We start from the raw sequence: 113,845 nt of genomic DNA on the forward strand, positions 1-113,845 counted from the left end.
CGTTCAGAAACGGTGGGCGCATTCTGTTGACACGTGCAGGAATGAAAACTGGGGTTTTCCCAGGGCGCAATCGAATCGACCTAAAATGCGCGACTTCCCAAGGAGCGTTGCAGCGGTTCGCCACAGAGGCGAATCGTCAGGCTTGGGGCGACAACGACGCTCGCCTGTCCGACTCTTCCGCAGGTGAGGCCATGTCCCAGATTCCCGCATCCGTTTCCGCTCCCGTTGCTCCCCCTTCCATGAAGCTGTCCGGCCTCGAACCGGTCGCCATCGGCGAGGGCACGCTGTTCGTCAACATCGGCGAGCGCACCAACGTCACCGGCTCCAAGGCCTTCGCGCGCATGATCCTCAACGGCCAGTTCGAGGACGCCCTGGCCGTCGCGCGCCAGCAGGTGGAGAACGGCGCGCAGGTGATCGACATCAACATGGACGAGGCCATGCTCGACAGCAAGGCCGCCATGGTGCGCTTCCTGAACCTCATTGCCAGCGAGCCCGACATCGCGCGCGTGCCGGTGATGGTCGACAGCTCCAAGTGGGAGGTCATCGAGGCCGGCCTGCGCTGCATCCAGGGCAAGGGCATCGTCAACTCGATCTCCATGAAGGAGGGCGTGGACAAGTTCAAGCACGAGGCCAAGCTGGTCAAGCGCTACGGCGCTGCCGCCGTGGTCATGGCCTTCGACGAGAAGGGCCAGGCCGACACCTACGCACGCAAGATCGAGATCTGCGAGCGCGCCTACCGCGTGCTGGTCGACGAGGTGGGCTTTCCGCCCGAAGACATCATCTTCGACCCGAACATCTTCGCCATCGCCACCGGCATCGAGGAGCACGACAACTACGCGGTCGACTTCATCAACGCCGTGCGCTGGATCAAGCAGAACCTGCCCGGCGCCAAGGTGTCGGGCGGCGTGAGCAACGTGAGCTTCAGCTTCCGCGGCAACGACCCGGTGCGCGAGGCCATCCACACCGTGTTCCTGTACCACGCCATCCAGGCGGGCATGGACATGGGCATCGTCAACGCCGGCATGGTCGGCGTGTACGACGACCTCGAACCCACGCTGCGCGAGCGCGTGGAAGACGTGGTGCTCAACCGCCGCCCCGACGCCGGCGAGCGCCTGGTCGAAGTGGCCGAGACCGCCAAGAGCGGCGCCAAGGACGACAGCAAGAAGCTCGAATGGCGCGGCACGCCCGAGCACCCGGTGCACGTCAACCAGCGCCTGTCGCACGCGATGGTGCACGGCATCACCGACTTCATCGTCGAAGACACGGAGGAGGCCTACCAGCAGATCCTCGCCAAGGGCGGGCGTCCGCTGCACGTGATCGAAGGCCCGCTCATGGACGGCATGAACATCGTGGGCGACCTGTTCGGCCAGGGCAAGATGTTCCTGCCGCAGGTGGTGAAGTCGGCGCGCGTGATGAAGTCGGCCGTGGCCCACCTCATTCCGTACATCGAGGAAGAAAAGCGCCAGGACGAGGCCGCGGGCCGCGACGTGCGCACCAAGGGCAAGATCATCATCGCCACCGTGAAGGGCGACGTGCACGACATCGGCAAGAACATCGTCACCGTCGTGCTCCAGTGCAACAACTTCGAAGTGGTGAACATGGGCGTGATGGTCCCGTGCCACGAAATTCTGGCGAAGGCCAAGGTCGAGGGCGCGGACATCGTCGGCCTGTCGGGCCTCATCACGCCCAGCCTCGAAGAGATGCAGTACGTGGCCGGCGAAATGCAGAAGGACGACCACTTCCGCATCAAGAAGATCCCGCTGCTCATCGGCGGCGCCACCACCAGCCGCGTGCACACCGCCGTGAAGATCGCGCCGCACTACGAAGGCCCCGTGGTCTACGTGCCCGACGCCTCGCGCAGCGTGAGCGTGGCGCAGAGCCTGCTCTCGGACCAGGCCACCGCGTACATCGACGAGATCAACGCCGACTACGAGAAGGTGCGCACGCAGCACGCCAACAAGAAGCAGGTGCCGATGTGGCCGCTGGCCAAGGCGCGCGCCAACAAGACGCCGGTCGATTTCGCCAACTTCGTGCCCACCGTGCCCAAGTTCATCGGCCGGCGCGTGTTCAAGAACTTCGACCTCACCGAGTTGGCCAAGTACATCGACTGGGGCCCGTTCTTCCAGACCTGGGACCTGGCCGGCCCGTTCCCCGCCATCCTGAAGGACGAGATCGTCGGCACCGAGGCCGTGCGCGTGTACGCCGACGGCCAGCGCATGCTCAAGCGCCTCATCGAAGGGCGCTGGCTCAGCGCCAGCGGCGTGGTCGGCTTCTGGCCCGCCAACACGGTGAACGACGACGACATCGAGCTGTACACCGACGAGACGCGCAGCGAAGTCGCGCTCACCTGGTACGGCATGCGCCAGCAGACCGAGAAGCAGATGATCGACGGCGTGATGCGCCCCAGCCGCTGCCTGGCCGACTTCGTCGCCCCCAAGGACAGCGGCGTGAAGGACTACGTCGGCGTGTTCGCCGTCACGGCCGGCCTGGGCGTCGAGAAGAAAGAGAAGTTCTTCATCGACGACCTCGACGACTACTCGGCCATCATGCTCAAGGCCCTGGCCGACCGGCTGGCCGAGGCTTTTGCCGAAGCCATGCACCACCGCGTGCGCACCGACCTGTGGGGCTACGCGCCCCACGAGGGCCTGAGCAACGACGACATGATTGCCGAGAAGTACCGCGGCATCCGCCCCGCGCCCGGCTACCCGGCCTGCCCCGACCACAGCGTGAAGGGCCCGATGTTCGACCTTCTGAACTGCGCGGACATTGGCATGACCCTGACGGAGAGCCTCGCTATGATGCCCGCCGCCAGCGTGAGCGGCTTCTACCTCGGGCACCCCGACGCGACGTACTTCAACGTCGGCAAGATCGGGCACGACCAGTTGCAGGACCAGGCCGCGCGGCGCCGCACGAGCGAAGCGGAGCTCGAGCGCCTGCTGGCGCCGAACCTTTGAACCTGCCGGCCGGTCGGCGCGACCGGAGTGACCGGCCACGGGAGTTGATATTCAGAAGCTGATCTTTGCCGCCGCGCACTACGCCCAGTTCGCGATCTTCGTGATTGCCTGCTGGGGTGCCGGCCGCGCGGTGCTCGCGCGCCTGCGCCCGCCCTCGCGCCGCGACGCCTGGCTCGAGGCGGCCATGTCGGCTGCACTCGGCGTCGGCCTTTACATCTGTGCTTTCCAGGCGCTGGCGATCTTCGGGCTCTTCCGCCGCGAGGCCACGCTCGGGCTGATCGGCGCGGGCGTCGTGGCTGCCGCATGGCAGTGGCGCGGCTGGCGCGCCGAGGTGCGTGGGCTGCGCGCGGCCGCGCCCGCCACGCCGCCGTGGACCCGCTTCGAACGCATCGCCGCCATCGCGCTGGCGCTGGTCGCGCTGCCCGCGCTGGTGGCGCCGCTCGCGCCGCCGGCCGCCTTCGACGAGCTGATGTACCACCTGCCCTACGCGCGCCTCGTGGCGCAGCAGGGCACGCTGGGCATCCACGACTGGCTGCGCTACCCCTGGTTCCCGTACAACTACAACCTGCTGTACGCCGCCGCGCTGCAGGTGGGCGACGACGTGCTGCCGCACTTCCTCAACGCCCTGGCGGGCGCGCTGTCGGTGCTGATGATCTTCCGCCTGGGCATCCTGCACGCCAACCGGCTCACCGCCTGCATCGGCGCGGCCATCTGGCTGGGCATGGGCGACTACGCCAACGCGCTGATCGACATGGGCGTGGCGCTGTTCGTGCTGTCGGCCTTCGTGGCGCTGTGGTGGTGGCGCGAATCCGAACCGCTGCGCGACGGCACGCGCTGGCTCTGCCTGGCGGCGTTCTGCCTCGGCGTGGCGGCGGGCTCCAAGTACCAGGCGCTGATCTTCCTGCCGCTGGTGGCGCTGTTCGTGGTGCGCCACGAGCGCCGCCTGCTGCAGGCCTGGGCGCCGGCGCTGCTGTGCTTCCTGATTCCGTGCATCTACTGGTACGCGCGCAACGCCATCATGACGGGCGACCCCTTCAACCCGATCGGCGCACGCGTGTTCGGGTTCACCGAATGGGTGCCGGCCGACTACGTGCAGCAGGTGGCCGACGTGCGCGACCACGCCGAGATGCCCAACGCGCTCATCTGGTCGGTGTTCCTCGCGCCCTTCAGCGTGTGGTGGAAGCGCTCCGCCGCCGTGCGCGCGGCGGGCTGGTTCTGCCTGTACTCGGTGGCCGTGTGGGTCGTGACCTCGCGCTACCCGCGCTACCTCATGGCCTCGTTCCCGCTGCTCGCGATGACGGCCGCCGTGGGCTGGCAGGTGCTGTTCGGCTGGATCGCGGCGGGTGTGCGCGGACTGCGCGCAGCGCCCGCTGCGGTCGCTGCCGACGGCCCGCGCAGCGGCGCCGGCGTCGGCGACTGGGTCGTGGTGCTGCTGCTGGCCGTGCTGGCTGCCGTGTCGGTGGGCCAGACGGCCACCAAGGTGTCGATGATCTCGCTCACGCCCGAGGCGCGCGAAGCCTTCCTGCGCAAGCACGTGCCGGGCTACGGCGTGATGGACTACGTGCGCCGCAACGTGACCGGCCGCGTCTACCAGATCGCGCTGAACGAGGCGATCTACTACGGCCCCAACCCGATCTGGGGCGACACGCTGGGGCGCTGGCGCTACCGCGACTACCTGCTGATGTCGCCCGGCGACACGGCGCGCAAGCTGGCGGCCGAGGGCTTCACCACCGTCGTCATGTCGCCCGAGATGGTGAAAGTGCTCAGCGTGCGGCCCGGCTTCGACCAGTACTATGGCCTGCTGCACGACCAAGACGGCAGCCGCGCCTACCGACTCCTTCCGACGACCGCCCCATGACGACCGACCACCGACCCGCCCCCGTGTCCGCCATGCCGCGCATTGCCGCCGTCATTCCCTGCTTCAACGAGGCCCTGGCCATCACCCAGGTGATCGAGGGCTTCCGTGCGGCCCTGCCCGGCGCCGAGATCCACGTCTTCGACAACAACTCCACCGACGACACGGCCGCCGTGGCCCGCGCGGCCGGCGCGATCGTCACGCACGTGGCCGCGCGCGGCAAGGGCAACGTGGTGCGGCGCATGTTCGCCGACGTCGAGGCCGACATCTACGTGATGGTCGACGGCGACGCCACCTACGACACCACCGCCGCGCCGCGCCTCATCGCGCGGCTGGTCGAGGGCAACCTCGACATGGTGGTCGGCAGCCGCGTGGACGACGGCCAGGACGCGCTCACCTACCGCGCCGGCCACCGCTTCGGCAACTGGCTGCTCACGGGCACCGTGGCGCAGCTCTTCGGCGGCGGCCTCACCGACATGCTCTCGGGCTACCGCGTGTTCTCGCGCCGCTACGCCAAGTCGTTCCCGGCCCTGTCGCAGGGCTTCGAGATCGAGACCGAGCTGACCGTGCACGCGCTCGAGCTGCGCATGCCCTACGCCGAGGAAGCCACCGCCTACAGCACGCGCCCCGAAGGCTCGCACAGCAAGCTCTCGACCTACCGCGACGGCTGGCGCATCCTGAAGACCATCGGCAAGCTGTTCGTCAGCGAGCGGCCGCTGCAGTTCTTCTCGATCGTCGCGGCCGTGCTCGCGATCGCTGCGCTCGCGCTGGCCCTGCCGCTGTTCATGACCTACGCCCACACCGGCCTGGTGCCGCGGCTGCCCACGGCGGTGCTCGCCACCGGCGCGATGCTGGCAGCGCTGCTGTCCTTCGTCTGCGGCGTGGTGATGCACACCGTCACGCTCGGCCGGCAGGAGGCCAAGCGGCTGCGCTACCTGGCGCAGCCCTGCGTGCGCGAGAGCTTGCGCAAGAGCCTGCGCGCGCACTGACGGCGGCGCGATGAAGATCGGGCGCGAGTTCCTCTCGTTCGCCGTGGCCGGCGTGATCGGCTTCGTGGTGGACGTGACGGTGCTCTACCTGCTGGCACCGCTCCTGGGGTGGTACGGCGCGCGCGTCGTGTCGTTCCTGGCCGCCGCCACCACCACCTGGCTCTACAACCGCCGCTACACCTTCGCGGCGAGCGCGGCCGGCGCCGCCACGGGGCGTTCGGTCTGGCGCGAATACCTGGGCTACCTCACGACCATGCTGGCCGGTGCCGTGCTGAACTACGGCACCTACGTGCTCACGCTGCACTGGGTGGAGGGGCGCTGGGCCGCCGCGCTCGGCGTGGCACTGGGCAGCATCGCGGGCCTGGGCGCCAACTTTCTCTCGGCGCGCTACCTGGTCTTCCGCTCGCATCGCAGCGGCGGCTGAGGCCGCCGCCGGGCGCGTTCACTCAGGTTCAGTGCCCGCCCGACACCACCACCGGGATCTCGGTGGCCGGCGGCGTGTTGCGGCTGCGGCCGCAGCGCACGAGGCCGTCGATCATCACCATGCCCACGCCCGGGATGTCGCCCAGCTGCACGCTTTCGAGCAGGCCCGGCGCGGGCGAATGCTGGGCGCGGTCCATGAACACGAAGTCGGCCGCGCGGCCCACTTCGATCAGGCCGCAGTTGAGCTTGCGGATCTTCGCCGTGTTGCCGGTCGCGAAGCAGAACACCAACTCGGCCGGGATGTTCGCGATCGACGACAGCATCGCCACCATGCGCAGGATGCCCAGCGGCTGCACGCCCGAGCCCGCGGGCCCGTCGGTACCCAGGATCACGCGGTGCGGGCACTTCAGTTCGAGGGCAGCCTTGGCCGCCGCAATCGCGACCTTCTCGTTGCCGTTGTGCACGATCTCGATGGCGCGCGTGCTCTTCTCGCACAGCTCGCACACATGTGCCTCGGGCAGCGAGGTGTGGCCGCCGTTGATGTGGCCGATGATGTCGGCATCGGCCTCGAGCACCACGTCCTTGTCGATCAGGCCCGAGCCCGGGATCGACGGGCCGCCCGTGTGGATCGTGCTCTGGATGCCGTACTTGCGTGCCCAGGCCACCATTTCCTTGGCCTCGTAGCCGGCCTTCACCGAGCCCAGGCCCACTTCGCCCAGCAGGCCCACGCCGGCTTCGGCGAGTTCCTTGAAGTCGCTCTCGACCATGCCCTTCTCGATGACGGGCGCGCCCGCCAGCACCTTCACGCCGCCAGGGCGGAAGTTGTCGAAGGCGCGCTGCGCGGTGATGGCCAGCGCCTTCAGGCCGACGATGTCCTTGGGGCGGCCGGGCAGGTGCACCTCGCCAGCGGAAATCATGGTGGTCACGCCGCCGTGCATGGTGGAGTCGATCCAGCCGATCTGGCCTTGGCGCGGCGTCCAGTCGCCGAACACCGGGTGCACGTGGCTGTCGATGAGGCCGGGGGCGACGCAGGTCTTGCGCGCGTCGATGACGGTGACGGCGCCTTCGAGGTCGCAGTCTTTCTCCTTGCCGACCGCCACGATCAGGCCGTCGTTCACCACCAGGGTGTCGGCGTCGAGGATGGGCTTGTCGATGTCGCCCGAGAGCAGCAGCCCGATGTTCTTTATGACGACCTTGCCCGACTTTGCGCCGGCTGCGATTTCTGCCATTTCGTTGTGTCCTCGTCGTGGGGTGGGGAAGGGGTGCGGTTGTCCGATACCTCGTCCGCGCGCACGGTGCGCAGCAGGGTCTCGATGACGAAATCTTCCCAGTGCGCGACGGCTTCCGGCGACTCCAGCGGCTCGCCGAGGAAGGCCGTGAGCGTGTGCCGGTTCGAGGTGTAGAAATAGCCGGTGGACGCGATCAGCAGGTAGATGTCGCGCGCCACGAGGTCGGTGCGGAACAGGCCCTGGGCCGCGCCGCTGGCAAGGATTTCCGAAATGATGGCCACCGCCCGCGACGAGTACTCGCGCGCCCGCAGCGACTTCGAGATGTGCCGGCCCTTGTGCAGGTTCTCGGTGTTCAGCAGCGTGACGAACTCGGGGTTCTTGCGGTAGTAGCCGAGCACGAAGCGGATGACTTCGGTGAGCGCTTCCACGGGCCGCGAGGCGTCGAGCGCAATGGCGGCCTCGGCATCGTCCATGCGCTGGTAGATGCCCTCGAGCACCGCGATGAACAGGCCCTCTTTGCTGCCGAAGTAGTAGTAGATCATCCGGTCGTACGACTTGGCGGCCTTGGAGATCTTCTCCACGCTGCCGCCGTCGTAGCCGTACTTGGCGAACACCTTGGTCGCCGCCTTGAGGATGCTGTCGCGCGTGGCCTGGGCCGCGGCCTCGCGCACGCCGGTGCGGCGCTGGGGCTTGGGCTTGCTGACGGAGCGGGAGTCGGCCATCGTGCGCGCAGCGCCTCTTCTATTGCTTACTTCTCGGCGAAGGCGCGTTCGACCACGAAGTCGCCGGGCGTCGAGGTGTTGCCTTCCTTGAAGCCGCGCTTTTCCAGGATGTGCTTCAGGTCGACCAGCAGGCCGGGGCTGCCGCACAGCATCACGCGGTCTTCCTCGACGTTCAGCGGGGGCAGGCCCAGGTCGTCGGTGAGCTTGTTGCTCTCGATCAGGTCGGTGACGCGGCCCTGGTTGCGGAACTCCTCGCGCGTGACCGTGGGGTAGTACAGCAGCTGCTTGGCGATCATCTCGCCCAGGATCTCGTGCTTGGGCAGGTGGTCGGTCACGAGGTCGTGGTAGGCCAGCTCGTCGACCTGGCGCACGCCGTGCACCAGGATGACCTGCTCGAACTTCTCGTAGGTGTCGGGGTCGCGGATGATGCTCATGAACGGCGCCAGGCCGGTGCCCGTGCCGAACAGGTACAGGCGCTTGGCCGGCAGCGTGTAGTCGATGAGCAGCGTGCCCGTGGGCTTGCGGCCCACGATCACGGTGTCGCCCACCTGGATGTGCTGCAGCTTCGAGGTGAGCGGGCCGTCTTCCACCTTGATGCTCAGGAACTCCAGGTGCTCCTCGTAGTTGGGGCTCACGATGCTGTAGGCGCGCAGCAGGGGCTTGTTGTTGACCTTCAGGCCGATCATCGTGAAATGACCGTTCGAGAAGCGCAGCGCCGGGTCGCGCGTGGTGGTGAAGGTGAACAGGCGGTCGGTCCAGTGGTGGACGCTCAGGACGCGTTCTTCGCTGAATGCACTCATACAGAACTCAAGTGTTGGTTGAAGACAGAAAAGGGTGGCTGAGCCGAAATGCACGCCTTTGGGGCGTCCGCCATCGGCCGGCTAGCAACCCTCCATTGTCGTTGGTCGGAAAAACCCCGATGAACACCGCGAGAAAACACCATTGCAAGCATCGGGCCTGTTTGCTACATTGACCTTTGATGTAGTGAACGCAACATGAAAGTGTAGGGGATGCTACACAAACGAAAGCCGCCGCACAAGCACCTGCACGGCACGTTTGTTGCAAACCTCCGGAGCCTGAAGACCCGCTCCGACAGCACCACACCACGAGATCGCCCCGATGACTGAACACACCAAGACAGACGGATTGCCCGGCATCGACATGCCCCTGGTCGCGCAGGCCGGCGGCGCCGCCTTCGGCAAGGCGCCGCCGCGCAACGAGAAGATGAGCACCGCCAAGGTCGAGTGCAACGCCTGCCCGGTGCTGTGCCAGATCTCCGACGGCCGCACCGGTGCCTGCGACCGCTACGCCAACCGCCAGGGCGTGCTGGTGCGCGTCGACCCGGTGGTGCTGCTGCGCCGCACGCTCGCCAGCGAACAGCCGGCGCTCGTGCCCTTCGACCGGCCCGGTGCCGACGCGGCAGAGGCCCATGCTGCGCCCGACTGGAACGGCGACCTGCTGCACGCCGACGAGGTTTTCGTCACCGGCGTGGGCTCGTCCACCACGTATCCCGACTACAAGCCCGCGCCCTTCATCGTGGCTTCGAAAGCCCAGGGCGTCGACATGGTCACCGTCGTCACCGAAGGCATCTTCAGCTACTGCAGCTTCAAGGTGAAGATCGACACCGACCGCTTCCTGGGCGCCGAGCAGGCCAACGTGCGCTACAAGGGCGAGGTCGTGGGCCATGTCACCACGGCCGAGTACGGCTCGCAGATGCTGTCGCTGGGCGGCGTGCACCACCTCACGGGCGGCAGCAAGAAGGAAGGCCGCATGACGGCCGAGCTCATGCAGCTGCTGGGCAACAAGCAGGCGGTCGAATGCACCATCGACGGCGGCGTCAGCCTCGTCATCCAGGCCGGCAAGGCGCCCATCGTCAACGGCGTGGAAGAGCAGCGCATGCGCGTGGGCTGCGGCTCGGCGGCCGTGGGTATCTTCGCGCGCCAGTTCGCCGGCGTGGCCGACGAGGTGGTGGTGGTCGACGACCACATCACCGGCGTGCTCACCGAGCACCAGGCCGGCCGCTGCCTCGACATGACGCCCTCGGGCATCCAGATGCTGGGTCGCAAGTCGACACCCGGGCGCTACTTCCAGGTCGCGAACCCGGGCAACGGCTGGGGCGGCACCGACATCGCCGACCCGCTGGCGATCATCGAGGGCTGGGAAGAGGGCGTGGCCCGCCCCGGCCTGCGCCTGCTCATGACCTCCACCACCGGCGAACACGCGCAGTGGTACGTGCTCGACGACGCGCTGAAGCCCGTCGAAAAGGAGATGCCGCCCGAAGTGCGCCGCATCGTCGATCGCATCGGCGAGAACTGCGAGCCTTCGCTGTGCACCGTGCTGTTCCTCGGCGGCGCCGGCGGCAGCCTGCGCGCGGGCGTCACCGAAAACCCCGTGCTGCTCACGCGGGCCATCAAGCGTGCGCTGGTCAACGTCACCTGCGGCGGCGCGCCGGCCTATGTATGGCCCGGCGGCGGCATCACCGTGATGGCCGACGTCATGCGCATGCCCGACAACAGCTTCGGCACCGTGCCCACGCCGGCCATCGTCGCGCCCATCGAGTTCAGCATGCGGCGCGCCGACTACGAGGCGCTCGGCGGGCACGTCGAACACATCTTCCCGCTCGAACAGGCGCTCGCGCGCGGTGCGTGGCAGGAAGACGGCGCACCGCTGGCGCGCCAATGGCTCGTCATCGACGATGCCAATCCGTGGCCGCTCGGCCATGCCCCGATGCTGGGCTGACACCATGTCCGCCCAACGCACGGCGCTCGACGCGGGCCGCTGGCATTTCAACCACGGCCCGATCGACATCGTGGCCGAAGCGCACGGCGACCCGTACGCCGTCGCCGCCGCGCACGACGCGGCCTGGGCGCGCTTCGGCCATGTGCTCGACGAACTCGTGCGCGAGCTGCCGCAGCTGCGCCTGCCCGTGGCCGCGCGCCAGCGCCCGCGCGGCGTGGTGGCGCGCCGCATGTGGGACGCCTGCGATGCCTTCTCGCCGCTGTTCCTCACGCCCATGGCGGCCGTGGCCGGCAGCGTGGCGCAGGAACTCATCGCCTTCTACGACCGGCCCGGCATCGAGCGCGCCTGGGTCAACAACGGCGGCGACATCGCACTGCACCTCGCGCCCGGCCACACGGCGCGCGTGGGCTTGTTTGCCGATCTCGCGCGCTTCGACTGGCGCGACAGCGGCATGCTGACCACCGACGGCCAGTTCGAGCTGCACGCTGACCAGCCCGTGCGCGGCGTCGCCACCAGCGGCTGGCGCGGGCGCAGTTTCTCGCTGGGCATCGCCGACAGCGTGACGGTGTTGGCCGCCACCGCGGCGCAGGCCGACGCCGCCGCCACCGTGATCGCCAACGCCGTCGACGTGGCCGACGCCGCCATCCAACGCCTGCCCGCCAGCGCCTGCAAGGACGACAGCGACCTCGGCGACACCCTCGTCACCGTCGACGTGCCGCCGCTGGCGCCCGCGCAGGTGCACCATGCACTCGATGCGGGCGCGGCGTGCGCCCGCGTGCTGCAGAAAAGGGGGCTCGTGTGGGCCGTTCTGCTCGTTTGCCAGGGGCAGTGGCGGCGGGTGGAACCCTTATGCTCGAAGTCGCTGGACATCGCGCTGCCCGAAGCAGTTGGTTCAGTATTTGCTTAACGAAAAGCAAGGTTCTTTTTCATGATCGAAATCCGTCGCGTCTTCACCCATGTCGAGCACATCCACCACGAGTTCGGCCCGCGTGCCGAAACCCCGCTGGTGCGCGGTGCCATCGGCGCGGTGCTGACCAATCCTTTCGCGGGCCGCTACGAGCCCGACATCCTGCCGATGATGGCGCTGCTCGACCCCGTGGGCGTCGACATGGCGCACCAGCTGCACGCTGCCATGGACGTGCCGCTGGAGCAGATCGCCACCTACGGCAAGGGCGCCATCGTCGGCGCCGACGGCGAGCTGGAGCACGGCGCGCTGTGGCATGTGCCCGGCGGCTACGCGATGCGCGAGCTGCTCGGCTGGAAGGGCAGCCGCGCCGCCTACACCGCGGGCAAGGCCGAGGAGAAAACCGGCCAGCCCGGCAACGCGCTGTCGATCGTGCCCTCGACCAAGAAGGTCGGTCCGCCCGGCGCCGCGCTCGACGTGCCGCTCACCAACATCAACGCCAGCTACGTGCGTGGCCAGTTCGACGCCATCGAGGTGCGCGTGCCCGGCGCGCCGATGGCCGACGAGATCGTCTTCATCCTCGCGATGAGCACCGGCTACCGCGTGCATGCGCGCGTCGGCGGCCTGCTTGCCAAGGACATCAGCAAGTGGGACGGCCTGCGCTGACCGCACAAGACAAGAGACAAGACAACAAGGAACACACAGACATGACCGCCAACATCCGCAAGCTCGTCATTCAAGTGGACGAAACCCGCAAGGAAATGGGGCAAGACGTGACGCCGCCCACGCGCCGCGCCGTCGCCATCGCCGTCATCGAGAACCCCTACGCCGGCCGCTACAGCGAGAACCTCGACGAACTCATCGCCATCGGCGAAGAGCTCGGCGCGCTGCTGGGCCAGAAGGCCGTGAAGGCGCTGGGCATCGAGCCTGGCCAGGCGCAGAGCTACGGCAAGGCTGCCATCGTCGGCGAGCGCGGCGAGCTGGAGCATGCTGCCGCCATCCTGCATCCCAAGCTGGGCGCGCCGCTGCGCCTGGCGGTCGAGAAGGGTGCGGCGCTCGTGCCCTCGGCCAAGAAGCAGGGCACGCTGGGCACGGCCATCGACGTGCCGCTGGGCCACAAGGACGCCGCCTTCGTGCGCAGCCACTTCGACGCCGTCGAGGCCCGCGTGGCCGACGCGCCGCGCGCCAACGAGATCGTTGTGGCCGTGGCCGTCACCGACAGCGGCCGCCCGCTGCCGCGCGTCGGCGGCCTGCAGGTCAGTGAAATCAAGGGCGAAGACGGTCTTCGCTGACCTGTCATTGCATCGTCACCCGCATCGTGTTTTCTGTTCGAACTTCTAGGAGCTTCCCGATGAATCCATTGCGCCTTGCCTTCTGCGCCGCTTCCGTCGTCACGCTGGCCACCGCCCTCGTCCCCGCGCATGCGCAGGGCGTGATCAAGATCGGCGAAATCAACAGCTACAAGGCGCAGCCCGCCTTCCTCGAGCCCTACAAGAAGGGCATGGAACTGGCGGTCGACGAGATCAACGCCAAGGGCGGCGTCAACGGCAAGAAGCTGGAGCTCATCAGCCGCGACGACAACGCCAACCCCGGCGACGCCGTGCGCGTGGCCGAAGAGCTCATCTCGCGCGAGAAGGTCGACGTGCTGGCCGGGGCCTTCCTGTCGAACACCGGCCTGGCGCTGACCGACTTCGCCAAGCAGAAGAAGTTCTTCTACCTCGCCGCCGAGCCGCTCACCGACAAGATCGTCTGGAGCAACGGCAACAAGTACACCTACCGCCTGCGCCCCTCGACCTACATGCAGGTCGCGATGCTGGTGCCCGAGGCCGCCAAGCTCAAGAAGAAGCGCTGGGCCATCGTGTACCCCAACTACGAGTACGGCCAGTCGTCGGTCGCCACCTTCAAGACGCTGCTCAAGGCGATCCAGCCCGACGTCGAGTTCGTCGCCGAGCAGGCGCCGCCGCTGGGCAAGGTCGATGCGGGCAGCGTGGTGCAGGCCCTGGCCGATGCCAAGCCCGACGCCATCTTCAACGTGCTGTTCGGCGCCGACCTGTCCAAGTTCGTGCGCGAAGGCAACACGCGCGGCCTGTTCAAGGACCGTGAGGTGGTGAGCGTGCTGACCGGCGAGCCCGAGTACCTCGACCCGCTGAAGGACGAGGCGCCCAACGGCTGGGTCGTCACCGGCTACCCCTGGTACGGCGTGAAGACCGCCGAGCACAAGGCCTTCAACGACGCCTACCAGGCCAAGTTCAAGGACTACCCGCGCCTGGGCTCGGTGGTGGGCTACAGCGCCATCTACTCGATCGCCGCCGGCGTGAAGAAGGCCGGCAGCACCGACACCGAGAAGCTCGTGGCCGCCTTCAAGGGCCTGCAGGTCGACACGCCCTTCGGCAAGATCAGCTACCGCGCGCAGGACAACCAGTCCACCATGGGCGCGTACGTCGGCAAGACCAAGAACGACGGCGGCAAGGGCGTGATGGTCGACTACGTGTACCTCGACGGTGCCAAGTTCCAGCCCACCGACGACGAAGTGAAAAAGATGCGCCCTGCGGACTGACCGCACGGCTCCTGCAACGCGTCCGCCGCCGCTTCTTGAGCGCGGCGGGGCGCGGTGTCTCCAGTTTCCTCAGGGTCCCTCATGAGCTTTTCAGGCTTCGTTGTTCAGTTGCTCAACGGGTTGGCCGGCGCGTCTTCGCTGTTTCTGGTGGCGGCCGGCCTCTCGTTGATCTTCGGCGTGACGCGCATCGTCAACTTCGCCCATGGATCTTTTTTCATGGTGGGCATCTACGTCGCGTACACGCTGGTCGAGAAGCTCGGCCCGAGCGTGGGCTTCTGGCCGGCGCTGTTGATCGCCGCGCTCGCGGTGGGCGTGCTGGGTGCGCTCATCGAGGTGCTGCTGCTGCGCCGCATCTACAAGGCGCCCGAGCTGTTCCAGCTCCTGGCCACCTTCGCGCTGGTGCTGGTCATCAAGGACGCGGTGCTGTGGCTCTGGGGGCCTGACGAACTGCTCGGCCCGCGCGCGCCGGGCCTGAAGGGCTCGGTCGAAATCCTCGGTCGCCAGTTTCCTTCCTACGACCTGTTCCTGATCGTCGTCGGCCCGCTGGTGCTCGGCCTCGTGTGGCTGCTGCTCACGCGCACGCGCTTCGGCACGCTGGTGCGCGCCGCCACGCAAGACCGCGAGATGGTCAGCGCGCTGGGCGTCAACCAGGCCTGGCTCTTCACCGCCGTGTTCGCGCTCGGCGCGCTGCTCGCGGGCCTGGGCGGGGCGCTGCAACTGCCGCGCGAACCCGCCACGCTCGAGATGGACCTGAACACCATCGGCGCCGCCTTCGTCGTCGTGGTGGTCGGCGGCATGGGCTCGCTGCCCGGCGCCTACGTGGCCGCGCTGCTCATCGCCGAGATCAAGGCCGTGTGCATCTGGCTGGGCGTGGTGCAGATCTTCGGCATCGACGTGTCGTTCTCCAAGCTCACGCTGATGGTCGACTTCCTCGTGATGGCCATCGTGCTGGTGTGGCGTCCCTGGGGCCTGTTCGGCCGGCCGCAGGCGCCGAGCCGCTACGTCGGCATGCAGGAAGAGCCGCTGCGCCGCCCGAGCACCGCCTACATCGTGGCCGCCGCCGGGCTGGCGCTGGTGCTGGCCGCGCTGCCGCTGCTGACGGCCGGCTCGCCCTACACCACGGTGCTGATGATCGACCTGCTGATCGCCGCGCTGTTCGCCACCAGCCTGCACTTCATCATGGGGCCGGCGGGCATGCACTCCTTCGGCCACGCCGCCTACTTCGGCCTCGGGGCCTACGGCGCGGCGCTGCTGGTGCGCGCGCTGCACCTGCCGATGGAACTGGCGCTGGTGGTCGCGCCGCTGGTGGCCGCGCTCGGCGCCTTCGTCTACGGCTGGTTCGCCGTGCGGCTGTCGGGCGTGTACCTGGCGATGCTCACGCTGGCCTTCGCGCAGATCACGTGGGCCGTCACCTACCAGTGGGACAGCTTCACGGGCGGCAGCAACGGCCTGACCGGCGTGTGGCCCTCGGAGTGGCTGTCGAACAAGCAGGTGTACTACTGGCTCACGCTGGTGCTCGTGGGCGCGGGCGTGTGGTGGCTGCGCCGCGTGCTGTTCTCGCCCTTCGGCTATGCGCTGCGCGCGGGCCGCGACTCGGTGCTGCGCGCCGACGCCATCGGCATCGACGTCAAGCGCATGCAGTGGGCGGCCTTCGTCATCGCCGGCACCGTGGCGGGCCTGGCCGGCGCGCTCTATGCGTTCTCCAAGGGCAGCATCTCGCCGGAAAGCCTGTCGGTCGGCAAGTCGGTCGACGGCCTCGTGATGGTGCTGCTGGGCGGCATCCAGACCCTGGCGGGCCCCGTGGTCGGCGCCGTCACCTTCACCTGGCTGCACGACACCGTGGCACGCAACACCGACTACTGGCGCGCGATGCTCGGCGCCATCATCCTGATCCTGGTGCTCTTGTTCCCGCAGGGCATTGCCGGGTCGATCAAGCAGCTCGTCGATCGCTGGCGTGCACCGAAGCATGATGAAGCAGACGCCAAGCTCAAGGAGGTGAAGGCATGAGCCTCCTCAAAGTCACCAACCTCGGCAAGTCTTTCGGCGGCGTGAAGGCCGTCGACGGCATCAGCTTCGAGCTGCCGCCCGGCGAACTGCTGGCGCTCATCGGCCCCAACGGCGCCGGCAAGTCGACCACCTTCAACATGGTCAACGGCCAGCTCAAGGCCGACCAGGGCTCGATCACGCTCGACGGCCACGAACTCGTGGGCCGCAAGCCGCGCGAGATCTGGCGCAAGGGCGTGGGCCGCACCTTCCAGATCGCCGAAACCTTCGCCTCGCTCACGGTCGTCGAGAACGTGCAGATGGCGCTGCTCTCGCACGACCACAAGCTGTTCTCGATGTGGCGCCGCGCGGCCGACCACAAGCGCGACGAAGCACTGGCGCTGCTCGACCAGGTCGGCATGAAGGCGCAGGCCGACCGGCCCTGCAGCGTGCTGGCCTACGGCGACGTGAAGCGCGTCGAACTCGCCATCGCCATGGCCAACTCGCCCAAGCTGCTGCTCATGGACGAGCCCACCGCCGGCATGGCGCCCCAGGAGCGCAACTCGCTCATGGCGCTCACCAAGGACCTCGTCATCCAGCGCGGCATGGCCGTGCTCTTCACCGAGCACAGCATGGACGTGGTGTTCGCGTATGCCGACCGCATGATCGTGCTGGCGCGCGGGCGCCTCATCGCGCAGGGCAAGCCGCTCGAAATTCGCGACCACCCGAAGGTGCAGGAGGTGTACTTCGGCAGCGGCAAGACCTTCGAGAAGATTGCAGAGAAAGCCGCAGCGCTGGGAGTCACCGCATGAGCACGCACGAACCTCTTCTGGAAGCCAAGGCCTTGTGCGCCTGGTACGGCGCCGCGCAGATCCTCTACGACGTCGACCTCGAAGTGCGGCGCGGTGAAGTCGTCGCGCTCATGGGCCGCAACGGCGCCGGCAAGTCGACCACGCTCAAGACGCTGATCGGCATGCTCACCAAGCGCCGCGGCGCCGTGCGCTTCCTGGGCCACGACATTTCCAAGAGCGAGCCGCACCACGCGGCGCGCCTGGGCCTGGGCTTCGTTCCCGAAGACCGGCGCGTGTTCACCGACCTCACGGTGATGGAGAACCTCGAGGTCGGCAAGCAGCCCGCGCGCCAGTGGGCCGACGGCACGGCCGCGCCGCTGTGGACGCCCGAGCGCCTGTTCCAGCTGTTTCCCAACCTCGGCGAAATGCCCAACCGCCCCGGTGGCCGCATGAGCGGCGGCGAGCAGCAGATGCTCACCGTCGCGCGCACGCTGATGGGCAACCCGTACCTCGTGCTGCTCGACGAACCCTCCGAGGGCGTGGCCCCGGTCATCGTCGAGCAGATGGCCAACATGATCCTCGAGCTCAAGGCGCAGGGCGTGAGCATCCTGCTGTCGGAGCAGAACATGCACTTCGCTGAGCTGGTCTCCGACCGCGCCTACGTGCTCGAGAAGGGGCAGATCCGCTATCACGCGACGATGGCCGAGTTGGCGGCCAACGAAGAAGTGCGCAGGGCCTACCTCAGCGTCTGACCGTTTCCTTTCCTCAACCACCGGAGTCCACACCATGCATCGCAGAACCGTCCTGAAGTCCGCCGCTGCCCTGGGGCTCGCCGGCAGCCTCGGCAGTTTCGGCCTCTCCGCTTTCGCGGCCGGCAAGATCAAGCCCGGTGGCAAGGCCGCGCTGATCGTGGTCGATGTGCAGAACTGTTTTCTCGACGGTGGCACGCTCGCGGTGAAGGGCGGCAACGAGGTGATCCCGGTCATCAACGCGCTGGCGCCCGCGTTCCAGAACATCGTCGTCACGCAGGACTGGCACACGGCGGGCCATGCCTCGTTCGCCAGCACCTACAGCGGCAAGAAGCCTTTCGAGACCACGAAGCTCAACTACGGCACGCAGGTGCTGTGGCCCGACCACTGCGTGCAGGGCACCGACGATGCGGCGCTCGGCAAGGAGCTGAAAGTGCCGACCGCGCAGCTCATCATCCGCAAGGGCTTCCACAAGGACATGGACAGCTACTCGGCCTTCGAAGAGGCCGACCACAAGACGGCCACCGGCCTGGCCGGCTACCTCAAGGCGCGCGGCATCAAGACCGTGTTCGTCACCGGCCTGGCCACCGACTTCTGCGTGGCCTGGACCGCGATGGACGCACGCAAGGCCGGCTTCGAGGCCTACGTGATCGAAGACGCCACGCGCGGCATCGACCTCAACGGCTCGCTGGCCGCCGCCTGGAAGCAGATGACGGCCAAGGGCGTCAAGCGCATCCAGTCCGGCGACATCCAGGCCGGCTGACGACGACGAAGTCCGCGGCGCCGCCGCGGCAACACCCCTCCGACGACAACAACAAAGAGACAGACGACGCATGAAGCTTTCGATTTCAAGGCGCACCCTGGTGGCGGGCGGCGCGGCCCTGGCCCTCGGCCCCGGTCTGCTGCGGCCGGCGCGCGCGGACAACGGCGTGACGGACAGCACCATCCGCATCGGCCAGTCGGCCGTGTTCAGCGGCCCGGCGAAAGACTTCGGCGTCGACTACCGTGCGGGCATCCAGCTGTACTTCGACCGCGTCAACAAGTCGGGCGGCATCCACGGCCGCAAGATCGAACTCGTGACCTACGACGACGCCTACGAACCCGCGAAGACGGCCGTCAACACCGCCAAGCTGATCGACGAGGACAAGGTCTTCGCGCTCACCGGTTATGTCGCCACGGGCAACCTTGCGGCAGCGATGCCGCTGGCCGAGAAGGCCGGCGTGCCGATGTTCGCGCCGCTGGTGGGCACCACGTCGTTTCGCACCAAGACCAACCGCTACCTGTTCCACGTGCGCGCGGGCTACGACCTGGAGCTGCGCAAGATCATCAGCCACCTCTCGACGCTGGGCATCCAGTCGATCGCCGTGGTCTACCAGGACAGTGCCTTCGGCAAGTCGAACCTCGCCACCTGCGAGCAGCTGGCCGCCGAATACAAGGTGAAGGTGGTGCAGACGCTGCCCATGGCCATCGCGGCCGAAGACGCCAAGCAGGTGATCGGCGGGCTCGCCGAAGGCCGCCCCGGCGCCGTCGTGATGATCATGGCCGGGCGCATGACCGAGGTCTTCATCCGCGACTACCGCGCGAGCGGCGCGGCCGCACCGCTGTACACGCTGTCGGTCGGCATCACCGATGCGGCGGGTTCGGCCAAGCGGCTCGAAGGCAAGCTCGCCGGGCTGGTCACGGCCAGCATCGTGCCGCCGCCCGGTGCGCAGCGCGTGCCCATCGTGGCCGACTACCAGCGCGACCGCGCCGAGTTCGGCGGCCAGAAGATCGACAGCTACACCGCGCTGGAGGGCTACATCGTCGCGCGCGTGATGGCCGAGGGCCTGCGCCGCGCGGGCAAGGCGCTCACGCGCGACAGCTTCATCGCCGGGCTCGAGAGCATCGGCAGCACGCGCTTCGGCGACTTCCCCGTCGACTACAGCGCGAAGAACCACAACGGCTCGACCTTCGTGGACCTGGAGATGTACACCCGTGACGGCCAGTTGCGGCGCTGAGCCGCTGCACCTGCAGGTCAACGGCCGGGCCCACGCGCTCGCCGGCGTGCCGCGCGAAGCCACGCTGCTGCACCTGCTGCGCAACGACCTGGGGCTCAACGGGCCGAAGTACGGCTGCGGGCTCGGGCAGTGCGGCGCATGCACGGTGCATGTCGACGGCGTGGCCGCGCGGTCCTGCGTGATTCCGGCGCACGGCGTGGCGGGGCGCAGCATCACCACGCTCGAAGGCCTGGGCATGCGCGGGCGCTGGCATCCGGTGCAGGCCGCCTTCGAAGACGCGCAGGCCGCGCAGTGCGGCTACTGCCTCAACGGCATGGTGATGCAGGCCGCGGCGCTGCTGGCGCGCGACCCCGATGCGAGCGAGGCGCGCATCCGCAGCGAGCTTTCGGGCAACCTGTGCCGCTGCGGCACGCACATCGAGATCCTCGACGCCGTGCAGCGCGCCGCCGTGCGCCTGCGTGCGGCCCCGCCGGACGCCCCCGCCGCATGACGCGCCGCGCCGACCTGCCGCAGACGCGCGCGGAATTCCTCGCCGCCGACGGCGTGCTGCTGGTGGTGCGCGAGGCGCCGCCCCCGCCGCCGCCCGCCAAGGGCCAGCCCGCCTTCATCGCCAGCCACCCCAGCGAAGGCGACGAGGTGCTGCTCGCACTGTGGGACGACGGCAGCGTCTCCGCGCTCAACGGCCACGTCGACCTGGGCACCGGCATCCAGACCGCGCTCGCGCAGATCGTGGCCGAGGAGCTCGACCTCGGCATGCCCTGCGTGCGCATGATGCTCGGCGACACCGCGCGCGTGCCCAACCAGGGCGCGACCATCGCGAGCGCGTCGATCCAGATCCACGCGCAGCCGCTGCGGCTGGCCGCGGCGCAGGCACGCGCCTGGCTGCTGGCGCGCGCGGCCGAACGGCTGGGCGTGGCCGTCGATGCGCTGCAGGTGCGCAACGGCGTGGTGCGCGTGGCCGAGGCGCCGGACCGTCACCTCAACTACGCGGACCTCGTGGCGCACCAGCGCACGGTGCTGCGGCTCGATCTCGACGCGACACCCAAGAACCCGGCCGACTACCGCCTCGTCGGCACGCGCCAGGCGCGCGTCGACATCCCGGCCAAGCTCGCGGGCGACCTCGTGTTCGTGCACGACATGCGCGTGCCCGGCATGCTGCACGGCCGCGTGGTGCGCCCGCCGTATGCGGGCGCGGACCACGGCGAGTTCATCGGCAACACGCTCGAAGCGGTCGACGAAGCGTCGATCGCCCACATCCCCGGCATCCGCGCCGTGGTCGTGGTGCGCGACTTCGTCGGCATCGTCGCCGAGCGCGAGGAGCACGCCGAACAGGCGATGCGCGAGCTGCGCGTGACCTGGAAACCCTGGCCCGGCATGCCCGACCTGCGCGACGTGGCGCAGGCCCTGCGCGACAACCCGTCGACGCAGCGCTTGCTGGTCGACGAAGGCGATGTCGACGGCGCCATGGCCGCCGCCGCGCAGCCGATGCAGCGCACCTACGTGTGGCCCTACCAGATGCATGCGTCCATCGGCCCCTCGTGCGCGCTGGCCGAGTGGCAACCCGCCGACGGCAGCGGCATGCAGCTGCGCTGCTGGGCCGGCTCGCAGAACCCGCACGTGCTGCGCGCCGATCTCGCGAAGCTCATGGGCGTGGACGACGTGCAGGTCGACGTGGTGCGCATGGAGGCCGCGGGCTGCTACGGCCGCAACGGCGCCGACGACGTGGCGGCCGATGCCGCGTTGCTCGCGCGCGCCGTGGGTGCGCCGGTGCGCGTGCAGCTCTCGCGCGAGCAGGAGCATGCGTGGGAGCCCAAGGGCGCCGCGCAGCTCATGGAGATCGACGGCGGGCTCATGGCCGACGGCCGCGTCGCGGCCTACGACTTCGAAACCTCCTATCCGTCGAACGGTGCGCCCACGCTGGCGCTGCTGCTCACGCGCACGGTCGAGCCCGTGGCGCAGGCCTACGAGATGGGCGACCGCACCGCGCGCCCACCGTACAGCTACGACAACCTGCGCGTGAAGGTCAACGACATGGCGCCGATCGTGCGCGCCTCGTGGCTGCGCGGCGTGTCGGCGCTGCCGAGTTCGTTCGCGCACGAGTCGTACATCGACGAGCTGGCCACGGCGGCGGGTGTCGACCCCGTGCAGTTCCGCCTGCGGCACCTGGACGATCCGCGCGCGGTCGAGCTCGTGCAGGCCACCGCGCAGACGGCCGGCTGGCGCATGCGCACCGGGCCGCAGGAGAACGCCGACGGCGGGCTGGGCGAAGGCGGCGACATCCTCTTCGGCCAGGGCTTCGCGTACGCGCGCTACATCCACAGCAAGTGGCCGGGCTTCGGCGCGGCGTGGGCCGCGTGGGTGGCCGATGTCGAGGTCAACCAGAAGACCGGCGAGGTGCATGTGCGCCGCGTGGTGGTGGGGCACGACGCGGGGCTGCTGGTCAACCCGGCGGGCGTCGAGCACCAGGTGCACGGCAACGTGATCCAGACCACGAGCCGCGCGCTCAAGGAGCAGGTGCAGTTCGCGCCGCAGCAGGGTGCTGCTGCTGGCGGTGCGCAGTTGCCGGGCGTGTTGCCTTGGGGCGTGGTCGCGAGCCGCGAGTGGGGCAGCTACCCGATCCTCAATTTCCGCGACGTGCCGGTGATCGAGGTGATGCACATGCCGCGCCCCGGCGAGCCGTCGCTGGGTGCGGGCGAGTCGTCGTCGGTGCCGGGCACGGCGGCGATCGCGAATGCGATCTTCGATGCGACGGGCGTGCGCTTCCGCTCGCCGCCGTTCACGCCGGAGACGGTGCTGGCGGAGTTGAATCGGGGTTCGCTGCCACCGCCGCCGGGCCAGGGCGATGGCCACGCGAAGGGCGATGCCGCCGGACCCTCTCCCGCACCTGCCTCAGGCGCAGGCGTGCGGGACGCCCTGTGGCCGCGTCGCAAGGGCCTGTGGGCCACCGGCGCCGCGCTCTTCATCGGCGGCCTGGGCGTCATCGCCGGCCTGCTCGGCTGGCGTTCCGCCATCGCGCCCGTGTCGCTCAGCGCGCCGGTCTACAGCGAGTCCACCATCGAGCGCGGCCGCGTGCTCGCCGCACTCGGCGATTGCGCCGTGTGCCACACCGCGCCCGGCGGCGAACCCAACGCCGGTGGCCGCGCGATGGACACGCCCTTCGGCACGCTCTACACCACCAACCTCACGCCCGATGCCGAGACGGGCCTGGGCCGCTGGTCGTTCAGCGCCTTCCAGCGCGCGATGCGCGAAGGCGTCTCGCGCGACGGCCACCACCTGTACCCCGCGTTCCCCTACACCGCCTTCGCGAAGGCCAGCGACGACGACCTGCAGGCGCTCTACGCGTACTTCATGGCGATGCCGGCGGTGCGTGCGCCAACGCCCAAGTCCGAACTCAAGTTCCCGTTCAACCTGCGCCCGCTGATGGCCGGCTGGAACGCGCTGTTCCACGACCCCGCGCCGCTTCCGCCCGTGCCCACGCAGAGCGCCGAATGGAACCGCGGCGCCTACCTCGTCAACGGCCTGGGCCATTGCGGCGCCTGCCACACGCCGCGCAACGCGCTCGGCGCGGAGCAGGGCGGCAGCGCGTTCCTCTCGGGCGCGATGGTCGATGGCTGGGAGGCGCCCGCGCTCACGCAGCTGTCGAAGGCCGCCGTGCCGTGGGACACCGACGCGCTCTACCGCTACCTGCGCAACGGCCACTCGCCGCGCCACGGCATCGCGGGCGGCCCGATGGCCGAGGTGGTGCGCGAACTCGCGCAGGTGCCCGACGCCGACGTGCGCGCCATGGCCGTCTACCTCGGCTCGTTCAACCCCGCGCCGGTCGCGCAACCGCAAGCGCTTGCGCAGCAGGCCATCGACAACGCCGCGCGCACGCAAGGCCAGCTGCTCGGCCCCGCGCAGCGCATGTTCGACAGCGCCTGCGCGTCATGCCACCACGACGGCGACGGCCCCACGCTGCTGGGCGTGAACACGCCGCTCGCACTCAACAGCAGCCTCACGAGCACACGGCCCGACAACCTGCTGCGCACCATCCTCGACGGCGTGCGCGCACCCGCGCACCGCGACATCGGCTTCATGCCCGCGTTCCGCGAGGCGCTCGACGACCGCCAGATCGCCGACCTCGCCGGCTACATGCGCGCACGTTTCGCACCGCAGGAAGCGCCGTGGACGAACCTGCCCGCCGAGGTGGCGCGCGTGCGAGCCACGCCGGGCCACTGACCCGCGGCGGGCGTGGCCGCAGGCCCGCGGCTACGATGGCGCGCAGACCTTATTCACGGAGACACCCCACCATGCCTTTGGACCTTTCGATCGCTTCCAGCCTGCCCCGCGACGCCGAGCGCGCCACCCTTGTCGGCCGTCTCTGGCAACCCGGCGTGGGCCCGGTGCTGGTGGCCGTGCAGGGCGATGGCCTGCACGACCTGTCAAAGCTCGCGCCCACCATGAGCGACCTGCTCGAAGGCAAGGGCTCGCCGGCCGAAGCCGTGCGCGCTGCACTGCAGAGTGGCACCGCGCCGCGCATCGCCGCGCTCGATGCCGTGCTCGCCAACAGCGACGAAAGCACGCGCGACAGCAACCAGGCCTGGCTGCTCGCCCCTTGCGACCTGCAGGTCGTGAAGGCCAGCGGCGTGACCTTCGTGGCCAGCCTGCTCGAACGCGTGATCGAAGAGCAGGCGCGCGGCGATGCCTCACGCGCCGAAGCCACGCGCGCGGCCATCGGCGATGTGCTCGGCGACAACCTCGCCGACATCGTGCCGGGCTCGCCCGAAGCCATGAAGGTGAAGGACGTGCTCATCGCGCAAGGCATGTGGTCGCAGTACCTCGAGGTCGGCATCGGCCCCGACGCCGAGGTCTTCACCAAGGCACCGGTGCTTGCGGCCGTGGGCACGGGCGCCGACGTGGGCATCCACGCGGACTCGGCCTGGAACAACCCTGAGCCCGAGGTCGTGCTCGCAGTGAACAGCCGCGGCGAGACGCTCGGCGCCGCGCTCGGCAACGACGTCAACCTGCGCGACTTCGAAGGCCGCAGCGCACTGCTGCTGGGCAAGGCGAAGGACAACAACGCCTCGTGCGCCATCGGGCCGTTCATCCGTCTGTTCGATGCGCACTTCGGCATCGCCGATGTGCGTCGCATCACGGTCGCGTTGAACGTGACGGGCCCTGAAGGCTTCACGCTCGAAGGGTCGAGCTCGCTCGCGAAGATCAGCCGCGATCCACTCGACCTCGTGGCGCAGACACTCAACCGCCACCACGCCTACCCAGACGGTTTCATGTTGTTTCTGGGCACGATGTTCGCGCCGACACAAGACCGTCACGGACCGGGGCAAGGATTCACGCATGTCGTGGGCGACCATGTGCGCATCGCGGCCCCTGAATTGGGTGCGTTGAACAACCGCGTGGTGCATGCAGACCAGGCGCCGCGGTGGTCTTTCGGCCTCGGTGCGTTGATGCGCAACCTCGCGTCGCGTCGGCTGCTGTAGCCCGTACTTCTGCACTTTAAAAGCAGATGTACTCCTTTGGAATTCAGAGGCTGCACTTTGCATTCTGTTGCGGTTGACCATGCCTCTTCTTACCCTCAAGATGACTACCATCGCGAGTGGATAAATCAAGGGAGTCGTGGTTGCTGCCGAATGAGATCGATCTGTTGCAGACGCCCGTCGAGGGCCCGCTTCCCTGTGGTGAAGATCTGGAATACGACGCCGATTTCATGGCGCTCCAACAGGCGGCCACGGGCAAGCGCGAGCAGCAGTTCGGCGACACCATCATCCCCGCCGAGCCGCCCGACTGGGCGCGCGTAGACCGCATCGCACGACAGCTGTGCCTGCGCACGCGCGACCTGCGCGTGCTGGTGCCGCTCACGCTCGCATGGACCGAAAGCCGCGGCTTGCCCGGCTATGTCGACGGGCTGCGGCAGGTCGACGCGGTGCTGCAGGCTTTCTGGAACGACGTGCATCCGCGCGTCGTCGATGGCACGAACGAAGACCCGCTGCCGCGCATGAATGCGCTGGCCGCACTGGCCGAAGCCGAAGGGCTCGGACGCAGCGTGCGCGATGCGCGGCTGCTCGAAGACGGTGGCACGGCGATGAGCCTGCGGCAGGTCGAGGCGCTGCTCGATTCGAGCAAGAGCGACCAGGTGGACTACCCCGGCGGCGTCGGCCGCCTGCGCGAGGCCGCACGCCGCGCACACGACAAGGCGGCGGCGCCGGTCGTGGCCTTGCGTGAGGCTTTGGCACTCCTGCAGCGCATCCGCGAGACCTGCGAGCGCGCGCTGGGTCAGAGCTGGGCGCCCGATTTTTCAAGGCTCGAACGGTCGCTGCGCACCGTGGGCCAGTTGCTGCCGGAGCAGCCGCACAGCGAAGTGCCGCAGGCGTCGGCAACGGGCCGTGCAGAAGACACAAGCGGTGCGGCGCAGGTGCACGCACCCGCAGCGCACGTTGCAGCGGCCACGCAGGCTGCGGTGCGTCCGCTGCGTATTCAAGAGATTGAAATATCGGCTCGTGAAGATGTGCAAGTGTTGTTGGAAAAAGCATGCGAGTTCCTGGAACGAACGGAACCGAGCCATCCGGCACCCATGCTGATCCGCAGGGCCCAGCGGCTGATGGACCTCAACTTCTTCCAGATCATCGAAGAGCTCGTGCCCGAGGGATTGCAAAAGATAGAAAGCCTTGCCGGCCGCCCGTTGAACGGCGACGCCGCATTGCCCTAGCGGCCGTTGCTGCCGGCGAGCAGGAACAACGCGCCGGCACCGGTCGACCGGTACGACCCACGCATTCAGTTTCAAGAGGACGCTTATGGCAGACAACCGTGTCAGGAACAGTGGTCAGAAGTTCATCGCGCGCAACCGGGCGCCGCGCGTGCAGATCGAATACGACGTCGAGATCTACGGCAGCGAACGCAAGATCCAGCTGCCCTTCGTGATGGGCGTCATCGCCGACCTCGCGGGCAAGCAGACCGACCCCATGCCCGACCTCGCGGAGCGCGAGTTCATGGCGGTGGACATCGACAACTTCGACGAGCGCATGAAGTCCATCAAGCCGCGCGTCGCGTTCCAGGTGCCCAACACGCTCACCGGCGAAGGCCAGATGAACGTGGACATCACCTTCGACAGCATGGACGACTTCTCGCCCGCGCGCATCGCGCGCCAGGTCGATGCGCTGCAGCAGCTGCTCGAGGCGCGCACCGAGCTGTCGAACCTGCTCTCGTACATGGACGGCAAGAACGGGGCCGAGCAACTCATCGCGCAGGCGCTGCAGAACCCGGCGCTGCTCAAGTCGCTGGCGTCCGCGCCCAACCCCGTGGTCGCGCAGGCGGCCGCCGATGCCGCAGCAGCCAAGCAAGCCGACGACAGGACCGCACCATGAGCACCGCATCCCAGCAAGGCGCACGCGCCCGCACCGCCACCGTCGAAGCGCTCGAGCCCAACGAGTTCTCCGACCTCTTGCAGCGCGAGTTCAAGCCCAAGACCGAGCAGGCGCGCGAGGCGGTGGAGAACGCCGTCAAGACGCTGGCCGTGCAGGCGCTCGAGAACACCGTCACCATCTCGAACGACGCCTACCGCAGCGTGCAGGCCATCATCACGGAGATCGACCGCAAGCTGTCGGAGCAGATCAACCAGATCCTGCACCACGAAGACTTCCAGCAGCTCGAAGGTGCATGGCGCGGCCTGCACTACCTCGTGAACAACACCGAGACCGACGAGCAGCTGAAGATCCGCGTCATGTGCGCCTCCAAGCGCGAAGTGGCGCGCTCGCTCAAGCGCCACAAGGGCATCGGCTGGGACCAGAGCCCGATGTTCAAGAAGATCTACGAGGCCGAGTACGGCCAGTTCGGCGGCGAGCCCTTCGGTGCGCTGATCGGCGACTTCCACTTCGACCACAGCCCGCCCGACGTCGAGATGCTCGGCGAGATGGCCAAGATCGCCGCCGCCGCGCACTGCCCCTTCATCGCCGGCGCCTCGCCCACCGTGATGCAGATGGACTCGTGGCAGGAGCTGTCGAACCCGCGCGATTTGACCAAGATCTTCCAGAACACCGAGCACACCGCGTGGCGCTCGCTGCGCGATTCGGAAGACGCGCGCTACATCGGCCTGGCCATGCCGCGCTTCCTGGCGCGCCTGCCCTACGGTGCGCGCACCAACCCGGTCGACGAGTTCGAGTTCGAGGAAGAAACCGACTCGGCGCTGCACACGCGCTACACCTGGGCCAACTCGGCCTACGCCATGGGCGTGAACATCAACCGCTCGTTCAAGCAGTTCGGCTGGTGCACCTCGATCCGCGGCGTGGAATCGGGCGGCGCGGTCGAGAACCTGCCCACCCACACCTTCCCCACCGACGACGGCGGCGTGGACATGAAGTGCCCGACCGAGATCGCCATCAGCGACCGGCGCGAAGCGGAGCTCGCCAAGAACGGCTTCATGCCGCTGGTGCACCGCAAGAACTCCGACTTCGCGGCCTTCATCGGCGCGCAGTCGCTGCAGCAACCGGCCGAGTACTACGACGCCGATGCCACGGCCAACGCCAACCTGGCGGCGCGCCTGCCGTACCTGTTCGCGTGCTGCCGCTTCGCGCACTACCTGAAGTGCATCGTGCGCGACAAGATCGGCTCGTTCCGCGAGCGCGAGGACATGGAGCGCTGGCTCAACGACTGGATCATGAATTACGTCGACGGCAGCCCCGGCACCTCGTCGCAGGACACGAAGGCGATGAAGCCGCTGGCGGCGGCCGAGGTCCAGGTGGAAGCCATCGAGGACAACCCCGGCTACTACGCCGCCAAGTTTTTTCTCCGGCCGCACTACCAGCTCGAGGGGCTGACGGTGTCGTTGCGGCTGGTTTCGAAGCTGCCGTCCAACAAGAAGGACAGCAGCTAATTCCACTGTCCCGCTACCGGGCAATTCATCGATAACTTTTGGGGGTCAATCATGGCAGTAGACATGTTCATGCGCGTCGAGGGTGCAAACGGCGAGTCCAAGGACTCCAACCACAAGGACTGGACCGACATCAAGTCGTTTGCATGGGGAGCGACGCAGCCTGGCAACATGGTCAGCGGCGGTGGCGGCGGCGTGGGCAAGGCCAGCTTCAACGACCTGCAGGTGCTCGCGCGCATCGACAAGGCCGCGCCTTCCGTGCTGAAGAACTGCGCGAGCGGCAAGCACCTGAGCAAGGTCGAGGTGGCCGTGTGCAAGGCCGGCGGCTCGCAGATCGAATACACGCGCGTCACGCTCGAAGAGGTGCTCGTCACCTCGGTGCAGTACACGGCCGAGCAGGGCGGCGATGCGGTGCTCGTGCAGTACGCCTTCCAGGCCGCGAAGGTGAAACAGCAGTACTGGGAACAGACCGACAAGGGCGGCAAGGGCGCCGAGACGGTGCTGGGCTGGAACATCAAGGAAAACAAGGAAGCCTGATTTCCTTGTTGCGCGGCGGGGCCGTGGCCTTCAGGGCCATGCAGCCCCCGCTGGCGGTCCACAGCCGTTTGTCTGTCTCCTGCGGCGCCCCTTCGCGGCGCGCCGCCTTTCACCTTTCAGCCAGTCAACGGGGAAGTTTCATGGGCGATGGGTTTGCAGTGCTGGGCGAGCGCTCCGTGGCCGAGCACACCGAATGGGTACAGCGGCAGATCCGCGCCAGTCCCCAGAACGCCGGCCTGCGCCTTGCCCTGTGCCACTTCCTCGCGCTGCGCGGCGAATGGCAGCGGGCCGAAGACCAGCTCAAGCTCGCGACCAAGCTCGACCCCACGTTCACGCCGGCCAGCGTCACCTGCGCGATGGCATTGCGGGGCGAGCGCGAGCGCACCGACTTCTGGGCCGGCGGCGGACGCACGCCGGCCATCGTCTCGGGCAATGCCGACTGGGTCGAGCAACTGCTCGGCGCCGCCGTGTTGCCCGCCGAACGTGCCGACGAAGCCGCCGCGCTGCGCGAGGCCGCGCGCGATGCGGCGCCCGCGCTGCAGGGCACGCTGACCACCGTCGACCGCTCCGACGCGCGCGCCGTGCAGGCGCTCGATGGCGAGCCCGCGGCGCACAGCGACTTCGCCTGGCTGTGCGACGGGGACGCGCGCATCGGCGCCGTGCTCGAACTGTTCACGCCCTCGGGCTATGCGTGGCTGCCGCTGCCGGCGGTGCGCCGCATCAAGTTCTCGCGCCCGCAGCACCTGGTCGACCTGCTGTGGGCGCCGGCCGAGATCGAGCTGCACGACGGGCGCGGCCTCAACGGCCTCGTGCCGGTGCGCTACCCGGGCGCGCTCGCGGACCTGGACGACGAGACCGCGCTGGGCCGCCGCACCGACTGGCAGCCGCTCGCGGGCGACGACCAGTTCGCAGGCGTCGGCCAGCGCACGCTGATCAGCGAAGCCGGCGATCACTCGCTGCTCGACCTGCGGCGCATCGAGTTCGCCGCAGCGACGGAAGGCGTGGCTGCATGACCCCCGCCGTCACCACCGACATCGACGGCGACGCCCAGGAAAGCGTCGCGCGCGACCGCCTGCAGCCCGTGCTGCTCGACCGCCTCACCGACAAGGCGCCGCAGAACGGCCAGGAGCGCGCGGGCGCCTTCCTCATGAGCGGCAAGCTGCTGCGCGACTCGGTGCTGCGCGACCTGCAGTGGCTGCTCAACACCACCAACTTCGGTGCCGACCACCGCATCAACGGCATGCCGCGCGCGCGCGGCTCGGTGGTGAACTACGGCGTGCGCGGCTGGGCCGGCGGGCGCATGTCGGAGGTCGACTTCGCCGACGTGGAGGCGGCGATCCGTGCGGCCATCATCGACTTCGAGCCGCGCATCATGAAGGACAGCATCGACGTGCGCTGCGTGACCGATGCGACCGACCTGGAGCACCACAACCTGCTCGCGCTGGAGATCCGCGGCACGCTGTGGTCGGTGCCGTACCCCATCGAGTTCATCCTGCGTTCGGAGCTGGACCTTGAAAGCGGGCACATGGTGCTGCGGCCGACAGGAGGGCTCTGATGGACGCCAAGCTCCTCGACTACTACAACCGCGAACTCACCTACATGCACGAGCTCGGGGCCGAGTTCGCGCAGCGCTACCCGAAGATCGCGGGCCGCCTGGGCATGCGCGGCATCGAGGTCAGCGACCCGTACGTGGAGCGCCTGCTCGAAGGCTTCAGCTTTCTCACGGCGCGCATCCAGCTCAAGATGGACGCGGAGTTTCCGCGCTTCTCGCAGCGCCTGCTCGAGGTGGTGTACCCCAACTTCCTCGCGCCGCTGCCCGCCATGGCCGTGGTGCAGATCGACGGCAACCTCAACGAGGGCTCGCTGAAGGCGGGCTACGAGCTGCCGCGCCACACGCTCCTGCGCGGACGCATGATCAAGGGCGAGCAGACGGCCTGCGAGTTCCGCACGGGGCACGCCGTCACGCTGTGGCCCATCAAGATTGCCGAGGCGAGCCTGGGGCCCGTGCCGGCCGAGATCGCGCATGCGCTGCCGATGGCGGCGCGTCAGGCCAAGAGCGCCATCACGATCAAGCTCGAGGCGGTGGGCGGCGCGCGCTTTTCGGAGATGCCGCTCGATCGGCTCGAGTTCTTTCTCTCGGGCGCGGAGCTGCACGCGCTGCGCGTGCTCGAACTGGTGGCTCACCACAGCGTGGCCACCGTGTGCCGCGCCGGCCCCGGCAGCACGGCGCGCATCGTGCCGCTGGGCGACGAGGCGATCCGCCACGAGGGCTTCGACCCCGAGCAGTCGCTGCTGCCCTACGACGCACGCTCGTTCCAGGGCTACCGCCTGCTGCACGAGTACTTCGCCTTTCCCGAGCGCTACCTGTTCTTCAGCGTGAAGCACCTGCGCGCGGCGGCCTCGGCCATCGGCGGCACCACGATGGAGATCGTGATCCTGCTCGACCGCGCCGATGCCGACCTGGAGCGGCTGGTCGATGCCAGGCACTTCTCGCTGTTCTGCACGCCCATCATCAACCTCGTGCCGCGCCGCAGCGACCGCATCCCGGTCGGGCCGGGCCAGCACGAGCACCATGCGGTGATCGACCGCACGCGCCCGCGCGACTTCGAGATCTTCACCGTCGAGCGCGTCACGGGCCACATGGCCAACGGCTCCGAAGAGCGCGAGTTCCGGCCCTTCCTGGGCTCGTTCGCTTCCGACGACGGCGACTTCGGCGCCTACTTCTCGCTGCGCCGCGAGCCGCGCCTGGTGTCCGACCGCGCACGCGCGCAGGGCACGCGCACCAGCTATACGGGCAGCGAGGTGTACGTGTCGCTGGTCGACCAGCACGACGCGCCGTTCCCGCACAGCCTGCGCCACATCACCATCGACGCGCTGTGCACCAACCGCGACCTGCCGCTGCTGCTGCCCACGGGGCTGGAGTCGGACTTCACCTTGCGCGTGTCGGCGCCGGTGCGCGGCGTGCGCATCCTGCGCGGCCCGTCGCGGCCGTACCCGGCGCTGGCCGAAGGCGCGCTCACCTGGCGCCTCATCAGTCACCTGGGCCTGAACTACCTGAGCCTGACCGACGTCGATGCCACCCAGGGCGCCGCCGCGCTGCGCGAGATGCTCGACCTGTACGGCAACCTCGCCGACCCGGCCGTGCGCCGCCAGATCCAGGGCGTGCGCTCGATGGCGCTGGCACCGGTGTTCCGCCGCCTGCCCGAGCCGGGTCCGATCGTGTTCGGGCGCGGCGTGGAGGTCGCGCTGCAGATCGACGAGGTCGCCTTCTCTGGCACGAGCCCGTACCTGTTCGGCGCCGTGCTGGAGCAGTTCTTCAGCCGGCACGTGTCGCTCAACGCCTTCACCGAGTTCGCGCTGTCCAGCCTGCAGCGCGGCGAAATTGCGCGCTGGACCCCGCGCGTGGGACGCCGCCCCACCGTATGAGCACGACCGGCCTCACCGACGACGCCATGCTGCAGGTGCTGCCGGCAGAGACCGAGGCGCGCGAAGAAGCGGCCGTCGATGCGCGCAGCCCCACCCACACCAAGGCGAAGTCCGCGCCGCGCCGCGGCGTGCCCGAGGCCGACCCCGCGCTGTGGGCCCGGCTCGTCGAGCAGCCCTTCGAGCACGACCTGTTCATGCTGCTGCGCCGGCTCGACGCGCAGGGCGACCATCCGCTGCTGGGCCGCGCGCCGCGCCCGCGCGACGAGCCGCTGCGGCTGGGGCAGGAGCCCTCGATGGCCTTCGCGCCGTCGAACGTGTCGGGTGTCGAGGTCGACCAAGACGGCGCGCCGCGCATCTCGATCTACGGCTTCGGCCTGTTCGGTCCCAACGGCCCGCTGCCGCTGCACCTGACCGAGTACGCACGCGAGCGCAAACGCCACCACGCCGACAACACGCTCAGCGCGTTCGCCGACCTGTTCCATCACCGGCTGATCCTGCTGTTCTACCGCGCCTGGGCCGATGCACAGTCGGTCAACAGCCTGGACCGCACCGACGGCCACCGTTTCGTCGACTACGTGGCCAGCCTCATGAACATGGGGCAGCCCGGCCTGAAGGCGCGCGACCGCATCGCCGACCACGCGCGCACCCACATGGCAGGGCACCTGGTGCGCCAGACCCGCAACCCCGAAGGACTCATTCAGATTCTTCGCCTGTACTTCGACGTGCCCGTGCGCGTGGTCGAGTTCGTGAGCGACTGGGTGCACATCGACGAGCGCCAGGTCAGCCGCATCGGCCTGCTCGGGCGCAACCACCGGCTCGGCAGCGGCGCCACCATCGGCCTGGCGGTGCGCGATGCGCAGGGCAAGTTCAGGCTCGAACTCGGCCCGTTGTCGCAGCAGCAGTTCCGCGAGTTCCTGCCGGGCAGCCCGCGGCTGCAGCAGGTGGTCGATTGGGTGCGCCAGTACGTCGGCATCGAATTCGCCTGGGAGCTGCGGCTGGTGCTCAAGAAGCCCGAGGCGCGCGGCATGCGGCTGAGCAGCGACCAGCGCCTGGGCTGGGGCAGCTGGCTCGGCACCCGCCTGTCCGACACCGACGCCGGCGACATGGTGTTCCAGCCCGAGGCGCTCTTTTCCCGCAACGCACCGGCTTCCTCATGACCGACATCCGCCGCGTCTCTCTTTTTTCGAAACTGAATCCGATGCTCTACAAGGCATTGGAGACCGCCACCGCCTTCGCCAAGCTGCGCGGCAATGCCTATGTGGAGCTCGTGCATTGGCTGCACCAGATCCTGCAGCTGCAGGACAGCGACCTGCTGCGCATCATCAAGCGCGCCGGGCTCAACCTCGACGCGGTCGAACAGGACCTCGTGCGCGCGCTCGACCGCCTGCCGCACGGCGCCACGTCGATCAGCGACATCTCCGAGCACGTCGACCATGCGGTGGAGCGCGCGTGGGTCTATGCCAGCCTGCGCTTCGAAGCCACCTCGATCCGCGGCGCCTACCTGCTCGCGGGCATCGTGAAGACGCCGGGCCTGCGCCAGGTGCTCTCGGGCATCTCGCGCGAGTTCGACAAGCTCGTGCCCGACGTGCTGGTCGCGCAGCTCGCGGCGTGGACCGAAGGCTCGCCGGAAGACGACTACGACGCCGCGTCGGAGGCGGGCGGTGGCGCATCGGTGGCGCAGCATCAAGGCGATGCCCCCGCCGCCGGCGGCTCGGCCCTGGCCAAGTACGCGAGCGACCTCACGGCCAAGGCGCGCGCCGGCGAGCTCGACCCCGTGTACGGCCGCGACGACGAGATCCGCCAGATCGTCGACATCCTCATGCGCCGCCGCCAGAACAACCCGCTGCTCACCGGCGAGGCCGGCGTCGGCAAGACGGCCGTGGTCGAAGGCCTGGCCTCGCGCCTCGCGGCCGGCGACGTGCCGCCTTCGCTGAAGGACGTGTCGCTGTGGGTGCTCGACCCCACGTTGCTGCAGGCCGGCGCGGGCGTGAAGGGCGAGTTCGAACAGCGCTTGCGGCAGGTGATCGACGAGGTTGAGAAAAGCCCGAAGCCCATCGTGCTGTTCGTCGACGAGGTGCACACGCTGGTCGGCGCGGGCGGCACGGCTGGCACCGGCGACGCGGCCAACCTGCTCAAGCCTGCGCTCGCGCGCGGGCGGCTGCGCACCATCGGTGCCACGACCTGGTCGGAGTACAAGAAGTACATCGAGAAAGACCCGGCGCTCACGCGGCGCTTCCAGACCATCCAGGTGCACGAGCCCACGGAGCCCAAGGCCGTGGTCATGCTGCGCGGCATCTCGGCCGAGCTGGAGAAGCACCACGGCGTGCTCATCCTCGACGCCGCGCTCGAAGCGGCCGTGAGCCTGTCGCACCGCTACATTCCCGCGCGGCAGTTGCCCGACAAGGCCGTGAGCCTGCTCGACACCGCCTGCGCGCGCGTGGCGCTGAGCCAGCATGCGCTGCCTGCGGCGCTCGAAGATTTGAAGCGGCGCATCGAGGTGCTGGGCATCGAGTCGGGCATCGCGGGGCGCGAGGCGGCGATCGGGGTCGGCGAGCACCAGCGCGTGGAAGACATCGCGGCGCAGGTGGCTGCCGCGCAGGCTGAACTCGAACTGCTGGAGCAGCGGCGCGTGGAAGAGGCCGCGCTGGTCGAGCGCATCGTCGCGCTGCGCAAGCTGCTGTCGCCTGCGGCGGTGCCGGCGCAATCTGAAGCGGAAGATGACCGCGAAGAAGAACCGCCGGCCGAGCCCGAGCGAACACCCGAAGCCATCCGCGCCGAACTCAACGAAGCGCAAGACCAGCTCGTGCAGCTGCAAGGCGAGACACCGCTCATCCTCGCGGCGGTGGATGCACAGGCCGTCGCCACCGTGGTCGCCGACTGGACCGGCATCCCCATCGGCCGCATGGTGCGCGACGACGCGCAGTCGGTGCTGCGCCTGGGCGAGATCCTGTCGGCCCGCGTGGTCGCGCAGCCCGATGCGCTGGAGACCATCTCGCGGCGCATCCGCACCGCGCGTGCGCGGCTGGACAACCCCAACAAGCCCGTCGGCGTGTTCCTGCTGTGCGGCCCTTCGGGCGTGGGAAAGACCGAGACCGCGCTCGCGCTGTCGGAGGCGCTGTACGGCGGCGAGCAGAACCTCGTCACCATCAACATGAGCGAGTTCCAGGAGTCGCACACCGTCTCCACGCTCAAGGGCGCGCCGCCCGGCTACGTGGGTTATGGCGAAGGCGGCGTGCTCACCGAGGCCGTGCGCCGCCGGCCCTACAGCGTGGTGCTGCTCGACGAGATCGAGAAGGCGCACCCCGACGTGCACGAGATCTTCTTCCAGGTCTTCGACAAGGGCTGGATGGAAGACGGCGAAGGCCGCCACATCGACTTCCGCAACACCGTGATCATCATGACGTCGAACGTCGGCACCGACCTCGTCATGCAGCTGTGCGAAGACCCGACGTTGCTCCCCGACCCCGAGCCGCTGGCGGCCGCGCTGCGCGAGCCGCTGCTGAAAGTGTTCGCACCCGCGCTGCTCGGGCGCCTGGTGGTCGTGCCCTACTACCCGCTGCAGGCCGATGCGCTGCACCGGATCATTCGCCTGCAGCTGGACCGCATCGCGGCGCGCCTGCAGGCCAACCACGGCATTGCATTGGCTTACAACGACAGCGCCGTCGCGCTTGTCGCACGCCGCTGCACGGCCATAGAGTCGGGTGGCCGGATGATCGACGCGATCCTCACGCACACCATCCTGCCCCGGCTGAGCGAGGAAGTCATCGGCGCCACCGTCAGTGCGCGCAAGCTCGCCGGCGTGCAGCTGGGCGCAGCGGGCGATGACTTCCAGTACGAGTTTTCAGAACGCCCCGCGTAGACCCAAGGGAGAGCCGCATGGACAGAGTCGTCAAAGCCCACACCCCGCTCGGAGAAGAACAGCTGCTGTTCCGCTCGATGCACGGCAGCGAAGGGCTGTCGCAGCTGTTCGAGTTCGAGGTCGACCTGCTGAGCCCGAACACCTCGGTCGACATGAAGGGCCTGCTCGGCAAGCCGCTGGCGCTGGAGATACAGACCCTGAGCGGCACGCCGCGCTACCTCAACGGCCAGATCACGCGCTTCACCATGATCGGGCGCGAGGGCGGCTCCTCGCGCTACACCGTGTACCGCGCTTCGGTGCGGCCGTGGCTCTGGTACCTCACGCGCACCAGCGACTGCAAGATCTTCCAGAACAAGTCGGTGGTCGAGATCCTCGAAGACGTGCTGGGCGAGTACGGCTTCGCCTTCGAGAAGAAGCTCAGCGCCTCGTACCGCCAGTGGGAGTACTGCGTGCAGTACCAGGAGACCGACTTCGCCTTCGTGAGCCGCCTCATGGAGCACGAGGGCATCTACTACTACTTCAAGCATGACAAGAACCAGCACACGCTGGTGCTCGCCGACGACATGAGCGCGCACGAGACGCTGCCCGGCTATCCGAAGATCGGCTACCTCGCGAGCGACCGCGCCACCGACCCCGGCCGCGAAGTGATCGACCAGTGGGAAGTGACCGAAGAGATTCGCCCCGGCACCTACGTGGTCGACGACTTCGACTTCAAGAAGCCCAGGGCCGACCTGCTCAACACGCGCAGCCAGCCGCGCGGCAACGACCACGGCCGCTACGAGATGTACGAGTGGATGGGCGGCTACAGCGATGCGGGGCAGGGCGAGCACTACGCGCGCATCCGCCTGGAGGAAGCGCAGGCCCAGGCCGAGGTCGACACCGGCCACACCAACGTGCGCGGCATGGCACCCGGCTACCGCTTCACCATGCAGAACGCACCGCGCAACGAGGACAACCGCGAGTACCTCGTCGTCTCGGTGATGTACAGCCTGCGCGAAGGCGGCTACGCCAGCGGCGGCATGCCGGGCGAGTACAGCTTTCACTTCGGCGTGCAGCCCACCTCGTTCCCGTTCCGCGCAAGGCGCATCACGCGCGTGCCGAGCACCCAGGGCCCGCAGACTGCCACCGTGGTCGGGCCGCCCGGCGAAGACATCTGGATCGACAAGTACGGCCGCGTGAAGGTGCAGTTCCGCTGGGACCGCTACGGCCAACGCAACGAAGACAGCTCGTGCTGGGTGCGCGTGTCCAGCGCGTGGGCCGGCTCCAACTTCGGCGCTGTGAACCATCCGCGCGTGGGGCAGGAGGTGATCGTCGATTTCATCGCGGGCTGTCCCGACCGGCCGATCATCATCGGGCGCGTCTACAACGCGGACCAGATGCCGCCGCTGGAATTGCCGGCCAAGGCGACGGTCAGCGGGTTCATCAGCCGCACGATCAAGGGCGACGGCGAGCTGGCCAATCACTTCATCATCGACGATGACCCGGGGTGCGAGTCGATCAAGATCCATGCGCAGAAGGATCTGACGATCGAGGTGGAGAACAACGAGACGCACACGGTGGAGGGCGAGCGCACCACCTTCATCGACGGGGCCGACAAGTACACGGGCGACACTTCGCTGGACGAGACCATCAACGGCCCGCACACCCTGACGGTGAACAAGGGCGGGCCGCAGAAGATCACCGTCAACGGGGGTGACCAGTTCATCAAGGTGGACGGCGGCAACCAGCAGGTCGATGTCATCGGCAACCAGACCATCCACGTGACCGGCAAGCGGCACGACACGGTGGACACCGGCGAAGACCGGTTCATCAAACCCCACCTGAATGAAACGGTCACCGGGACGAAGGACCTCACGGTCACCGAAACGCACACCGAGACCGTGGGCCGCAAGATTCTCAAGACCACCAAAGGCCGGTGGGAGGTGGACGTCGCCATGTTCGCGACCCTGAAGACGGGCGGCTTCTACAAGGCGAACATCAAGGGCAACTACACCGTGGAGACCGAAGGCGGGGACATCACCTTCAGGGCGCCGGGGAAGAACTGGCTGGTCGAAGCCGACAAGATCACCCACAGCTCCAACCAGAACGAGGTGAGGTACAAGAAAGGCGTGAACACGGAGGCCGGCGAATACGTCACGACCCACGCCAAGGACCTGATCAAGTCCTCGTCCGACACCAAGGTGCATTCGAAGGCGCCGGAGATTCGGACGGAAGCGACGACCGTGCTGGACATCACCGCGCCTTTCAACATCTCGTCGACCTATGTCCTCGCCTTCAACTACGCCACGGCGCTGGTGGACATCAAGGTCGCCAAGCTCAACATGTCGGGTGTCAACATCGCGCTCGACGTGCTTGCCTTCGGCGGGGCCGTCTGGCGCAACGAGACCTCCTCGCTGTACACGTACTGGTGATGACGGCCCGCCGGATCACGCTGCTGGTGTGCGTCGCGTCGATCGCGGTGCTGCTGCTGGTCGGCCTGATCTTTCCACGCATCGCCGGGACGTCCACGGCGGCGAATCTCACGCTCGGGGCCGTGGTCGGCGGCGGGATCGTGCTGACGATACTGCTGTGCGTGGGCGTGCACTTCTGGGTGTCCCGCAAGCCCGAACCCCATGACACGCGGCCGGCGCGCATCGTCGAAGCCAGCTCGGACAACACGATGGTGCTGAACCAGTACGTCATCCGGCTTGTCGTCGAGTTCGACGGGCCGGGTGGCGAGCGACGCCGCGCACAGGTGGAGCAGGCCGTCGACATGATCGACATGGCGGGCTACGCGCGCGGCCGCGAAGTGCTGCTGCACCGCGGCAGCCGTGGCGGCAAGGAAGTCGCCTGGGTGAGCCAATCCGATCCGCGCATCGACGAAGGAGCCGCCTCTTGAGGACCGTGAAGCCGATCCACCTGAGCATGCTCACGCATCCGTACCGCTGGCAGCGCAGCGACCACCTCGGGGTCGCGGTGATGGCCATGAGCACCCTGGGCGACAACCCGCATCTGGTGCTGGAGCAGGAGCTGTGGAAAAGCACGGCCGAACTCATCGGCCCCGGCGCAGTGCTGGACCTGGGCGTGCCCAAGCTGGTGCCCGAGGTGCTGGTCAGCGGCTACGCCTACACGAGCCACCAGCAGGACAAGACCAGTTGCGCGGTGAAGCTGCAGATCGCCGGGCTGCAGAAAACCCTCACGGTCCACGGCGACCGCTACTGGCTCGACCGCCGGGCCACGGCGCCGCAGCCTTTCGAGAAGATGCCGCTCGATTGGCGGCATGCCTACGGCGGCCCTGGCGTGCCGGAAAACCCGCTGGGCATGGGGACGGTCGAGGAGCTCGTCAACGGCGTGCGCGCCACGCGGCTCGCGCACATCGAGACGCCGGGCCGGCAGCCCACGTCTCCGAAGCAGGCCGTGCCGCCTGCCGGCTTCGGCGCGATCCCGCCCGACTGGCCGCAGCGCGCGTCGCTGATGGGCACGCAGTACGGCCAGACATGGCTGGAGAACGACTACCCGGGTCTCGCCAAGGACGCCGACTGGCGCCACTTCAATGCGGCACCGGCCGATCAGCGCTGGGAAGGCCTGCAGGAAGTGCCCACCGGCGCGGCCTACGAACTCTGGAACATGCATCCGGACATTCCGGTGCTGCGCGGGCAGCTGCCGCGCTGGCAGGCCCGCTGCTTCGTGCAGCACACGCCCAGCGGCCCCGCGCTACGCGAGGTGCCGCTGCGCCTGAGCACGGTCTGGTTCTTTCCGCACCTTGAACGGATGGTGCTGATCTGGCACGGCGTGTTCCCGGTCACGCAGGACGACGCGGCCGACGTGCCGCTGGGCATGGCGGCGCTGGAGCGCATGGACGACACGCCGCGCACCCTGGCGCACTACGAGTCGGTGCTCAAGCTGCGCTCGGAACCCGAACGCGGCGGCCTGCACGCGATGCGCGACAAGGACCTGGCGCCCCCGGAGGTGCTGAGCGACTGGGCCGATACCTTTCCGGCATCGGTCAACGAACCGCTCGTGCGCAACCTGCGCGCGGGGCAGCAGCGCGATCACGAGCGGCGGCGCGAAGAGCTGCGCGCACGCGGCCTGGACCCGGAAGTGCACCTGCCCGCGCTGGCCCCGCCGGACCCCCCGCCGCACGTCGATGACCTGGTCGAGCACCTGGAGCGGATGGAGGCGCAGGGCCGCGACGCCAAGGCGAAGATGGAGGCGTTCGCCAGGCAGGCGGATGCCTCCGGTGTGTTCGCCCTCGATGCGCTGGGCGCAGGGCCGTCCCTGGCTGAGGAAGATGACGGCGACGGGAAGGACGATGCGCTGGTGCTGCCCGTGCCGCCGCCTTCCGACACCGCGTCGGCGTTGCGGCAGCAGGCCGGTCTTTATTCGGCCCACCTGTCGAGTCCCCGGCCACCGGCGCCCTCGTTCCGTTCCGCCAAGTGGCGCCGGCGGCTCGAAGCCGTGGACCCGGCGCAGCGCGACTTCTCGCGGCTCAACCTCACCGGCGTCGACCTGTCCGGCATGGACCTGCGCGGCGCACGCTTCGTGGAGGCCGTGCTGCAGGACACGAACCTGCGCGGCGCGCAGCTCGACGACTGCGATTTCTCGCAGGCCGTGCTGGTGCGGGCCGACCTGAGCCAGGCCTCGATGGCGCGCGCGAAGCTCGTCAAGACAAACCTGGGCAGTGCCCGCTGCGAGCAGACCGTCTTCGACGGGGCCGAGCTGCGGGAAGCCAGTTGCGACAAGACGCGCTTCGACGGTTGCCGCATGGTGGGCATGCGCTTCGAGCTGACGCAACTGGGCGAAGCGACGCTGCAGCGCTGCGACCTCAGTCGCTCGCACTGGCAGCAGATGGTCGTGCTGCGCCTGAAGCTGGAAGACCTGCGCTTTGACGGTGCGAGCTTCGACCAGGTGACCTGGGTCGAATGCCGCCTGCAGAACGTGTCTTTCGTGGGCGCGCGCCTGGAGCGCTGCGGCTTCGTCACCGCCGACTGTTCGAACGGCGTCGATTTCTCGAACGCGCACCTCGAAGGCAGCGGCTTCGCGCACGGCTGCACGCTGGCGCAGGCCCGTTTCAACTCGGCCCTTCTCAAGGAGTGCGGCCTGCGGACCACGCCGATGCGGCAGGCCGACCTGAGCGATGCGCGCATCGACAACAGCGACCTGTCGGAATGCGACCTGAGCCATGCGCGGCTGGACCGCATGGTGGGTGGCGACAGCCTGTTCATCCGCACCAATTTTTCCGGTGCGTCGCTGCGCGAGGCCAACCTGATCGACGCGAACCTTGCCAAGGCCGACCTGCGCGGCGCCGACCTGACGCGCGCCAACCTGTTCCGCGCCGACGTGTCCCAGGTGCTGTTCGACCCCGCGACGCGCATGGATGGCACCTACACCAAGCATGCCAAGGTATGGCCGGCGCGTCGACCCGAGGCGCCGACCGCATGACCCGCGATGAACTGCTCGACCACATCCGCCATGGCGTCCAGGTCCGCACCGCCGACTGCCGGGGGTGGGACATGAGCGGGCTGGACCTGTCCGGCGCGATGCTCGACCACGTCGACTTCAGCGGTGCCCGCTTCACCGGTGCCAACCTAGAGGGCAGCGTGCTGACGCACTGCCGCCTGGACGGCGGGGACCTGTCGCGCAGCACGCTCGACAACGTGCAGTTCTTCAGCTGCCGGCTGCCGCAGGCGACGCTGGACGGTGCGCGGTGCGAAGGCACCCGTTTCTCAGAATCGACGCTGCCGCAGACGAGTTCCCTGGAAGCCCATGTCGACAACGCGCTGTTCTTTCGCTGCGAGCTGACGCAAAGCCGCCTGCGGTCGGACCACTTCAAGCAGGTTTCCTTCACGGAGTGCCGCCTGGAGGGGATCGACTTCTCGGGTTCCACGCTGCACGCGGTCACCTTCCATCGCCAGGACCTGACCACGGCGGTGTTCGCGGGCGCGAGCTTCGACACCACGCTGTTCATCGAGTGCGACCTGACGAAGCAGCGCTTTCCCGCGCAACGGTTCTTGCGCTGCGTGTTCACCGACAGCCGGATGGACCACGTCGATTTCGGCAACGCCGCCCTGGTGCAGTGCATCTTCAAGGGCGCCTCGCTGCGCCAGGCCAACTTCGCGCAGGCGGATGCGCCCAACGCGCTGTTTCCGGCCGCGGACCTGCGCGGCGCCACCCTGCAGCGCGGACGCTTCGATCGCGCCATCTGGGTGGAAGCCCTGCTCGAAGGCGCGGACCTCAGCGAGGCCCACATCCACGAGAGCGTGTTCCATCGGGCGCGCTGCAAGGGCGCCAGCTTCCGGGGGGCCAGCCTGCACGACGCCGATTTTTCCTACGCCGAGCTCGTCGATGCCGACCTGCGCGACGCGCAGTTCCTGCGAACGCGCGTGCATCGCACGGTGGAGGACGGTGCGCGGTTTTCGAGGCGCAAGGGCCTCATCGAGAGCGATCCCGAGCTGCACAAGGCGCAGACGTGGTCCAAGGTTCAGTGACGGCGAATGTAGCAATGCGCCGCATCGCAGGTCTTCCCGCAGATCAGACAAGGAGATTCACCATGACAGTCGTTCCACTGCGCACACCGGTCGAAGTGTCCGGGCCGGTCCAGCACCTGGGCCAGCTGGTGTCCGTCGATGCCGACGGGCTGTTCGAGGTGCACACCGAAGACGGCGCCACCTGGCACTGCCGCCGCGCCGCCAGCTGCCTGCTGCAGCCGCAGCCGGGCGACACCGTGCTGCTGTCGGGGCCGGACTCCCGGCGCGTCTACCTCCTGGCCGTCATCGAGCAGGCTGACGCGTCGGTGAGCCGCATCGAGGCGCCCGGCGATCTGCGCCTGGCGGCGCCCGCGGGGGCGATCTCGATCGAAAGCGCCGCGGACCTGCGCCTTCACAGCGCGGCGACGCTGCAGATGCAGGGCGCGCAATGGGCGCTCGACGCGCAACAGGCGCAGTGCGACGTGCGCGAGATGCGCTACACCGGGCAGGCGCTCGATGCCACGGTCGGCCGGCTGCGCCTGGTCGGCCAGGTGTTCGAGTCGGTGGCCGAGCGCGTGATGCAGATCGCGCGCAATGCACTGCGCTTCGTCGACGGCGTCGAGCAGGTGCGCGTCGGCCACCTCGACCTGCGCGCCCAGGAGACCGCCATCGTCCACGGCAAGCACGTGGTGATCACCGGCAAGGAACTGATGAAGGTCGACGCCGGGCAGATCCACATGGGCTGAAACAGACGCATCCCACCCCACAACAAACCCAAGGAGAAAACACGATGTTGGCGACACACCAATGGATGGGCGGTGCACTGGCGTTCCCGGACGTCTGCAAGATGCCGTTCCCGTTCCCGTTCTTCAACCTCGGCCTGCGGCCGATGACCATTCCGGCGTGCTGGCACATCCTGCTGTACGGCGGTCCGATGCACAACCTCTTCGCCAAGACGCCCATCACACTGCTCGACCAGCCGGGGGTGCTGGGCGGCATCATCTCGCAGGTGTTCATGCAGATGCAGCGGCACATCACGGGCTCGTTCACCCTGCTGCTGCGCGGCGGGCCGGCCACGCGGCTGACCAGCCTGGCGGTTCAGAACCGCATGAACATCATCGGCTTCGAGTGCATCCCCGGCCTGCACTTCAAGTTCTTCAACTTCAAGTTCTGAAGCGCTTCGGTCGCGGCCTGGCGAGGGATCAGGCCGCCGTCCCCGCGAGCGTCACCTGCTGCGGTGACCCCACCCACACCGCCAGCGCCGAGTAGTTGTCGCGCGACTTGTCGGCCTTGGCCTCGGCCGCGCGGCGCAGCAGTGCGAGCCACTCTTCCGCGCTGTCGGCCAGCTGCAGCGATCGCTCCATCACCTGCTGCGAGATCAGCTGCCAGAGCCCGTCGGTGCACAGCAGGAACGCATCGCCATCGGCCAGCCGCTGCGGTGTCGACACCGAGGTCTCCGCCGTCGCGCGCGCACCGAGCGCGCGGTACAGCAGGTTGCTCTTCACCAGGCGCTCGCCACCATTCGCGCCCTGGCCCGCGGCGGCTTCGCCCGAGCGTTCCGACAGGCTGTGGTCTTCGGTGCGCTGCATCAGCGCGCCGCGGCGGAACCAGTAGAGGCGGCTGTCGCCGACGTGGGCCCAGCAGGCCTCGCCGGTGGCGCGGTCGACGAACAGCGAGACGATGGTCGCGCTCATGCGGCTCTGGTCGGCCAGCTCGCGCTGCTTGGCGAGCACGGCGTCGTTGGCTTCTTTCACCGCATGGCGGATGTCGTCGGCCGCGACGGACGGGTGGTCGACAAAAGTGTTGAGCGCGGTGTCGACCACGATGCGCGAGGCCAGCTCGCCGCCCGCGTGGCCGCCGACGCCATCGCTCACGACGAAGCAGGCGTTGCGTTCGTCCAGGTGATAACCGATGGCGTCCTGGTTGCCGCTGCGTTCGCCCACGCACGAGAACTGCGAGGTCGAGATGGGCACGGCGAAGGCGTGAGTGGCTTCAAGCACGGCGCGCCTCCTTCAAGCGTTCCATCTCGCGGTCGTAGGCCTGCTGGAAGGCGCGGCCGAAGACGGCCTGGAAGTCGTCCTCGACGGCGGCGGTGGTGTGGGCGTGCAGCTGCTTCAGCTGGCGCCACAGCCGCGCCTCGCGACCACCGGGCAACAACTTCTCGCCGAGACCGCCGTCGTGCGGCGTGGCCTTGTCGAGACCGCCCGGATCGAAGCGGTGCAAGAGCGTGAGCAGCGCGGCGCGCATGCCGGCCACCATGCCGAGCTGGTGCGACTGCAGGTCGCCCAGCGCATCGTGCACGGCGGCCTCGGGCGTGAGAAAGCCGGGCATGCGTGCGCCGAACATCTGCATCAGCACGGCGCGGCCGTTGGGCAGGATCTTGAAGGGGTTGTTCTCTTCGTCCACGATCATGGTGATCTCGGCGCGCACCTCGCGCTTGAGCATCGCGCGCGACGACAGCAGCTCGATGGTGCCGTCGGTGAAGGCGCGCATCAGCCGGCCCAGGTGGCGCATCGCCTCGGCATCGAGCGGCTGCTGGCCCGCGATCTCTGGCACGCCGGCGCCTTCGAGGAACGCCTTGAACAGGTCGTCGCCGGAGGAGGGGGGGCGTGGTGAGGTCGGCGCTGGTGCAGGGACTGCCGCGATTGGCAAGGCAGGCGGCGCTTCTTCAGGCACGGCCGGTTCGGTCACTGCGACGGGAATCTCTGGCGCTGCGACAACAACGGGCTCCTCTTCAACAGGCGCAGCCTCTTCCACTGGCTCCGGCATGGCGACCGAGGGCGTGATCGCCACCGGCTGCGGCGGATTGAACTGCGAGGTCATCTCGCGCGCATGGTTCGCCAGGCTGTGGCCCGACGGCGCCGCCAGCGGCCGTGCGATCAAGTCCATGGCCGGGTGCACGTCGTCGAGCGGGTTGTCCTGCGTCAGCGCCGTGGGGCGCGGGTCGGACAGCGGCGAGGGCGCATCGCGGTCTTCGGCGAAGAAGGAGAGCGGGTCCATGCTGCGCTTGAGCGCGAGATCGGACAGTCCCTGCGTCGACTGCGGGTCCAGCCCGGCGAGCGGATCGACGGGGTTGCGCTGCGCCTGCGAGGGCAGGGCGAAGGGCTCGTGCGCCAGCGGGTCGGGCATCGGCGCCGCCGCATCGTCGGCGCGGCGCGGCGCGTTCGCGAGGATGGCGTCCCAGTCGGCGGCGGACGGCATCTGCGCGGAGACCTGCGTGGTCGTGGAAGGCGCTGCAGCAGTGGAAGAGAGCGACGGTGGCGGCGGTGCAGGCAAGGGCGCAGGGGCCGGTGCATTCACCGGCGCCGGCGCGAAGGTCGGCATCGCGACCGTCGTTTCGGGTGGCGCATCGCCCAGGGGCAGCGCGCCTTCGCCGAACAGGTCCGCGAAGACATCGGAGGCCGGCGATGCGGTGGGCAGCAGCGCGCTGATCGACGGGGCCGACGCGAGGTTCGATGCCACAGGCGAAGCAGACACCAACTGCGACAGCGACGGCTCGGTGATGGGCGCCTCGGCGATCGCAGGCGGTGGGGCCTGGCTTGCACTCGCGGCCTCGAGCACGTAGCTGCCGATGGTCACGCGGTCGCCCAGCGCGACGCGCGATTCTTCTTCGTGGCGCAGCGTGCGTCCGTTCACGCTGATCGGCAGCACCGCGCTCATGTTGCGCACCACGGCGGCGCCGTCGTCGTCGAAGCGCACGGTGGCCTGCAGGCGCGAGATCTGCCGGTGTTCGTCGGGCAGCACGAGGTGGTTGTCGGGGCTGCGGCCGATGGTGCCGCCCGGGGCGGCGAGCAGCGCCGAGGGCCCCGAGGCCACGGGCATGCCGCCGTGTTCAATCACTGTCCAGCGCATGGCATCTCCATGTTCGTCGCGGTGGGCGCGAGCGTGCCCGGGCGCGGCCGTGGCCGGCCGCGTGTCATCCGCGCTTCATCTTCTTCGCGGCCTCGAACGCGGGGCCCCACACGGGGTGGGTGCGTTCCGCGACATTCAGGTCGAAGCTCGGGAACACATCGAGGAGCTTGCGGAATTGCGTGCGGCATTCCGCGATCTGGTTGTTCACGCAGTAGCTGAAGGCTTCGAGCTTGAGCGCGGCCAGCCGCGTCGCGGGCTCGGCCCCGTCGAACACCGACACGCCGCCGCTCTTCAACGTGGAGATGGCCTTGGCGTAGTCGCCCGCATCGTAGGCCTGCTGCGCGCGTTCGAGCGTGGTGCGTGCCACTTGCTGGCTCAGGCGTTCGGGTTGCTGTGAGGCATCCGGGGTGCTCTGGCAGCCGCTCAACAGCGCAAGCATGAAGGCAAAAGACAGAACAGGCAGGCAAGACTTCAATCTTTTCTCCTACTTCGCGAGAGGCAATGCGTGAGAGAGGGCGTGCTGTTGCATCACGATGCAACAGCACGCAATGCACACCGTGCGCGTGCATGGTTTCGATAATATAGATCGCGAAGCTTTCAGGGAGATCTCATGCATCGACGGACCTTGATTCAAGGCGCATTGGCCACATCGCCGTTGCTCGCAGGCCTCGCTGGTTGCGCATCGACAGCGAAGTCGATGCCCACGCCGTATGCCATCACCGTGCGCATCGACGACGGCGTGAATCCCGATGGTCGCGGCCAGGCCGCACCGATTCTCGTGAAGGTCTTCGAACTGAAATCTTCCGGCAACTTTGAAACGGCAGACTACTTCGCGCTGCAGGACCGCGACCGCGAGACGCTCATGACCGAGCTCGTGAACGCGGACCAGGCCATCCTGCGCAGCGGCGAGGAACGCGTGTTCAAGCGCGAGGCCGGACTCGACTCGCGCGCCATCGGCGTGATCGCCGGCTATCGCAAGCTGGAAGCGGCGCGGTGGCGCATCGTGTTGCCGTTGAAGGAGCCGAAACAAACGAATCTTTACAAGGTGTGGCAGTTTTCTCCGAGCGAGCAGAGCGTGCGCATCGCGGTGCGCAAGAGCGGCCTCGAACTGCTACCAAGTCGTTAAGTTTCAGCACACGCTAATACGAAAGTGCGGCGCATTCGCCTCTGAAAAGGCATGCAAAACGCAAGAGGCGCCGTGTAGCATCAGACGCGAAAGAAGATCGAGCGGGGAGCCGCTGTACAGCGCATTTCCCGCCTCCGTGTGAGCACTCCAGGAGGTTCTTTGGTGACAGTTCGCAACGCGGGCGCAGCCGGTCAGGGCGCCCAATCTCAGGCATTGGCGAATCGCGTGGTGTGGTCCGAAGGCATGTACCTGCGGCCCCAGCACTTCCAGCAGATGGAGCGCTATGTCGAGCAGTACGTCACTCGCCGCACCGCGGGCATGCAGGGTGCCTACTGGGGATGGCTGCACCTGGACATCGACCGCGATGCCTTCGCGCTCGGGCGCGTGTCGCTGCTCGGCGGCGCGGGCGTGCTGCCCGACGGCACGCCGTTCTCGTTCGGTCTCGAAGACGCACCGATGCCCTTCGACGTGCCCACCGACCTCACCGACGAACTCATCGTGCTCGCACTGCCACTGCGCAGGCCCGGCAGCGAAGAAGTGATCTTCTCGGAAGACGAAGGCTCGGCCGCGCGCTTCGGCGTGGTCGAGCGCGAAGTGGCCGACGGCAACGCGGTGGCGCTCGGCCCCGCGGTGCTGCAGCTGGCGAAGCCGCGCCTGCGGCTGGCGCGCGCGTCGTCGCTCACGGCCGAGTGGCAGGCCATCGGTGCGGTGCGCGTGATCGAGCGGCGCACCGACCACAAGCTGGTGGTCGATGCCAACTACATTCCGCCGGTGCTCGATGCCTCGGCGCATCCGATGCTGCGCAGCATGACGGCCGAGCTGCACGGCCTGCTCACGCAGCGCTCCGAGGCATTGGCCTCGCGGCTGTCGCAACCGGGGCGCGGCGGCGTGAGCGAGGTCTCCGACTTCCTGCTGCTGGAGCTGGTCAACCGCTACCTCGCGCTCACCTGGCATGCGCAGCAGGCGGTGCAGGTGCATCCCGAGACGCTGTTCGTCGACTGGCTCAAGCTGGCCTGCGACCTGGCCACGCACACCTCGCCCACGCGCCGTCCGGTGGTGTGGCCGGTGTACGACCACGACAACCTCAACGAGAGCATCCGCCCGTTGATGGAGGAGCTGCGGCGTTCGCTGTCGGCGGTGCTCGAGCAAAGCGCCATCGCCATCGAACTCGAAGAGCGCAGCCACGGCGTGCGCGTGGGCCGCATGCCCGACCCGGTGCTGGTGCGCAACGCGGCCTTCGTGCTCGCGGTGCATGCCGACCTGCCGGCCGATGCCGTGCAGCAGCGCTTTCCGACGCAGGTCAAGATCGGCTCGGTCGAGCGCATCCGCGACCTCGTGCAGCTGCAGCTGCCCGGCGTGGTCGTGCGCTCGCTGCCGGTGGCGCCGCGCCAGATCCCGTACCACGCGGGCTACCACTACTTCGAACTCGACAAGGGCGGCGACATGTGGCGCCAGCTCGAGAAATCGGGCGGCGTCGCCATGCACCTGGCCGGCGACTTTCCGGGGCTCGCCATGGAGTTCTGGGCCATCCGTCCGTGAGGGACCCTATGAACGGTGCCAATGACATGGCCGTCGGCCCGGGTGGTTTCGTGCCTCCCAATCCGGGCGGCGGCGCGACCACGCACAGCGGCCCGGGGCCGCAACCCCAGCAGCAACCCCAGCCCGATGCCTTCACCGCGTGGCACGACGCGCGGCGCCCGCATGCGGGCGACACGGCGCTGGCGGGCAACAACCCGCTGGTGGCGGCGGCCAACCCGCTGCTCGACCTGATCCCGCAGATCCGCGCCACCGGCCACCACCCGTCGCCCGCGCAACTGCGCGAGCACCTCGTCGACGAGGTGCGTCGTTTCGAGACGCGCGCACAGCAGGCCGGCATCGCGCCCGAAGTGATCATCGGCGCGCGCTACTGCCTGTGCACCGCGGTCGACGAGGCCGCGGCGCTCACGCCGTGGGGCGGCAGCATCTGGTCGTCGCAGAGCCTGCTCGTGATGTTCCACAACGAGACCTGGGGCGGCGAGAAGTTCTTCCAGCTGCTGTCGCGCCTGGTGCAAAACCCGCAGCAGCACCTGCACCTCATCGAGCTCATCTACTTCTGCCTGGCGATGGGCTTCGAGGGGCGCTTTCGCGTCATCGACAACGGCCGCTCGCAGCTGGAGACGCTCAAGCAGCGGATGCTGCAGATCATCCGGCAGGCGCGCGGCGAAATCGCGGCGCCGCTGTCGCCGCACTGGCAGGACGCGAGCGCGCCCGTGCGCCGCACGCGCCACTGGCTGCCGGTGTGGGCCGTGGGCGCGGTGGCGGCGGTGCTGCTGGTGCTGGTGTTCGCGGTGCTCACCTTCAACCTCGCGGGCCATTCCGACGGCGCGTTCTCGGCCGTGAACGCGGTGCGCCTGCCGCAGACGCAGCGCGCGGTGGCGGTGCCCGCGGCGCAGCCGCGCCTGCAGCGTTTTCTCGAGCCCGAGATCCGCGACGGCCTGCTCACGGTGCGCGACGAGGCCGACCGCAGCGTGGTGGTGCTGCGCGGCGACGGCCTGTTCGCCTCGGGCTCCGACCGCGTGCTCGACCGCTACGCGCCGGTGCTCGCGCGCGTGGCCGACGCGCTCAACGCGGTGGAAGGCAACGTGCTGGTCAGCGGCTTCAGCGACGACCAGCCGATCCGCAGCGTGCGCTTCCCGTCCAACTGGCAGCTCTCGCAGGCGCGCGCCGATGCGGTGAAGGCCATGATCGCCACGCGCCTGAGCCGGCCCGAACGGCTGCGCGCCGAAGGCCGCGGCGACGCCGATCCGCTGGTGCCCAACGACTCGGCGGCCAACCGCGCGCGCAACCGGCGCGTCGAGGTGACGCTGCTGGTGGCGCCGGTGGCCGGCGTGCCCGTGCCGGGGTCTGCGCCGCAACCCCGGCAGCCACAACCACAAGGAGGAACCCGCTGATGCTGCGCGCGCTCTTCCGTTTTCTCGTCAGCCGCGACCTCTGGGTCTTCTTCGGGCTGGTCGCGCTCGCGTTCCTGATCTGGGTCATCGGCCCGGTGATCGCCGTGGGCCGCTACCGCCCGCTCGAAGGCGAGTTCGTGCGCATCGTGGTCATCGCGCTGATGTTCGGCGTGTGGCTGGTGCGCGTGGCCTACCGCAAGTGGCGCGAGCGTCGCCTCAACGCGCAGCTGCTGCACCAGCTGCGCACGCCGTCGCCCAAGGCGAAGGAAGCCAAGCCCGAAGAGGCGCCCGAGATCAAGGAGCTGCACAGCGGCTTCGCTGACGCGACCGCGGTGCTGAAGAACATGCGCTTCGGCCCGGGCCCCGGCGGCAAGGCGGCGGGGCGCTTCGCGCTGTTCGACCGGCAGTACCTTTATCAGCTGCCCTGGTACATCTTCATCGGCGCACCAGGCTCGGGCAAGACCACGGCGCTGGTCAACTCCGACCTCGACTTTCCGCTCGCCGACCAGCTCGGCAAGGCCGCGGTGCGCGGCATCGGCGGCACGCGCAACTGCGATTGGTGGTTCACCAACGAGGCCGTGCTCATCGACACGGCCGGGCGCTACACCACGCACGAGAGCCACCGCGAGACCGACGAGGGCGAGTGGAAGGGCTTCATCGAGCTGCTCAAGAAGTTCCGGCCGCGCCAGCCGATCAACGGCGCGATCCTCACCATCAGCATCGCCGACCTGCCGCTGGCCGACGACGCGCAGCGCGCGCGCCACGCCATGGCCTTGCGCAAGCGGCTGCTCGAGCTGCGCAACGACCTGGGCATCAACTTCCCGGTGTACGTGCTGGTCACCAAGACCGACCTGCTGGCCGGCTTCAACGAGTACTTCGGCTCGCTGGGCCGCGCCGAGCGCCAGCAGGTGTGGGGCTTCACCTTCCCCATCGAGGGCAACCCCGCCGACCCGGCCAAGGCCGACCTGCGCGAGCGCTTCCACCAGGAATACAAGCTGCTGCACCAGCGCCTGGACGAGCGCCTGCCCGAGCTGATGGCGACCGAGCCCGACCCGATGCGGCGCGCGCAGGCCTACCTGCTGCCGCAGCAGTTCGCGAGCTTCGAGGACATCCTGGGCACCTTCCTGGCCGACGTGTTCAACCCGTCGAAGTTCGAGGTGGCGCCGCTGCTGCGCGGCGTGTACTTCACCAGCGGCACGCAGGAGGGCACGGCCTTCGACCGCGTGATGGGCGCCATCAAGCGCTACCTGCAGGTGAACGCGCCGCCCGCGCCGCCGCCGGGCCCGGGCAAGAGCTACTTCCTGAAAGAGCTGCTGCAGCAGGTGATCTTCCGCGACGCGGGCGTGGCCGGCACCAACCTGCGCTGGTACCGCCGCCGCCGCGCCATCGACCTGGCGGGCTACGCGCTGGTCGGCGTGCTCGCGGTGGTGCTGCTGGGCGCATGGGCCAACAGCTGGCGCCACAACAAGGCCTACGTGGCCGAGGTCGACGGCAACGCCAAGGCCTTCAACAAGGCCGCCGCACGCGGCGAGCTGCCGACGGTGGTCGATTCGAGCGGCGACATCGCGAGCTCGCTGCTCATCCTCGACCGGCTGCGCGACCTGCCGAAGTCGGCCGAGTTCGACATCGGCGATCCGCCCGTGGGCTACCGCTTCGGGCTCTACCAGGGCGAGAAGCTGCAAGCCGCCACCGACGGCGTGTACCAGCGCGCGTTGGAGACGGTGCTGCTGCCGCAGGCCGCGCAGCGCGTCGAACAGTCGCTGCGCGAGGCCGCGAAGCTCGATGCCGAATACAGCTACGAGGCGCTCAAGGCCTACCTCATGCTGTACGACCCCGAGCGCTACGACGCCGACTTCCTGCAGGCCTGGCTGCTGACCGACGTCGACCGCAAGATCGGCGCCTCGCTCACGCGCGAGCAGCGCACGAACCTCGAAGCGCACCTGAAGACGCTGTTCGCCGACCGCGTCGTGAGCTCGCCCTTCACCAAGGACGACAAGCTCATCGCGCAGACGCGCGAGCGCCTGGCGGGCGTGCCGCTGGCGCAGCGCTCGTACGCGCGGCTGCGCCGCATCCTCCTGCAGACCAGCGCGCCCAATGCCTTCACCATCGCCGAGGCGGGCGGCGCGGAGTCGGCGCTGGTGGTCCGGCGCGCCAGCGGCAAGCCGCTGACCGACGGCATTCCCACGCTGTTCACCTACCGCGGCTACTGGGACATCTTCGACAAGCGCATGGCCGAGACCACGCTGGCGCTGGAGCAGGAAGACCGCTGGGTGCTGCAGATCCGCGCGCCGGGCATCGCCGACATCACCTCGCGCGAGCTGCTGCTGCGCGAAGTGCGGCGCCTGTACCTCAGCGACTACATCCGCACCTGGGACGAGTACCTGGCCGACATCCGGCTGGCCGAGAGCAAGTCGCTGTTGCAGAGCATCCAGATGACGCGCGTGCTGTCGACCGGCGAGTCGCCGATGTCGCGCCTCATCCGCGGCGCGGCGCGCGAGACCGACCTGCTGCGCAACCACGACGAGGCCACGCGCAGCCTGCTCGACCAGGCGCAGAACCGCGTGACCAGCACGCGCGAGCGCATCGAGCAGCTCATCGGCCAGCCCGACGGCAGCCAGCGCCGCAACACCGCGCCCGACCGGCCCGAGTCGCTGGTCGACAACCACTTCGCGCCGCTGCGGCGCATGGTGACCGCGCCCAAGGCCGGCGGCCAGACGCCGCTGGACCAGACGGCCGCGCTCATCAACGAGCTGTACACCTTCCTCACCGCCACCGACACCGCGCTGCGCAGCGGCAACATCCCGCCGCCCGGCGATGCCGTGACCAAGCTGCAGGCCGAAGCAGGGCGTTTGCCGGTGCCGTTCCAGGGCATGCTGAACGACCTGTCGGCCACCGCGTCGTCGAAGGCCGCGGCGGTGACGCGGCAGAACATCGGGCAGAACGCGGCCGCGACCATCGGGCAGTTCTGCAGCCAGGCGATCGCGGGGCGCTACCCGTTCGCGCGTGGCTCGAACCGCGACGTGGCGGCCGGCGACTTCGCGCAGCTGTTCGCGCCCGGCGGGATGATGGACGACTTCTTCCAGAAGAACCTCGCCTCGCAGGTCGACACCTCGGTCAACCCGTGGACCTTCAAGCGCGGCGTGGACGGCAGCGCGTCGGGGCGCTCGGCCTACCTCGACGCGTTCCAGAAGGCACAGGCGATCCGCGACGTGTTCTTCACGGGCATGGCGGGCGGGCGCACGCCCTCGTTCACGCTGGACATCCGGCCCGAGGACATGGACGCCACGCTCACGCAGTTCACGCTGGACATCGACGGCCAGACGGTGCGCTACGCCCACGGCCCGCAGGCGCCCAGCAGCATCAAGTGGCCCGGTCCGCGCAACAGCAACCAGGTGCGGCTGCAGGTCACGGTGGCCAACGGCACGCCGGCCGGCGGCATCGTGACCGAGGGGCCGTGGGCGCTGCACCGGCTGTTCGACAAGGCCTCGATCTCGTCGGGGCGCACGCCCGAGTCGTTCAACGCGACCTTCGACCTGCAGGGCAAGAAGGTGGTGCTCGCGGTGACGGCCAACAGCGTCTACAACCCGCTGCGGCTGTCGCAGATGAACAGCTTCTCCTGCCCCGGGAAATCCTAGGATGACGCCTCCCCCGCACGCCTGGTCGCCGCTTGACGAGCAGATCGGCTGGTACGGCAAGCTGCCGTCGGCCGGCGACTTTCTCTACCGCCGCATGCCGCGCGAACTGCAGGCCTGGTGGGACCGCTGGATGCAGAACGGCCTGGGCAGCTTCAAGCGCTGGCCCGACGCCATGACGCGCCACTACGCGGTGGCCCCGGTCTGGAACTTCGCCATCCCCGCCACGCACGGCGTGAACGCGGTGCAGCTGGGCTGCATCGCGCCCAGCTGCGACCGCGTGGGCCGCTACTACCCGGCCTGCGTGGCGCTGCAGGTGGACGCGGCGCGCTACCACCCCGCGCTGCTCGAAGGCTCGGCCGCGTGGTACTGGCAGTGCGGCAGCGCGCTGCTGCAGGCCATCCGCCACGGCGTGGCGCCCGACCTCTTCGACACCCAGGTGCTGGCCGCGGGCCGCACGGGCTTTCGCACCGCCAGCGGCGGCTCGGACGACATCCTCTCGATCCTCGGCGCGGCCGCCGGCCCTGCTGCCAACGGTGCGCGCGGCGCGAGCGCGCAGCAGCGCCTGGGCTGGCCCGAGCTGCCGCTGTGCTTCGACCCCTTCGGCGGCACCAGCTACTGGTGGACCAACCAGGCCGACGGCTCGCCGCTGCGCACCGCGGCGCACGGCGGCGGGCTCAACACGCCGCTGTTTTCCCAGTTGTTTTCGCAAGGCCACGTGCCGTGGGCCTGACGCGCCCGACCCACCCGCAGGAAGAAGAGACACCCCATGACGACGCCCGCCAGCCCTAGCGCGACGCCCGACCCGCAGGAGGAGCGCCCCCATCCCCTCGGCACGGGCCACCGGCTCGACGAGTTCGAGCTGCTCGAAGTCATCGGCGAGGGCGGCTTCGGCATCGTCTACCGTGCCTACGACCACTCGCTGCAGCGCGAGGTGGCGGTCAAGGAATACATGCCCTCGATGCTCGCGCGCCGCGTGGGCGACAACAGCGTGCACGTGCGCTCCGAGCGCCTCACCGCCACCTTCGCGGCGGGGCTGCGCAGCTTCATCAACGAGGCGCGCACGCTGGCGCAGTTCAGCCACCCGGCGCTGGTGCGGGTGCATCGCTTCTGGGAGGCCAACTCCACCGCCTACATGGCGATCCAGCTGTACAAGGGCCGCACGCTGCGCCAGCTGGCCGAGAGCGAGCCGGGCACGCTGACGGAGCCCTGGCTGCTGGGCATGCTGGGGCCGCTCTTGGGCGCGCTCGACACGCTGCACCACAGCCAGTGCTTCCACCGCGACATCGCGCCCGACAACATCTTCATCCAGCAGCAGGACGACCGCCCGGTGCTGCTGGACTTCGGCGCCGCGCGCAAGTCGATCGCCGACCTGGTCGACGAGGTCGCGGTGATGGTGAAGTCGGGCTACTCGCCGATCGAGCAGTACGCCGACGACAACACGCTGCTGCAGGGCGCGTGGACCGACCTCTATGCGCTGGGCGCCGTGCTGTACCGCGCGGTGACAGGCCACCCGCCGCCCTCGGCCGTGGTGCGCAGCGTGCAGGACGCCTACGTGCCGCTGTCGTCGCTGGACCGCGACGACCTGAGCCCGGCCTTCTGCGCCGCGGTGGACCACACGTTGGCCGTGCACAGCAAGGACCGCACGCAGACGGTGGCGGCCTTCGCGGCCGAGCTGGGGTTGGTGAAGCTGGGCGATCTGTACGTGGTGGACCGGGCGGCGCCGCCGGCGGCGGTGGTTGCTGCTGCCGTGCCCGTCGCTGCGCCCGTGCCGCAGGAGCCGCCTGCGCCGGAGCCGGTGGAGGAAGCGCCACCGCCCGCGCCCGAGGTGCAGCCCGTGCCTGTGGAAGCGGCGACCGCGCGCGTGCAGGCACCACCGCCGCCTGCGCCGCCATCGCCTGTCGCACGACCGAAGAAGCCATCGAAGCGCCCGCCGTGGTTCCTTGTCGGTGCGCTGGTGCTGGCGCTGTTTGCGGTCGGCGGCTGGATCGGTTGGCGGCTGACGGCCAAGGCGCCGTCCGATCCGATGATCGCGGCCGCGCCGCCGCCGGGCACGCCGATGTCCGATCCGGGCGCACCCCCGGCCGCGATGCCGCCGGCGGGGGCGACCTCTGATGCGCCGCCGGCGTCCGCGCCCGCTGCATCGGCCAGCGCCCCGCTGAGCCCGCTCGACAACGTGCCGGTCGCCGCCGCGCCCACGCCACCGGCCGAGCCTGAGGCACAGCCCGCACAGCCCGCACAGCCGGCGCCACCCGAAGCGCCGCCGCCCCCCGACCCCGCCGTGGTCGCCGAGGTGGAAGACTGGAACCTGGCCCAGGCCGAGAACACCCGCGAAGGCTACGAGGCCTACCTGCGGCGCCACCGCCGCGGCCTGCATGCGCGCGAGGCGCGCAACGCCATCGCCCAGCTCAACCGGCAGTCACCGCCGCCGCCCGCCGCGGGCAGCACGAACCCCGTGCCGACCGTGATCGCGGGCGCACCGCCGGCCCCGCCACCGGCGCCGGCCGCGGCACCCGGCATGGGCCGTGTGCAGTTCAACATCCGGCCCTGGGGCCAGGTCTTCGTCGATGGCGCCGACCGCGGCGTGAGCCCGCCGCTCAAGTCGCTGCCGCTGCGCCCCGGCATCTACACGATCGAGGTGCGCAACGGCGACCTCACGGCCTACCGCCAGCGCGTGACGGTGCAGGACAGCAAGTCCGCACCGGTGGTGAGCCACGAGTTCAAGTAAGAGGGCAGCGCGTCAGGGCGTGCCGGTGCGCAATGCGCGGCGGTACTGCACCGCCTCTGCCACATGCGCGGCCTGCACCGCGTCCTGCCCCGCGAGGTCGGCGATGGTGCGCGCCACCTTCAGCGCGCGGTGCGTGCTGCGCGCCGACCAGCCCAGCCGCGCGGCCGCCTGCTGCAGCAGCTGGCGGGCGGGGCCATCGAGCACGGCGTGCGTGTCGATCGCGCGGCCCTGCAGCGCCTGGTTCGCATGGCCCTGGCGTTGCAGCGCGCGGTCGCGCGCGCCCACGACGCGCGCGCGGATGCTGTCGGTCGATTCGCCCGCCGGCGCATCGAGCAGCTGCGGCGCCGACACGGCCGCCACCTCGATGTGCAGGTCGATGCGGTCCAGCAGCGGGCCGCTGAGCTTGCCCTGGTAGCGCGCGATGCGCTCGGGCGTGCAGCGGCATGGCTTGAGCGTGGAGCCCAGGTAGCCGCAGGGGCAGGGGTTCATCGCGGCGATGAGCTGGAAGCGGGCCGGAAACTCCGCGCGCCGGGCGGCGCGGGTGATCGTGATGGTGCCGGTCTCCAGCGGCTCGCGCAGGGCTTCGAGGGCGGCGCGTGTGAACTCGGGGAACTCGTCCAAAAACAGAACGCCGTGGTGCGCGCGCGAGATCTCGCCCGGCCGCGGTGGCGAGCCGCCGCCCACCAGCGCCACCGCGCTCGCCGTGTGGTGCGGCGTGGCCGTCGGGCGGCTCATCCAGCGCTCGGGCGCCAGCCGGCCGTCGAGGCTGGCGATGGCTGCGCTCTCCAGTGCCTCGTCCACGTTCATCGGCGGCAGCAGGCCGGCGAAGCGGTGCGCCAGCATCGACTTGCCCGAGCCCGGCTCGCCCACCATGAGCAGGCTGTGGCCACCATGAGCAGGCTGTGGCCACCGGCCGCGGCGATCTCGAGCGCGCGCTTGGCGCCGGTGTGGCCCTTGACGTCGGCCAGGTCGGCATAGCGCGGGGCGCCGTCGCCGGGCGCGGCGCGCACGCGGGTCCAGCCGTCGTCGCTCGCATCGACGGGCCCGCCGCCGCTGGCGACGAACTGGCGCACCACGTCGAGCAGGTGCCGGGCCCCGTACACCTGCGCGCCCGGCACCAGCGCGGCCTCCTGGGCGCTGTCCAGGGGCAGCACCAGCCGCACGGCCGTGCCTTGCGTGTAGGTGGCCACGGCCATCGCGAGCGCGCCACGCACGGGGCGCAGTTCGCCCGACAGCGACAGCTCGCCGGCGAACTCGTGGCCGGCGAGGCGGGCGTTCTCGATCTGCCCGCTGGCCGCGAGGATGCCCAGGGCGATGGGCAGGTCGAAGCGGCCCGAGTCCTTCGGCAGGTCGGCCGGGGCGAGATTCACCACGATCTTCTTGTTGGTCGGAAATTCGAGCCCGGCGTTCTGGATCGCCGAGCGCACGCGCTCGCGCGCCTCCTTGACCTCGGTCTCGGCCAGCCCGACCAGCGTGAAGCTCGGCAGGCCGTTCGCCAGATGCACCTCGACCGTGACGGCGGCGGCCTCCAGGCCGAGCAAGGCGCGGCTTTGCACCAAAGACAGACTCATTTTTCTCCCTCTCCCCAAGTTGGTGCGCCTGCGACGTGCAAGCCCAGGACCGTGCAGCGTGCAAGCGTGTGCAACTGCCGGAAACAGGGCTTGTAACGATTTGGCGCTCATCGCCGGACACCTGCGCCCTCTGGCCGGGGCGGTATTCGTGCAGTTTGGCACGCTCCCTGCTTTGAGGGTGCTCAGGTCCAACAACACACTTGCGAGGAGTTCCCTGATGACGCACCGTACCGCCGCCCAGGCGTTGATCGTTCTGGCCACTGCACTGACCGCCTCGGGCGCCGCCATGGCCCAGGCCGCCGACGCCGCCGCACCGGCGCCCGCGCCCCTGCTCACGGGCAATGTCTCGCTGACCACGAACTACAAGTTCCGCGGCCAGGACCAGGACATGATCGGCAAGAACGACTACGCCAAGACCAAGGGCTTCAAGCCCGCCATCCAGGGCGGCTTCGACTACGCCTTCGGCGACAGCGGCTTCTACATCGGCAACTGGAACTCCAGCGTCAACTGGCTCAAGGGCAACAGCATCGAGAGCGACCTGTACGGCGGCTACAAGTTCAAGGCCGGCCCGGTCGACATGGACGTGGGTGCGCTCACCTACATCTACCCGGGCAACTCGGTGGGCAACACCACCGAGCTGTACGTGGGCGCCACCTACGCCAACGACAGCTTCGGCTCGTTCACGGCCAAGTACTCGCACACGGTGTCCAAGGACTACTTCGGCTACGCCGGTGCCAAGACCGGCTCGGGCCTGAAGGGCCGCAACACCGGCTACCTGAACCTCGCCTACAGCAAGGAGATCGTGCCCAAGGTCACGCTCAAGGCCGCCGTCGGCTTCACCAACATGTCCAGCGACATCCGCAGCCTGGGCTACAAGAGCTACGTGGACTACAACATCGGCGCCACCTACGACTTCGGCAGCGGCCTGACGCTCACGGGCTCGGTGCAGGGCGCCAACAAGAAGTCCAACTACCAGGTCGTGGCCTACCCGGGCATCGAGATCCCCGACTTCGGCACCTTCGGCACCACCTACTACTCGCCCAACAAGGCACGCTTCATCCTCACGCTGACGAAGACGCTGTAATCGACACAACAACCAGGCGCGGCCCACGTTGCCGCGCCGCCTTTCATCCATCCAGAAGGAGCAACTCATCATGAAGCTGGTCACAGCCATCATCAAACCGTTCAAGCTCGACGAGGTGCGCGAAGCGCTCTCGGCCATCGGCGTGCAGGGCATCACCGTCACGGAAGTGAAGGGCTTCGGTCGCCAGAAGGGCCACACCGAGCTGTACCGCGGCGCCGAGTACGTGGTCGACTTCCTGCCCAAGGTGAAGATCGAGGCGGCCATCTCCGACGAGCTGGTCGACCGCGTGATCGAGGCCGTGGAGGGCGCCGCGCGCACCGGGAAGATCGGCGACGGCAAGATCTTTGTCTACAACCTCGAACAGGTCGTGCGCATCCGCACCGGCGAAACGGGCCGCGAAGCCCTCTGATCGAGTCCTGGCCCGAAAGAACAACGACTATGAAAAAACTTCTTGTCTCTCTTGCGCTCGGCTTGAGCGTCTTCGTCGCCGGTACTTCGGCGCTGGCCCAGGCACCCGCCGCCACCCCTGAGGCACCGGCTGCATCGGCACCTGCTGCACCTGCCGCAGCTGCGCCCGCGGCTGCAGCACCCGCTGCTGCCGAAGCTGCGCCCGCCGCACCGGCCGCCGCTCCCGCGCCCAAGGTCGACTCCGGCGACACCGCCTGGATGCTCACCTCGACCCTGCTCGTGATCCTGATGACCATCCCCGGCCTGGCGCTGTTCTACGGCGGCCTGGGCCGTTCCAAGAACATGCTGTCGGTGCTGATGCAGGTCTTCGTGATCTTCTCGCTCATCAGCCTGCTGTGGGCCATCTACGGCTACAGCCTGGCCTTCACGGGCGACGGCAACTTCTTCGGAAGTTTCGACAAGATCTTCATGAAGGGCATCACGCAGGAAACCTTCGGCGCGCTGACCACGATCCCCGAATACGTGTTCTTCGCCTTCCAGGGCACCTTCGCGGCCATCACCGTGGCGCTGATCGTCGGCGCTTTTGCAGAACGCGCCAAGTTCTCGGCCGTGCTGCTGTTCTCGGTGATCTGGTTCACCTTCAGCTACGTGCCCATGGCCCACATCGTGTGGGGCGGCGGCCTGCTGGGCAAGGACGGCGCGCTGGACTTCGCCGGCGGCACCGTGGTGCACATCAACGCCGGTATCGCCGGCCTGGTCGGCGCCTACATGGTCGGCAAGCGCGTGGGCTACGGCAAGGAAGCCTTCACGCCGCACTCGCTCACGCTCACCATGGTCGGCGCTTCGCTGCTGTGGGTCGGCTGGTTCGGCTTCAACGCCGGCTCGGCAGGTGCGGCCAACGCCGCCGCCGGCCTGGCCTTCGTGAACACGGTGCTCGCCACCGCCGCCGCGGCCCTGTCGTGGATCCTGGGTGAGAGCCTGCACAAGGGCAAGGCCTCGATGCTGGGCGCTGCATCCGGTGCCGTGGCCGGCCTCGTGGCCGTCACGCCCGCCGCCGGTTTCGTCGGCCCGATGGGCTCGATCGTGATGGGCCTGCTGGCCGGCCTGGTCTGCCTGTGGGGCGTGGGCGGTCTCAAGCGCATGCTCGGCGCGGACGACGCGTTCGACGTGTTCGGCGTGCACGGCGTGGGCGGCATCCTGGGTGCCATCCTGACCGGCGTGTTCGCTGCCAAGGGCCTGGGCGGCACCGGCGGCCTGACGCCTGACACCTTCTCGATGGGCGCGCAGGTCTGGATCCAGGTCAAGAGCGTGCTGTTCACCATCGTGTGGTCCGGCGTGGTCGCCTTCATCGCCTACAAGATCGCCGACCTGACCCTCGGCCTGCGTGTGTCGGAAGAAGAAGAGCGCGAAGGCCTCGACATCTCCTCGCACGGCGAAACGGCATACAACAGGTAAACCCCCAGGCTGCGCGCACTTCGTGTCGCTTCGCCAACCCCCTTGCAGGGGGCAACACCAGCGGCCCGGCAAAGCCGGTTCCGCGGTGTTCCGCGAAGAGACACACCGCACAGTCTGATTACAAAGAACAAAGTTTTTCAGGCGAGTCTCCTTTGGATGTTCAGCCCGCGAGCGCTTCGGCGTCAGCGGGCTTTTTTTTGCCCGCGGCCCGCGTGGCCGGGGGCACAATCGCCCCACCATGTGGACCTCCATCGAAGACAGCCTCTGCGAGCTGGGTGAATCGCCGTTCTGGCATCCGCACGAACGCGCGCTCTACTGGCTCGACATCCCGGGCCGCGCCGTGCTGCGCACGCGCGGCGAGATCGGTTCGCCCACGGCCACGGTCGAGCGCTGGGCGCTGCCCACCGAGCCCGGCTGCATGGCGCCGGCACGCACGGGCGGCCTCGTGATCGCGCTGCGCGACGGCATCTACCGGGCCCGCGAGTGGGGCGGCAGCCTCGTCGCGATGGCGCGCGCGGAGCACGACGTGCGCACCATGCGCTTCAACGACGGCAAGTGCGACGCGCTCGGCCGCTTCTGGGCCGGCTCGCTCAACGAGGCCAAGGACCGCGCCAACGCCGCGCTCTACTGCTTCGACGCACGCCCGGGAGACGTCTCGCCCACCATCACGTCGATGCTGGAGCATGTCACCACCGCCAACGGCCTGGCGTTCTCGCCCGACAACGGCACCCTGTACTGGGCCGACACCGCCGCGCACGTGGTGCGCGCCTGGGACTGGGACGCCGAGGCCAACACGCTGTCGCATGCGCGCGTGTTCCAGCAGTTCGACCCCAAGCCCGCGGGCTGGGTACCCAGCACGCCCACGCACTACGACGGCCGCCCCGACGGCGCCACCGTCGACGCCGCCGGCCACTACTGGGTCGCGATGTTCGAAGGCGCGCAGCTGCTGCGCTTTGCGCCCACGGGCGAGCGCGTGGCCGCCATCGCGGTGCCGGTGCAGTGCCCGACCATGCCCTGCTTCGGCGGCGACGACCTGCGCACGCTGTTCGTCACCAGCGGGCGCAAGGGCCGCCCGGCCGACGAGCTGGTGCAGCGCCCGGCCTCGGGCACCGTGCTCTCGATGCGCGTCGACACGCCGGGCCTGCCGGTGAATTTCTTCGAAGACTAAGAAGGCGTGAACGAACCCGCCATGTCCGCTCATCCCGCCCAGACACGCCCCCTCGGCGTTGCAAATGCTCGCCATAGCCCGAGCTATGGCTGCGCTTTGCGCCTTGATGGGGCGCGCCTGGGCGGGCTGCTCGGCCACGCCGGATTCATTCACGCCTTCTGAGCTCTCCGGCTGCCCCGCGGATGGCCCTGCACCACATCCCCCCGATCCAATGCCTGCTGACCTTCGAGGCCGTCGCGCGCCTGCGGCATGCGGGCCGCGCGGCCGACGAGCTGTGCGTGACGGCCAGCGCCGTGAGCCACCGCATCCGCCAGCTCGAGGCGCACGTGGGCTTCAAGCTCTTCGGGCGCAGCGACTTCAGCCTCACGGCCGACGGCGCGGCCTACCTGGCGAACGTGCGCGTCGGCCTGGCCGCGCTGCAGCAGGCCACGCCCGGCAGCCGTGACGCGGCGCTGCGCGCACCGCGCCTGAGCGTGGCCGTCACGCCCACCTTCAGCCGCCAGTTCCTGATGCCGCGGCTGGAGCTCTTTCGCAACATCTACCCCGACATCGAGCTGGCGCTGCACGTGTCGATCCCGCTGCTCGACGTCACGGCCGAGCAGACCGACCTGCAGGTGCGCTACGGCATCGGCGCGTACGCCGACTGCGAGCACCGCCTGCTCATCGCCGAGGACGTGGTGCCCGCCTGCAGCCCGAGCTACCTGAACGAGTTCGGGCCCTTCGACGGTTTTCGCACCGCGGCCGAGATCGCCAGCGCGCGGCTGATCCGCAGCCCGCTCGAGCCCTGGGGCACCTGGTTCGCGAGCTGCGGCATCGACCAGCCCGAGCCGCACCTGGGTGCGCAGTTCAACGACCTGGGCCTGGTCTACGACGCGGCCGCCAGCGGCTTCGGCGTGGCGCTGGTGCGACAGAAGCTGGGCGCCGCCTGGTTCGAATCGGGCCGGCTGGTGGCGCTGTCGGAACGGCCCGTGCCCTCGCCGCACCGCCACTACATCTGCTGGCAGCCGGGCACGCTGGAGCGCTGGGAGTGCGCGGCCTTCGTCGACTGGATCGTTCAGACGCTGCACTGACCGACACGTCGGCCCGACAAATTTTTATCAAGGTCCGGGCAAAAAACCTTCAATCCGGACGGCGCGCTTCTCCCTAGAGTGCGGGGCACAACAACAGCCTCCCCGGAGACAACGCATGACCTGGCAGCAGATCTACGACCCGTTCGGCAACATGATCATTTCCACCGCGCTCGCCGCGATCCCGGTGGTGGTGATGCTTGCGTGCCTCGGCTTCTTCCACATCAAGGCCCACATCGCCGCCGGCCTGGGCCTGCTGGCGGCGCTGGCCGTCGCCGTCTTCGCCTACGGCATGCCGGCCGAGATGGCCGGGCGCGCCGCGCTCTTCGGCGGCTTCACGGGCCTGCTGCCGATCGGCTGGATCGTGCTGAACATCATCTTCCTGCAGCAGCTGGCCGAACAGAACGGCAGCTTCAAGGTGCTGCAGGACTCGCTCTCGGGCATCACCGAAGACCGCCGCATCCAGCTCCTGCTGATCGCCTTCTGCTTCGGCGCCTTCTTCGAGGGCGCGGCGGGCTTCGGCACGCCGGTGGCGGTCACGGCCGGCATCCTGATCGGCCTGGGCTTCTCGCCGCTGGCCGCCTCCGGCCTCTCGCTGATCGCCAACACCGCGCCGGTCGCCTTCGGCGCGCTCGGCACGCCGGTGATCACGCTGGCCAAGGTGCACGGCTACGACCTGATGGAAGTCACCGCGATGATCGGGCGCCAGCTGCCGTTCTTCTCGCTGCTGGTGCCGTTCTGGCTGGTGTGGGCCTTCGCCGGACGCAAGGCGATGATGGAAGTGTGGCCGGCCATCCTGGTCACGGGCGTGTCGTTCGCGGTGCCGCAGTACCTGGTGTCGAACTTCATCGGCCCCGAGCTGGTCGACATCATCGCGGCCATCGTGTCGATGGCCAGCCTGGTGCTGTTCCTGCGCGTGTGGCAGCCCAAGAACGTGTGGCGCTCGCCCTCGCTGCGCGGCAAGGACGTGAGCGCGCACGAGGCCAAGCCGCCGGCCGCCATCGTCGTGCACAGCCGCGAGGCGCTGGTGCGCGCGTGGATGCCCTGGGTGATCCTCTCGGTGTTCGTCTTCATCTGGGGCCTGCCCTCGGTGAAGACCGCGCTCAACGGCGTCTTCGCGCCCTCGTTCCCGATGGGCGGGCTGCACAACCTGATCGAGAAGATGCCGCCGGTGGTCACCGCGCCCACCAAGGAAGGCGCGGTGTACGTGCTGAACCTGCTGTCGGCCACGGGCACCGGCATCCTGCTGTCGGCGATCGTGAGCGCGCTGTTCATGAAGTACAACCCGATCGAGATCGTGCGCACCTTCGTGCGCACGCTCTGGATGGTGCGCTACTCGCTCATGACCATCGTGCTGATGCTCGCGCTGGGCACGCTCACGCGCTACTCGGGCACCGACACCACGCTGGGCCTGGCGTTCGCCAACACCGGCGTGTTCTATCCCTTCTTCGGCACGCTCATGGGCTGGATCGGCGTGGCCATGACCGGCTCCGACACGGCCTCGAACGTGCTGTTCGGCGGCATGCAGAAGGTCGCGGCCGAGCAGCTCGGCCTGGCGCCCAACCTCATGGGCGCGGCCAACAGCTCGGGCGGCGTGATGGGTAAGATGATCGACGCCCAGTCGATCGTGGTGGCCTCCACCGCCACGCGGTGGTTCAATCACGAAGGCGACATCCTGCGCTACGTGTTCTTCCACTCGATCGCGCTGGCCTCGCTGGTCGGCCTGTACGTGACGCTGCAGGCCTATGTGTGGCCATTCACCCTGATGGTCGTCCGCTGAAAGTTGTTCCCGCCATGAATGCTCCCGTCACGACCGACCAGCACGCACAGCTGTCGAAGGCGGAGCGCCAGGCGCAGGTGGTGCGGGCGCTGCAGGCGCACCTGCCCGCGCATGCGCTCATCTGGCACGCCGAAGACACCACGCCCTACGAATGCGACGGCCTCACGGCCTACCGCCAGCGCCCGCTGGTGGTGGCCCTGCCCGAGACCGAGGCGCAGGTGGCCGCTGTGCTGCGCGCCTGCCATGCGCTGGCCGTGCCCGTGGTGGCGCGCGGCGCCGGCACCGGGCTCTCGGGCGGCGCCATGCCGCACGCGCTGGGCGTGACGCTGTCGCTGGCCAAGTTCAACCGCATCCTGAAGGTCGACCCCGTGAGCCGCACGGCCGTCGTGCAGTGCGGCGTGCGCAACCTCGCCATCAGCGAGGCCGCCGCGCCCTTCAACCTGTACTACGCGCCCGATCCGTCGAGCCAGATCGCCTGCACCATCGGCGGCAACGTGGCCGAGAACTCGGGCGGTGTGCACTGCCTGAAGTACGGCCTCACGCTGCACAACGTGCTGCGCGTGCGCGGCTTCACGGCCGAAGGCGAACCCATCGAGTTCGGCGGCGAGGCGCTCGATGCGCCGGGGCTCGATCTGCTCGCGCTGGCCATCGGCAGCGAAGGCATGCTGGCCGTGACCACCGAGGTCACGGTCAAGCTCGTGCCCAAGCCGCAGCTGGCGCGCTGCATCATGGCCAGCTTCGACGACGTGCGCAAAGCCGGCGACGCGGTCGCGGCGGTGATCGCGGCGGGCATCATCCCGGCCGGCCTGGAGATGATGGACAAGCCCATGACCGCCGCCGTCGAAGACTTCGTGCACGCGGGCTACGACCTCGACGCCGCCGCCATCCTGCTGTGCGAATCGGACGGCACGCCCGAAGAGGTCGAGGAAGAAATCGGCCGCATGACCGAGGTGCTGCGCGGTTGCGGCGCCACCGCCATCGCCGTGAGCACCAGCGAAGACGAGCGCATGAAATTCTGGAGCGGCCGCAAGAACGCCTTTCCGGCGTCGGGCCGCATCAGCCCCGACTACATGTGCCTGGACTCCACCATCCCGCGCAAGCGGCTCGCCGACATCCTGCTGGCGATCCAGGAGATGGAGAAAAAATACAACCTGCGCTGCTGCAACGTGTTCCACGCAGGCGACGGCAACCTCCACCCGCTGGTGCTGTTCGATGCCAACGACCCCGACGAGTTGCATCGCTGCGAGCTGTTCGGCGCCGACATCCTCGAGACCAGCGTCGCCATGGGCGGCACCGTCTCGGGCGAGCATGGCGTGGGCGTGGAAAAGCTCAACAGCATGTGCGTGCAGTTCACCGCGGCCGAGAACGAGCAGATGTTCGGCATCAAGCGCGCCTTCGACCCCGCCGGGCTGCTCAACCCCGGCAAGGTGATTCCCACGCTGCAGCGCTGCGCCGAGTACGGCAAGGAAGTGGTGCGCGGCGGCCGGCTGGCGCATCCCGACCTGCCGAGATTCTGAGAGCTTCATGAACACGGATACCGCCCTCCAGCAGGTCGTCGAGCGCGTGCGCGCCGCCGCGGCCGATGCCACGCCGCTGCGCCTGCGCGGCGGCGGCACCAAGGATTTCTACGGCCAGCCGCCGCGCGGCGAGCTGCTCGACCTGCGCGCGCTCAGCGGCATCACGAGCTACGAACCCAGCGAGCTGGTCGTCACCGTGCGCGCCGGCACGTCGCTGGCCGAACTCGAGGCCGCGCTCGCTGAACAAGGCCAGTGCCTGCCGTTCGAGCCACCGTGCTTTGCAGACGGCGGAACCGTCGGCGGCATGGTCGCCGCCGGCCTCAGCGGCCCGTCGCGCGCCAGCGTGGGCGCGGTGCGCGACTACGTGCTCGGCGCCACGCTCATCAATGGCCGCGCCGAGGTGCTGAGCTTCGGTGGCCAGGTGATGAAGAACGTCGCGGGCTACGACGTCTCGCGCGTGCTGGCCGGCTCGCTCGGCACGCTGGGCGTGATCGCCGAAGTGAGCCTCAAGGTGCTGCCCGTGGCGCCCGCCGAGGCCACGCTCGCCTTCGCCTGCAGCCAGGCCGATGCGCTGCGCCTGCTCAACGAGTGGGGCGGGCGCCCGCTGCCGCTGAACGCGAGCAGCTGGTTCGAACACGCGCCCGGCGCGGGCGTGCTGCGCCTGCGGCTGCGCGGCGCCGTGGCGGCCGTCGAAGCGGCCTGCGCGCAGCTCGGCGGCGAACGCCAGGACCCGGTGCGCGCGGCCGCCGGCTGGGCCGCGCTGCGCGACCAGCGCATGCCGTGGTTCACGCTCGATGCCGACGGTGCGCTGGCGCTGTGGCGGCTGTCGGTGCCGCAGACCGCGCCGGCGATCGCCATCGAGGGCTGCGCCGCGCCGCTGGTCGAATGGCACGGCGGGCAGCGCTGGTACCTCGCGCCGCCCGCGCAGGCGGCGCGCCTGCGCGAAGCCGCGCGTGCCGCCGGTGGCCATGCCACGCTGTTCCGCGTGCCCGCGGCGCAAGCTGCGGACTGCGACGTGCCGCGCTTCGACGCACTGAGCGCGCCGGTGGCACGCATCCATCGCGCGCTGATGCAGGAGTTCGATCCGCACGGGGTCTTCGACCGCGGCCGGCTCTTCGCAGGCGAGTCCTAAAAAAAGAAACGACACCCACCCCGCGATGCAAACCGAACTAGCCCCCGAATTCCGCGACACCGACGCGGGCCGCGAAGCCGAAGCCATCCTGCGCAAGTGCGTGCATTGCGGCTTCTGCACCGCCACCTGCCCGACCTACCAGCTGCTCGGCGACGAACTCGACGGGCCGCGCGGGCGCATCTACCTCATCAAGCAGGTGCTCGAAGGCCATGCGCCCACGCGCAGCACGCAGCTGCACCTCGACCGCTGCCTCACCTGCCGCAACTGCGAGAGCACCTGCCCGAGCGGCGTGCAGTACGGGAACCTGGTCGACATCGGCCGCAAGATCGTCGATGAGAAAGTGCCGCGCCCCGCCATGGAGTCGGCCACGCGCTGGCTGCTGAAGGAGGCGCTGCCGTCGCCGCTGTTCGGCCCCGCGATGAAGCTCGGCCAATCCGTGCGCGGCCTGCTGCCCGAAGCACTGAAGGCCAAGGTGCCCGCCCAGCAGGACGCCGGCCGCTGGCCCACCGCCACGCATGCGCGCAAGGTGCTGATGCTCGCGGGCTGCGTGCAGCCGTCGATGGCCCCGAACATCAACAGCGCGACCGCGCGCGTGCTCGACGCGGCCGGCATCCAGGCCGTGATGGCGCCCAAGGCGGGTTGTTGCGGCGCCGTGAAGTTCCACCTCAACGACCAGGAGGGCGGCAAGGCGCAGATGCGCGCCAACATCGATGCGTGGTGGCCCTTCGTCGAAGGCAACGAGGTCGAGGCGATCGTGATGAACGCCTCGGGCTGCGGCGTCACCGTGCGCGAGTACGGCCACCTGCTGCAGCACGACGCGGCCTATGCCGCCAAGGCCGCGCGCATCAGCGCCCTCACGCGCGACCTGAGCGAGCTGCTGCCCGAGCTCGTACCCGCGCTGCAGGGCCGCGTGCGCGCGCCCGAAGGCGTGGTCGCCTACCACCCGCCCTGCACGCTGCAGCACGGCCAGAAGCTGCGCGGCGGCGTCGAGACGCACCTGCGCGCGCTCGGTTTCGACGTGCGCGTGGCCATGAACGAATCGCACCTGTGCTGCGGCTCGGCCGGCACCTACTCGGTGCTGCAGCCCGAGCTGGCCTACCCGCTGCGCGACCGCAAGCTCGGCCACCTGAAGCAGCTGCAGCCCACGACCATCGCCTCGGCGAACATCGGCTGCATCACGCACCTGCAAAGCGGCAGCGGCGACACGCCCGTGCGGCACTGGGTCGAGCTGCTCGACGCGGCGCTGCAGCCGCCCGCAGGGTAGGGCGCGCGCGCACGGCAGGGTACGCTGCCGTCCGACGTGCGCACCGCGCGTTCGGGGCGCATCATGGCGAATCGAAGACGCTGCAAGGAGTTCGTGCCATGTCTTTCGTTTCTGCTTTTCCGCTGCCCCGTGCATTGCTGGCCGCTGCCTGCATCGCAGGCACCGTCGCCGCGCAGGCGCAGCAGCCGCCCTCGGCCCTGCCGCCCTGGCAGGGCATCGGCACCACGCGCTATGTGTGCGGCGGCATCGGCTCCGACGAGTCGAACGCCATGCGCGCCGCCATGAAGAACCACCCGCTGTCGCTGCTGTTCGCGCGCGCCGACGGGGCGTACCTGGCCAACCTGAACGTCGCGATCAAGGGTGGCGACGCGAACTCGTCCGCCGCCATGGCCTTCACCGCCACCGGCCCGGTGTGCCTCATCGACCTGCCGGCGGGGCGCTACGTGATCGACGTGAGCACCTCGACGGGCGAAACCAGGAGCCAGACCGTGACGGTCGGCGGCGCGCCGAAGAGCGCCGACTTCCGCTTCTGAACTCAGCCGGCGGCCAGCGCCGCCTCGATGTCGCGCGTGAGCGAGGCCGGCGTGTCCAGCGGCGCGTAGCGCTTGAGCACCGCGCCGTCGCGCCCGACCAGGAACTTGGTGAAGTTCCACTTGATGGCCGTGCTGCCCAGCAGGCCCGGCTTTTCCTTGGTGAGCCACTGGTACAGCGGCAGCGCGTTGCTGCCGTTGACGTCGATCTTCTCCATCATCGGGAAGCTCACGCCGTAGTTGGTCATGCAGAAGGCGCCGATTTCCTCGTTGGTGCCCGGGTCCTGCCCGCCGAACTGGTTGGAGGGGAAACCCAGCACCGCGAGGCCCTGGTCGGCGTACTTTTCGTGCAGCGCTTCCAGGCCTTCGAACTGCGGCGTGAAGCCGCAATTGCTCGCCGTGTTGACGATCAGCAGCACCTTGCCGCGGAAGGTCGAGAGCTTCACCGGCTTGCCGTCGATGCGGGTAGCCTGGAAGTCGTAGACGCTGGTCATGGAGAGAGCTCCTCAGGTGGACGCGGAAACGCCATCATCGCGCGCGGGCGGGGTTCGCGCAAACGCCGACCACACCGCGCCCAGCACGATCAGCGCGCCGCCGACGAGGATGCGCGAGTTCATGGTGGACGCCCCCAGCGCCACCGACGAGACACTGGCGAACAGCACCTCCGACAGCATGATCACCGAGGTCGCGCTGGCCGCCAGCTTGGGCGCGCCGTACTGCAGGCACACGTTGGCGACGATGAAGCCCGTGCCCAGCAGCGCGGCCCAGCCCAGCCAGCCCGGCGAGGCGAGCAGCGGCGAATCGATGCCGCCGAATGCAGTGCCGCTCACCGCGCCGACGCCCGCCACCACGGTGCAGCCCCAGAACATGGCCAGCGCGCGCGACTCGCCCGGCGCATGCCGCAGGTGGCGCAGCACGATGTTGGTCACGGCAAAGCCGAAGCCCGCCGCCACGCCCAGCCAGTCGGGCAGGCTCGAGGGCACCGGCCAGTCGGTACCCGGCGCCTTCAGCACCACCACCACGCCGGTGAGCGCCAGCGCCACGCGCATCAGCGCGCCGCCCGTGGGCCGCTCACCCAGCAGCAGCCAGGCCAGCAGCACGCTCCACAGCGGCATCAGGTAGAACAGCAGCACCACGCGCACCACGTCGCCCTGCGTCACGGCCCAGTTGAAACCCACGTTGGTGAAGCCCGCCGCCAAGCCCAGTGCCGCCAGCATCGGGAACGCGGCGAAGGCCTTCCAGGCGTGCCGGCGCACGAGGCCCATCGCCGTGGCGATGACGAGGTAGATCAGGCAGGTGGTCCACAGCGGATGCAGGCCGTGGCTGGCGATCTGGCGGAACGGAATCCACGAAACGCCCCACACGAAGGCGTTGAACATCAGGGCGAGGGCGGGCATGGGGCGTTGGAGTGGGGGCGCTCGGCGCGCCGGCCATTGCACCAACGCGGTCGCGCGAAATCAGTGGTGCTTGTCGCTGCGGGCGATCGCGAGGAGGTGCTCGACTTCCTCAGGATACTTCTTGAGGTTGTTCTCGTGCCAGCGCTTGATGATCCACATGCAGCCTGCCACCACGAGGCCGAAGGCGCTGATCGCGCCGTAGGCCGACAGGCCCAGGCCCGTGCACACGCTGTAGAAGCCGCCCAGCAGAAGGATGCAGGCCTGCTCGTTGAAGTTCTGCACGGCAATGGAGCGGCCCGCGCCCATCAGGTTGTGGCCGCGGTGCTGCAGCAGCGCGTTCATCGGCACCACCAGGAAGCCGCCCAGGCCGCCCAGGATGATCAGGAACGGCACTGCCAGCCAGACGTTGCCGATGAAGTTCATGCAGATCACCATCAGGCCCATCGCGATGCCCATGGGGATCACGCGCGTGGCCATGTCCAGCCGCATGTACATCGAGGCCACGATGGCGCCCACCGCGGTGCCGATGGTGACCACGCCGGTCAGCGCCGAGGCCTGGGTGGTGTTGTATTCGAGCGCCACGGCGGCCCAGGCCAGCACGATGTACTTGAGGTTGCCGCCCGCGCCCCAGAACAGCGTGGTGGTCGCCAGCGAGATCTGGCCCAGCCGGTCGCGCCACAGGCGGGCGTTGCAATGCCAGAAGTCGGGCAGCAGGCCGGCCAGGTTGCGCACCATGCTCTGCTCGGGGTTGGAGCGCAGCGGGCGCATCTCGACGCCGGTGTGCGGGATGCGGGTGTTGAACCAGGCCGCGAGCACGTAGACGAAGATCAGCACCGCAATGGCGGCTTCGGCCGGCGAGTCGATGCCGGTGTCGATGAACGGCAGGTCGATGAGCAGCAGCTGGCTGGACACCGCATGGCCCACCAGCATCCCGCCGAGCACGATGCCCAGCAGGATCGAGGCGATGGTCAGCCCTTCGATCCAGCCGTTGGCCTTGACCAGCTGCGACGACGGCAGCAGCTCGGTGAGGATGCCGTACTTGGCCGGCGAGTAGGCCGCCGCGCCCAGGCCCACGATGGAATACGACAGCAGCGGGTGCGAGCCGAACAGCATCATCAGGCAGCCCACGACCTTGATCGCGTTGCTGATGAACATCACCTTGCCCTTGGGCAATGCGTCGGCAAAGGCGCCCACCAGCGGGGCCAGCACCACATAGAAGACCGCGAAGATCGGCACCAGGGCGGCCCGCTGCCATTCGGGGGCGCCCGAACTTCGCATGAGATCGACGGCAACGACGAAAAGCGCTTGGTCGGCCAGCGACGAAAAGAACTGGGCCGACATGATCGTGTAAAAACCGCGCTTCATCGATGGGCTGGCTGGCCAGAGGGTCTGCTGGCGGTAGTGAAAAAGTGTCGCGTCAGGCGCGAATGGGCGGTTATAGCATGGGGGTACGACGCGAATTCAGGCATCCCCACGGGATTCGACCCCATTCCCGAAGATGCTAAAACGTGGTCTGAAACCACCCCAACACCCGCCATGCCGCGCCCCATTCTCGCCACCGTCCACACCGCCGCCCTGCGCCACAACCTCGACCGCGCCCGCCGCTCGGCCGTCGATGCCCGTGTCTGGGCCGTGGTCAAGGCCAACGCCTACGGGCACGGCATCGAGCGTGTCTTCGAGGGCCTGCGCGGCGCCGACGGCTTCGCGCTGCTCGACCTGGCCGAGGCCGAGCGCGTGCGCGCGCTGGGCTGGCGCGGCCCGGTGCTGCTGCTCGAAGGCGTGTTCGACGCGCGCGACCTGGAGCTGTGCTCGCGGCTGGACCTGTGGCATTCGGTGCACTGCGACGAGCAGATCGACATGCTCGCGGCCCACAAGACCCTCAAGCCGCAGCGCGTGTTCCTGAAGATGAACTCCGGCATGAACCGCCTGGGCTTCTCGCCCGAGCGCTTCGGGTCGGCCTGGACGCGCCTCAATGCGCTCCCGCAGGTCGACGAGATCTCGCTCATGACGCACTTCAGCGACGCCGACGGCCCGCGCGGCATCGAGCATCAGCTCGAGGTGTTCGAGCGCGCCACGCGCGACCTGCCCGGCGAACGTTCCATCGCCAACAGCGCGGCCACGCTGCGCCACGCGCCGCGCACGCGCGGCGACTGGGTGCGCCCCGGCATCGTGCTGTACGGCAGCGCCCCCGACTTCCCCGAGCACGACGCGGCGCACTGGCAGCTGCAGCCGACCATGACGCTGTCGACCCGGCTCATCTCGGTGCAGACGCTGAAGGCCGGCGACACCATCGGCTACGGCTCGCGCTTCGCGGCCGACGGCCCGCTCACCATCGGCATCGCGGCGGTCGGCTATGCCGACGGCTACCCGCGCCACTGCGACACCGGCACCCCGGTGCTGGTGAACGGCGTGCGCACCCGCATGGTGGGCCGCGTGAGCATGGACATGATCACCGTCGACCTCACGCCCGTGCCCGATGCCGCCTTCGGCGCCGAGGTCACGCTGTGGGGCCGCTCGGCCCTGACCGGCGCGGTGCTGCCGATCGACGAGGTGGCCCAGGCCGCCGGCACCGTCGGCTACGAACTCATGTGCGCGGTCGCGCCGCGGGTGCCTTTCGCACCCGCCGACGAATGACGTGAAGGTTCTTTCCAACTGGCGCTCCGTGCGCCTGTGGGAAACCCAGGTCGAACGCGACCTGCACCGCGATCACAGCCTGCGCACGCACGGCCTGCTGATCGGCACTTTCACGCTGCTGCTGATGTGGGGCGTGTCGGCGCTGCAGATGCACCTGCTGCATGTCGAGTCGCTGGCCGTGCGCTACCTCGTCACGCTGGGCGTGGGCTATGTCGGGTATCTGTGCGTGCTGCGCTGGTGGGCGCAGCGGCTGGTGGAGCGGCGCACCGAGATCGAGGCACCCGATGTCGACCTGGGTGTCGACGGCTCCGGCGACCACGGATGCGTGACCGACGCCACCGAAGGCACCAGCGCACTCTCCGACGTGGCCAGCGGCGCGCTCGACGCCGCGGGCGGCGCCGACGAAGGCGCGATCATCGTCGTGCCGGTGCTCGCCATCTTCCTGCTGTGCGTGGCCGTCGTGCTCGGCGCGGGCTCGCTGGTGCTGCTGTACTTCAGCTGGGACGCGCTGCTGGCCGTGGCGATCGAGGTCGCCTTTTCCTATGTGTCGGCCCGCGCCGCGGTGCGCGTGGCGCGCGAAGGCTGGCTCATGGCGGCGGTGCGGCTCACCTGGAAGCCGCTGCTGGGCGCGGTGATCTGCGCGGTGGCGTTGGGCGCGCTCATCGACCACTTCATGCCGCAGGTCCACTCGCTGCCCGAGGCCGTGCGCGTGCTCACGGGGAAGGCACCGCGCTGAGCAGGTGCTCGACCAGCACCCGGCACTTGGGCGGCAGGTAGCGGCTGGGCGGGTACATCAGCCACGCGTGCCCCTGGTAGCTGCCCTGCAGCGCCCAGTCGGGCAGCACGCGCACCACGCGGGCGTCGTCCAGCGCCTCGCGCGCCGTGAAGGCCGGCACGCAGGCCACGCCCAGGTCCGAGAGCGCGCCATCGAGCCGCATCTCACTGTGGTTGCAGACGTAGCGGCCGTCCACCACCACCTCGACCTCGTCCTCACCGTCTTTTCGAAAGCGCCAGTGGTGGTCGCGCTCGTGCTCGCCCAGCGACAGGCAGCTGTGCGCGCGCAGGTCGTGCGGGTGCGCGATGGCGCCGTGGCGTGCCAGGTAGGCCGGCGTGGCGCACAGGATGTGCTCGACCGCCGTCAGCTGCCGCGCCACCAGCCCCTCGGGCGGCGCCGTGGTGAGGCGCACCACGAGGTCGACGCCTTCGCGGATCGGGTCGATGTCGCGGTCGGCCACGATCAGCTGCACGTCCACTTCCGGATAGGCGCGCAGGAAGTCGAGCAGGTGCGGATGCAGTACGCGCCGCGCAAAGGCCTTCGGCGCGCTCAGGCGCACCCGGCCGGCCGGCGTGCGGGCGAACTGCGCGCCGATGTCCATCGCGCCCTGCGCCGCCGCCACCAGCTCGCGGCAGCGCGCAAAAGCCTCGGCGCCAGGCTCCGTGAGCCGCAGCTGGCGCGTGGTGCGCTGCAGCAGCTGCACGCCGATCTCCTGTTCGAGCCGCTTCACCTGCCGGCTCGCGGCCGAGGGCGTGATGCCCAGCAGGTCGGCGGCGGCCGAGAAGCTGCCCCGTTCGGCGACCCGCACGAAGGTCACCATCTCGGGCAGCACCTTGAGAAATGAATTCGTTCCGACCACGCAAGAGTCCTGTTCCGGCCGACGGCTGTGCGGCCCTGGTGCCGCCCGGAACAATGCGCCATCTCTTCTTCTTTCAGGCGCCCCGGGCCGCGGGCAGACAGTATGGATTCAAAGGCGTTGCAAGGTGCGGTCCCGGCGGGACGCGGGTGGTGGCCGGCCGGCTTCGGTCCCGCCGAACTCATGCTGCTGCTCGTGGCGGCGGTCTGGGGCGGCAGCTACGCAGTGGCCAAGCAGGCGACGCAGCAGCTGCCGGTGCTCGAATTCGTCGCGCTGCGTTTCGGCCTCACCTTTCTCGTGTTGCTGCCCGCGCTGCGGCCGCTGTGGCGTGACCCGCAGTGGCGCCAGGGGCTCGCCGTGGGCGGCCTGCTGGGCGCCAACCTGCTCGCCATCTTCCTGTGCGAGACCTTCGGCGTCTCGCTGACCCTGGCGAGCAACGCGGCCTTCCTCATCAGCCTGTGCGTGGCGATCACGCCTTTTGTCGAATGGTGGTTGCTGGGCCGGCGGCCCGCGCGGCGCGTGTTCTGGGCGGCCGGGCTCTCGGCCGTGGGCGCGGCCCTGCTGTCGGCGCCCTCGCTCGCCGACCTGTCGATGGGGTGGGGCGACGCCCTCATGCTCGCCGCCGCCTTCCTGCGCGCCGTCATGGTGTGCCTCACGCGCCGCCTGGCGGGCCGCCACACCCTGCCGGCGCTCACGCTGACGGCCGTGCAGTCGGGCGTGATGGCGCTGGGCGCGGCGGCGCTGTCGCTGCTGGCCGCATCGGGCGGGCGCGCCTGGCACCTGCCGCCCGCCACGGCCGGCTTCTGGTGGGGCATGGCCTACCTCGTGCTGCTGTGCACCGTGTTCGCCTTTTTCGCGCAGAACCACGCGGCCTCGCGCAGCAGCCCGAGCCGGGTGTCGCTGCTCATGGGCAGCGAACCGGTGTTCGGCGCGGCCATCGCGGCGCTCGGGCTGGGTGAGCGCATCGGCGCCTGGGGCTGGGCCGGCGGCCTGCTGATCGTGGGCGCCGCCCTGTGGGTGAGCCTGGCGCCGGAGGAAGGCGGGCAGACGGGGCGCCCCTGACGGCGGAAGGGGCCGGCTGGGCGCGGCCCCCGGCTCGTGGCATCCTCGGGGGCTGCGGCGTTTCGCCGCCCCCCACAACACCAAGGAATGCAGACATGGGCGCGCAATGGAAAGCCAAGCACAAGGACGTGGCCGCGAATGCCAAGGGCCGGCTGTTCGGCAAGCTGGCCAAGGAAATCATGATCGCCGCGCGCAACGGCGCCGACCCGGCCTCGAACGCGCGGCTGCGGCTGGTCGTCGAGCAGGCCCGCAAGGTCTCGATGCCGAAGGACACGCTCGACCGCGCCATCAAGAAGGGCGCCGGCCTCACGGGCGAGGCGGTGCACTTCGACCACGTGATGTACGAGGGCTTCGCCCCGCACCGCGTGGCCGTGATGGTCGAGTGCCTGACCGACAACGTGAACCGCACCGCGCCTGAAATGCGCGTGCTGTTCCGCAAGGGCCAGCTCGGCACCTCCGGCTCGGTCTCCTGGGACTTCGACCACCTCGGCATGATCGAAGCCGAGCCCGCCAGCAAGGACGCCGACGCCGAAGTGGCCGCCATCGAAGCCGGCGCGCAGGACTTCGAGCCAGGTGCCGAAGACGGCACCACCCTGTTCCTGACCGAGCCCACCGACCTCGACCTGGTGAGCCGCGCACTGCCGGCCCAGGGCTTCACCGTGCTGTCGGCCAAGCTGGGCTATCGGCCCAAGAACCCCGTTGATCCTGCGAGCCTGAGCGCTGCCGACCTCGAAGAGGTCGAGGCGTTTCTTGCGGCCATCGACGCGAACGACGACGTGCAGAACGTGTACGTCGGGTTGGCGGGTTGACCGCCTGAGCCTGACGTTCGGGGCGACGCTCCCGCCGACGGGGCACCTTGCTCCGCGAATGTCCTCCGCCCTTCGGGCTCCCCCTTAATTTCGCTGCGCAAGGCACCCCATCGACGTGAGCGTTGGGCAGTGCAGTCGTTGATCGGCCGCACACCACCGCCGCGTCCCGTGCGCAGGACACTGGGTGCTTCCCGCAGCGAAATCAAGGAGGAGGCCGCAGGCCGGGGGACATTCGCGGAGGGAAGTACCCGGTGGCCTGTGCACACGCCCTGAACATCGTCGATAGAACCGAGCCGCCACGCCGGAGACAATCCGCGCCGGAGGAAAACAGTTCAATGACCCATTCGACGAAGAAACGAACGCCGTCGCGTGCCACACGGCGGGCCCTCGGCCTGGCACTGGCCATCGCCGGCTTCTCGGCACAAGCCCAGACCGAAGCAGCCGCACCACAACCCATGGCCGCAGCTTCAGCGCCCGCCGAAGCAGCACCCGCCGCACCCCCGCAAACCCGTCTGCGCTTCAACCGCGGCACCTACAAACCCGGCATCGAGCGCCTGCGCGTGGTGCGCCGCGAGAACACGGTCCAGAACGTGGCGGGACAGGTGGCGCTGAACGTCGCGTTCGCGGTGCTGGCCGGCGGCGTGGCCGCGCAAGGCTTCTCGAAAGACGACTTGGGCGGCACCACGCTCGAAGAACTCAAGGACGATCCGCTGGGCGTCAATCCCGCCATCAGCGACCTCAACGACGCCTTGAGCAAGGTCGCCACCGACATCTACCGCAAGCGCGCCGAGGCCGCACTGGCCACCGCCCTGACCGACGGCTCCACGCCCGAGGAGATCGAGGCGGCGCGCCAGATCCCGAAGGAAGCCGACACCCCGCTGCTCCCGGGACCGTGGCACCTGGTCTACGAGAACCTGCTGGGATCGGACGAGCTGTTCCGCCTCAAGTTCGGCGCCGACCTGGGGCGCCCCGGCTTCATGCGCCCGCCGATCGAATGCCGCTACCAGTCGGAGCCGGTCGCATGGGCACGGTGGCAGGCCGACAACTGGCAACTGCTGCGCGAAGAACGCGCAAAGGCCGTGGAGGCCTGCACCAAGATCATCTCTGCCGCACCCGAGAAGCGCTGGTAAGTCCGCGCCTTCGGTCGCTCAGTACAACCCGAGCTGCCGCGTGCGCAGCCGCGCCAACCCCAGCAGCGCATCGGTGAACGGCGTGGCCACGCCCGTCAGCTCGCCCAGCTCGCGCACCACGGTGACGAGCGCGTCGAGCTCGACCGAGCGGCCCGCTTCCACGTCCTGCAGCATCGAGGTCTTGAACGCGCCGAGCTTCATCGTCACCGCGTGCCGGTCCTCGGGGCTCTGCGTGATCTCGATGCCGATGCGCCGGCCGATCTCCTTGGCTTCGAGCATCACGGCCGAGATGAAGCCGCGCACGTAGTCGTCGCCCATGATCAGGTCGGTGGTGGCGCCGGTGAGCGCGCTGATCGGGTTCACCGTCATGTTGCCCCACAGCTTGAACCACACGTCCTTCTGGATCTGCGGCGACAGCGTGGTGTCGATGCCCGTGCTCTTGAGCAGCTCGACCAGCTTCTGCACGCGCGGCGTGGCCTGGCCCGAAGGCTCGCCCACGATCAGTCCGTTGCCGAAGTGGTGCCGCACCACGCCCGGCCCGTCGAGCGAGCAGCTGGCGTGCACCACGCAGCCGATCACGTTGCGCGACGGAATGGCCTTGGCAATGGCGCCTTCGGGGTCGACGGCCGCGAGCCGGTGCCCCGTGATCTCGCCGCCGAAGCCGCCTTCGAGGAACCACCACGGCACGCCGTTCATCGCGACCAGCACGATCGTGTCGGGCCCGATCAGCGGCCCGATGCGTTCGGCCACGCCGGCCAGTGCGGGCGCCTTCACGGCGATCACCACCAGGTCTTGCACACCGAGTGCCTCGGGGTCGGCCACCGCGTTCACCGGCACGCGCGTGCGCACGTCGCCGCGCATGAGCGAGAGGCCGTCCTTCTGCAGTGCGTCGAGCGTGGCGCCGCGCGCCACGACGTTGAGGCGCTGGCCTGCCTGCGCGAGGCCGACGCCGATCCATCCGCCGATCGCGCCGGCGCCGTAGATGCAAATCTTCATGGGAACAGGCGCCTCAGTTGCGGTAGCTCGGGTCGATGCGGTCCACCTGCCGCACCAATGCATTGAACACGTCCTGCCCGGCGCCGTGCGCGGGGCTGAACTGCAGCGCGTCGCGCGTGCAGCGCTGTGCGATCTCTTCGCTCACCGGAATGGCGGCGCCCATCGAGAAGGTCGCCATCTGGATCTCGCAGGCGCGTTGCAGCGTCCACAAGATGGCGAAGGTCTGCGGCAGCGTCTGGCCCCAGGCCAGCAGGCCGTGGTTGCGCAGGATCACCGCGTTGCGGTCGCCGATGCTCTTGAGCAGGCGCGGGCCTTCGTCGGCATGGATCGTGATGCCCTCGAAGTCGTGGTACGCCACCATGCCGTGCAGCTGGGCGGTATAGAAATTGGTCTGCTGCAGGCCGCCCTGCAGGCAGGCCACGGCCACGCCGGCCGTGGTGTGCGTGTGCATCACGCAGTGCGCGCCGGGCAGGCCGTCGTGGATGGCCGCGTGCACCACGAAGCCGGCCGGGTTCACCGGGTAGGTCGAGCCGTCGAGCACCTTGCCCTGCAGGTCGATCTTCACCAGGTTGCTGGCCGTCACCTCGCTGTAGTGCAGGCCGAAGGGGTTGATGAGGAACTGCTTCTCGCCACCCGTCACGCTGTCGGGCAGCCGCACCGTGATGTGGTTGTAGATCATCTCGGTCCAGCCCAGCATCGCGAACACGCGGTAGCAGGCCGCGAGCTCCTCGCGCGCGGCGCGCTCGTCGGGATGGATCGAGGGATGGACCAGCGCCGACGGCGCGGTGGCGAGTGTGTTCATGGCAGTTCCTTCATGTGATCAACCTTCAGCCGTGAAGCCGACCTCTTTCACGATCGGCGCCCACTTGGCGGTGTCCTTCTTCAACAGATCGGCCAGCTCGGCCGGCGTGGAAGACATGGCTTCCAGGCCGAAGGTGCCGAGGCCGTCGATCACGTCCTTCTGTGCGAGCGCGTTCTTCATCGCCGTGTTGAGCTTCGTGACCAGTTCGGGCGAGGCCTTGGCCGGCAGGAAGAAGGCGAACCATTCGCTGTGCGCCATGTTCTTGATGCCCTGCTCGCCGAAGGTCGGCACATCGGGCGCGAAGCGGCTGCGCTTGGCACCCGACACGCCCAGGATGCGCACCTTGCCCGACTGCAGGTGCTGCGTGATGTCGCCGATGGGGCCCGACACCGCCGAGATGTTGCCGCCCAAGAGGTCGAGCATGGCCGGCTGCGTGCCGCGGTAGGCCGCGTGCTTGAGCTCGACGCCGGCCTGCTTGCCCAGCAGCGCGCCGATGAAGTGCGGCGTGGAGCCCGCGGCCGGCGAGCCGTAGTTGGCGCCGGCCGGGTTGGCCTTGGCCCAGGTGAGGAACTCGGGCACCGTCTTGATGGTGGCCGGCACGGCCGGGCCGACCGCGAAGCCGAAGTCGAAGATGCAGGCCAGGCTCACGGGCGTGAGGTCGACCATCGGGTCGTAGGGCAGCTTCTTGTAGATGTGCGGGTAGATCGTGAGGATCGACGTGGGCGTCTGCAGGATGGTGGTGCCGTCGGCCGGGCGGCCCTTCACGTAGCTCACGGCAATCTGGCCGCCCGCGCCGGTGCGGTTCTCGACCACGGCGGTCTTGGCGTAGTCGGGGCTCAGCTTCAGCGCAATGCGCCGGCAGGTGGTGTCCGAGGTGCCGCCGGCCGCGAAGCCGGTGACGATGGTGGCGTTCTCGAGCGCGGCAGCCTGCGCAAAGGCCTGCTGGCCGAGGCTGGCGAGCAGCGCCGAGGCGCCGGTGGACTGCAGCATGTGGCGGCGGGTGAAGGTCATGTCTGTCTCTTTTCGGGATGGTGAGGAGGGAGCAGGATCACGACTCGTCGCGCAGCCAGGTGACCGCGCCCGAGTGGGTCACGGCGCCCTGGTGGGCAGGGCGCACGGTGAGCGCGTATTTTTCCAACAAACCACCGTGCGCCGCCCCCGCGTTTACCTCACGTCCGGCCAGCCGCGACGCGATTTCTTCGGCGCTCAGTTCGACCGAAATGCTGCGCGCCGCGGCGCGTGCATCGATGGCCACCATGTCGCCGTCGCGCAGCACCGCGATCGGCCCGCCGTCGGCCGCCTCGGGCCCCGCGTAGCCGATGCACAGGCCGCGCGTGGCGCCCGAAAAACGCCCGTCGGTGAGCAGCGCCACCTTGTCGCCCATGCCCTGGCCGTACAGCAGCGCGGTGATGCCCAGCATCTCGCGCATGCCGGGGCTGCCCTTGGGGCCTTCGTTGCGGATGACGATCACGTCGCCCGCTTCGTAGCGGCGGTTCTGCACGGCCGCCTGGGCTTCTTCTTCCGAGTTTAAGACGCGCGCCGGACCGCGGTGCACCAGCGTCTTCAGGCCCGTCGTCTTGAGCAGCGCGCCGTCGGGGCAGAGGTTGCCCTTGAGCACCGCCAGCCCGCCGTCGCGCGTGATCGGGTTGCCGGCTTCGCGCACCACGCGGCCGTCGGGCGCGGCGGCGTCGGCCACTTCCTCGGCCAGCGTGCGGCCGGTGAAGGTGAGGGCGTCGCCGTGCAGGAAGCCTTGCTCCAGCAGCGTGCGCAGGATCACGCCCGCGCCGCCGATGTAGTACACGTCGCGCGCCAGGTACTGGCCGCCGGGGCGCAGGTCGGCAATGAGCGGCGTGCGCGCGAAAATTTCGGCCACGTCGTCCAGGTGGAACTTGATGCCGGCCTCGTGCGCGATCGCCGGCAGGTGCAGCGCGGCGTTGGTCGAGCCGCCCGTGGCCGAGACCACGGCGCAGGCGTTTTCGAGCGCCTTGCGCGTCACGACGTCGCGCGGCAGCGGGCCGTCGCCCATCACCGCCTTCATGAGCTGTTTGGCGGCGCGGCGCATCAGCGGCGCGCGCTCGCTGAACACCGCGGGCACCATGCTCGAGCCGATGGGCGCCAGGCCCAGCGCCTCCGACACCATGCCCATGGTGTTGGCCGTGAACTGCCCCGCGCAGGCGCCGGCCGTGGGCAGGCAGGCGCGGCTCATGGCGTCGAGCTCGTCGTGCGTGGCGGTGCCGGCGAGCACCTTGCCGATGGTCTCGTAGGTGTCGACCACGTTCAGGTCGCGGCCATCGGGCCCGGGCATCTGCCCCGGCAGGGCAGAGCCGCCATGCACGAACACGCTCGGCACGTTGCAGCGGACCATGCCCATCATCAGCCCCGGCAGGTTCTTGTCGCAGGCGCCGATGGCGAAGATGCCGTCCCACTGGTGGCCGCGCGTGGACGCTTCCACGCTGTCGGCGATGAGCTCGCGCGAGATCAGCGAGAAGCGCATGCCCGAGTGCGCCATCGTCAGGCCGTCGCTCACCGACACCACGGGGCATTCGTGCGGCGTGCCGCCGCCGGCGTAGATGCCGGTCTTGGCGTGCTGCGCCTGCTCGCGCAGGTTGAGGTTGCACGGGCTCATCTCGCCGCCCGTGTGGAACACGCCGACGTGCGGGCGCGCGATGTCCTCGTCGTCCTGGCCCAGCGCGTGCAGGAAGCTGCGCGTGGTCGCGCGGATCGTGCCCTCGCGGATGGTCGCGGAGCGGAAGCGTTTCGTGGGGTCGGTGGGCGTGGTCATGCGGCTGGCGAAGGCTGGCTCGTGGAAGGGCGGGGCGTCAGAACATGCCGTTCTTGTTCGCGGCGGTTTCGGGCACGGGCTGCACCACGTCCCAGTGCTCGACGATCTTGCCGTTCTCGAGCTTGAAGATGTCGACGATGGCGCTGCCGCGCGTGCCGGGTTCGCGCACCGCGTTCACATGCAGGATCACGTAGTCGCCGTCGACGAAGCTGCGCTTGATCTCGCTCTTCGAGTTCGGAAACTTCTCGCGCAGGAAGGCGATGAACTTGCGAAAGCCCTCGGGCCCGTCGGCCGCCGTGGGGTTGTGCTGCACGTAGCGGTTGCCCACGTACTGCAATGCTGCGTCGGCGTCCTTCTGGTTCAGGCCCTTCTCGTAGAAGGCGAGTACGGTCTGGCGGTTGGCTTCCTGCCGGGCCTGCGCGGTCGAGGCCGGGCCCGTCTGGGCGCAGGCGCCGAGGAACAGGGCTGCGGCAGCGGCAAAAGCCGCGAGGGTGGTGCGTCGCATCGAAATGTCCTTGAAAGGGGATCAGTAGCCGTTGGGCGCGGTGGCGCCCGGTGCGGCCTTGTACTTCGCGAGCAACTGCTTGGCGGCGGCCGCGAGCAGGATGGTGTCGACACCCACGGCCACGAACAGCGCGCCGGCCGCGAGCCACTTGCGCGCCTGCTCCTCGGTGGTCGACAGGATGCCGGCCGCCTTGCCGGCCTTGCGGATGCGTGCGATGGCGTCGGCGATCGCGGCCTGCACCTCGGGGTGGTTGGGCTGGCCCACGAAGCCCATCGAGGCCGACAGGTCGGCCGGGCCGATGAACACGCCGTCCACGCCCGGCGTGGCCGCGATGGCGTCGATGTTCTTCATCGCCTCGACCGTCTCGGCCTGCACCAACAGGCAGGTCTGCGCGTTGGCTTCGTGCAGGTAGTTCGGGTAGGCCTGCCAGCGCGAGGCGCGCGCCAGCGCACTGCCCATGCCGCGGATGCCTTCGGGCGGGTAGCGCATGCCCTGCACGAGTTGGGCGGCCTGCTCGGCGGTGTCGACCATCGGCACCAGCAGCGTCTGCGCGCCGATGTCCAGGTACTGCTTGATCAGCGTGGTGTCGCCGACCGGAATGCGCACGACGGGGTGCGAGCGCTGCGCGTCGGGCTGCGCCGACCACGCGCTGGAGATGCCCTGCAGCTGCGCGAGCACCGAGCGCACGTCGTTGGGCGCGTGCTCGCCGTCGACCAGCAGCCAGTCGTAGCCGGTGCCGGCCAGCAGCTCGGCCACGTAGCCGTCGCCCAGGCCGACCCACAGGCCGATCTGGGGTTGGCCGGCCTGCAGGGCCTGCTTGAAGGTGTTGAGTGGGGTGTGCATGAAAAAACTCGTCAGACGAAGCGAAAAGCGATGGAGCCCAGGGGGCCGTAGTCCGCGTGGAAGGTGTCGCCCGGCACGGCATTGGTCGGGCGCGTGAACGAACCGCCCAGCACGATCTCGCCGGCTTCGAGGCATTCGTCCCACGGCGCGAGCTTGTTCGCGAGCCAGGCCACGCCGGTGGCCGGGTGGTTGAGCACGGCCGCGGCCACGCCCGACTCCTCGATCACGCCGTTCTTGTAGAGCAGTGCGCTCACCCAGCGCAGGTCGACCGCGTCGGGCTTCACCGGCCGGCCGCCGAGCACGATGCCCGCATTGGCCGCGTTGTCGGCGATGGTGTCGAACACCTTGCGCATGGCCTTGGTGTGGCGGTCGAACTGCTCGATGCGCGCGTCGATGATCTCGATGGCGGGCACCACGTAGTCGGTGGCGGCCAGCACGTCGAAGATGGTCACGTTGGGCCCCTGCAGCTTCTTGCCGAGCACGAAGGCCAGCTCGACCTCGATGCGCGGCGCGATGAAGCGCGTGAACGGAATGTCGCCGCCCTGCTCGAAGAACATGTCGTCCAGCAGCGTGCCGTAGTCGGGCTCGGTGATCTGGCTGGCCTGCTGCATGGCGCGCGAGGTGAGGCCGATCTTGTGGCCCTTCACGATGCGGCCTTCGGCGATCTTGTGCTTCACCCATTCGCGCGAGATGGCGTAGCCGTCCTCGATCGTCATCTCGGGGAAGCGCTTGGAGAAATGCTCGACCTGCACGCGCGACTTCTCGCTCTCGTGCAGTTCGGCGGCCAGTTGGGCGATGGTGGCGGTGGAGAGCATGGGGGCTCGCTTCTTCTTTATGGGGTGTTGAACAGGGGATGCAGGTTGCTGTGCTTGCCGTCGTACACCTGCCCCGGCGCTTCGTCGATCTGCAGGGTGATGCCGATGTGGCGCTGCGTGAAGACCGGCTCGAAATGCGCACGCACGGCAGCCAGCAGCTCGTCGCCGGCTTTCTTCTTCACCGCCTCGGAGCGGCCCGAGGCCATGCGCAGGTTGAGGTACACGAAGGCGTAGTCGGCCCGGCCGTCGGCCACCGCGTAGTGCGCGGCCGGGTAGGCCAGCACGCGCGTGCCGCCGGTGGGGAACACCGGCTTGCCGGCCTCGTCGCGCTGTTCGAGCATGGTGTCGGCCAGCGTGCGGCACAGCGCCGACACGTCGGTCTCGGCCTCGATGTTGGGCGTGTACAGGATCACCAGGTGCGGCATGGTCGTGCTCCGTTCAAACCACCGACATCGTCGCGGCCGTGCAGGTCACCGCGAAGATCGGGATGGCCTTCATGTGGAAGATCTCGCCCTTGCCGCGCGCGGCCGCGGCCACGCTCAGGAAGGTGCGGATCTCGAAGCCGCCCTGGCCCGCTTCGCGGTAGGTGGCCTCGTCGCCGTAGTCGGCCTGCGAGAGCAACGCCTCGCGGTCGTTGGCGCACCAGCGGCGCATGAACTCGGCGTCCCACTCGGCATTGACCTTGCCCGAGTCGGGCGTGGCCGGCCAGTGCGAGATGCCGCCCGTGCCCACCAGCGCGATGCGCTCGGGCACCTTGTCGCAGGCGCGGCGCAGGGCTTCGCCGAAGGCCCACGCGCGGTGCAGCGGCGTGAGCGGCGGGCCCTGGCAGTTGATGTTCACGGGGATGACCTTGGTGTCGAAGTTCGGCGTGAGGAAGTTCAGCGGCACCATGATGCCGTGGTCGAACTTCCATTCTTCCGCGTAGGCCACGTCCACGGTCTGCATCACCTCGCGGATCAGGCGCTGCGACAGCGCGGCGTCGCCGGGGATGGTGTGCTTCTCGATGCCCAGCCACTTCGGGTCTTCGATCGGGCCCTCGTAGCTGTCGGCCATGCCGATCGCATAGGCCGGCATGTTGTTCATGAAGAAGTTCGCGAAGTGCTCGGCCGCGATGACGATCACCGCGTCGGGCTTGGTCGCGCGCATCGCCTCGCCGAAGCGATGGAACTGCGCGTGGAACTCGTCCTTGACCGCCGGGTCGGCCAGGTGCGCGCGGCCGGTGATGCCGGGGGCGTGGCTGCACACGCCTGCGAATACGAGACTCATACGCCTGCCACTTTCTCGTCGGTTCCGGTTGTCATTGCGTAGATGCCGGCGCGCACGGGGCCGTACTTGCGCACGCCTTCGCGCATGGCTTCGAGGTAGTCGGCCCACGCGACGCCGAGCAAGGGCGCGAAGTGCATCAGCAGCTGGCCGTTGCACCCGAGCACATAGAGCTTGCCGATGTCGCCGCTGCCGATGGCTTCGCGCTCTTCGTCGTTCAGGTCGTAGCCGGCCAGCAGCGTGGCGCGCGTGTCGCCGCCTTCACCGAAGCGGCGCTGCACCTCGGCGTCGCGGTTCAGCGCGAACAAGAATTTCTGCATCGCATAGAGGCTCATGGGTCAGCCCTCGATCTGGATGTTGGCCTTGCGGATCACGTCGCCGTACTTCGCGATCTCGCTGCGGATGAACTCGGCAAAGCGCTCGGGCGTGCCCGACAGCGACGCGATGCCGCCCTTGTGGAACGCCTCGGTCACGGCCGGCGAGGCGAGCGCGCGGTTCACTTCGGCGTTCACGCGTTGCACGATGGCGTCGGGCGTGCCGGCCGGGGCCAGCAGGCCGTTCCACGAATTGGACTCGATGGCCACGCCCTGTTCGGCCAGTGTGGGTATCGCGGGCGCGTACTGCGAGCGCTGCGCGGTCGCCATGCCCAGCGCCACCAGCTTGCCGGCCTGCACATGGCCGCGGAACTCGGGCCAGTTGCCGAACATCACGGTCACCTGGCCGCCGAGCAGGTCGGCCAGCGCCGGGCCCTGGCCCTTGTAGGGCACGTGCACGATGTCCAGGCCCATCTGCAGCTTGAGCATTTCGCCCGACAGATGCGCCGAGGTGCCGTTGCCGAAGGAGGCGAAGCTCAGGGTGCCGGGTTTGGCCTTGGCCTGGTTGCGCAGGTCGGCCAGCGTCTTCAGGCCGCTGCCCGGGTGCGTGGCGAGCACGTGCTCCGACATGCCCATGAGCGCGACCGGGCGCAGGTCTTTGAGCGTGTCGTAGGGCAGCTTGCGCACCAGGGTGGGGTTGGCCGTGAAGCTGTTGGCCACGCACACGAAGCTGTAGCCGTCGGGCGCCGACTTGGCGACCGCATCGACGCCGATCACCGTGCCGGCGCCGGGCTTGTTCTCGACGATCACCGGCTGGCCCAGCGCCTTGCCGAGTTCGAGGCCGACGAGGCGCGCGACGAAGTCGGTGGTGCCGCCGGGCGTGAAGGGCACGACGATGCGCACCGGCTTGGCGGGCCACGCCGTTTGCGCGCGTGCCAGTGCGGGCAGGGCCGCGACTGCGGCCGCGCCCTGCAGCAGCATGCGGCGTTGAATGCTCACGCCACGCCCCAGTGCGGAATGTGGTGCGAGCCCATCGACACCGCGATGTTCTTCGGCTCGCAGAACACTTCGTAGCTCCAGGTGCCGCCTTCGCGGCCCGTGCCCGAGGCCTTGGTGCCGCCGAAGGGCTGGCGCAGGTCACGCACGTTCTGGCTGTTGACGAAGCACATGCCGGCTTCGACCGCAGCGGCCACGCGGTGCGCCTTGCCGATGTTCTCGGTCCAGACGTAGCTGCTCAGGCCGTAGGCGATGTCGTTGGCCAGCTCGATGGCGTGGGCCTCGTCCTTGAACGGGATCAGGCAGGCGACCGGGCCGAAGATCTCGTCCTGCGCGATCTTCATGCGGTTGTCGACGTCGGCGAACACGGTGGGCATCACGTAGTTGCCCCTCTTCACGCGGTCGGGCAGGTTGGCGGGCGCCTCGAGGCCGCCGCACAGCAGCGTCGCGCCTTCCTTCGGGCCCAGCTCGATGTAGCTGCGCACCTTGGCCAGGTGGGCCTGCGAAATCATCGGGCCGACGATGGTCTTCTCGTCGAGCGGGTCGCCCACGACGATGCGTTTGGCGCGCTCCGCGAACTTGGCCGCGAAGTCGGCGTAGATCGACTGCTGCACCAGGATGCGCGAGCCGGCCGTGCAGCGCTCGCCGTTGTTGCTGAAGATCATGAACACGGCCGCGTCGAGCGCGCGGTCGAGGTCGGCGTCTTCGAAGATCACGAAGGGGCTCTTGCCGCCCAGCTCCATGCTGAACTTCTTCAGGCCCGCGCTCTTCACGATGCGGTTGCCGGTGGCGGTGGAGCCGGTGAACGAAATGGCGCGCACGTCGGGGTGCGCCACCAGCGGCTCGCCGGCTTCCTTGCCGTAGCCGTGCACCAGGTTCAGCACGCCGGCCGGAATGCCCGCTTCGAGCGCCAGCTCGCCCAGGCGCGCGGCCGTGAGCGGCGAGAGCTCGCTCATCTTCAGCACGGCCGTGTTGCCGAAGGCCAGGCAGGGCGCGACCTTCCAGGTGGCGGTCATGAAGGGCACGTTCCACGGGCTGATGAGCGCGCACACGCCCACCGGATGGAACAGCGTGTAGTTCAGGTGCGTGGGCGTGGGGTAGGTGTGGCCGTCGACGCGCGTGCACATCTCGGCGAAGTAGTAGAAGTTGTCGGCCGCGCGCGGAATGAGCTGCTTGCCGGTCTGCGCGATCACCTGGCCGCAGTCGTTGGTCTCGGTCTGCGCGATCTCGGGCACGTGCTTGGCGATGAGGTCGCCGAGCTTGCGGATGAGCTTGGCGCGCTCCGGCGCGGGCAGGCCGGCCCACTTGGGGAAGGCAGCCTTGGCGGCGGCCACGGCGGCGTTCACTTCGGCCTCGCCGCCCGAGGCGACTTCGGCCAGCACTTCCTGCGTGGCGGGGTTGACGGTTTCGAAGTAGTCGGCGCCTTGGACTGGCTTGCCGTCGATGAGGTGATGGATCTGTTGCATGGGCGTGAGGGTGTTGCGGCCTTGCGGCGGTGTGTCGTCAGTCGAGCTTGATGTCGCGCGCCTTGATGAGCGCATGCCACTTCTTGCGTTCGGTGTCCACGAAGCGGGCCATCTCGGCGGCGTCCGTGGGGCGGGCCTCCCAGCCGGCGTCGTAGAGCTTCTGCTTCACGCCGGTGTCGTTCATGCTTTTCAGCAGGTCGGCGCCCAGGCGCGCCTGGATGTCCTTGGGCGTGGCGGCCGGTGCCACCAGCCCCTGCCAGGTGTAGGCCTCGACGGCGTAGCCGAGCTCCTTGGCCGTGGGCAGCTGGGGCAGCTGCGGCACGCGCTCGGCCGACATGGCCAGCAGCGGAATGACCTTGCCGGCCTTCACGGCGCTGATGCCGCTGGGCAGGTCGAGCATCATCAGCGGCACCTGGTTGCCCATGAGGTCCTGCAGCGCGGGCGCGCCGCCCTTGTAGGGAATGTGCAGCAGCGACACGCCGGCTTCGCGCTGGAACAGCTCGTAGGCCAGGTGGTGCGGGCTGCCGGTGCCCGGCGTGGCGATGCTGTACTTGCCCGGCGAGGCCTTGAGCGCCGCGATGAGCGCCTTGGCGTCGCTGAAGCCCGCGCCCGGCGCGGCCGTGATGATGAGTGGCGAGCGGCCCATCATGCCGAGCAGCGCGAAGTCTTTCTCGGCGTCGTAGGGCAGCTTCTTGTAGAGCGCGGGGTTGTAGACCAGCACGCCGTTGTCGGCCGAGAACACGGTGTAGCCGTCGCCCGGCGAACGCGCCACGTTTTCCGACGCGATGATCGCGCCCGCGCCGGGGCGGTTGTCGACCGTGACGGGCTGTGCGAGCTGCTGCGAGAGCTGCGCGCCGGCCGTGCGCGCGAGGTAGTCGGTGCCGCCGCCGGCCGGGTAGCCCACGACCCAGCGCACGGGCTTGGTCGGGTAGGCCGAGGCGGTCTGTGCGGTGGCCGCCGGTGCGAGCAGCAGCGTGGCGGCGCTGGCCGCCACGAAGGCGGCAGCAAGGCGGAAGGTCCGGGTTCTGGCGGTCGTCATGGCGGTGTGTCTCCGTTTTTTTGAAAGGGGGTGGCGCAGTCGATCAGCGCGCGGCGATGGTGTTGACCAGCGCGCCGATGCCGTCGATCTCGGTCACGACCACATCGCCCGGCTGGCAATCGACCACGCCGTCGGGCGTGCCGGTGAGGATGAGGTCGCCCGGCGACAGCGTCATGAAGCGGCTGAAGTACTCGATGAGGAAGGGCGCGTCGAAGATCATGTCGCGCGTGTTGCCCTGCTGCGTGACGGTGCCGTTCACCGTGGTGCGCAGCGCGAGCGCCATCGGGTCGGCCACGTCGGCCGCATCGACGAACCACGGGCCCAGCGGCGTGCAGGTGTCGCGGTTCTTCACGCGCAGGTTGGGGCGGTACCAGTTCTCGAGGTAGTCGCGAATCGCGTAGTCGTTGGCCACCGTGTAGCCGCCGATGAAGTCGTACGCGTCGTCGCGCTTCACGTGCTTCGCGGTCTTGCCGACCACGATGGCGAGCTCGCACTCGTAGTGCATGAACTTCACGTCGGTCGGGCGGTGCGTGAGCTGGCGGTGGCCGATGAGCGTGCTCTGGCCCTTGACGAACACCAGGGGTTCCTCGGGCGCCTTGAACTCGAGTTCTTTCGCATGGTCGGCGTAGTTCAGGCCCAGTGCGAGGATGGTGCGCGGGCGCGCCGTGGGCGCGAGCGGCGGCAGCCACACGAGCTGCTCCTGCGGCACGACGCGGCCGTCGGCCAGCCGCACGGCAGCATCGGCCTGGCCGTTGAATTCGTGCGCGGTGCCGGTGTGTTCGCGGCCTTCGAAGATGACGCGTGCGTGCTTCATGCCGTTGCTTCCTTCACCAGCGTGTTGCTCAGGGTCTCGAACCCCGGCGCGGAGATGTCGATGCGGTCGCCCGCGCGGGCCAGCGGACGGCCCAGGTCACAGCCGAGCATCAGCACGTCGCCGTGCGCCAGCGTCATGAACTCGCCCACGTCGGCCAGCAGCTGCGGCGCGGGGCGCACGAGCTGCGAGAAGTCGATCGACTGCTTCAGCTCGCCGTTGATGCGCACCTCGACGCGGAACTGCGCCGGGTCGGCCACCTCCTGCGCATCGCGCAGCGCCGGGCCGATGCCCAGGAAGCCGTCGACGCACTTGAACTTCACCGGCGGGCGGAAGAAGCTCGCATGCGGGATCGACAGGTCGTTCAGCAGCACGAAGCCTTCGACGTCGCCCTCGGCGCCGATCACCATGCCGATGCTGGCGCCGACTTCCACGTCGGTCACCGCGGCGGGCACGGCGATGGTGCTGCCGTGCGGGCTCCAGGTGTTGGCCGTCTTCACGTAGAGCACGGGCGCCTTTGGCGGTGCCTTGTAGGGCGCCTCGGTCATCTGCGGCGCGAGCGCCGCGGCCTCGGCGCGGAAGTTCAGCAGCGTGCCGTACACGGTGCCGGTGGGGAGAAAGGAGGTGGTCATGGTTCGGGTTGCTCCAGCGCGATCAGTTCGTCCAGCAGGCCGTAGAGCTGCGTCAGCTTGGCCTTGCCCAGCGACTGCTCCATCCAGTCGTAGTGCGCCTCGATGCTGGTGCCCAGGCGCTTCACGAGCTTCATGCCGTGCGGCGTGGCCTCGACCACGGTGCGGCGCTGGTCGGCCGGGTCGCGGGCGCGGGTGATGAGGTTGTCGCGCTCCATGCGCGCGAGCACGCCCGTGAGGCTGGGGCCGAGGATGAAGGCCTCGCGCGCGACGCGGCCGGTGTCGACCGCGCCGTGCTCGCCGAGCACGCGCAGCACGCGCCATTGCTGGTCGGACAGCGCGTGCTCGCGCAGGCTGGGCCGCGTGTGGGCCATCACGGCTTCGCGGGCCTGCAGCAGCAGGCGCGGCAAATTGCGGTGCGTGAAGGTGGTGCTCAAAAGCTGTGCCTCTCAGAATTATTTAACATGTTAAATGAATGCCGAGAAAACACGCCTGCGGGATAACCCTTGCGGGCCGTCGGGTGCTCAGTCGATCGTGGTGCCGGAGGCGCGGATCACCCGGCCCCAGCGTTCGGTTTCGCTGCGGATGTAGGCGGCCAATTGCTCCGGCGCGCCCGCACCGTGCGCACCGGGCGCGGCCGGCTCGAAGCCTTCGTTCTCGAGCTTCTGGCGCAGCGCGGGTTGCGCGACGAGGCGGGCGATCTCCTGGCTGCAGCGGTCGATGAAGGCCTTGGGCGTGCCCGCGGGCGCGACCACGCTCTGCCACGCCACCGCCTCGAAATCGGCGGTACCGGCCACGCCCGACTCGGCCACCGTCGGCACGGCGGGGAAGGTCGGCTGGCGCTTGCGCGAGGTCACGGCCAGCGCGCGCAGCTTGCCGCTGCGCACGTGCTGCAGGGCCGGCGCGATGTCGGTGAACATGAGCTGCAGCTGGCCGCCGAGCAGGTCGGTCAGCGCGAGCGCGCTGCCCTTGTAGGGCACGTGCACCATGTTCGCGGCGGTCGCGACCTTGAACATCTCCGCGCCCAGGTGCTGCGGGCTGCCGTTGCCGGCGGAGCCGTAGCTCAGCGCGTCGGGCCGCGACTTGGCGAGCGCCACCAGCTCGGCCAGCGTGGTCGCCGGCACCGACGGATGCACCACCACCATCAGCGGCACCGCGCCGATGAGGCCGACGGGCGCGAAGTCTTTCGCGGGGTCGTACGAGAGCTTCTTGTAGAGCCAGGGGTTGATGGCGAGCGTGGTGCTGGTCGCGACCAGCAGCGTCGAGCCGTCGGGCGCGGCGCGCGCCACCTGCGAGGCGCCGATGGCGGTGCCGGCGCCCGGCCGGTTGTCGACGATCACGGTGCGGCCCAGGGCGGTGCCCAGCTGCTGCGCGATGAGCCGGCCGAGCATGTCGGTCGTGCCGCCGGGCGCGTAAGGCACGACGATGGTGATGGGCTTCTCGCCTTGCGCCCGCACGAGGGCGGGGCCTGCGGCGCAGGCGGCGGCGGACAGCGCGCCCAGATGGCGCAAGGCATGGCGACGGTTCATTGGCTTGTCTCTCTTTCTTTTTCGGGTGTCGGTGCGGCCACCACGGCGGCGCCGCGCAGCAGGTCGACCAGCGCGAGCGCGTCGGCCGGCACGGCATGTCCGCGCCAGGCCACGTGCTGGTCGGGGCGCGAGATGACGAGCGGCCGGTCGTACACGGCGGTGGCGGCCGAGGCGCGGATGTCGAGCGTGCGCAGCGGCAGGCCGCGCACCGCGGCGGCCGCTTCGAGCGGCGCGACATCGATCGCGGGGTCCAAGCGCAGCAGCGTGTAGCCCTCGCCGGGCATCGCCATCGCGTCGTACAGCGAGCGGCCGTCCTCCAGCCACAGGTGCGGCGTGCGGCAGCCCGGCACGGTCGAGGGCGTGAACTCGTACATCGTGTAGGCGGGCGCGGCCTCGCCGTCGTAGGCGATGAGCGGCGAGCCGTCGTAGAAGTAGCCGAAGTTGAGCCCGCCGCAGCAGTACTGCTGCACGTTCAGGTCGTACAGCGCCTGGCCGCGCGCGGCGCGCAGCGCGTCGCCCTCGGGCCCGGGCGCCTCGATGTTTTCGGGAACGCCTTCGCGCTGGCGCTGCAGCGCCAGCGCGTGGTTCATCGCGAACCGCGACACCTGCTCGGTGATCGGCTGGCGCTCGGCCTCGTGCGCCGCGAGCGCGCCCTCGGCCAGCCAGCCGTGCAGCCGGCCCGCGAGCAGCCACGAGAGGTTCATCGCATCGGCGATGCCGGCGTTCATGCCGTAGCCCGCCATCGGAATCCACAGGTGCGCGGCGTCGCCGCAGATGAACACGCGGCGGTCGCGGAAGCGGTCGGCCACGAGCCGGCGGCCGACCCAGTCTTCGTTGGAGATCACTTCGTACTCGAAGTCGTCGCCCACACCCAGGATCTGGCGGATCGCCCAGTCGCGGTCGATCGAGTCGAAGTCGGTTTCCTCGGGCAGCAGGTAGTTGTGCAGCAGCCAGGTCTCGTGCCCGTCGATGGCGTACACGTTGCCGCAGCGCCGCGGGTTCAGCGCGAAGGTGGCCCAGGCCGGCGGGTGTTTCAGCAGGCCCAGCAGCGCAGGCGCGCGAAGGTACGTCGACTGCACGCGGCCCACCACGTCGGTGCCGTGCAGGCTGGCGCCGATCTTCTTGCGCACCGTCGAGCGGCTGCCGTCGCAGCCGACGAGGTACTGGCAGCGGATGCGCACCGCGCGGCCGTCGTCCAGGTCCACGCCCGTGGCCCACACGCCCTCGTCGTCCTGCTCGAAGTCGTCGATGCGCGTGCGGTTGCGGATGCGCAGGCCGGGCGTGCCCTCGGCATGCGCGAACAGCACCGGCTCGAGAAAGATCTGGTTGATGCGGTGCGGCGGTTCGGCCGTGGGCCACCAGGTGTCGGGGCCGCCGGTGGCGGTGTAGCGCTCGCGGCGCGCGGGGATCGGAATGCGCGACAGCTCCATGCCCGTTACGGCCGTGCGGTAGGCCACGTCGTTGGGGTAGTCGGCCGGCAGGCCAGCATCGCGCAGCGCCTGCGCCACGCCCAGGCGGCGGAACACCTCCATCGAACGCGCCGCGACGTGGTTGCACTTCACGTTGGGTGGCTCGCCGCGATGGCGGATCTCGGTCATCAGCACGTCGATGCCGCGTTGCGCCAGGTCGATGGCCAGCGTCAGCCCCACGGGGCCGGCGCCGACGATCAGCACCTGGGCTTGCAGTTGCTCGGTCATGGGTCGCTTGTCTCCAGATTCTTGTGAGGCGCCATTACAGTGCCGAACCGGCTCGCGGAAAAAGTGAAACTTTCATGGCCATTCATAAAAAACCACTATCAATGCGCGGCGTGCCTTCTGTGCGGCAGCTGCGCGCGTTCGCGGCCGTGTACCACAGCGGCCAGCTGTCGAGTGCGGCGGCTGCGTTGTCGCTGACGCAACCGGCCGTCAGCGTGCTGTTGCGCGAACTCGAAGCGCGGCTCGGCGTGCGCCTGTTCGACCGCACCACGCGTTCGCTGCAACGCACCGAGGCCGCGAACGAAGCCATCGCCTATGCCGAGCGCGTGCTCGCCGAACTCGATGCGCTGGGCACCGGCATGGCCGAGCTGGCGGCGGGCCGGCGCGGGCGCGTGCGCATCGCGGCCACGTCCACCATCGCGCAGACGCTGATGCCCAAGGCCCTGCGCCGCTACCTCGACCTGCATCCCGACGTGAAGGTCGCCATCGAAGACTGCGCGCCCGGGCAGTTCGTGGAGAAGGTGCTCGGCGAGCAGGTCGACTTCGGCGTGGGCACGCTGCAGGCGCGCACGCCGGGGCTGGACCAGCGCGTGTTCGTGCACGACCACCTCGCGGTGATTGCCGACCGCGACCTGCGCCTGCCCGGCACCGACCGCATCACCTGGCGGCAGCTCGCGGGCCATCCGCTGATCACGGTCAAGCCGGGGTACGGCGTGCGCAGCAGCATCGACATCGCCGCCGCAACCGCCGGCGTGCGGCTGGACATCGCCTACGAGGTGACGCTCTTGACCACGGCGCTCGCGATGGCGGCCAGCGGGCTCGGCCCGGCGCTGCTGCCGGCGTCGATCCTCGCGCATGCCGACCACACGCGGCTGGTGGCGCGGCGGCTCATGCGCCCGACCGTGGCGCGCAACATCGCGGTCGTGACGCGGCAGGGCCGATCGCTCTCGCCGGCCGCGGCGGCGTTCGCGGACCTGCTGGTGCGCGAATTCGCCATCGCCTGAACCGCGCCCCCTAAACTCGCTGCATGGCCAAGGACAAAACAACTTTCGTCTGCAGCGAATGCGGCGGCACCAGCCCCAAGTGGCTCGGCAAATGCCCCAGCTGCGGTGCATGGAACACACTCATCGAACAGGTCGCCGGCGCGGCCAACGGACCGGCCAACAACCGCTTCGGCACGCAGTTCGCGTCGCTCGCGGGCGCCTCCGAACTCGCCACGCTCTCGGAAATCGAAGCCACCGATGTCGCGCGCACGCCCACCGGGCTCGACGAGCTCGACCGCGTGCTCGGCGGCGGCATCGTGTCGGGCGGCGTCACGCTGATCGGCGGCGACCCGGGCATCGGCAAGTCGACGCTGCTGCTGCAGGCGGTCGACGCGCTGCAGCGCGCGGGGCAGAACGCGCTGTACGTCACCGGCGAAGAAAGCGGCTCGCAGGTGGCGCTGCGCTCCAAGCGGCTCGGGCTCGACCACTCGCAGGTGCAGGTGCTGGCCGAGATCCAGCTCGAAAAAATCATCGCCACGCTCGACGCCACACGCCCGGCCATCGCGGTGATCGACTCGATCCAGACCGTGTACTCCGACCAGCTCACCTCCGCGCCCGGCTCGGTGGCGCAGGTGCGCGAATGCGCGGCGCACCTCACGCGCTTCGCCAAGACCAGCGGCACGGCCGTGGTGCTGGTGGGCCATGTCACGAAAGAAGGCGCACTGGCCGGCCCGCGCGTGCTCGAGCACATGGTCGACACGGTGCTGTACTTCGAGGGCGACACGCACTCGAGCTTTCGCCTCGTGCGCGCCATCAAGAACCGCTTCGGCGCGGTGAACGAGATCGGCGTGTTCGCCATGACCGAACGCGGCCTGAAGGGCGTGACCAACCCGAGCGCGATCTTCCTGAGCCAGCACGCCGAGCCGGTGCCCGGCAGCGTGGTGCTGGTCACGCTCGAAGGCACGCGGCCGATGCTGGTGGAAATCCAGGCGCTGGTCGACAACGGCGGGCCGAGCCCGCGCCGGCTGTCGGTGGGCCTGGACCGCGACCGCCTCGCGATGCTGCTGGCCGTGCTGCACCGCCACGCGGGCGTGGCCTGCATGGACCAGGACGTGTTCGTCAACGCGGTGGGCGGCGTGCGCATCAGCGAGCCCGCGGCCGACCTGGCCGTGATGCTGGCCATCACCTCCAGCTTGCGCGGCAAGCCGCTGCCCAAGGGCTTCATCGCCTTCGGCGAAGTCGGCCTGGCCGGCGAGGTGCGGCCCGCGCCGCGCGGCCAGGAGCGCCTGCGCGAAGCGGCCAAGCTGGGCTTCAGCGTGGCCGTGGTGCCCAAGGCCAACGCGCCGCGCAAGGGCACGAAGGAGATCGAGGGCCTGACCATCCACCCGGTCGACCGCATCGAGGAAGCGATGGACGTGGTGCGACGACTCGACTGACGCGCACCCGCACGACAACACCCCCACCAGGAGACCCCCCATGCAACTCATCGTCTCCGCCGGGCTGATCGCCGTGGTCGTGCTGTGGGGGCTGGTGTCTCCTGCGTCGCTCGATCGCGTGTTCAGCACCGCGCTCGCCGACATCACGCGCAACTTCGGCTGGTTCTACCTGTGGGTGGTGCTCGGGCTGGTGGTGCTGGCCGTCTTCCTGGCGTTCAGCCGCTTCGGCGACCTGAAGCTGGGCGACGAGGACGACGAGCCCGAGTTCTCCATCGGCGCCTGGTTCGCGATGCTGTTCGCGGCCGGCATGGGCATTGGCCTGGTGTTCTGGGGCGTGGCCGAGCCGATCTCGCACTACGCGAACCCGCCGCCCGGTGTGATCCCTGGCACGCCCGATGCGGCCGGCGTGGCCATGCGTTACGCCTTCTTCCATTGGGGGCTGCACCCCTGGGCGATCTACGGCATCGTCGGCCTGTCGATCGCCTTCTTCAGCTTCCGTCGCAAGGCGTTGCCGCTGGTCAGCTCGGCCACCGAGGCGCTGCCGTGGCGCTTCGTGCAGCGGCTGTCGCCGGCCTTCAACGTGCTGGCCGTGGTGGCCACGGCCTTCGGCGTCGCGGCCTCGCTGGGCATGGGCGCGACGCAGATCAACAGCGGGCTGCACGCGGCCTTCGGCACGGACATCGGCCGCTGGACGCAGGCGGCGATCATCGTGGTGACGACGGTGCTGTTCATCACCTCGGCGGTCACGGGCGTCGAGCGCGGCGTGAAGTGGCTGTCGATGGGCAACCTGGTGCTGGCGGCGCTGCTGGCGCTCACGGTGCTGGTCGTGGGGCCGACCATCGCCATCGTCGAGACCTTCACCAACACGCTGGGTTCGTACCTGGCCGAATTCGTGCGCATGAGCCTGCGCATGAACCCGTTCCGCAACAGCTCGTGGGTGGCCGACTGGACGCTCTTCTACTGGACCTGGTGGCTCGCGTGGTCGCCGTTCGTGGGCCTGTTCATTGCGCGCGTGTCGCGCGGCCGCACGATCCGTCAGTTCATCCTGGGCACGGTGATCGCACCCACGCTGGTGGGCTTCGCGTGGTTCTCGGTGTTCGGCGGCGCGGCGCTCAACTTCGAGATCTTCCAGGGCGTGCCGCTGGTCGAGTCGGTGAAGGCCGACGTGTCGACCACCATGTTCGTGATGTTCAAGGCCATGCCCATGGGCGGGCTGCTGTCGATCGTGGCCACGCTGCTGGTGTTCGTGTTCTTCGTGACCTCGGGCGATTCCGCGACGCTGGTGCTGGGCATCATGAGCACGAAGGGCAATCCGAACCCGCCTGCCCGCGTCAAGATCACCTGGGGCGTGCTGGTGGCGGCGATTGCGCTGAGCCTGCTGTTCGCGGGCGGCATCAAGGCGATCCAGACGGCGACCATCGTGTTCGCGCTGCCGTTTGCGTTCGTGATCCTGCTGATGGCGCTGTCGGTCACGCTGGCCATCCGCGACGACTGGAACGCCGAGCAAAAACGCGAACGCGAGCTGCGGCGCAAGATGCGGCAGCTCGTGAACTGGTAGGACGGACAAAAAAACGCCCGGCGCGCGGTGGACACGCGCCGGGCCTACCCTCCCTACCTTCCCTGGCCTCCCTGGCCTTCTGTGTTCTTTGCTTGCTTAGCTTCCGATGTGCATCGTGAACGCCGGCCCGTTGTTGAGCACGCACTGGCCGCTGCCCAAGGTGGCGGAGTTCATCGTGTACTGGCAACTCAGGTTGCCGCCGCGACTGCCGGTGGCGTTCGCCACGCCGGTGGTGCGCGAGCCGGCCACGCGGGTCGCCTCTCCCTGAAACTGTTCGGCACCGATCTGTGCATTGAAGTGGCCGCGGCCGTTCATGTCGTTGGTCACCGTGCCCCCGACGGCGCCGTAGCGCGCGGCTTCGGCGTTCGACGGATACAGCCGCGCGCTGAAGGTCTGTGACACCGGCCCCGGTGCGACGGCGTAGCTTTGCTGCGACGGCGCGATGGGAGCGGGTTGTCCGAGCGGCACCACGTAGCAGCCGCTGAGGACGGTGCCCGCGAGTGCGGCGGCAAGGGTGAGTCGAACGATGGTGACGGAACGCGGGATGTTCATGCGTTTCTCGGTGGCCCGGGCAGATGCCCGTGCGGCGAAATGTGCCCGCACCCGCCCCGGCACCGCGTGCCTTTCGCCGGGAGTACCGCTTTCTGCGCCCGGCGGTAGCCACGGCGGCTACTGCGACGGGGTCGGGGCCGCACAATCGCGGGCCGTTCCTCGCCCTCGCCGAATGAAATTCGTCGTTGCGGCTCGAGGGCGATGCGCACATGGCGCAGGTGCGCGACCCCGTGGGGCAACTGCATCGGCCTGCGAGGGCCTTCCACCGGGCGGCGACAATGCGCCCCATGAATTTCCAGAAATTGCTGGTGCCCGTGGGGGCCGTCGTTCTCCTCGGCCTGTCCTGGCACCAATACGGTTGGGCCGGCGTGGCGTTCGCCGGCGGCGCCATCGTGATGTTCCTGCTGATGCACTTCAACCGCACGATGCAGGTGCTCAAGCGGGCCGCCGACCGGCCCATTGGCACGGTGGCGAGCTCGGTGATGCTGAATGCCAAGCTCAAGCCCGGCGTGACGCTGATGCACGTCATCGCGATGACGCGCGCGCTCGGCGAGCAGCGCTCGCCCGAGAACGAGCAGCCCGAGCTGTACCGCTGGACCGATGCCGGCGGCTCCTACGTCGATGCCGTGTTCAACGGCGGCAAGCTGCAGAGCTGGACGCTCACGCGGCCCGAGACGCCGGCCGACGAAGAAACGACCGCGGCCTGAAGGCGGCGCGGGCGCTTCGCCTGATTCAGAACCTCAGAACGGCGCGTCTTCTTCCTCGGGCGTGTCGGCCTGCGCCGCAGGCGCGGTGGCCGCAGCCTTCGGTGCCTCGTCCGGCGGTGCCGCCGAGAACGCCGCTTCACCGCCCAACGCATCGAGCAGCGCCGGCACCAGCTGGCCGAGTTCGCCGGTGGCAATGGCCACGTCGGCGTCGAAGTTGTCTTCCTTCTTGCCACCCGCCGCACCATCGCCCGTGCCTTCGAGGAAGGTGATCTTGCGAATCAGCAGGCCGTGCGTGAGCTCAAAGGACACGCGGTCGTCCCAGGTGAGCGCCAGGCGCGTCGGACGCTTGCCGTCGGTGATGTGCTGCTTGACCTCGTCGATGTCCAGCGCGTGCTTGGCGTAGCGCACCACGGCCTTCGAGTCGTCCGAGGCCTTGAGCTCGCACTCGCGGTCGATGCTGAAGCCGGCCGGCGGCTCCTGCGTCAGCAGCCAGTTGGCCATGGCGGCGGCCGGTTCGATCTGCGTGTTGATCAGCGCCACGGCAAAGCCGTCGAGCGACTTCACGAGGCTGGTGACCACTTCGTCGGCGCGGGCGGCGTTGCCGCAGTTGATCACGAGGCGGTTCTCGGCCTTGTCGATCCACACCGTGACGCGCGCGCTGCGCGTGAAGGCCATGGGCAGCAGCTCCAGGGTGATGTCTTCCTTGAGCTCCTTCTTTTCCTTCTTGCCGGGCTTGCGGCCGGTGGTGGTCTCGATGTGGGCGCAGCGCTCGTCGAGCTTGCGGCGCACCACGGAGCCGGGGACCTGCTTGCTCTCGATCATGTACTCGACCAGCCACTGGCCGTCGATGGACTCCACCAGCGGGCCGTTGGCCTCGCCGCGCGGCTCGACCCAGCCGGCGGACTTTTCCTGCGAGGGGCCGCAAGGCACGAAGCGTTGCTTGGCCAGCCCTTCTTCTGCCTCGGTCAGTGATTGGGACCAGGCAGGTTCGATGCGATAGACGATGACGTTCTTGAATACGGACACGGGAACCCTTTTTCCACTGGTTGGCACAACCGGCCATTGTCGGGCACCCGGTTCCGGGCTCGGCCGTAAAATCGAAAGCTTTTGCGACTTCCCAGTGGGTCGCACCCCCACACCGCTCCCAAAGGAATCAGGAAATGAGCTCGATCCCCCCCTCGCTGGACGACCGTGACGGCAAGATCTGGATGGACGGCGAACTCGTGGACTGGCGCGACGCCAAGATCCACGTGCTGAGCCACACGCTGCACTACGGCTGCGGCGCCTTCGAGGGCGTGCGCGCCTACAAGACGGCCGACGGCAGCACGGCGATCTTCCGCCTGGCCGAGCACACCGAGCGCCTGTTCAACAGCGCCAAGATCCTGCGCATGAAGATCCCGTTCTCGCAGGAACAGCTGAACGAAGCCCAGAAGCAGGTCGTGCGCGAGAACAAGCTCGAGAGTTGCTACCTGCGCCCCCTGATCTGGATCGGCTCCGAGAAGCTGGGCGTGAGCCCCAAGGGCAACAAGATCCACGCCATGGTCGCGGCCTGGTCGTGGGGCGCCTACCTCGGCGAAGAAGGCATGCGCCGCGGCATCCGCGTGAAGACCTCGAGCTACACGCGCCACCACGTGAACATCACGATGACGCAGGCCAAGTCGGTCAGCAACTACACCAACTCGATCCTGGCCAACATGGAAGCGCTGGACGACGGCTACGACGAAGCGCTGCTGCTCGACGCGAGCGGCTTCGTGTCGGAAGGCGCGGGCGAGAACGTGTTCGTGGTCAAGAACGGCGTGGTCTACACGCCCGACCTGTCGGCCGGCGCCCTGAACGGCATCACGCGCAACACCATCCTGCACATCTGCAAGGACCTGGGCATCGAACTCGTGCAAAAGCGCATCACGCGCGACGAGGTGTACGTGGCCGACGAGGCCTTCTTCACCGGCACCGCTGCTGAAGTGACGCCCATCCGCGAACTCGACCGCATCGAGATCGGCAACCGGGGCGACGGCGGCGCGCGCGGCCCGGTCACCGAGAAGATCCAGTCGGCCTTCTTCGACATCGTGAACGGCAAGAATCCCAAGTACGCCCACTGGCTCACGAAGGTCTGAGGAACAACATGTCCACCAATGCAGTCGTCGAACTCCTCGCGAAGGAGCTCAACCACCAGGGCGGCGTGTTCTGCCCCAGCCCCAAGGCCGACATGAAGCTCTGGAACAGCCACCCGAAGGTCTACCTCGACGTGGCGCGCACCGGCGAAGCCAAGTGCCCGTACTGCGGCACGGTGTACCGCCTGAAGGCGGGCGAGACCGTGTCCAGCCGCCACTGAGCGGCCAGGCGGAAAAAAGAAACCGGCCCTTGCGGCCGGTTTTTTCGTTTCAGCTTTGCCGGGCCGTGGGCCACAGGCCGCGCCACGGATCGGGGTCCTGCGATTCCTGCGCCAGCCGCAGGTAGACCATCGCGATCCACAGCACCGCCAGCCCGATCTGCGCGTCGCGCATGGCCGAGTTCACGCTCGACGCGATGAGCGCGATGAGTGTCGCGGCCAGCGCGTAGCGGCCGGCGATGTCGGGCCGGCGCCAGGCCTGCCAGACGGCGACGAGCATGATCGCCAGCAGGCTCAGGATGCCGGGGATGCCGCTTTGCGCGCCCACCCAGAGGAAGTCGTTGTGCGGCATGTTGGAGTCGGCGAACAGCGCCGGGCCGCGCTTGTGCCACTGGTCGGTCCAGCCGCCGATGCCCCAGCCCGCGACGGGCTGGTCGGCGATCATGGCGCCGGTGTCGCGGTACATGTAGTAGCGGATGATCCAGCTGCCGTGGAACACGGCGCCGGTCTGCGCCTTCTCGAGCTCCTCGATGCCGGTCTCGACCTTCTGCTGCAGCTGCGGCAGCTGGTACAGGCCCGCGCCGATCACCACCGCGCCCAGGATCAGCGCGGCCGACAGCGCCTTGAGGTGGTTCTTCCACTGGTGCAGGCAGACCACCGGAATCACCAGCAGCAGCGCGAGCACCGAGGTGCGCGAGGTGAGTGGCAGCGCGACCACGGCGCCCAGCCCGAGCACGAGCGCGAAGGCCGCCAGTGCGCGCAGGGGCCGGTGCCCCGTGATCTGCGACAGCCCATAGACCGCGGCGCTGGCCGCGACGATGCTGAACAGCAGCGCGTTGCTGATCGACTTGTTGCCCACCTCCATCACCACGCCGCGCAGCGCGCCCGGCACCGGAAAGCCCAGCGTGTAGTGCAGCACGATGAGCGCGATGTTGAGCGCCGCGATCAGGAGGAAGCCGCGCAGCGCCCACAGCGCCTCCTCGCGCGTGAGCGCCATCGCCATCAGGAAGGTGAAGGCGATGCGCAGCCCGTGGAACAGGTTGGAGGGGGTCTCGGGGTAGTGCGGCCGCACGGCCAGCACGATGAAGGTCCACGCCACGTAGGCGACCACCGGCCACCACAGCGGGTTGGCGCGCAGCCGCGCATAGCGCTCGCGCAAGCCGCCGCCCACCAGCAGGGCAAGCAGCAGCACGATGGCCGACAGGTAGGTGACGCCGACCGGCATGAACACCACCAGCCCCCAGAACATGGCCGCGGGCCGAACGATGTGCGATCTCTGCATAGGGCCGGGATTTTAGGTGCGGCCCCTCGGCCGACCCTGACTTGCCCCTGCGCACCCGAAGGCGCTCAGTGCGCTGCGGCGGCAGGGCCTTTGGCTGGCAGGCAGATCACGAAGCTCGCGCCGCCACCCGGCCGGTCTTCGCAGCGCACCGAGCCGCCGTGGCGCTCGGCGATCGACTTCACCAGCGCCAGCCCCAGGCCGACGCCGCCATTGCGCTCGCTGGCGCCCGGCAGGCGGTAGAAGGGCTCGAAGATGCGTTCGCGCAAGGTCGCCGGCACGCCCGGCCCGCGGTCGTTGACGCGCACCGTGGCGTAGCCGCCGGCGCTGCCGAGTTCGACGCTGATCTCGCCGGCGCCGTAGCGGCGGGCGTTTTCCAGCAGGTTGCGGATCGCGCGGCGCAGCAGGCGCGACACGCCGGGCACGGTGAGTGTGGCGTTGTCGGTGCCTTCGGCCAGGTCGAGTTCGGCGTTCACCTGCGCGCACTCTTCGGCGGCCAGACCGGTCAGGTCGACGGCTTCGATGGTGCCCATGTCGGCCTCGCTGGCGTCGAGCCGGCTGGCCAGCAGGATCTCGTCGATGAGCTGGTCGAGCTCGCCGATGTTGCGCGAGATTTCCTCGCGCGCCGCCGGGCTGGGCTGGTCGCCCATGAGCTCCAGGCCCATGCGGATGCGGGTGAGCGGCGAGCGCAGCTCGTGCGAGGCGTTCGCCAGCAGCGACTTGTGGGAGCGCACGAGCTGCTCGATGCGTTCGGCGGAGGCATTGAATCGCTTGGAGAGATCGGCCACTTCGTCTTGTCCTTCCTCGATCACGCGCGCCGAGAGGTCGCCCTCACCCCAGCGCTGCACGCCGCGCTGCAGGGTCTCGAGCCGCTGGGTGATGCGCCGCACGATCGGGTAGACGCCCAGCGCCACCGCCACGCCCACGAGCGCAATCATCCAGCCCAGCCCGAACGGGGTGCGCCAGGGCGCGAAGCCGCCGGTGCCGGTGGGGCGCTCGCGCGGCGCCACGCGCAGCGTCATGTCGCGGCCGTCGCTCAGCTGCACATCGAACTCCAGGCCCTGGCCGGGCACGCGCATGGCCTTGCCGGTGCCGATGGTGCGGTCTTCGTTGTCGAGCACGACCACCTCGCGCGGCACCGGCGCCAGGCGTTCGCGCTCGGCCTCGGCGGCCACGCGCACGATCCAGTTGGCCATCAGCGTGAGGATGACCACGCCGCCGACCACCGCGAGCCAGATGCGGACGTAGAGGTGGCGGCGGTAGAGGCTGCGCAGCATCGCGGGGCGGTCCGGGTCAGTCCTGTTGCTTGGCGAAGACGTAGCCCACGCCGCGCACGGTGAGGATGCGCTTGGGGTTCTTCGCGTCGACCTCGATGGCCGCGCGGATGCGGCCCATGTGCACGTCGATCGAGCGGTCGAAGGCCTCGAGCTCGCGGCCGCGCACGGCTTCCATGATCTGGTCGCGCGTGAGCACGCGGCCCGCGCGCTCGGCCATCGCCACGAGCAGGTCGAACTGGTAGGAGGTGAGGTCGGCCAGCGCGCCGGCCACCGACACGGTGCGCGCGTTGCGGTCGATCTCCAGCGTGCCGAAGCGCATCACCGTGGAGGCTTCGGCCTCGGTGGCGTTCTCGCTGCGCCGGCGCAGCACGGCGCGGATGCGTGCCAGCAGCTCGCGCGGCTCGAAGGGCTTGGGCAGGTAGTCGTCGGCGCCGATCTCCAGGCCGATGATGCGGTCCATCGGGTCGCCCTTGGCCGTGAGCATCAGCACCGACACCTTGGCCAGCGGGCCGGGCAGGGCGCGGATGCGGCGGCAGACCTCGAGGCCGTCGGTGTCGGGCAGCATCAGGTCGAGGATCACCAGGTCGGGCGCGTGCTGCTGCAGCTGCTCCAGGCCGGTGGCGCCGTCGCCGGCGTGGTTGAAGGCGAAACCCGACTGTGTCAGGTACTCGCCCACCATCTGCGCCAGGCGGGTGTCGTCTTCGATCATCAGGAGTTGGGGGGTGCTCATGCGCTTCATGGTCGTTCACCGGGAGCAAGCGGGCTTGAACGCTCCGTAAAGTTGGGTAAACGCAGCATCGCCCTGTCAACCTGGATTGCTGCGAAAAACATAGCGCCTCGCCCAGGTTGCGTGGGCGCCATGCGGCAATGATGACCTACCGGGGCGCGACTCGCGCGGTTCGTGTGTGTCAACACGCACCGCCGACCCCGGCGGGGGCCGGTCAGCCCGCGGCCTGCAGGCGCAGCCGCAGGGCCAGCGCGGCCGACAGCGGCAGGTCGATGGGCGCGTCGGCGCTGCCCGGGGCCTGGGCCAGCGCCTCGAACAGGGGCAGGGCGTCGGCCATCGGGTTGATGTCCTTCAGCGTGGCGGCGGCGGCCGAGCGCGGCGCGGTCGCCGCGGCGGCATCGCCGACCAGCGACCAGTCGAGGCTGGCCACCGTGCGGGCCGTGCGCTCGGGCGCGATCACCAGCGCCACGGCCAGCAGGCCGCGGCTGTCGGTCACCGAGGCCAGCGCGCCGACCGTGGGGGCGTCGTAGCCCACCAGCAGCACCGGCGTCTGGTCGGCCGCGCACTGCACGGCCGCTTCGAGCAGGCCGGCGGCAAAGCTGTGGCCATAGGCCGAGACGGCGTTGCTGGCCGCCATGCAGCCGGTGCCGATGGTCCAGTAGCCCACGGCCGCGTTGTGCACCGAGTTGTGGAACTTGGTGGGCGACAGCATCTTCGGGTCGCCCGCGAGCGTGCTGCACATGTAGTCGTTGATCGACAGGTCGCCGTGCGCCGACGTGAACACGCAGGGCACGTCGGCCGCGGGCCGGTCGGCGCCCGCGATGGCCGCGGCGGCCACTTCGAGCGCCAGCGCCACGGTGTCGGGCGCGCGGCGGCGCTCGGCCGGGGCCAGCACCTGCGGCGAGGGCCGCTTGGCGGGCGGATCGGCCAGCGCGCCTTCGCCGCGGAAGGCCACGCGCGCGGCCTCCCAGCCGGGCAGCGTGGGGGTCCAGAAGGCGGGGCCTTCGATGTAGAGCGTCGGGGGCTTGGGCGTGCTCATGCGGCCACCGCCTTGCCGAAGACCAGCGCGCAGTTGTTGCCGCCGAAACCGAAGGAATTGGAGAGCGCGTAGCGCACCTCGCCCTTTGCGGGTTCGAGCTTGATCTGCGGGCCGAAGCCCTCGTCCAGCGTGCGCGTGTTGACCGTGCCCGGCATCAGGCCGCGCTCGATCGCCAGCAGGCAGACCACGGCCTCGACGATGCCCGCGGCGCCCAGCGTGTGGCCCATGAAGCCCTTGGTCGAGCTGGCGTGCGTGCGCGCCGGGAAGCGGCGCGCCACCAGCGCGCCCTCGACCTCGTCGTTCTTCTGGCTCGCCGTGCCGTGCATGTTGATGTAGTCGATGGCGTCGGCCGCCAGGCCCGCGCGCGCCAGCGCGTCGTCGAGTGCGCGCTCGGCGCCCAGGCCCTCGGGGTGCGGCGTCGACATGTGGTGTGCGTCGCTGGCTTCGCCGTAGCCCAGCAGCTGCATGGCGTTGTCACCGGCCTGCACGCGCTCGACCAGCGCAAAGCCGGCCGCTTCGCCCAGGCTGATGCCCTTGCGGTCGGCGTCGAAGGGGCGGCAGGGCTCGGTGGAGACCAGCTCCAGCGAGTTGAAACCGAACAGCACGCTGCCGCACAGCGTGTCGGCGCCGCCGACCACGGCCGCGTCGGCCAGGCCCAGGCGGATCAGGCGCTCGGCCGAAGCGAACACCTTGGCGCTGGACGAGCAGGCGGTCGAAATCGTCTCGCTCGGGCCGTCGATGCCCAGCACCTGCTGCACGAACATGGCCAGCGAATGCGGCGTGTGGACGGCCGCGCGGCGCTGGTCCGGCGGAAAGTTGCCGTCGGCGTCGAGCTGCGTGTAGGCCAGCTCGGTCTCGCCGATGCTGGCCGTGGAGGTGCCGAGCACCAGCGCGATGCGCGTGGCACCGTACTTCTGGCGCGCGGCGGCTACGGCCTCGAGGAAGCCGTCGGCCTGCAGGCCCAGCCAGGCCAGCCGGTTGTTGCGGCAGTCCCAGAACGCGGCCGATTCGGGCAGGCGGACGTCTTCCAGGCCGTCGACACGGCCGATCCAGGTCGGCAGCGGTGCCTCGCCGAAGTCGTTGGCGCGCAGGCCGCTGCGCGAGTGCGCGAGTGCGTCGGCGTGCGCTTCCTTGCCGACGCCGACGGCCGAGGTGGCCGTGTAGGCACTGATTTGAAGGGGAGAAATTCGGGACGGCACGATGGATGTGGGAGCAGGCGACAGGCGAAAGGGCGTTGGCGACAGAAGAAAAAGCGGGAAAGCGCAATTTTCACGCAATGAATGTCGCAGCCTACCAGCGTTGCGTATCAGGTTGCGTCGGCTGTTTCCTATAGATGACAGCTCCGGCGCAGGCCCTATTGACGCTCGCCGTCGCCTGTGCGGGCCGCCATGCGCGAGGCCAGCGCCACCAGCAGCAGCACCGGCACGCCCAGCAGCGCGGTGGCGGTGAAGAAGGTGCTGTAGCCGTAGGCGTCGACAAACGCGCCCGAATAGCCGGCGATGAACTTCGGCAGCAGCAGCATCAGCGAGCTGAACAGCGCGTACTGCGTGGCCGAGTAGCTGATGTTGGTCAGGCTCGACAGGTAGGCGATGAAGGCCGCCGAGGCGATGCCGCCGGCCAGGTTGTCGGCCGAGACCACCGCGATCAGCGCCGTCAGGTCGTGTCCGCGCGTGGCCAGCCAGGCGAACAGCAGGTTGCTCGCGGCGCTCAGCACGGCGCCCAGCATCAGCACCCGCATCACGCCCAGGCGCATCGACAGCACGCCGCCCACGAAGGCGCCCACCAGCGTCATGATCACGCCGTAGATCTTGCTGACCGTGGCCACCTGGTCCTTGGTGAAGCCCATGTCCACATAGAAGGGATTGGCCATGATGCCCATCACCACGTCGCTGATGCGGTAGATGGCGATCAGCGCCAGGATCAGCGCCGCCTGCCACTTGTAGCGGCGGATGAAGTCGGCAAAAGGTTCGATCAGCACGCTTCGCAGCCATTCGCCCGCGTTCTTCGCCTTCGGCAGCACGCGCCGCACCGGTTCGGGCGACAGCAGCACCGTGAGCACGCCGACCGCCATCGAGGCCGCCATGACGAGGTAGGCCGTCTTCCAGGCGCCGTTCTGGTAGGCCGCCGCGCCGGTGACCGCCACGGCGGGCGCCACCTCGGCCCAGGCCGCGACCCACAGCACGCCGGCGCCGGCCCAGATCATCGCGAGCCGGTAGCCCGTTTGATAGGCGGCGGCCAGCGCGGCCTGCTTGCGCGTCTCGGCCGATTCGATGCGGAAGGCGTCCAGCGCGATGTCCTGCGTGGCCGAGCCGAAGGCCACCAGCAGCGCGCACCAGATCAGTGGCTGCAGCCCCAGGCGCGGGTCGTTCATCGCCATGCCGACCAGCCCGACGATCACCATGCCCTGCGCCAGCAGCAGCCAGCCGCGCCGACGCCCGAGCAGCGTGGTCAGCGGTGGCAGCGGCAGCCGGTCGACCAGCGGCGCCCAGACCCACTTGAAGCCATAGGCCAGCCCGACCCAGCTCAGGTAGCCGATGGTGGTGCGGTCGATGCCCGCCTCGCGCAGCCGGAAACTCAGCGTGCCCAGCACCAGCAGCAGCGGCAGGCCGGCCGAGAAGCCCAGCGCGAGCATGCGCAGGGTGGCGGGTTCGAGGTAGACCTTGAGCGCGTCGCGCCAGGGCAGCGCGGCGCTCGCGGGGGCTTGGGTGGGTTCGGCGGGCGGTGCGGACATGAGTGGGGGATTGTCCATGAGCTGTTGGGGAGATCGGCGCGCCCGCTCGTCTCCATTTGTTCCTATCATCCGGGCACCTATGTGCACACGATGCGAACGCCCCCTTTCCGCCCTCTCCGAAGCCTCGGCCTGGAACCCGCGCCGGGCCTTCCTGCTGGCCGCTGCCGGTGCCGCGCTGAGCGCGCCGGCGCTGGCGCAGGTCAATGTCGGCAATGCCTCGGTGGCGCGCAACCTCGTGCCCGCCGACCAGATCGAGGCGGCCGGCGTGCAGCAGTACGGCCAGCTGCTCGAACAGGCGCGCGCCAAGGGCGCACTGGCCGGCGATGGCAACCCGCAGCTGCAGCGCCTGCGCACCATCGCGCAGCGGCTCATTCCCTTCGCCCTGCCGTGGAACACCCGCGCGCGCGAATGGAAGTGGGAGGTGAACCTGATCGGCAGCAAGCAGATCAACGCCTTCTGCATGCCCGGCGGCAAGATCGCCTTCTTCACCGGCATCCTCGAACAGCTCAAGCTGAGCGACGACGAGGTCGCGATGGTCATGGGCCATGAAATGGCGCACGCGCTGCGCGAACACGCCCGTGCGCGCATGGCCAAGAGCGTCGGCACCGGCGCGGCGCTGTCCATCGGCGCGCAGCTGCTGGGGCTCGGCCAGGTGGGCGACCTCGCGGCGCGCGCCGGCACGCAGCTCATCACCCTGAAGTTCAGCCGCAGCGACGAAACCGACGCCGACCTCGTGGGCCTCGAACTCGCCGCGCGCGCGGGCTACGACCCGCAGGCCTCGGTGTCGCTGTGGAAGAAGATGGCCACCGCCTCCAAGAACCAGGGCGGCCTGAGCTTCCTGTCGACCCACCCGAGCGGGCCGGACCGCATCGCCAAGCTCGAGGCGAACGTGCCGAAGGTCGAGAACCTGTACCGGGCGGCTGCGCGCAAGTAGCTGCGCTTCCCGCCCCGGCTCCGCTCAGTCGGCGGTGATGTTCCCCTTCTTCACCACCGTCGCCCAGCGCTGCGCATCCTTCTGGATCAGCGCGCCGAACGCCGCCGGCGTCGAGCTGGCGGGCACCATGCCCTGCGACTCGAAGGACTTCGCCACCTCGGGCGACTTCAGCACCGCGGCGATCTCCGTGTTCAGCCGCGCCACCACGTTGGCCGGCGTGCCCTTGGGCGCGAGCACGCCGTACCACATGTCGACGTTGTCGGCGGTCACGCCGGCCTCGGCCAGCGTGGGCACGTCGGGCAGCTGCGGCAGGCGGTGGCCGCTGCCGGTGGCGAGCGCCTTGAGCTTGCCGGCCTGGATGTGCTGCAGCGCCACGTGCACCGGCAGGAACATCGCGTCGATGCGCCCGCCGAGCAGGTCGGTGACAGCGCCGGCCGTGCCCTTGTAGGGCACATGCAGCAGGTCGGTGCCGGAGCCCTGCATCAGCAGCGCCATCGACAGGTGGTGCGGCGTGCCGACGCCCGGCGTGACGTAGGTCAGCTTGCCGGGGTTGGCCTTGGCGGTGGCCACCAGCTGCGCGAGCGAGCCCGCCTTCTGGGTGGACGGGTTGGTCACCAGCAGCAGCGTGCCCCACGAGGTCTGCGACACCGGCGTGAAGTCGGCCACCGGGTCGTAGGCGAGCGACTTGTACAGGCCCTTGTTCATCACCAGCGTGTTGACCTGCACCAGCAGCGTGTAGCCGTCGGGCTTGGCGCGCGCCACCTTCTCGCTGCCGATGTTGCCGCTGGCACCGGCCAGGTTCTCCACGATCACCGGCTGGCCGAGCACGGCGGGCAGGCGGGCCGAGAGCTGGCGCGCGATCAGGTCGATGCCGGTGCCGGGCGTGTAGGGCACCACCAGCGTCACCGGCTGGTCGGGCCAGGCGTGGGCCGCGGCGGCGCTGGCCGCGACCAGCAGGGTGGCGAAGGTCCTGGCCAGAAATCTCATGGGGTCTTGTCTCCGTCTTGTTCGGTGAATGTGCCGGCGCTCAGAGGTACGACGCGCGCGCCTTCAGCGCCGCCGGGTCGTAGCCGGCCACGCGCTTGTAGTGGTCCGAGATCGCCTGCAGTTCCTGCTGCGTGACGAGCTCGTCGAGGTTCTCGACGCGCTGGCCGCCCGAACGCTCGAACACCTCGCGCAGGATGGTGTCGGGCGGGTTGCTGCGGTTGGTCAGCACCACGTCGGTGGTGGCCTTCACGCGCACGCGGTCGTAGGTGTCGAGCGCCGCGATGCCCACGCCTTCGCGCTTCATCGCACCGGCGAGAAAGCGCGCGTCGATGATCGCCTGGCCCGCGCCGTTGGAGCCGCGCGGCACCATCGGGTGCGCGGCGTCGCCCAGCAGCGTGAGGCGGCCGTGGCTCCAGCGCGGCAGCGGGTCCTGGTCGACCATCGGGTACTCCAGGATGGTGTCGGAGGCCAGGATCAGCGCGGGCACGTCGAGCCAGTCGAAGTGCCAGTCGGCGAAGGCGGGCAGGAAGTCCTCGAGGCGCCCGGCGCGGCTCCAGTCGCGCATCGCGGGCTGGGGCGCGTGGATCTCGGCCACCCAGTTCACCAGCTGGCGGCCCTGGTCGTCGATGTCGTTGCGGATCGGGTAGATCACCATCTTGCCGACGGTGAGCCAGCCCGCGCGCACCATGCTGCCGCCCGAGAGAAAGGGCTTCCAGGCCGCGGTGCCACGCCACATGTTGATGCCCGAATAGCGCGGCGCGCCCTCGTTCGGACACAGCTGCTTGCGCAGTGCCGAGTGGATGCCGTCGCAGCCCACCGCGACCGCGCCGCGCACCGGCGCGCGGCCGTCGGCAAAGTGCACCGTCACGCCGTCGGCATCCTGTTCGACGCCGGTGCAGCGGTGGCCGCACTGCACGCTGTCGGGGCCCAGGCGCTTCAAGGTTTCGTTCAGCAGCACGGTCTGCAGGTCGCCGCGGTGGATCGAGTACTGCGGCCAGTCGTAGCCCGCGTGCTGCCCGGCGGGCTCGCGGAACACCAGCTGGCCGTGCTCGGTGAAGAAGACCGCCTCCTGCGTGCGCACGCCCACGGCGTCGAGCGCGTCGAGCAGGCCCAGCTCGGACAGCTCGCGCACCGCATGCGGCAGCAGGTTGATGCCCACGCCGAGCGGGCGCAGCTCGGGCACGGCCTCGTACACGCGGCAAGCGATGCCGGCCTGGTGCAGGCTCAGGGCGAAGGTCAGGCCGCCGATGCCGGCGCCGAGGATGATGACTTCGTTAGGTGCGGTGCTCATGGGGTCCGTATTGGGACCGCAAACGAGGCATATGGGAAATTTAGATGTGATATGGATTTATCATGAATCCTTATGAACCTGACCACGCGCCAGATGCGCGCCTTCCTGCAGGTGGCGCGCATCGGCAACTTCACCCGCGCGGCGGAGCAGGCGCACATCACGCAGGCGGGCCTGAGCATCCTGATCCGCGAGATGGAGAAGCAGCTCGATTGCCGCCTGTTCGACCGCACCACGCGCATGGTGAGCCTCACGCCGGCCGGCCGCAGGCTGCTGCCGGTGGTGGAGCGGCTCGTCACCGACCTCGATGACGTGGCCGCCGAACTCGGCGCCGAGGGCGACGCGGCGCGCCAGACGCTGCGCATCGCGGCCACGCCGCTGGTGTCCTCGCACCTGCTGCCCTGGGTGTTCGCGAGTTTTCGCCAGGCGCATCCGCAGGTCGCGCTGCGCCTCTTCGACGCCGACCTGCGCGACGTGGAAGCGATGGTGGCCGCCGGCGAGGCCGACCTCGGCCTGGGCTTCTTCTTCAAGGCCGCGGCGGGGCTCGACCGCACGCCCGTGGGGCGCTTCGAGCTGATGCGCGTGACGCAGGCCGTGGCCGACGGCG

At 69.2% G+C, this 113,845-nt stretch carries 99 protein-coding genes, 1 pseudogene and 1 riboswitch (1 of these 101 cut by a window edge); of the genes and pseudogenes, 61 read left to right on the plus strand and 39 right to left on the minus strand.

Annotated features, from left to right (window positions below; translation table 11 throughout):
* The first annotated feature begins 93 nt into the window (after positions 1 to 93).
* Positions 94 to 169, plus strand: a riboswitch (S-adenosyl-L-homocysteine riboswitch).
* 22 nt (positions 170 to 191) lie between these two features.
* The 4 genes from metH (at position 192) to FFI97_RS29790 (ending at position 6,222) form a co-directional block, all read left to right on the plus strand.
* Positions 192 to 2,954: a methionine synthase gene (gene metH, locus FFI97_RS29775; protein ID WP_139703378.1), complete on the plus strand. Its 2,763-nt coding sequence runs from the start codon at positions 192 to 194 to the stop codon at positions 2,952 to 2,954.
* Positions 2,955 to 3,054: 100 nt separating this feature from the next.
* Positions 3,055 to 4,812, plus strand: coding sequence for a glycosyltransferase family 39 protein (locus FFI97_RS29780; protein ID WP_260685219.1), 1,758 nt, complete (start codon positions 3,055 to 3,057; stop codon positions 4,810 to 4,812).
* Complete coding sequence (locus FFI97_RS29785; RefSeq protein WP_062473993.1) at positions 4,809 to 5,798, plus strand: glycosyltransferase family 2 protein; 990 nt, start codon at positions 4,809 to 4,811, stop codon at positions 5,796 to 5,798. The genes FFI97_RS29780 and FFI97_RS29785 overlap by 4 nt, the downstream gene beginning before the upstream one ends.
* A gap of 10 nt (positions 5,799 to 5,808) precedes the next feature.
* Complete coding sequence (locus FFI97_RS29790) at positions 5,809 to 6,222, plus strand: GtrA family protein (protein ID WP_070063556.1); 414 nt, start codon at positions 5,809 to 5,811, stop codon at positions 6,220 to 6,222.
* A gap of 28 nt (positions 6,223 to 6,250) precedes the next feature.
* Here the strand turns inward: FFI97_RS29790 and FFI97_RS29795 are convergent, their stop codons facing one another.
* The 3 genes from FFI97_RS29795 to FFI97_RS29805 are packed head-to-tail and all read right to left on the minus strand — an operon-like array spanning position 6,251 to position 8,972.
* Positions 6,251 to 7,450, minus strand: a complete 1,200-nt coding sequence (locus FFI97_RS29795; RefSeq protein WP_139703382.1) for an amidohydrolase family protein — start codon at positions 7,448 to 7,450, stop codon at positions 6,251 to 6,253.
* Positions 7,405 to 8,172 carry a TetR family transcriptional regulator gene (locus tag FFI97_RS29800; protein ID WP_070063554.1) on the minus strand — a complete coding sequence of 256 codons (768 nt, stop codon included), beginning with the start codon at positions 8,170 to 8,172 and terminating at the stop codon, positions 7,405 to 7,407. Before FFI97_RS29800 ends, FFI97_RS29795 begins: the two co-directional genes overlap by 46 nt.
* A 26-nt stretch (positions 8,173 to 8,198) precedes the next feature.
* A complete protein-coding gene (locus tag FFI97_RS29805; protein WP_062473986.1) occupies positions 8,199 to 8,972 on the minus strand; it encodes a ferredoxin--NADP reductase in 774 nt (257 codons plus the stop codon).
* Positions 8,973 to 9,291: 319 nt separating this feature from the next.
* Between FFI97_RS29805 and FFI97_RS29810 the strand changes: the two genes are divergently transcribed.
* From FFI97_RS29810 to FFI97_RS29945, 28 genes are all read left to right on the plus strand, one after another.
* Positions 9,292 to 10,911 carry a 6-hydroxynicotinate reductase gene (locus FFI97_RS29810; protein WP_139703384.1) on the plus strand — a complete coding sequence of 540 codons (1,620 nt, stop codon included), beginning with the start codon at positions 9,292 to 9,294 and terminating at the stop codon, positions 10,909 to 10,911.
* Positions 10,912 to 10,915: 4 nt separating this feature from the next.
* Positions 10,916 to 11,818 carry a UPF0280 family protein gene (locus tag FFI97_RS29815; RefSeq protein ID WP_070063552.1) on the plus strand — a complete coding sequence of 301 codons (903 nt, stop codon included), beginning with the start codon at positions 10,916 to 10,918 and terminating at the stop codon, positions 11,816 to 11,818.
* 21 nt (positions 11,819 to 11,839) lie between these two features.
* The gene (locus tag FFI97_RS29820; RefSeq protein ID WP_095743158.1) at positions 11,840 to 12,481 is read left to right on the plus strand and encodes an amino acid synthesis family protein; all 642 of its coding nucleotides are present in this window, start codon (positions 11,840 to 11,842) and stop codon (positions 12,479 to 12,481) included.
* 41 nt (positions 12,482 to 12,522) lie between these two features.
* A complete protein-coding gene (locus tag FFI97_RS29825; RefSeq protein ID WP_139703385.1) occupies positions 12,523 to 13,107 on the plus strand; it encodes an amino acid synthesis family protein in 585 nt (194 codons plus the stop codon).
* A gap of 59 nt (positions 13,108 to 13,166) precedes the next feature.
* The gene (locus FFI97_RS29830) at positions 13,167 to 14,372 is read left to right on the plus strand and encodes an ABC transporter substrate-binding protein (protein WP_062473975.1); all 1,206 of its coding nucleotides are present in this window, start codon (positions 13,167 to 13,169) and stop codon (positions 14,370 to 14,372) included.
* A gap of 81 nt (positions 14,373 to 14,453) precedes the next feature.
* Positions 14,454 to 16,379 (plus strand): ABC transporter permease, encoded by a 1,926-nt coding sequence (locus FFI97_RS29835; RefSeq protein WP_070063549.1) that lies wholly within the window; start codon positions 14,454 to 14,456, stop codon positions 16,377 to 16,379.
* Positions 16,376 to 17,167 (plus strand): ABC transporter ATP-binding protein, encoded by a 792-nt coding sequence (locus FFI97_RS29840; protein WP_095949850.1) that lies wholly within the window; start codon positions 16,376 to 16,378, stop codon positions 17,165 to 17,167. Before FFI97_RS29835 ends, FFI97_RS29840 begins: the two co-directional genes overlap by 4 nt.
* Positions 17,164 to 17,898, plus strand: coding sequence for an ABC transporter ATP-binding protein (locus FFI97_RS29845; protein ID WP_139703387.1), 735 nt, complete (start codon positions 17,164 to 17,166; stop codon positions 17,896 to 17,898). Before FFI97_RS29840 ends, FFI97_RS29845 begins: the two co-directional genes overlap by 4 nt.
* Before the next feature lie 34 nt (positions 17,899 to 17,932).
* Positions 17,933 to 18,658 (plus strand): bifunctional nicotinamidase/pyrazinamidase, encoded by a 726-nt coding sequence (gene pncA / locus FFI97_RS29850; protein WP_139703389.1) that lies wholly within the window; start codon positions 17,933 to 17,935, stop codon positions 18,656 to 18,658.
* A gap of 70 nt (positions 18,659 to 18,728) precedes the next feature.
* Positions 18,729 to 19,892, plus strand: a complete 1,164-nt coding sequence (locus FFI97_RS29855; protein WP_185993755.1) for an ABC transporter substrate-binding protein — start codon at positions 18,729 to 18,731, stop codon at positions 19,890 to 19,892.
* Positions 19,870 to 20,382 (plus strand): (2Fe-2S)-binding protein, encoded by a 513-nt coding sequence (locus FFI97_RS29860; RefSeq protein WP_139703391.1) that lies wholly within the window; start codon positions 19,870 to 19,872, stop codon positions 20,380 to 20,382. The genes FFI97_RS29855 and FFI97_RS29860 overlap by 23 nt, the downstream gene beginning before the upstream one ends.
* Entirely contained in the window at positions 20,379 to 24,110 is a 3,732-nt protein-coding gene (locus FFI97_RS29865) for a molybdopterin cofactor-binding domain-containing protein (protein ID WP_139703393.1), read from the plus strand. Before FFI97_RS29860 ends, FFI97_RS29865 begins: the two co-directional genes overlap by 4 nt.
* Positions 24,111 to 24,181: 71 nt before the next feature.
* The gene (locus FFI97_RS29870) at positions 24,182 to 25,369 is read left to right on the plus strand and encodes a fumarylacetoacetate hydrolase family protein (protein ID WP_139703395.1); all 1,188 of its coding nucleotides are present in this window, start codon (positions 24,182 to 24,184) and stop codon (positions 25,367 to 25,369) included.
* A gap of 140 nt (positions 25,370 to 25,509) precedes the next feature.
* Positions 25,510 to 26,595 carry a type VI secretion system protein TssA gene (tssA, locus tag FFI97_RS29875; RefSeq protein WP_139703397.1) on the plus strand — a complete coding sequence of 362 codons (1,086 nt, stop codon included), beginning with the start codon at positions 25,510 to 25,512 and terminating at the stop codon, positions 26,593 to 26,595.
* A gap of 85 nt (positions 26,596 to 26,680) precedes the next feature.
* Complete coding sequence (tssB, locus tag FFI97_RS29880; protein ID WP_139703399.1) at positions 26,681 to 27,250, plus strand: type VI secretion system contractile sheath small subunit; 570 nt, start codon at positions 26,681 to 26,683, stop codon at positions 27,248 to 27,250.
* Positions 27,247 to 28,755 (plus strand): type VI secretion system contractile sheath large subunit, encoded by a 1,509-nt coding sequence (tssC, locus tag FFI97_RS29885; RefSeq protein WP_056583649.1) that lies wholly within the window; start codon positions 27,247 to 27,249, stop codon positions 28,753 to 28,755. Before tssB ends, tssC begins: the two co-directional genes overlap by 4 nt.
* A 51-nt stretch (positions 28,756 to 28,806) precedes the next feature.
* Complete coding sequence (locus FFI97_RS29890; protein WP_062473964.1) at positions 28,807 to 29,289, plus strand: Hcp family type VI secretion system effector; 483 nt, start codon at positions 28,807 to 28,809, stop codon at positions 29,287 to 29,289.
* 140 nt (positions 29,290 to 29,429) lie between these two features.
* Positions 29,430 to 30,302, plus strand: coding sequence for a type VI secretion system accessory protein TagJ (locus FFI97_RS29895; protein WP_139703401.1), 873 nt, complete (start codon positions 29,430 to 29,432; stop codon positions 30,300 to 30,302).
* Entirely contained in the window at positions 30,299 to 30,844 is a 546-nt protein-coding gene (tssE, locus tag FFI97_RS29900) for a type VI secretion system baseplate subunit TssE (protein WP_062473960.1), read from the plus strand. The genes FFI97_RS29895 and tssE overlap by 4 nt, the downstream gene beginning before the upstream one ends.
* The gene (gene tssF, locus FFI97_RS29905; RefSeq protein WP_139703403.1) at positions 30,844 to 32,715 is read left to right on the plus strand and encodes a type VI secretion system baseplate subunit TssF; all 1,872 of its coding nucleotides are present in this window, start codon (positions 30,844 to 30,846) and stop codon (positions 32,713 to 32,715) included. Before tssE ends, tssF begins: the two co-directional genes overlap by 1 nt.
* On the plus strand, positions 32,712 to 33,872 hold the full coding sequence (gene tssG / locus FFI97_RS29910; protein WP_260685220.1) for a type VI secretion system baseplate subunit TssG: 1,161 nt from the start codon (positions 32,712 to 32,714) through the stop codon (positions 33,870 to 33,872). The genes tssF and tssG overlap by 4 nt, the downstream gene beginning before the upstream one ends.
* Positions 33,869 to 36,574 (plus strand): type VI secretion system ATPase TssH, encoded by a 2,706-nt coding sequence (gene tssH / locus FFI97_RS29915; RefSeq protein WP_139703405.1) that lies wholly within the window; start codon positions 33,869 to 33,871, stop codon positions 36,572 to 36,574. Before tssG ends, tssH begins: the two co-directional genes overlap by 4 nt.
* A 17-nt stretch (positions 36,575 to 36,591) precedes the next feature.
* Positions 36,592 to 38,985: a type VI secretion system Vgr family protein gene (locus FFI97_RS29920; protein WP_139703408.1), complete on the plus strand. Its 2,394-nt coding sequence runs from the start codon at positions 36,592 to 36,594 to the stop codon at positions 38,983 to 38,985.
* Entirely contained in the window at positions 38,985 to 39,452 is a 468-nt protein-coding gene (locus FFI97_RS29925; RefSeq protein WP_095743171.1) for a hypothetical protein, read from the plus strand. The genes FFI97_RS29920 and FFI97_RS29925 overlap by 1 nt, the downstream gene beginning before the upstream one ends.
* Positions 39,453 to 39,457: 5 nt before the next feature.
* Positions 39,458 to 41,995, plus strand: coding sequence for a DUF2169 domain-containing protein (locus tag FFI97_RS29930; protein ID WP_260685226.1), 2,538 nt, complete (start codon positions 39,458 to 39,460; stop codon positions 41,993 to 41,995).
* Positions 41,992 to 43,041 carry a pentapeptide repeat-containing protein gene (locus FFI97_RS29935; RefSeq protein WP_144004545.1) on the plus strand — a complete coding sequence of 350 codons (1,050 nt, stop codon included), beginning with the start codon at positions 41,992 to 41,994 and terminating at the stop codon, positions 43,039 to 43,041. The genes FFI97_RS29930 and FFI97_RS29935 overlap by 4 nt, the downstream gene beginning before the upstream one ends.
* 62 nt (positions 43,042 to 43,103) lie before the next feature.
* Positions 43,104 to 43,766 carry a DUF3540 domain-containing protein gene (locus tag FFI97_RS29940; RefSeq protein WP_095743172.1) on the plus strand — a complete coding sequence of 221 codons (663 nt, stop codon included), beginning with the start codon at positions 43,104 to 43,106 and terminating at the stop codon, positions 43,764 to 43,766.
* A gap of 44 nt (positions 43,767 to 43,810) precedes the next feature.
* A complete protein-coding gene (locus FFI97_RS29945; protein ID WP_095743173.1) occupies positions 43,811 to 44,194 on the plus strand; it encodes a DUF4150 domain-containing protein in 384 nt (127 codons plus the stop codon).
* A 28-nt stretch (positions 44,195 to 44,222) separates the two neighbouring features.
* Here the strand turns inward: FFI97_RS29945 and FFI97_RS29950 are convergent, their stop codons facing one another.
* From FFI97_RS29950 to FFI97_RS29960, 3 genes are all read right to left on the minus strand, one after another.
* Positions 44,223 to 45,020 (minus strand): PP2C family protein-serine/threonine phosphatase, encoded by a 798-nt coding sequence (locus FFI97_RS29950; protein ID WP_095949836.1) that lies wholly within the window; start codon positions 45,018 to 45,020, stop codon positions 44,223 to 44,225.
* Entirely contained in the window at positions 45,013 to 46,872 is a 1,860-nt protein-coding gene (gene tagH / locus FFI97_RS29955) for a type VI secretion system-associated FHA domain protein TagH (RefSeq protein WP_139703413.1), read from the minus strand. The genes FFI97_RS29950 and tagH overlap by 8 nt, the downstream gene beginning before the upstream one ends.
* Before the next feature lie 64 nt (positions 46,873 to 46,936).
* The gene (locus FFI97_RS29960; RefSeq protein WP_223301458.1) at positions 46,937 to 47,311 is read right to left on the minus strand and encodes a TssQ family T6SS-associated lipoprotein; all 375 of its coding nucleotides are present in this window, start codon (positions 47,309 to 47,311) and stop codon (positions 46,937 to 46,939) included.
* Positions 47,312 to 47,482: 171 nt separating this feature from the next.
* On the opposite strand from FFI97_RS29960, the gene tssJ reads away from it, so the two are divergent.
* From tssJ to FFI97_RS29990, 6 genes are all read left to right on the plus strand, one after another.
* Positions 47,483 to 47,998 (plus strand): type VI secretion system lipoprotein TssJ, encoded by a 516-nt coding sequence (gene tssJ, locus FFI97_RS29965; RefSeq protein ID WP_062473939.1) that lies wholly within the window; start codon positions 47,483 to 47,485, stop codon positions 47,996 to 47,998.
* A 243-nt stretch (positions 47,999 to 48,241) separates the two neighbouring features.
* Positions 48,242 to 49,537 (plus strand): type VI secretion system baseplate subunit TssK, encoded by a 1,296-nt coding sequence (tssK, locus tag FFI97_RS29970; RefSeq protein ID WP_235926916.1) that lies wholly within the window; start codon positions 48,242 to 48,244, stop codon positions 49,535 to 49,537.
* 8 nt (positions 49,538 to 49,545) lie between these two features.
* Positions 49,546 to 50,928 (plus strand): DotU family type VI secretion system protein, encoded by a 1,383-nt coding sequence (locus tag FFI97_RS29975; protein ID WP_139703415.1) that lies wholly within the window; start codon positions 49,546 to 49,548, stop codon positions 50,926 to 50,928.
* Entirely contained in the window at positions 50,928 to 54,563 is a 3,636-nt protein-coding gene (gene tssM / locus FFI97_RS29980; RefSeq protein ID WP_095743177.1) for a type VI secretion system membrane subunit TssM, read from the plus strand. The genes FFI97_RS29975 and tssM overlap by 1 nt, the downstream gene beginning before the upstream one ends.
* Before the next feature lies 1 nt (position 54,564).
* On the plus strand, positions 54,565 to 55,293 hold the full coding sequence (gene tagF / locus FFI97_RS29985) for a type VI secretion system-associated protein TagF (RefSeq protein WP_139703416.1): 729 nt from the start codon (positions 54,565 to 54,567) through the stop codon (positions 55,291 to 55,293).
* 36 nt (positions 55,294 to 55,329) lie between these two features.
* Complete coding sequence (locus FFI97_RS29990; protein ID WP_139703418.1) at positions 55,330 to 57,288, plus strand: serine/threonine-protein kinase; 1,959 nt, start codon at positions 55,330 to 55,332, stop codon at positions 57,286 to 57,288.
* 12 nt (positions 57,289 to 57,300) lie between these two features.
* Here the strand turns inward: FFI97_RS29990 and FFI97_RS29995 are convergent.
* Positions 57,301 to 58,859 (minus strand): annotated as a pseudogene (locus FFI97_RS29995) (YifB family Mg chelatase-like AAA ATPase).
* Between the two features lie 217 nt (positions 58,860 to 59,076).
* Here FFI97_RS29995 and FFI97_RS30000 point away from each other — a divergent pair.
* The 10 genes from FFI97_RS30000 (at position 59,077) to FFI97_RS30050 (ending at position 70,267) form a co-directional block, all read left to right on the plus strand.
* Complete coding sequence (locus tag FFI97_RS30000; RefSeq protein ID WP_062482029.1) at positions 59,077 to 59,943, plus strand: TorF family putative porin; 867 nt, start codon at positions 59,077 to 59,079, stop codon at positions 59,941 to 59,943.
* A gap of 70 nt (positions 59,944 to 60,013) precedes the next feature.
* Positions 60,014 to 60,352: a P-II family nitrogen regulator gene (glnK, locus tag FFI97_RS30005; RefSeq protein WP_056583732.1), complete on the plus strand. Its 339-nt coding sequence runs from the start codon at positions 60,014 to 60,016 to the stop codon at positions 60,350 to 60,352.
* A 29-nt stretch (positions 60,353 to 60,381) separates the two neighbouring features.
* Positions 60,382 to 61,806, plus strand: coding sequence for an ammonium transporter (locus tag FFI97_RS30010; RefSeq protein WP_139703420.1), 1,425 nt, complete (start codon positions 60,382 to 60,384; stop codon positions 61,804 to 61,806).
* A 238-nt stretch (positions 61,807 to 62,044) separates the two neighbouring features.
* A complete protein-coding gene (locus tag FFI97_RS30020) occupies positions 62,045 to 62,974 on the plus strand; it encodes an SMP-30/gluconolactonase/LRE family protein (protein ID WP_139703422.1) in 930 nt (309 codons plus the stop codon).
* A gap of 182 nt (positions 62,975 to 63,156) precedes the next feature.
* Positions 63,157 to 64,044 (plus strand): LysR substrate-binding domain-containing protein, encoded by an 888-nt coding sequence (locus FFI97_RS30025; protein ID WP_062482020.1) that lies wholly within the window; start codon positions 63,157 to 63,159, stop codon positions 64,042 to 64,044.
* Positions 64,045 to 64,159: 115 nt separating this feature from the next.
* Complete coding sequence (locus FFI97_RS30030) at positions 64,160 to 65,821, plus strand: L-lactate permease (RefSeq protein WP_139703424.1); 1,662 nt, start codon at positions 64,160 to 64,162, stop codon at positions 65,819 to 65,821.
* A gap of 14 nt (positions 65,822 to 65,835) precedes the next feature.
* Positions 65,836 to 67,338, plus strand: coding sequence for an FAD-linked oxidase C-terminal domain-containing protein (locus FFI97_RS30035; RefSeq protein WP_095949826.1), 1,503 nt, complete (start codon positions 65,836 to 65,838; stop codon positions 67,336 to 67,338).
* A gap of 7 nt (positions 67,339 to 67,345) precedes the next feature.
* On the plus strand, positions 67,346 to 68,470 hold the full coding sequence (gene glcE, locus FFI97_RS30040; protein WP_139703426.1) for a glycolate oxidase subunit GlcE: 1,125 nt from the start codon (positions 67,346 to 67,348) through the stop codon (positions 68,468 to 68,470).
* Positions 68,471 to 68,495: 25 nt separating this feature from the next.
* Positions 68,496 to 69,734 (plus strand): glycolate oxidase subunit GlcF, encoded by a 1,239-nt coding sequence (gene glcF, locus FFI97_RS30045; protein ID WP_139703428.1) that lies wholly within the window; start codon positions 68,496 to 68,498, stop codon positions 69,732 to 69,734.
* Between the two features lie 98 nt (positions 69,735 to 69,832).
* On the plus strand, positions 69,833 to 70,267 hold the full coding sequence (locus FFI97_RS30050) for a carboxypeptidase regulatory-like domain-containing protein (RefSeq protein WP_139703429.1): 435 nt from the start codon (positions 69,833 to 69,835) through the stop codon (positions 70,265 to 70,267).
* Between the two features lie 2 nt (positions 70,268 to 70,269).
* Here FFI97_RS30050 and FFI97_RS30055 read toward each other — a convergent pair whose 3' ends face one another.
* From FFI97_RS30055 to lplT, 3 genes are read right to left on the minus strand one after another with little or no spacing between them, the layout of a single operon-like run.
* Positions 70,270 to 70,758, minus strand: a complete 489-nt coding sequence (locus FFI97_RS30055; RefSeq protein ID WP_139703432.1) for a glutathione peroxidase — start codon at positions 70,756 to 70,758, stop codon at positions 70,270 to 70,272.
* Positions 70,759 to 70,770: 12 nt separating this feature from the next.
* The gene (locus FFI97_RS30060; RefSeq protein WP_139703434.1) at positions 70,771 to 71,661 is read right to left on the minus strand and encodes a DMT family transporter; all 891 of its coding nucleotides are present in this window, start codon (positions 71,659 to 71,661) and stop codon (positions 70,771 to 70,773) included.
* A 60-nt stretch (positions 71,662 to 71,721) separates the two neighbouring features.
* Complete coding sequence (gene lplT, locus FFI97_RS30065) at positions 71,722 to 73,026, minus strand: lysophospholipid transporter LplT (protein ID WP_062476894.1); 1,305 nt, start codon at positions 73,024 to 73,026, stop codon at positions 71,722 to 71,724.
* A 171-nt stretch (positions 73,027 to 73,197) separates the two neighbouring features.
* Here lplT and alr point away from each other — a divergent pair, with 171 nt between their 5' ends.
* Positions 73,198 to 74,295 carry an alanine racemase gene (gene alr / locus FFI97_RS30070; protein WP_095743190.1) on the plus strand — a complete coding sequence of 366 codons (1,098 nt, stop codon included), beginning with the start codon at positions 73,198 to 73,200 and terminating at the stop codon, positions 74,293 to 74,295.
* 1 nt (position 74,296) lies between these two features.
* Positions 74,297 to 75,031: a hypothetical protein gene (locus FFI97_RS30075; protein ID WP_139703436.1), complete on the plus strand. Its 735-nt coding sequence runs from the start codon at positions 74,297 to 74,299 to the stop codon at positions 75,029 to 75,031.
* Here FFI97_RS30075 and FFI97_RS30080 read toward each other — a convergent pair.
* A complete protein-coding gene (locus tag FFI97_RS30080) occupies positions 75,009 to 75,890 on the minus strand; it encodes a LysR family transcriptional regulator (protein WP_139703448.1) in 882 nt (293 codons plus the stop codon). The genes FFI97_RS30075 and FFI97_RS30080 overlap by 23 nt on opposite strands.
* Before the next feature lie 141 nt (positions 75,891 to 76,031).
* Between FFI97_RS30080 and FFI97_RS30085 the strand changes: the two genes are divergently transcribed.
* The 3 genes from FFI97_RS30085 (at position 76,032) to FFI97_RS30095 (ending at position 78,927) form a co-directional block, all read left to right on the plus strand.
* Positions 76,032 to 76,988, plus strand: coding sequence for a DMT family transporter (locus tag FFI97_RS30085; protein ID WP_139703437.1), 957 nt, complete (start codon positions 76,032 to 76,034; stop codon positions 76,986 to 76,988).
* 95 nt (positions 76,989 to 77,083) lie between these two features.
* On the plus strand, positions 77,084 to 77,797 hold the full coding sequence (locus FFI97_RS30090) for a YebC/PmpR family DNA-binding transcriptional regulator (protein WP_144004546.1): 714 nt from the start codon (positions 77,084 to 77,086) through the stop codon (positions 77,795 to 77,797).
* Between the two features lie 335 nt (positions 77,798 to 78,132).
* A complete protein-coding gene (locus FFI97_RS30095; RefSeq protein WP_139704063.1) occupies positions 78,133 to 78,927 on the plus strand; it encodes a hypothetical protein in 795 nt (264 codons plus the stop codon).
* A gap of 18 nt (positions 78,928 to 78,945) precedes the next feature.
* Here the strand turns inward: FFI97_RS30095 and FFI97_RS30100 are convergent, their stop codons facing one another.
* From FFI97_RS30100 to FFI97_RS30185, 18 genes are all read right to left on the minus strand, one after another.
* On the minus strand, positions 78,946 to 79,923 hold the full coding sequence (locus FFI97_RS30100; RefSeq protein ID WP_095949818.1) for a 2-dehydropantoate 2-reductase: 978 nt from the start codon (positions 79,921 to 79,923) through the stop codon (positions 78,946 to 78,948).
* Positions 79,924 to 79,936: 13 nt separating this feature from the next.
* The gene (locus FFI97_RS30105; protein ID WP_070063516.1) at positions 79,937 to 80,725 is read right to left on the minus strand and encodes a class II aldolase/adducin family protein; all 789 of its coding nucleotides are present in this window, start codon (positions 80,723 to 80,725) and stop codon (positions 79,937 to 79,939) included.
* Positions 80,726 to 80,743: 18 nt separating this feature from the next.
* Entirely contained in the window at positions 80,744 to 81,736 is a 993-nt protein-coding gene (locus tag FFI97_RS30110; protein ID WP_095949816.1) for a Bug family tripartite tricarboxylate transporter substrate binding protein, read from the minus strand.
* 37 nt (positions 81,737 to 81,773) lie between these two features.
* Positions 81,774 to 83,507 (minus strand): dihydroxy-acid dehydratase, encoded by a 1,734-nt coding sequence (gene ilvD, locus FFI97_RS30115; protein WP_139704060.1) that lies wholly within the window; start codon positions 83,505 to 83,507, stop codon positions 81,774 to 81,776.
* Positions 83,508 to 83,544: 37 nt separating this feature from the next.
* Positions 83,545 to 84,012, minus strand: coding sequence for an ester cyclase (locus tag FFI97_RS30120; RefSeq protein ID WP_139704058.1), 468 nt, complete (start codon positions 84,010 to 84,012; stop codon positions 83,545 to 83,547).
* A 21-nt stretch (positions 84,013 to 84,033) separates the two neighbouring features.
* Positions 84,034 to 84,855, minus strand: a complete 822-nt coding sequence (hpaI, locus tag FFI97_RS30125) for a 4-hydroxy-2-oxoheptanedioate aldolase (protein WP_062476863.1) — start codon at positions 84,853 to 84,855, stop codon at positions 84,034 to 84,036.
* Between the two features lie 11 nt (positions 84,856 to 84,866).
* The gene (gene hpaH / locus FFI97_RS30130) at positions 84,867 to 85,670 is read right to left on the minus strand and encodes a 2-oxo-hept-4-ene-1,7-dioate hydratase (protein WP_062476860.1); all 804 of its coding nucleotides are present in this window, start codon (positions 85,668 to 85,670) and stop codon (positions 84,867 to 84,869) included.
* A 17-nt stretch (positions 85,671 to 85,687) separates the two neighbouring features.
* Positions 85,688 to 86,095: a 5-carboxymethyl-2-hydroxymuconate Delta-isomerase gene (locus tag FFI97_RS30135; protein ID WP_139704055.1), complete on the minus strand. Its 408-nt coding sequence runs from the start codon at positions 86,093 to 86,095 to the stop codon at positions 85,688 to 85,690.
* Positions 86,096 to 86,108: 13 nt separating this feature from the next.
* Positions 86,109 to 86,936 carry an extradiol ring-cleavage dioxygenase gene (locus tag FFI97_RS30140; protein ID WP_062476853.1) on the minus strand — a complete coding sequence of 276 codons (828 nt, stop codon included), beginning with the start codon at positions 86,934 to 86,936 and terminating at the stop codon, positions 86,109 to 86,111.
* Positions 86,933 to 87,268 carry an aromatic ring-opening dioxygenase subunit LigA gene (locus FFI97_RS30145; protein WP_095949812.1) on the minus strand — a complete coding sequence of 112 codons (336 nt, stop codon included), beginning with the start codon at positions 87,266 to 87,268 and terminating at the stop codon, positions 86,933 to 86,935. The genes FFI97_RS30140 and FFI97_RS30145 overlap by 4 nt, the downstream gene beginning before the upstream one ends.
* Positions 87,269 to 87,271: 3 nt before the next feature.
* Entirely contained in the window at positions 87,272 to 88,240 is a 969-nt protein-coding gene (locus FFI97_RS30150; RefSeq protein ID WP_409574658.1) for a tripartite tricarboxylate transporter substrate binding protein, read from the minus strand.
* 2 nt (positions 88,241 to 88,242) lie between these two features.
* On the minus strand, positions 88,243 to 89,709 hold the full coding sequence (hpaE, locus tag FFI97_RS30155; RefSeq protein WP_139704051.1) for a 5-carboxymethyl-2-hydroxymuconate semialdehyde dehydrogenase: 1,467 nt from the start codon (positions 89,707 to 89,709) through the stop codon (positions 88,243 to 88,245).
* Positions 89,710 to 89,746: 37 nt separating this feature from the next.
* Positions 89,747 to 90,748 carry a Bug family tripartite tricarboxylate transporter substrate binding protein gene (locus FFI97_RS30160; RefSeq protein WP_062476841.1) on the minus strand — a complete coding sequence of 334 codons (1,002 nt, stop codon included), beginning with the start codon at positions 90,746 to 90,748 and terminating at the stop codon, positions 89,747 to 89,749.
* Positions 90,749 to 90,791: 43 nt separating this feature from the next.
* Entirely contained in the window at positions 90,792 to 91,562 is a 771-nt protein-coding gene (locus FFI97_RS30165; protein ID WP_139704048.1) for a fumarylacetoacetate hydrolase family protein, read from the minus strand.
* Positions 91,559 to 92,191, minus strand: coding sequence for a fumarylacetoacetate hydrolase family protein (locus FFI97_RS30170; RefSeq protein ID WP_139704046.1), 633 nt, complete (start codon positions 92,189 to 92,191; stop codon positions 91,559 to 91,561). The genes FFI97_RS30165 and FFI97_RS30170 overlap by 4 nt, the downstream gene beginning before the upstream one ends.
* On the minus strand, positions 92,188 to 92,625 hold the full coding sequence (gene hpaR / locus FFI97_RS30175; protein WP_056583837.1) for a homoprotocatechuate degradation operon regulator HpaR: 438 nt from the start codon (positions 92,623 to 92,625) through the stop codon (positions 92,188 to 92,190). Before hpaR ends, FFI97_RS30170 begins: the two co-directional genes overlap by 4 nt.
* An 87-nt stretch (positions 92,626 to 92,712) precedes the next feature.
* A complete protein-coding gene (locus tag FFI97_RS30180) occupies positions 92,713 to 93,717 on the minus strand; it encodes a Bug family tripartite tricarboxylate transporter substrate binding protein (RefSeq protein ID WP_139704043.1) in 1,005 nt (334 codons plus the stop codon).
* Positions 93,714 to 95,414 (minus strand): FAD-dependent oxidoreductase, encoded by a 1,701-nt coding sequence (locus FFI97_RS30185; RefSeq protein ID WP_139704040.1) that lies wholly within the window; start codon positions 95,412 to 95,414, stop codon positions 93,714 to 93,716. Before FFI97_RS30185 ends, FFI97_RS30180 begins: the two co-directional genes overlap by 4 nt.
* 101 nt (positions 95,415 to 95,515) lie before the next feature.
* Between FFI97_RS30185 and FFI97_RS30190 the strand changes: the two genes are divergently transcribed.
* Genes FFI97_RS30190 through FFI97_RS30200 form a run of 3 tightly spaced genes read left to right on the plus strand, consistent with a single transcriptional unit; the run spans position 95,516 to position 99,388 of the window.
* Positions 95,516 to 96,415, plus strand: a complete 900-nt coding sequence (locus FFI97_RS30190; RefSeq protein WP_235944202.1) for a LysR family transcriptional regulator — start codon at positions 95,516 to 95,518, stop codon at positions 96,413 to 96,415.
* Positions 96,416 to 96,438: 23 nt separating this feature from the next.
* Positions 96,439 to 97,830 carry a DNA repair protein RadA gene (gene radA, locus FFI97_RS30195; protein WP_070063503.1) on the plus strand — a complete coding sequence of 464 codons (1,392 nt, stop codon included), beginning with the start codon at positions 96,439 to 96,441 and terminating at the stop codon, positions 97,828 to 97,830.
* 40 nt (positions 97,831 to 97,870) lie between these two features.
* Positions 97,871 to 99,388, plus strand: a complete 1,518-nt coding sequence (locus tag FFI97_RS30200) for a BCCT family transporter (protein ID WP_139704035.1) — start codon at positions 97,871 to 97,873, stop codon at positions 99,386 to 99,388.
* 96 nt (positions 99,389 to 99,484) lie between these two features.
* On the opposite strand, the gene FFI97_RS30205 is transcribed toward FFI97_RS30200, so the two are convergent.
* Entirely contained in the window at positions 99,485 to 99,940 is a 456-nt protein-coding gene (locus FFI97_RS30205; protein WP_095949802.1) for a hypothetical protein, read from the minus strand.
* Positions 99,941 to 100,218: 278 nt separating this feature from the next.
* Here FFI97_RS30205 and FFI97_RS30210 point away from each other — a divergent pair, with 278 nt between their 5' ends.
* Entirely contained in the window at positions 100,219 to 100,647 is a 429-nt protein-coding gene (locus tag FFI97_RS30210; protein ID WP_139704033.1) for a glycerate kinase, read from the plus strand.
* A gap of 33 nt (positions 100,648 to 100,680) precedes the next feature.
* Here the strand turns inward: FFI97_RS30210 and FFI97_RS30215 are convergent, their stop codons facing one another.
* Positions 100,681 to 101,673: a recombination-associated protein RdgC gene (locus FFI97_RS30215; protein ID WP_095949800.1), complete on the minus strand. Its 993-nt coding sequence runs from the start codon at positions 101,671 to 101,673 to the stop codon at positions 100,681 to 100,683.
* Between the two features lie 134 nt (positions 101,674 to 101,807).
* Between FFI97_RS30215 and FFI97_RS30220 the strand changes: the two genes are divergently transcribed.
* Positions 101,808 to 102,761 carry a branched-chain amino acid transaminase gene (locus FFI97_RS30220; protein ID WP_139704030.1) on the plus strand — a complete coding sequence of 318 codons (954 nt, stop codon included), beginning with the start codon at positions 101,808 to 101,810 and terminating at the stop codon, positions 102,759 to 102,761.
* Between the two features lie 8 nt (positions 102,762 to 102,769).
* Entirely contained in the window at positions 102,770 to 102,979 is a 210-nt protein-coding gene (locus FFI97_RS30225; protein WP_007836801.1) for a zinc-finger domain-containing protein, read from the plus strand.
* Positions 102,980 to 103,028: 49 nt separating this feature from the next.
* Here FFI97_RS30225 and FFI97_RS30230 read toward each other — a convergent pair whose 3' ends face one another.
* From FFI97_RS30230 to FFI97_RS30255, 6 genes are all read right to left on the minus strand, one after another.
* A complete protein-coding gene (locus FFI97_RS30230; RefSeq protein ID WP_139704027.1) occupies positions 103,029 to 104,258 on the minus strand; it encodes an O-antigen ligase family protein in 1,230 nt (409 codons plus the stop codon).
* 65 nt (positions 104,259 to 104,323) lie between these two features.
* Entirely contained in the window at positions 104,324 to 105,532 is a 1,209-nt protein-coding gene (locus FFI97_RS30235) for an ATP-binding protein (protein WP_139704025.1), read from the minus strand.
* A gap of 16 nt (positions 105,533 to 105,548) precedes the next feature.
* Positions 105,549 to 106,271: a response regulator transcription factor gene (locus FFI97_RS30240; protein WP_139704022.1), complete on the minus strand. Its 723-nt coding sequence runs from the start codon at positions 106,269 to 106,271 to the stop codon at positions 105,549 to 105,551.
* A 202-nt stretch (positions 106,272 to 106,473) separates the two neighbouring features.
* On the minus strand, positions 106,474 to 107,298 hold the full coding sequence (locus FFI97_RS30245; RefSeq protein WP_139704020.1) for a beta-ketoacyl synthase chain length factor: 825 nt from the start codon (positions 107,296 to 107,298) through the stop codon (positions 106,474 to 106,476).
* Positions 107,295 to 108,497 (minus strand): beta-ketoacyl-[acyl-carrier-protein] synthase family protein, encoded by a 1,203-nt coding sequence (locus FFI97_RS30250; protein ID WP_185993756.1) that lies wholly within the window; start codon positions 108,495 to 108,497, stop codon positions 107,295 to 107,297. Before FFI97_RS30250 ends, FFI97_RS30245 begins: the two co-directional genes overlap by 4 nt.
* 155 nt (positions 108,498 to 108,652) lie before the next feature.
* The gene (locus FFI97_RS30255; protein WP_070063493.1) at positions 108,653 to 110,047 is read right to left on the minus strand and encodes an AmpG family muropeptide MFS transporter; all 1,395 of its coding nucleotides are present in this window, start codon (positions 110,045 to 110,047) and stop codon (positions 108,653 to 108,655) included.
* 61 nt (positions 110,048 to 110,108) lie between these two features.
* Here FFI97_RS30255 and FFI97_RS30260 point away from each other — a divergent pair, with 61 nt between their 5' ends.
* A complete protein-coding gene (locus tag FFI97_RS30260) occupies positions 110,109 to 110,963 on the plus strand; it encodes a M48 family metallopeptidase (protein WP_070063492.1) in 855 nt (284 codons plus the stop codon).
* A 24-nt stretch (positions 110,964 to 110,987) separates the two neighbouring features.
* Here FFI97_RS30260 and FFI97_RS30265 read toward each other — a convergent pair whose 3' ends face one another.
* Both FFI97_RS30265 and FFI97_RS30270 read right to left on the minus strand, forming a co-directional pair.
* Entirely contained in the window at positions 110,988 to 111,950 is a 963-nt protein-coding gene (locus tag FFI97_RS30265; RefSeq protein ID WP_139704017.1) for a tripartite tricarboxylate transporter substrate binding protein, read from the minus strand.
* A gap of 40 nt (positions 111,951 to 111,990) precedes the next feature.
* A complete protein-coding gene (locus tag FFI97_RS30270; RefSeq protein ID WP_139704014.1) occupies positions 111,991 to 113,241 on the minus strand; it encodes a flavin-dependent oxidoreductase in 1,251 nt (416 codons plus the stop codon).
* Between the two features lie 72 nt (positions 113,242 to 113,313).
* Here FFI97_RS30270 and FFI97_RS30275 point away from each other — a divergent pair, with 72 nt between their 5' ends.
* Positions 113,314 to 113,845, plus strand: the 5' portion of a protein-coding gene (locus tag FFI97_RS30275) for a LysR family transcriptional regulator (protein WP_139704012.1). 368 nt of this gene lie beyond the right edge of the window; 532 of the gene's 900 nt are visible here — the first part of the coding sequence; the start codon lies at positions 113,314 to 113,316; its stop codon lies off the right edge, out of view.

This window comes from Variovorax sp. KBS0712, from assembly GCF_006323185.2.
Lineage (GTDB): Bacteria > Pseudomonadota > Gammaproteobacteria > Burkholderiales > Burkholderiaceae_C > Variovorax > Variovorax boronicumulans.

Excerpts from the sequence above, each read along its gene's own strand:
- metH (WP_139703378.1), top strand. The coding sequence starts at position 192 with ATGTCCCAGATTCCCGCATCCGTTTCCGCTCCCGTTGCTCCCCCTTCC.
- FFI97_RS29785 (WP_062473993.1), top strand. The coding sequence starts at position 4,809 with ATGACGACCGACCACCGACCCGCCCCCGTGTCCGCCATGCCGCGCATT.
- FFI97_RS29790 (WP_070063556.1), top strand. The coding sequence starts at position 5,809 with ATGAAGATCGGGCGCGAGTTCCTCTCGTTCGCCGTGGCCGGCGTGATC.
- FFI97_RS29795 (WP_139703382.1), bottom strand. The coding sequence starts at position 7,450 with ATGGCAGAAATCGCAGCCGGCGCAAAGTCGGGCAAGGTCGTCATAAAG.
- FFI97_RS29800 (WP_070063554.1), bottom strand. The coding sequence starts at position 8,172 with ATGGCCGACTCCCGCTCCGTCAGCAAGCCCAAGCCCCAGCGCCGCACC.
- FFI97_RS29805 (WP_062473986.1), bottom strand. The coding sequence starts at position 8,972 with ATGAGTGCATTCAGCGAAGAACGCGTCCTGAGCGTCCACCACTGGACC.
- FFI97_RS29810 (WP_139703384.1), top strand. The coding sequence starts at position 9,292 with ATGACTGAACACACCAAGACAGACGGATTGCCCGGCATCGACATGCCC.
- FFI97_RS29815 (WP_070063552.1), top strand. The coding sequence starts at position 10,916 with ATGTCCGCCCAACGCACGGCGCTCGACGCGGGCCGCTGGCATTTCAAC.
- FFI97_RS29820 (WP_095743158.1), top strand. The coding sequence starts at position 11,840 with ATGATCGAAATCCGTCGCGTCTTCACCCATGTCGAGCACATCCACCAC.
- FFI97_RS29825 (WP_139703385.1), top strand. The coding sequence starts at position 12,523 with ATGACCGCCAACATCCGCAAGCTCGTCATTCAAGTGGACGAAACCCGC.
- FFI97_RS29830 (WP_062473975.1), top strand. The coding sequence starts at position 13,167 with ATGAATCCATTGCGCCTTGCCTTCTGCGCCGCTTCCGTCGTCACGCTG.
- FFI97_RS29835 (WP_070063549.1), top strand. The coding sequence starts at position 14,454 with ATGAGCTTTTCAGGCTTCGTTGTTCAGTTGCTCAACGGGTTGGCCGGC.
- FFI97_RS29840 (WP_095949850.1), top strand. The coding sequence starts at position 16,376 with ATGAGCCTCCTCAAAGTCACCAACCTCGGCAAGTCTTTCGGCGGCGTG.
- FFI97_RS29845 (WP_139703387.1), top strand. The coding sequence starts at position 17,164 with ATGAGCACGCACGAACCTCTTCTGGAAGCCAAGGCCTTGTGCGCCTGG.
- pncA (WP_139703389.1), top strand. The coding sequence starts at position 17,933 with ATGCATCGCAGAACCGTCCTGAAGTCCGCCGCTGCCCTGGGGCTCGCC.
- FFI97_RS29855 (WP_185993755.1), top strand. The coding sequence starts at position 18,729 with ATGAAGCTTTCGATTTCAAGGCGCACCCTGGTGGCGGGCGGCGCGGCC.
- FFI97_RS29865 (WP_139703393.1), top strand. The coding sequence starts at position 20,379 with ATGACGCGCCGCGCCGACCTGCCGCAGACGCGCGCGGAATTCCTCGCC.
- FFI97_RS29870 (WP_139703395.1), top strand. The coding sequence starts at position 24,182 with ATGCCTTTGGACCTTTCGATCGCTTCCAGCCTGCCCCGCGACGCCGAG.
- tssB (WP_139703399.1), top strand. The coding sequence starts at position 26,681 with ATGGCAGACAACCGTGTCAGGAACAGTGGTCAGAAGTTCATCGCGCGC.
- tssC (WP_056583649.1), top strand. The coding sequence starts at position 27,247 with ATGAGCACCGCATCCCAGCAAGGCGCACGCGCCCGCACCGCCACCGTC.
- FFI97_RS29890 (WP_062473964.1), top strand. The coding sequence starts at position 28,807 with ATGGCAGTAGACATGTTCATGCGCGTCGAGGGTGCAAACGGCGAGTCC.
- FFI97_RS29895 (WP_139703401.1), top strand. The coding sequence starts at position 29,430 with ATGGGCGATGGGTTTGCAGTGCTGGGCGAGCGCTCCGTGGCCGAGCAC.
- tssE (WP_062473960.1), top strand. The coding sequence starts at position 30,299 with ATGACCCCCGCCGTCACCACCGACATCGACGGCGACGCCCAGGAAAGC.
- tssF (WP_139703403.1), top strand. The coding sequence starts at position 30,844 with ATGGACGCCAAGCTCCTCGACTACTACAACCGCGAACTCACCTACATG.
- tssG (WP_260685220.1), top strand. The coding sequence starts at position 32,712 with ATGAGCACGACCGGCCTCACCGACGACGCCATGCTGCAGGTGCTGCCG.
- tssH (WP_139703405.1), top strand. The coding sequence starts at position 33,869 with ATGACCGACATCCGCCGCGTCTCTCTTTTTTCGAAACTGAATCCGATG.
- FFI97_RS29920 (WP_139703408.1), top strand. The coding sequence starts at position 36,592 with ATGGACAGAGTCGTCAAAGCCCACACCCCGCTCGGAGAAGAACAGCTG.
- FFI97_RS29925 (WP_095743171.1), top strand. The coding sequence starts at position 38,985 with ATGACGGCCCGCCGGATCACGCTGCTGGTGTGCGTCGCGTCGATCGCG.
- FFI97_RS29935 (WP_144004545.1), top strand. The coding sequence starts at position 41,992 with ATGACCCGCGATGAACTGCTCGACCACATCCGCCATGGCGTCCAGGTC.
- FFI97_RS29940 (WP_095743172.1), top strand. The coding sequence starts at position 43,104 with ATGACAGTCGTTCCACTGCGCACACCGGTCGAAGTGTCCGGGCCGGTC.
- FFI97_RS29945 (WP_095743173.1), top strand. The coding sequence starts at position 43,811 with ATGTTGGCGACACACCAATGGATGGGCGGTGCACTGGCGTTCCCGGAC.
- tagH (WP_139703413.1), bottom strand. The coding sequence starts at position 46,872 with ATGCGCTGGACAGTGATTGAACACGGCGGCATGCCCGTGGCCTCGGGG.
- FFI97_RS29960 (WP_223301458.1), bottom strand. The coding sequence starts at position 47,311 with ATGCTTGCGCTGTTGAGCGGCTGCCAGAGCACCCCGGATGCCTCACAG.
- tssJ (WP_062473939.1), top strand. The coding sequence starts at position 47,483 with ATGCATCGACGGACCTTGATTCAAGGCGCATTGGCCACATCGCCGTTG.
- tssK (WP_235926916.1), top strand. The coding sequence starts at position 48,242 with ATGTACCTGCGGCCCCAGCACTTCCAGCAGATGGAGCGCTATGTCGAG.
- FFI97_RS29975 (WP_139703415.1), top strand. The coding sequence starts at position 49,546 with ATGAACGGTGCCAATGACATGGCCGTCGGCCCGGGTGGTTTCGTGCCT.
- tssM (WP_095743177.1), top strand. The coding sequence starts at position 50,928 with ATGCTGCGCGCGCTCTTCCGTTTTCTCGTCAGCCGCGACCTCTGGGTC.
- tagF (WP_139703416.1), top strand. The coding sequence starts at position 54,565 with ATGACGCCTCCCCCGCACGCCTGGTCGCCGCTTGACGAGCAGATCGGC.
- FFI97_RS29990 (WP_139703418.1), top strand. The coding sequence starts at position 55,330 with ATGACGACGCCCGCCAGCCCTAGCGCGACGCCCGACCCGCAGGAGGAG.
- FFI97_RS30000 (WP_062482029.1), top strand. The coding sequence starts at position 59,077 with ATGACGCACCGTACCGCCGCCCAGGCGTTGATCGTTCTGGCCACTGCA.
- glnK (WP_056583732.1), top strand. The coding sequence starts at position 60,014 with ATGAAGCTGGTCACAGCCATCATCAAACCGTTCAAGCTCGACGAGGTG.
- FFI97_RS30010 (WP_139703420.1), top strand. The coding sequence starts at position 60,382 with ATGAAAAAACTTCTTGTCTCTCTTGCGCTCGGCTTGAGCGTCTTCGTC.
- FFI97_RS30020 (WP_139703422.1), top strand. The coding sequence starts at position 62,045 with ATGTGGACCTCCATCGAAGACAGCCTCTGCGAGCTGGGTGAATCGCCG.
- FFI97_RS30025 (WP_062482020.1), top strand. The coding sequence starts at position 63,157 with ATGGCCCTGCACCACATCCCCCCGATCCAATGCCTGCTGACCTTCGAG.
- FFI97_RS30030 (WP_139703424.1), top strand. The coding sequence starts at position 64,160 with ATGACCTGGCAGCAGATCTACGACCCGTTCGGCAACATGATCATTTCC.
- FFI97_RS30035 (WP_095949826.1), top strand. The coding sequence starts at position 65,836 with ATGAATGCTCCCGTCACGACCGACCAGCACGCACAGCTGTCGAAGGCG.
- glcE (WP_139703426.1), top strand. The coding sequence starts at position 67,346 with ATGAACACGGATACCGCCCTCCAGCAGGTCGTCGAGCGCGTGCGCGCC.
- glcF (WP_139703428.1), top strand. The coding sequence starts at position 68,496 with ATGCAAACCGAACTAGCCCCCGAATTCCGCGACACCGACGCGGGCCGC.
- FFI97_RS30050 (WP_139703429.1), top strand. The coding sequence starts at position 69,833 with ATGTCTTTCGTTTCTGCTTTTCCGCTGCCCCGTGCATTGCTGGCCGCT.
- FFI97_RS30055 (WP_139703432.1), bottom strand. The coding sequence starts at position 70,758 with ATGACCAGCGTCTACGACTTCCAGGCTACCCGCATCGACGGCAAGCCG.
- FFI97_RS30060 (WP_139703434.1), bottom strand. The coding sequence starts at position 71,661 with ATGCCCGCCCTCGCCCTGATGTTCAACGCCTTCGTGTGGGGCGTTTCG.
- lplT (WP_062476894.1), bottom strand. The coding sequence starts at position 73,026 with ATGAAGCGCGGTTTTTACACGATCATGTCGGCCCAGTTCTTTTCGTCG.
- alr (WP_095743190.1), top strand. The coding sequence starts at position 73,198 with ATGCCGCGCCCCATTCTCGCCACCGTCCACACCGCCGCCCTGCGCCAC.
- FFI97_RS30080 (WP_139703448.1), bottom strand. The coding sequence starts at position 75,890 with ATGGTGACCTTCGTGCGGGTCGCCGAACGGGGCAGCTTCTCGGCCGCC.
- FFI97_RS30085 (WP_139703437.1), top strand. The coding sequence starts at position 76,032 with ATGGATTCAAAGGCGTTGCAAGGTGCGGTCCCGGCGGGACGCGGGTGG.
- FFI97_RS30090 (WP_144004546.1), top strand. The coding sequence starts at position 77,084 with ATGGGCGCGCAATGGAAAGCCAAGCACAAGGACGTGGCCGCGAATGCC.
- FFI97_RS30095 (WP_139704063.1), top strand. The coding sequence starts at position 78,133 with ATGACCCATTCGACGAAGAAACGAACGCCGTCGCGTGCCACACGGCGG.
- FFI97_RS30100 (WP_095949818.1), bottom strand. The coding sequence starts at position 79,923 with ATGAAGATTTGCATCTACGGCGCCGGCGCGATCGGCGGATGGATCGGC.
- FFI97_RS30105 (WP_070063516.1), bottom strand. The coding sequence starts at position 80,725 with ATGAACACACTCGCCACCGCGCCGTCGGCGCTGGTCCATCCCTCGATC.
- FFI97_RS30110 (WP_095949816.1), bottom strand. The coding sequence starts at position 81,736 with ATGACCTTCACCCGCCGCCACATGCTGCAGTCCACCGGCGCCTCGGCG.
- ilvD (WP_139704060.1), bottom strand. The coding sequence starts at position 83,507 with ATGACCACGCCCACCGACCCCACGAAACGCTTCCGCTCCGCGACCATC.
- FFI97_RS30120 (WP_139704058.1), bottom strand. The coding sequence starts at position 84,012 with ATGCGACGCACCACCCTCGCGGCTTTTGCCGCTGCCGCAGCCCTGTTC.
- hpaI (WP_062476863.1), bottom strand. The coding sequence starts at position 84,855 with ATGCACACCCCACTCAACACCTTCAAGCAGGCCCTGCAGGCCGGCCAA.
- hpaH (WP_062476860.1), bottom strand. The coding sequence starts at position 85,670 with ATGCTCTCCACCGCCACCATCGCCCAACTGGCCGCCGAACTGCACGAG.
- FFI97_RS30135 (WP_139704055.1), bottom strand. The coding sequence starts at position 86,095 with ATGCCGCACCTGGTGATCCTGTACACGCCCAACATCGAGGCCGAGACC.
- FFI97_RS30140 (WP_062476853.1), bottom strand. The coding sequence starts at position 86,936 with ATGAGTCTCGTATTCGCAGGCGTGTGCAGCCACGCCCCCGGCATCACC.
- FFI97_RS30145 (WP_095949812.1), bottom strand. The coding sequence starts at position 87,268 with ATGAGCCTCTATGCGATGCAGAAATTCTTGTTCGCGCTGAACCGCGAC.
- hpaE (WP_139704051.1), bottom strand. The coding sequence starts at position 89,709 with ATGCAACAGATCCATCACCTCATCGACGGCAAGCCAGTCCAAGGCGCC.
- FFI97_RS30160 (WP_062476841.1), bottom strand. The coding sequence starts at position 90,748 with ATGACGACCGCCAGAACCCGGACCTTCCGCCTTGCTGCCGCCTTCGTG.
- FFI97_RS30165 (WP_139704048.1), bottom strand. The coding sequence starts at position 91,562 with ATGAAGCACGCACGCGTCATCTTCGAAGGCCGCGAACACACCGGCACC.
- FFI97_RS30170 (WP_139704046.1), bottom strand. The coding sequence starts at position 92,191 with ATGACCACCTCCTTTCTCCCCACCGGCACCGTGTACGGCACGCTGCTG.
- FFI97_RS30180 (WP_139704043.1), bottom strand. The coding sequence starts at position 93,717 with ATGAACCGTCGCCATGCCTTGCGCCATCTGGGCGCGCTGTCCGCCGCC.
- FFI97_RS30185 (WP_139704040.1), bottom strand. The coding sequence starts at position 95,414 with ATGACCGAGCAACTGCAAGCCCAGGTGCTGATCGTCGGCGCCGGCCCC.
- FFI97_RS30190 (WP_235944202.1), top strand. The coding sequence starts at position 95,516 with ATGCGCGGCGTGCCTTCTGTGCGGCAGCTGCGCGCGTTCGCGGCCGTG.
- radA (WP_070063503.1), top strand. The coding sequence starts at position 96,439 with ATGGCCAAGGACAAAACAACTTTCGTCTGCAGCGAATGCGGCGGCACC.
- FFI97_RS30200 (WP_139704035.1), top strand. The coding sequence starts at position 97,871 with ATGCAACTCATCGTCTCCGCCGGGCTGATCGCCGTGGTCGTGCTGTGG.
- FFI97_RS30205 (WP_095949802.1), bottom strand. The coding sequence starts at position 99,940 with ATGAACATCCCGCGTTCCGTCACCATCGTTCGACTCACCCTTGCCGCC.
- FFI97_RS30210 (WP_139704033.1), top strand. The coding sequence starts at position 100,219 with ATGCGCCCCATGAATTTCCAGAAATTGCTGGTGCCCGTGGGGGCCGTC.
- FFI97_RS30220 (WP_139704030.1), top strand. The coding sequence starts at position 101,808 with ATGAGCTCGATCCCCCCCTCGCTGGACGACCGTGACGGCAAGATCTGG.
- FFI97_RS30225 (WP_007836801.1), top strand. The coding sequence starts at position 102,770 with ATGTCCACCAATGCAGTCGTCGAACTCCTCGCGAAGGAGCTCAACCAC.
- FFI97_RS30230 (WP_139704027.1), bottom strand. The coding sequence starts at position 104,258 with ATGCAGAGATCGCACATCGTTCGGCCCGCGGCCATGTTCTGGGGGCTG.
- FFI97_RS30235 (WP_139704025.1), bottom strand. The coding sequence starts at position 105,532 with ATGCTGCGCAGCCTCTACCGCCGCCACCTCTACGTCCGCATCTGGCTC.
- FFI97_RS30240 (WP_139704022.1), bottom strand. The coding sequence starts at position 106,271 with ATGAAGCGCATGAGCACCCCCCAACTCCTGATGATCGAAGACGACACC.
- FFI97_RS30245 (WP_139704020.1), bottom strand. The coding sequence starts at position 107,298 with ATGAGCACGCCCAAGCCCCCGACGCTCTACATCGAAGGCCCCGCCTTC.
- FFI97_RS30255 (WP_070063493.1), bottom strand. The coding sequence starts at position 110,047 with ATGGACAATCCCCCACTCATGTCCGCACCGCCCGCCGAACCCACCCAA.
- FFI97_RS30260 (WP_070063492.1), top strand. The coding sequence starts at position 110,109 with ATGTGCACACGATGCGAACGCCCCCTTTCCGCCCTCTCCGAAGCCTCG.
- FFI97_RS30265 (WP_139704017.1), bottom strand. The coding sequence starts at position 111,950 with ATGAGATTTCTGGCCAGGACCTTCGCCACCCTGCTGGTCGCGGCCAGC.
- FFI97_RS30270 (WP_139704014.1), bottom strand. The coding sequence starts at position 113,241 with ATGAGCACCGCACCTAACGAAGTCATCATCCTCGGCGCCGGCATCGGC.